The organism is Nonomuraea sp. NPDC004354, assembly GCF_053602555.1.
Genome location: NZ_JBSGDV010000019.1, coordinates 1 through 114956, shown reverse-complemented (window position 1 = coordinate 114956; position 114956 = coordinate 1). Strand labels below are relative to the sequence as shown.

Genomic DNA, 114956 nt, shown 5'->3' with positions numbered 1-114956 from the left:
CCCAGTCCCTCTACGACCTCGGCGAGGCGATCTTCGTCTATCTCGACCAGCTCGCCGACGCCGCCGCCGAGGGCTTCGACGAGGCCAGGGCCCACGCGGCAGGCGAGATGGAGCGGCGCCGCCACCGCCTGCTCGACCTGCTGCTCTCCCAGCCGCCCGCCGCCGCCGAGGCGATCGCCGACCTGGCGAAGGCCGCCGGCTGGCGGCTGCCGAGGACCGTGGCGGGCGTCGCGCTCGACGACCAGAACGGCACCCCCTCACTGCCTCCGGACGTCCTCGTCGGCCTCGACCGTCCCCAGCCGTGCCTGCTCGTCCCCGACCCCAACGGTCCCGGCCGGCCGCAGATGCTGGAGAAGAGCCTGCGCGGATGGCGGGCGGCGGTCGGCCCCGCCGTCCCGCTGGAACGGGCGGCCGTCTCGCTGCGCTGGGCCACCGAGGCGCTCGACCTGGCCCGCCGCGGGGTGCTGCCGCGCGCCAGGGGCCCGCTGCGCTGCGCCGACCACATGTCCACCCTCATCGTCTTCAAGGACGAGGACCTGGTCGGCGCGCTGGCGCAGACCCGGCTGGCCCCGCTCGCGCACCTGCGCAAGTCGCAGCAGGACCGGCTGGCCGAGACACTGCTGGCCTGGCTGCGCTACGGCAGAGGCGCCGGCGAGGTGGCCGCCAGGCTGCACGTCCACCCGCAGACCGTCCGCTACCGGCTGCGGCAGCTCGAAGAGCTCTACGGCGACCAGCTCGGCGACCCCGACGTCCGCTTCGAGCTGGAGATCGTCCTCAGGGCGAGGCAGGCCAGGACCGGAACAGCCTGAGGCGGTCCTCGCCGACCCGCTCGCGCAGCGCGTGGTCCTCGACGCCCAGGTCCTCCTCCGGCGCCAGGCACAGCACGCCCACCTTGCCCACGTGCTCGTTGGTCTGGACGGCCCGCGCCGCGTCGCCCGCCCGCTCCAGCGGGTAGACCCGCGAGAGCGTCGGATGGATCATCCCGAGCGAGATCAGCCGGTTGATCTCGGCGCATTCCTGGTAGTTCGCGCCGTGCGAGCCGATGATCCGCTTGAGCTTCATCCACAGGTGCCTGTTGTCGTAGGCGTGCTCGAAACCGCTGGAGGAGCCGCAGGTGACCACCGAGCCGCCCTTCCTCGCGACATAGACGGACGCGCCGAAGGTCTCCCTGCCCGTGTGCTCGAAGACGATCGCCGGGTCCTCGCCGACCTGCCTGCGCACCTCCGCCCCGAGCCTGCGCCACGCCTTCTCGTCGTCGAGGTGCTCGAACTGGGTGCGGTCCACGACGTGCTCGCAGCCCATCCGGTGCAGCAGCTCGGCCTTCTCCGGCGAGCTGACCACCCCGACCGGGATGCCGCCGCCGTTCCTGACGAGCTGCACGCCGTACGCGCCGAGGCCGCCTGTCGCGCCCCACAGCAGCACCACGTCGCCCTGCTTCATCCGCGAGCCGTGCTCGCCCACCAGCATGCGGTAGGCGGTGGACGCGCACAGCATGTTGCACGCGGCCTCCTCCCAGCTCAGGTGGGGCGGCTTGGGCAGTAACTGGGTCGCCTTCACCACGGCGAACTCCGCCAGGCCGCCGAAGTTCGTCTCGAACCCCCACGCCCGCAGGTCGCCGCCCAGCATCCCGTCGTGGTGGGTGATCGGGTCCTCGCCGTCCACGTACGCCGGGCTGGTCACCACCCGGTCACCGATGCGCCAGCGCCGTACGGCCGTGCCCGTCCTGACGACCACCCCTGCCGCGTCGGACCCGAGCACGTGCGTGTCCAGGTCGTGCCGTGGATCGGTCCTGCCGAACCGCTCGAGGAAGGCGAAGGTCGGGATCGGCTCGAACATCGCCGACCAGACGGTGTTGAAGTTGATCGCGCTGGCCATGACCGCGACCAGCACCTCGTCGGGGGCCAGCGGCGGCATCGGCACCTCGCCCACGTGCAGCGACCTGCGCACGTCCTTGTCCACCCCCTTCGCCCCGTGCGGCGTCCTGCCGAACATGCCGACCTCGTCCTTGCGGATGTAGGTGGCCTTGTAGGTCGAGGGGACCCGCGCGTGCTCGAGCTCTTCGGGATCCGCGCCCTCGATCACTGCCTGTACCAGCGTCATGGAAGACCTCTCAGGTGTGCGGCGACGATCTCTACGTGCGGGGGGTCGAGCAGGTTGAGATGGTGCGAGCCGGGGACGGGGACGATCTCCAGATCCTCGGCGTAGGGGGCGAACCCCCTGGCGGGGTCGTCCCGGTGCGCGTAGCGGGCGTCCTCGACGGCCCACGGGGTCGGCTCGGTGGAGCGGTAGAGGACGACCCTCCCCCGGTACGGCCCGCAGCGGTAGCGCTCGATGGCCAGGGTGTCCTCGTGGGAGGTGCGCTGGTGGCGCAGGATGGCGGGGCTCAGGGCGGCCAGGACCCCCGACTCCTCGACCCGCGCCTCGGTGAGCGCGAGCTGGCCGGGCTCGTCGAGGTCCTTCAGGTCGTCGTAGGTGAGGGCGACCGCGGCGCCGTAGGTGTCCTGGAGGTACCGCGCGAAGTCGGCGTACCGCCGGGCGCGCACCTGGGTGAGCGTGGCGGGATCGAGCCGGTCGGGAAGCCCCGAGTCGATCATCGCGACCAGCTCGACGGCGTCGTCGCCGAGTTGCCTGGCGATCTCGAAGGCCACGATCCCGCCGAACGACCAGCCGCCGAGGCGGTAGGGGCCGGGGCAGGTGCGGGTGATGGCCTCGGCGTAGGCGGCGGCGCGCTCGGGGATGCCGGCCGTGCCGTCCAGCCGTTCCAGGCCGAGCACGGGGGTGTCGAGGAGGGAGGCGAGCCGCCGGTAGACGCCCGTCGTGCCACCCGCCGGGTGCGCCAGGAACAGCGGCGCCGCCCGGCCGGTGGCGCGGCCCGGCCGGGTGAGCGGCCGGACGACGCCCTGCCCGGCCTCCCGCTCGTCCGCCGCGCGCACCGCGTCGGCCAGCTCGGCGACCGTCATCCCAACCGCCCGGAGACCCGGCTCGGCGGGCATCACCCCAACCGCCCGGAGACCCAGCTCGGCGGGCGCCGCGCCAACCGCCCGGAGACCCAGCTCGGCGGGCGTCACGCCGCCCGCCCGGAGACCCGCCCCGGCGTCCGTCGCCCCGCCCGCCCGGAAGCCCGCCTCGCTTGCCACGGTGGTCGCCACCTCGGCGGGGAGGACCTCGTCGAGGCGCGGCACGCGCCCCAGGATCTGCTCGGCCACCCTCACGACCAGCCGCTCGGCCGCGTCCCTCGGCGCCGTCTCCACGGCGGTCGCCCGGCCTTCCCGTCGGCCCGGCTCGGGGCCGAGCGCGCCGCCCTGCACCGGGCCCAGCGCGCCGCCCTGCTCGGGGCCCAGCGCGCCGCCCGGCTCGGGGCCCGCCTCGATGCCCAGCTCGGCCGCGACCGCCCGCGCCACCTCGCCCAGCGTGGCGCCCCTGAGCAGCAGCCCGGCCGGCACCGCCACCCCGAAGTCGTGCTCGAACGTCCCGCGCAGCCGCGTCGCCGCCAGCGAGTCCAGCCCCAGGTCCGTCAGCACCGCGTGCTCCCCCGGCCACCCGCCCCGGTCGCCCGACCGGCCGGCGTCGAACCCCAGCACGCCCGCCACCCGCTCACGCACCCGCGCGTGGATCACCCGCATCGCCTCGCCCGGCGCCAGCTCGCCCAGGTCACGCCGCCGCTCCGCCACCCCCTCGACCACCATCGAGAAGTACGGCATGCGTCCCACCCGGGGGAACACCGCCATCGCCGCCGCCGGATCGAGCCTGACCACCCCCGCCGACAGTTCCCGCCGCAGCAGCGCCTCCAGCGCCTCGATCCCCTCCTCGGGGGTGAGCGGCGTGACGGCCGGCAACGGGTCGGCCCCGGCCCACGTCCCCCAGCTGATCGACACGGCCGGCAGCCCCTCCGCCCTGCGCAGGCCGCACAGCGCGTCCAGGTAGGCGTTCGCCATGCCGTACGCGGCCTGCCCCGGCGAGCCGAGCAGGGCCGCCGCCGAGGAGAAGGCCACCCACCAGTCGAGGGCACGGTCGCGCGTCGCCTGGTGCAGCCGCCACCCGCCGGTCGCCTTGGCCGCCCACACCCGTTCGACCGACGCCGCGGTCAGCGCGGTGACCAGCCGGTCGTCCAGCACGCCCGCCGCGTGGACGACCCCGCACAGCGGGACTCCCCCTTCCGTCACGGCCGCCACCAGCCGCTCCGCCGTGCCCTCCGCGGCGAGGTCGCCCGTGACCACCTCGACCGCGGGCAGCGCGGCGAGCCGGGCGGCGGCCTCGGCGGACGGTCCGGCCCGGCCGTTCAGCACGACCCTGGCCGCGCCCCTGTCCACCAGCCAGCGCGCCACGAGCAGGCCGAGCGCGCCGTACCCGCCGCTGATCAGGTAGCCGCCGCCCTCCCGCACCACCGGGGGACGTCCTGGACGGTCGGCGACGAGCTCGGCGCGGCGCAGGCGGGCGGCGTAGCGGACGCCGTCGCGCCAGGCCACCTCGTCGTCGTCGCCGTCGTGCGCGAGCTCGCGCGCCAGCGCGGAGAGGTCGTCGACGTCGATCAGCGTCGCCCTCAGCTCGGGATGCTCCAGCGCCAGCACCCTGACCGCGCCGCGCAGGGAGGCGGCCGCCGGGTCGCCGCGTTCCCCCTCCAGGACGGCCTGCGCCCGCTCGGTGACGATCCTGAGCCGCCTGCCGTCCCCGGCCAGCCGCGCCAGCCGCGCCAGCCGCAGCAGCACGCCCGGCGGGTCGGCGTCCGCCCCCACCAGCACGAGCGGGTCGCCGTCTGGCCCCGCGGGCAGGAACGAGGCCAGGCGGGCGGCTCGCGGATCCCCCTCATCGGCCAGGATGAGCCATGCGCGAGCCGGCGCCGCCTGGTCGTCCGCCAGCGGGGCCGGGGCCCAGATCCGTTCGACGAGCTTGTCGGCCAGCCGTACCGGCACGCCGGTCTCCGGGATCTCAGCCGTCTCGATTCCCTCAATTGTCCCGTCTACACGGAACCGCCCGATTCTTTCCTTCGCATCGGCCGACGGGCCCGCGCCCGCCGAGCCGTACAGCTTCCACACCCCGGCCGCGTCCTTGGCGTGCACCTCGACGCGCCCCCCTGCCCGCGTGACGGTGATCCGCGCCGGCAACGGCAGCAGCCCGTACAACGCGACGTTCTCCACGGCCGTGCCGCCCGTCGCCGCCAGCGCCAGCCGGGCCACCACCTCCACCGGCAGCACCGCGTGCCCGTCGCGGTGCCAGGTCGCGGGATCCAGCTGCCAGGGCGGCTCGGACAGGTCGTCCAGCTCGGTGGACCAGCCGTGCCCGGCGGGCGTCTCCACGTGCGCGCCCAGCACCGGATGCCCGCCGGCGGCCGGCGGGCGTTCCGGCGCCCAGTGCCGCTCCCGCCGCCAGCGCGGGCGCGGCACGTCCACCACCCGCCCGTCCACATCCGGCGGTACGGCGGCCGCCACCCTGGCCACCTGCTCCTCGAACCCCCGCGCCGCCCCGTCCCGCACGCCCGCGGCGGAGGAGCGCGGCCGGGCGAGCGAATGGGTCACCAGCGCGCCAGGAAGGCTGTCCCGGAGCGCGGCGGCCAGCACCGGATGCGGCCCGATCTCGGTGAACACGGTGTGCCCGTCCTCCGCCGCGGCGCCGACCGCCTGCGCCAGCCGGACCGGCCGCCTGATGCCCGCCGCCCAGTAGGCGGGCTCGAACGTCGGCGTCTCCCTCGGGTCGTCGAGCACCGTCGAGTAGAACGGCACCTCCGGCTTCCCCGGCACGATCGCCGCCAGCTCCGCCCTCAGCCGCGGTTGCAGCGGTTTGACCTGCGGCGAATGCCCCGCCCCTTCCGCCGTCAGCACTCTCGCGTAGCGCCCGTCCGCCTCCACCCGCGCCGCGAACCGCGCCACCGCCTGCTGGTCGCCCGTGACCACGGTCTGCGTCGGCGAGGAGTAGACGGCGACGTGCAGGTCGGACGGCACCTCCTCGGCGGCGGCCTCCAGCACGGCCATCGCGCCGCCCCCGCCCAGAGAGCCCAGCAACCCCGCCCGCCGGCAGATCACCCGGACCCCGTCGTGGAGCCCCAGCCCGCCCGCGACGACGGCCGCCGCGACCTCGCCCATGGAGTGTCCGATGACGGCCGCGGGCCGCACCCCGTACGCCGTCCACAGCCGGCTGAGCGCGATCTGCACGGCGAAGATCATGGGCTGCAGGTGGGCGACGCCGTCCGCCTCCCAGGTGTGCAGGTCGATGCCCGCCTCGGCGCGCAGGAGCGGCGCCAGCTCGTCGACGGCGTCCCGGAAGGCGGGCTCGGCGGCGTAGAGGTCGCGTCCCATGCCCGGCCACTGCGCGCCGTACCCGCTGAAGACCCACACCGGCCCCCGCCCCCCGGTGGGCACGGGCTCGACGGTCGCGAGCGCGGCGGCCAGCTCGCCGGCGGTCCTGGCCACGGCGGCGGCGCCCACCCGGCCCCGGCCCGCCCGGCGGGCCAGCGTGTGGGCGACGTCCCGCAGCCAGGAGCCGGACGGCTCCGGACGGGCGGTGAGCCAGGCGGCGAGATCGGCGGCCTGCGCCCGGACCCGGTCGGCGGTGACGTCGCTCAGGACGAACACCCGCGCCGCAGCCGTCCCGTCCTTCGGCGGGGCCGGCACCCGTGGGCGGACCGGGCGGAAGGCGTCCAGGACCACGTGGGCGTTCGTGCCGCCGAAGCCGAACGACGACACCCCCGCCCGCGCGTCGGCGCGCGGCCAGGCCGTCGGCTCGGTGACGACCGACAGCGTGTCCCAGGGCACGTGCGGGTTCGGCGTGTGAAAGTGCAGGCTGGGCGGGATGAACCCGTGGTGCAGCGCCAGCACCGTCTTGATGAAACCGGTCACCCCCGCCGCCGCCTCCAGGTGGCCGAGGTTGGTCTTCACCGAGCCGAGCAGGACCGGCCCTGGGACGGCGGCGGCGATGGCGCCGGCCTCGATGGGGTCGCCGAGGAAGGTGCCGGTGCCGTGCGCCTCGATGTAGTCGGGCCCCCTGTCGAGCCCCGCGTAGACGGTGCGGAGGAGGTCCTGCTGGGCGTCGGGGTTCGGGGCGACCAGGCCGTTGGAGCGGCCGTCCTGGTTCACGGCCGACGCGGTGACCACCGCGAGGACCCTGTCGTCGTCGCGGAGAGCGTCGGACAGGCGTTTGAGCACGACGACACCGCAGCCCTCGGCCCGCACCATCCCGTCGGCCGACGCGTCGAACGCCTTGCACCTGCCGTCCGGCGCCGTGCCGCCGGCCCGGTCGAAGGCCATGGTGACGACCGGGGAGAGCAGCAGGTTCACGCCCGCGGCCAGGGCCAGGTCGCTCTCCCCCGCGCGCAGGCTGGTCACGGCCAGGTGGACGGCCACGAGCGAGGACGAGCAGGCGGTGTCGACCGCCATGGACGGCCCGCGCAGGTCGAGCAGGTACGACAGCCGGTTGGCCGCGATGCTGAAGGCGGCGCCGGTGGCCGTCCACGCGTCCACGGCGGCGGGGTCGGCGGTGGTGAGGTGGGCGAACTCGTTGCCCGAGATGCCGACGAACGCCGCGGTACGGCTGCCGCGCAACGAGCGCGGCGCGATGCCGCCGTGTTCCAGCGCCTCCCACGCCGTCTCCAGCAGCAGCCGCTGCTGGGGGTCCATCGTGGCGGCCTCGCCCGGCGGGATGCCGAAGAACTCGGCGTCGAACCCCTCGATGCCGTCGAGGAAGCCGCCGTGCCTGGTGGTGCGGTCGAGGGCGGCGGCGGTGCGGGCCGTACCGTCGTCGAACCGTTCCCAGCGCCCTTCGGGGACCGTCCGTACGGCGTCGCGGCCCTGGAGGAGAAGGTCCCAGAACGCCTCGGGCCCGTCGGCGCCCGGCAGGCGGCACCCCACCCCCACCACGGCGATCGGCTCGGGCCCGCCGGACAGGCGCTCGTCCAGGCCGGGTACCGCCTCGGGCGCGCGCCCGCCGGTCGGGCGGAGGGGGTGGGCCGGTGAGCGTCCCGCGGCCGGATCGGCGAGCGCGCCCGTGGCCAGCGCCGCGGCGAGCCGGTTGATCGTCGGGTGTTCCCACACCAGGGTCGGCGCCAGCTCGCGCCCGACGAGCTCGGCCAGTTCCCCCGCGATTCCCGTGGCGTCCCGCGACGACAGCCCGAACTCCTCCAGCGGCCGGTCGGGGTCCACCTCGGTCAGGGCACACCGGGAGGAGATCCGCTCCGTCAGGAAGCGTCGGATGTCGCCTTCACCGAGTTCGTCCACGGGCGCTCCCATGCTGCCGGGGGTGATCGGTCAACTTACCGAGACGAACCATCCAGGAGCAGGCCGTAGCGGAACATTCCTCCAGTTCGTTTTTGTCACGCGGGTGATAATTGTCCGCGGAGCGCAAGCCGTAGCGCCTTTTCGTTGCCTGCGGTGATAGCTGCCGCCCGCGGGCACCGCCTAGCCTCGCCTCCACGCTGAGGAGGGCCGATGAGGGCCGATGAGGGCCGATGAGGGCTGAGGACGGTGATGGGCATCATGCGATCCAGGGGCTTGCTGGCCGTGGCGCTGGCGTCGGTGCTGGTCATGGGCTCGTCGGCCGGTCCCGCGCTGGCCGATCCCGACTGGTCGCTGGTCCCGGACGGGCAGACCGGGCAGGAGCGGCCGGCCGCCGACCGCCGCGGCGAGCCGGCGAGACCGGCCACGGCCGAGGGGCGGAGCGAGCCCGAGGAGCCGGGCGGCCGGCCACCCGGCAGCGGCCAGGCCGAGCAGCCGGGAGAGGTGCCCCCGCAGGACGGCACCGCCGGCGACCCCTTCCCCGGCGACCCGAACGGCAGGCCGCCGTCCAAGGCCCCGCAGCCGCGACGCACGCAGGAGCCGGCGCGACAGCAGGCTCCGCCGGGCGACGCCGGAGACCCCCGCTACGCCCCCTGGCAGAAGGCGCTGAAAGGTCCGGCGAGGGTGGTGAGGGAACGCCGGCTCGGCCCGCGGATGCTGGACATCCTCATCTCCTCGCCGTCGATCGGCCGGATGATGCCCGTCCGCCTGCTCCTCCCCAGAGGCTGGTCGAAGTCCGCCAAGCGCACCTGGCCTGTCCTGTACCTCCTGCACGGCGGCGCCGACAACTACACCGCGTGGACCAGGATGACCGACGTCGTCTCCTTCACCGAGAACGTCGACGCGATCATCGTGATGCCCGAGGCGGGCCGCGCCGGCAACTACTCCGACTGGTTCAACGGCGGCCGTGGCGGCAGCCCCGCCTGGGCGACCTTCCACACCCAGGAGGTGCGGCGGCTGCTGGAGATCGGCTACCGCGCCGGCACCCGCAGGGCGATCGCGGGGCTGTCGATGGGCGCCTACGGGGCGGTGAAGTACGCGGCGCAGAACCCCGGCATGTTCGGGTTCGTCGGCGCCTTCAGCGGCATCATGGCCACCCAGCTGCCCGGCATCCCGCAGATCATCCAGAACGCCCAGCTCAGCGAGGGTCACGACCCGAACGCGCTGTGGGGCGACCCGGCCGGGAACAAGGACGTCTGGGCCGCCAACGACCCCCTGGTGCTCGCGCCGAACCTCAGGGGGACCGCGATCTACATGTCCAGCGGCACCAACAGCTTCCTGGGCCCGCTGGACCCGCCCGGCTCGCCGTGGCATCCCGCCCACCTGGGCGAGCCCATCTCCGCCTACACCGCGAAGGCGCTGAGCAAGCGGCTGGACCGGCTCGGCATCAAGCACACCATGAACATGTACGGCAACGGCACCCACACCTGGCCGTACTGGAACAGGGAGTTCAAGAACTCCTTCCCGATGGCCCTGCGCGCCCTCGGCCTGAGGGGCGGCGGGGATCCCTCGGCGGCGACGATGCGGGACGAGCGCGAGTGGGAGTACGACGACCCGCTGCCGCCGATCACGCCGCCCGACGCCGTCCAGCCGGGCCCGCTTCCTCTCGGTGTCATGAACTGGACGCTGCAGCGGTGACACTTGATCCATGAACCTGCGTGACCGCAAGAAGGAGCGAACGCGGCAACTGCTGTCCGACACCGCGATCGCGATGTTCCTGGCCGAGGGTTTCGACCAGGTGGCGGTCGCGGACATCGCGGCGGCGGCGGAGGTGTCGAAGCCGACGCTGTTCAGGTACTTCCCCGTCAAGGAGGACCTGGTCCTGCACCGCATCGCCGACCACCAGGGCGAGCAGGCGAGGGTGGTGGCCGCCCGCGACCCGCGGGAGTCGCCGCTGCGGGCCCTGCGCCGGCACTTCCGCCAGGGCCTGGAGGCGCGCGACCCCGTCACGGGGCTGTGCGACCTGCCCGAGGTGCTGGCCTTCTACCGCCTGGTGTACGGCACGCCGAGCGTGGCCGCCCGCCTGGTCGAGTACGGCACCGCCGACGCCGCCCTGCTGGCCGGCGCGCTGGGCGGGCCCGCGCCGCGCCTGGTGGCCGTCCAGGTGATCGCCGTCACTCAGGTGCTCGCGCACGACAACGTGGCGGCCGTGTCGGCCGGCCGTACGGCCGATGAGGTCTTCCCCGAGGCGGCCGCGGCCGCCGATCTCGCCTTCGACCTGCTCAGCCACGGCGCCGCAGGGCGCGGCTACTGATCTCCGTCATGTTCGTGACGCCGATGGTCTCCTTCTTGAAGGGGTAGGCGAGGGCGTCGAGCGCGGCGAGCTGGGCCTCGGTGTCGTCCTCGGCCTCGGTCTGGAAACGGAAGGTGAACCAGCTGATGGACCGGTCGTAGGCGAGCGAGCCGCCCTCGCGGAAGCCGATCTCGCAGGCGTCGGCCTGCTCGCGCAGCGTCTCCCGCTGGGCGTCGGTGAGGCCGTCGAACCTGGCGCGGATGATCACTCGGTAGGTGTCCATGTCGTGTCCCTCGTCGCGTAGGTGAGGACCCGGTCGCCGAGCAGGCTCTCGATGGTGTCGAGCCGTTCCAGCAGCGCGTCGGCGATGGCCGCGGGGGGCTGCCCGTCGGCCGTCCGCCTGCCGATCTCGCGCAGGACGTGCTCGTGCACCCAGCCGAGCTGCTCGGCCACGAGCGCCGGCGTCGGATCGCCGGGTGCGGCGCCGGTCTCCTCCGCCAGGGCGGCGGCGAGCTCGGCGACCATCTGCTCGGCCAGCTCGACCAGCCTCGCGGTGAGGGTCGGGGCGGCTCGCGCCATCTCCAGGAAGCGGCCGAAGCCCTCGGTCAGCCCGATGCTCCCGTCACGGCGGCGCAGCTCGTCGCGCAGCGTGGCCAGCACGGCGCCGGCGGCCGACTGCCCCGCCGCCCGCCCGCGCACGATCGCGGCGAGCCGGTCCCGCGAGGCGGGCGGGATGACCAGGTCCTCTTTGACCTTGAAGTAGTTGTAGACCGTGTTGGCCGCCACGTCGGCGGCCCTGGCCACCTCGGTGACGGTGACATGGTCGAACCCGCGCTCGACGAAGAGCCGCAGCGCCACTTCGGAGATGTGGCGCTTGGTCTCTTGCTTCTTGCGTTCGCGCAGGCTCACGCCGATGGAGTCTACTCCAAACTTGGAGTCGACTCCATGATTTATCCGACGGCCAGGTAGACCTGGCCGAACACCTCGGCGTACTTCTTCAGGTCCGTCGCCACGTCCACCTCGGGCGTCGCCGGGTTGTACAGGGTGGCCAGGCGCGGCTTGACCTCGCTCAGCCTGCGAAGCTGCTCCCAGGTCGGGTTGGCCGCGAGCTTGTCGCCGAGCACCCGGTTCACCGCGCCCTTCGGGTCCTGCCAGCGCGTCCAGAGCGTCACCGTCTCGGCCGCGTCGGACTGCAGTGGCGTCGCCACCCGCTCGGTGATCGTCTTGAGCGCCTGCTCGGCGGTCAGCTTCGAGGAGCCGGGAGCGGTGAAGACCGCGTCCTCGGCGCCGATCGTGCCGTAGGCGTCCCAGGCGCGGGCCCTGACCTGGATCCACTGGTTGCGCTGGGCGGTGGGGCCGTCGATCTTCCAGGTGGCGTACTCGGTGGCCAGGTGGCCGTTGTCGAGGGAGAGCTGGTCGACCAGGCCCTTGGACAGCCAGGCGCCGACGCGGTCGGGGTCGAGCAGCGGGTACTTCTTGCCCAGCTCCGTCTTGCACTCCTCGTTGGCCCCGCAGCCCAGCACCGGCACGACCGTGTGCAGGGCGAGCTTCCTGCCGGGCACGGCTTCACGCAGCGCCGCAGCGGCCTCGGTGACGAACCTGTCGATCTCGTCGGCCGCGGCGAACGTCTGGTTGTAGCCGAGCTGCGAGGAGAACCTGATGCCCACGGCGCCCTGCTGCATCGCCAGCGCACCGACCCGCTTCACGGCCTCGGCGAGCTTGCCGGCCTTCCAGTCGTCGGCCAGGTCGGTGTCGATCCAGACCCGCAGCCCCGCCTCGGCGGCGGTCTTGACCGCCTGCCCCTCGGCGGTCTCGGCGGCGGTCTTCACCTCGGCCGCCGACAGCTCGGCGGGATCGACGTAGCAGTCCTTGGCACCGCCCTGGCACTCGGGCGTTCCGCCGCCGTCGTTCTCGCCGGCGGGGTCGGGGTCGCCCACGTCACCGGAGGTGCTGTCGCCCGGCGGCTCGACGCAGGTGTTGCCCTCCTCGGTGCAGTCGATGATCGGGGTGTCGATCGGCCCGGCGTTCCTCATGTTCTCGCCGTCGTTGTCCAGCCAGAACCGGGCGATGTCGGCGGCCTCCTCCGGCGTCGCCATCCACCTGCAGACGACGTACGCGGGGGTGTCGCTCGACATCAGGTCGTTGCAGCTCCTGGGGTCGTTGTCCGACCAGGCGGGGACGCCGATGCCCAGCAGCGAGAGCGCCAGGCCGATGACGAAGATCTTCCGGAAACGCATGTCGCCTACTTCGGGGGTGATCAAAGGTGGGCAAGTAGCACACTATCTGGACACTTCTAAGAGATCTACCGCTTGCCGCACCCCGTCTTCCACACGCAGTCGAGCGGCCAGTCGAGGATTCGGTACGGCACGCAGCACCCTGGCCGCCAGCGCCTCTGCCGTGAGGCGCCGGACCGGCAGCGGCGCGGGACCCGCCCGGAGCGCGGCGACGCGCGCCCCCCAGAAGTGCTGGTCGGCGAAGAACGGGCAGACGACCGTGGGCACGCCCGCCGTGAGGCTCGCCGCCGTCGTGCCCGCCCCGCCGTGGTGGACGACCGCGGCCATGCGCGGGAAGAGCGCGGCGTGATCCACCTCGTCGACCGGCAGGACCGTGGCCGAACGCGCCACGCCCAGGCCCTGGACCACCGCCCTGACGCCTGCCAGCCTGAGCGCCCGCAGCACCAGCGGGGCGAGCCCCTTGGGCGGCCTCATGCTGCCGAACCCGACGAACACCGGCCTCGGCCCCTCCTCGACGAAGGCCGCGACATGCTCGGGAAGGGGTCCGGGCGGGAGCCGCCAGTAGCCGGTGAGGTGGACCCTGGCGGGCCAGTCGCGCGGCCGGGGCACCACCAGCGGGCTCACCGCGCACAGCACGGGCACCTCCCGCTCCCGTCCCGCCGGCCCGAGCCCGAACACCGTGCGCCGCAGCCGGTTGACCATGCGGCCGAGGACCAGCGAGGTCAGCCTGTCGATCAGGGCGTAGCTGGCCCGGTTGCCCCAGCCGCCCAGAGTGCGTGCCGGGACGAGCGGGTTGGGGAAGGCGGCCGTGGGATGGCTGGGCTGGAAGTGCAGGAGCCGGTACGGCATGCCGTACCGGTCGGACAGGTGGGCACCCATGCCGCCGAGCGCCGGGGACAGGACCAGGTCGGCGGCGCGGGCGGCGGCGTCCACCTCGACGACGAGCTTCTCGGCGAGCGGCTCGACGACCCGTTTGAAGCCGGAGACGAAGCCGAGCGGGCCGCTGCGCAGCCATGCCTGGCCCTCGTCCGAGTCGAGCACCGCCGCGGGGTCCACGCTGAGCGGCGCGAGCGTGAGGCCGTCCATCAGCGGCGCGTAACGCGGGGCGGCGACGACGGTGACGTCATGGCCGCGGGCGCGCAGCCCCCGGCCGAGCGCGACGCACGGCTGGGTGTCCCCCCTCGACCCGAACGCGAGGATCGCGACCTTCACGGCGACCCCACCCTCCGTCTCGACGACAGGCCCGCCCCGATGGCGCCTTTCATGGCAGCGTCGCCAGGCCGACCACCGCGCCCGCCAGCACCAGGCCCGCCGCCACCAGCAGCCCCGCGGAGTACCCCGCGGCGAACGTCCCCGCGCTCTGCACGATCACCCCGATCGCCGCGATCCCGAACAGCCCCGAGATCTCCCTGCCCACCGTGAAGACGCCACCGGCGACCCCCGCCCGGCCCTCCGGCACCGCCGCCAGCACCGCCGAACCCAGCGGCATCGTCAACGCCGACCCGATCCCGATCGCGCACACCGCGGGCAGCAGCTCGCCCCACCCGTCGCCCGGCCCGAGGAAGGCGACCCCCGCCATCCCCGCCGCCACCAGCGCCAGCCCCGCGGCCACCGTCCTGCCCGCCCCCAGCCGCCGTTCCACCAGCGGCACCAGCGGCGTCACCGCCACCACCAGCACGGCCAGCGGCACGAACGCCACCCCCGAGGCGGTCGGCGAGAACCCCAGCACTCCCTGCAGGAAGATCGCCGTGTAGAAGAAGACGCCGTTCACGCCGAGACCCCACAGCACCTGCGCCACCACCCCGCCGGTGAAGGACCGGGCGGCGAACAGCGCCGGATCCACCATCGGCTCGGCCGCCCGCCGTTCGACCACGACGAACGCCACGGCCCCCGCCACGCACGCCAGACCCACCCCGACGATCACCGGCGCCGTCCAGCCGTACTCCGAGCCGTGGATCAGCGCGAACGTCCCTGACGACAGCACCACCGCCGAGGCCGCCACGCCCGGCAGGTCCACCCGCGCCGCGCCCCGCTCCCTGCTCTCGGGGACGACCGCGACGGCCAGCGCGGTCACCGCCGCCCCGATCGGCACGTTGATCAGGAACACCCACGTCCAGTGCGCGTGCTGGCTCAGGTAGCCGCCCACCAGCGGCCCGAGCGCCAGGGCCCCCGCGCCCGACGCCATCCACACCGCCACGCCCGCCGACCGCTGCCGGTCGTCCTTCCCCGCGAGTACGGCAAGCGTCGCGGGCAGGATCAACGCCGCGCCCACGCCCTGGACCAGCCGGGCGGCGACCAGCAGCTGGATCGTGGTGGCGAGGCCCGCCGCGAGCGACGCCCCGGTGAACGTCACCAGGCCCGCGACGAGCGCCTTCCTGCGCCCGTACACGTCGGCGAGCCGGCCGCCCGCGAGCATCAGTCCCGCGAAAGTCATGATGTAGCCGGTCGCCACCCACTCCAGCGCGGCCAGCCCCGCGCCGAGATCCGCCCTGATCGTGGGGAGGGCGACGGTGACGACCGTGTTGTCCAGTGTGGTCACGAACCCGGCGAGGGCGACGACCAGGAAAAGCGGCCAGACCCTGGAGCTCCTCTTGGCGTGGACGGTGACCTGGGTCATCCCTCCACTTCCTGCCAGCTCCAGCCGGGGCCGTCGGGGCTCGCCCTGACGACCCTGGTGCGCGGCTCGACCTTCACCCAGGTCAGCCGGGGTTCGGGGATCTTCGGCTCGTCCGGCTCCGCCGCCCCGTCGTGAGGAGGAGCCCCAGGAGGAGCCGCCGGAAGGTCCTGGCGAGAGTGCCGGCCCGGCTGCGGGCGGGGCCTGCGGGGGGCGGTGGTGCCGGGGTACGGGTTGAGCCCCCGCTTGCGCCGCACGCCCTTCCCGGGGAGAGCGTCCGCGCCAGGGAGCGCGGCGGAACGAGGGCTGGTGTCGGTCCCGAACAACGGGCCGGGACGAGGGCTGGGGTCGGTCCCGAACAACGGGGCGAGACGAGGGCTGGGGTCGGTGTCGGTCCCGAACAGCGGGCCGGGGGCGAGTACGAGCCCCGGATCCGTGTCCAGCGCGGTCCCACCCGAAGCGTCCGGCACAGGACCGCCAGACGAACCAGGCACCGGACCGGCCGCGGTCCCCACAGGACCGGACACCGCACCGGCCGAGACCCCCGACGGGCCGGGCACCGCACTGGCCGAGACCCCCGAAGAACCGGACACCGCACTGGCCGATCCTCCCGGCACGGGGGCCGCCGAAGAGCCGGACCCTGGACCGGCCGACGGGCCGTGCTCCGGGCTGGCTGACGGGCCGTGCCCCGAGCAGGCCGACCGGCCGGGCCCCGGGCTGGCCGACGGGCCGGAGCGAGAACCGGCCGGGCGCTCCTCCTCGTCGGCCCAGTGCCAGCCCGGCCCGTCGATGTTGGGCCGGACGACACGCCGGCTCCTCCGCCCGCCGGCCTCCGCCCCACTCCGCCCGGAAGCGCCCTCGGCCCTGGGCACCCCGGGCATGCTGTCGGGCCAGGGCCGGCCGGACACACCGGAACCGGACCTGCCTGACGAGCCGGGTGCAGGCGGAACAGGAAGGGCGAGACCCGCCGCCTGGGGCACGGGAGCCGGGGAAACCTCCGGCCGGGGCGAAGTGCGGGTTGGGGAGACGCTGGAGGTTGGGGAGACGTTGGAGGTTGGAGGGACCGCGGGGTTTGGGGAGACCCTGGGGTTTGGGGAGACCGTGGGGTTCGGGGAGCCGGAGACGGTGGGGGTTGAGGAGACGATGGGAGCTGGGAAGACGGTGGAGGGTGTGGAGACGTCGGGGGTTGGGGAGACGCTGGGGTTTAGGGAGATGATGCCGGGGGTTGGGGAGACCGCCAGGAATGGAGGGGTGGCGGCGAGGGCGCGGGGGGTGGGCGCGGGAGCCACGGCGGCCCGCGAGCGGCGGGACCCGGAAACCGCGGCGGTGGCCCGGGAGGCCGCGGCGCGAGGGTCGGTGGCAAGCGCCCGCGAGGCGGTGGTGCCGGCCGTGGCGGCGTGGGGGCCGGAGGTGGGCGGGGACTCGTCGGGAAAGTGTTCCCGCAGCTCGATCCGCCGGTGGAGCCCGCGTAACGGACCGGGCAGCCACCAGTTGGCCGCTCCCATCAGCCGCATGGTCGCGGGCACCAGCAGCGCCCGCACCAGCGTGGCGTCCACCACGATCGCCACGAACATCCCGACTCCGAGCAGCTTCACGATCGTGATCCCGGCGGTCGAGAAGGCCCCGATGACCACCAGCAGCAGCAGCGCCGCGCTGGTGATGATGCCGCCGGTCTTCTGCAGCCCGGCCGCGACCGCCGCCGCGTTGTCCCCGGTCCGCAGCCACTCGGCCCGTACCCGGGACAGCAGGAACAGCTCGTAGTCCATCGACAGCCCGAACACCACCGCCAGGATGAGCACCGTGACCGTCGCCTCGATGGTGCCGGTGGGTGTGAAGCCGAGGAGTCCGGCCAGGTTGCCGTACTGGAAGGCCCACACGATGACCCCGAAGGACGCGCCGATCGACAGCACGTTCATCAGCAGGGCCTTCACCGGCAGCAGCAGCGAGCCGAACGCCGCGAACAGCAGGACGAAGGTGGCCCCGGACACCACCAGCGCCATCCACGGCAGGGTCGCGGCGAGACTGTCGACCAGGTCCATCTGCGCGGCGGTGGGCCCGCCGACGACGACCGACCTGATGTTCGGCTCGGGCGTCATCGATCTGATCAGGGTGACGAGCGACCGCGCGGAGTCGGACATGGGGTCGCCGTCGTAGCGGACGGCCAGCCGTACGGCGCCGTTGTCCGGGGAGAAGCCGGTGACGTCGACGCCGGTGACGCCGGACAGGCGGCGCAGGCGGTCGGTGAAGGGTTTGACGTCCGAGGGCAGCACGGGTGTGAGCGGGCTGACCACGGTGTGGCCCTGGCCGAGCGGGCCGGGCAGCAGCGGTTCGGCCTCCTGGAAGTCGCGCTCGACGAGCACGTGGACGTCGACGGCGGCCATGGAGTTCCGGGCGAAGGAGGTGTCGACGGCCTCGGCGACCTGGCGGCTCTCGACCCGCGGCGGCAGCACCCGGTGGTCGACGTTGCCGAACTTCACGTCGACGAACGGCAGCGCGAGCGAGATCAGCACGGCCGTGACGCCGACGAGGTAGAGCAGCGGGGTGCGCATCACGCTGGAGGCGACGGCGTGCCAGGCGCCGCCGTTCCGCGGCCCGCCGAAGGAGGGGGTGATGCGGAGCGCGTCGACCTTCCGCCCGAGGATCCCGAGAACGGCGGGCAGGACGACGAGCGCGGCGACCATCGCGACGAGCACGACGGCGGCGGCGCCGAGCCCGATGGAGCGCAGGAACATCTGGGGGAACAGCAGCAGCCCGAGCAGCGCGGTCGCCACGGTGAGCCCCGAGAAGGCCACGGTCCTGCCGGCCGTGGCCATCGTCGCCACCACGGCCGCCTCGGTGGACGTCCCGCGCCTGATCTCCTCGCGGAAGGCGCTGAGCACGAACAGGGAGTAGTCGATCGCCAGGCCCAGCCCGAGCATGGTGACGACGTTCAGCGAGAACACCGACACGTCGGTGACCTCGGTGAGCAGCCGCAGCAGCACCAGCGCGCCGAGCACCGACAGCAGCCCGACGAGCAGCGGCAGCCCGGCGGCGACCAGGCTGCCGAAGACCAGCACGAGCAGCACCAGCAGCACGGGCATCGAGATCGCCTCGGCCCTGGCCAGGTCGGCGCCCGTCTGGGTGTTGAGGTCGTCGAGCAGCGGCACCGCGCCGCCGATCTTGACGGACAGCCCTTCGACGGTGCGCAGCCGCTGCTCGATGGCGGTGTACGCGCGCTGCTTGTCGCCCTTGAGCGTGATCAGCGCGTAGGTGGAGCGGCCGTCCCGCGAGATCATCGTGGCGGAGCGGGAGGTCCAGTACGTCGTCATCCGCCGGACGTAGCTGGCCGGCAGGCGGCGCAGCGAGTCGTGGACGGCCTTCCTGTACCTCCGGTCGCGGGCCGGGACCGTGGGGTGGGTGTAGAGCACCACCACGTCGGGCGAGTTCCCGCTGTACCACTCGTCGTTCCAGGTCGCCGACGTGGTCGACTCGGCCGCGGGGTCCTCGAACCCGCCGTCGGCCATCCGCCCGAACAGTTCCAGGCCGAAGGGCGCGACGAGGACCGCGACGGCCACGCTCAGGACGAGGAGCGTCCAGCGGCCGCGGTAGACCAACCGGCCGAGCGACTCAAACAAGCGCGCCCTCCAGGTAGGCCTGCCGGCAGGCCCGCCGGGCGATCTTCCCGCTGGAGGTGCGCGGCACCGCGCCCGCCGCGACCAGCACGACCTCGGCCGCGACCTCGTGGCCGCGGGAGATGGCGGCGCGGACCTCGCGGACGACGCTCTCGTCTGTGCGGCCCGCCCGCGACCGCTCGGCCACGACGACGAGCCGTTCGGTCTCGGCGCCCGGCACCGCGAACGCGGCCACGTGTCCCTTGCGCACGCCGTCGGAGGCGTCCTGCGCGGTCGCCTCGATGTCCTGCGGGTAGTGGTTGCGCCCGTCCACGATCACCAGGTCCTTGACGCGGCCGGTGACGTAGAGCTCGCCCTCGTGGATCACGCCGAGGTCGCCGGTGCGCAGCCAGCCGTCCGCGAAGACCTCGGCGGTGCGCTCGGGGTCGCGCCAGTAGGCGCGGGCCACGTTCGGCCCCTGCACCAGGATCTCCCCCACGTGCCCGTCACCTGGGGAGTCGATCCGCACCCGCTGCCCGGTCGGCTTTCCGCAGGAGACCAGCGTGCTGGCGACCCCCACACCCCCGTCACCGTCGTACGGCACGGCCCGCCCCTCCGCCAGGGCGTCCCTGTCGAAGTCGGTGACCAGCGGCGGCGCGTCGATGGATCCCGCCGTGACGAAGACCGTCGCCTCGGCCAGGCCGTACCCGGGGGTGTGGGCTTCGGGCCGCAGGCCGTACGGCGCGAAGACGGAGGTGAAGCGGGAGACGGTGGCGGGTCGCACCGGCTCGGCCCCGTTGAGCATGACCCGCACCCCCGACAGGTCGAGCCCGTCGAGGTCGGCGGGATCGCTCGCCCTGGCGGCGGTGTACTCGTAGGCGAAGTTCGGCCCGCCGGTGTAGACGTCGGCGTGGCCGGACAGCAGACGCATCCACCGCGTCGGCTTCATGACGAACGCCACGGGGTCCATGAACACCGCCTGGTTCCCGCCGACGATCGGGCAGGCGATGATCGCGATCAGTCCCATGTCGTGGAAGAGCGGCAGCCACAGCGCGGCGACCGAGGTGCGGGGCTTGGCGCCGAAGGCCTCCCACAGCTGGGCGGCGTTGGCGCCGAGGTTGCCGTGGGAGATCTCCACTCCCGCGGGCGTCCTGGTCGAGCCGGAGGTGTACTGCAGGTAGGCGAGGTCGCCGGGGCCGATCGGCTCGTCCTCCCACTCGTCGGCGAGCAGGTCGGAGACCGTGTCGACGGCGATGACGGCCTTGGCGGGGGGCAGCCGGTCGGCCGGTGTGGCGCTGGTGGTGAGCACGACCACGGGGTCGGCGTCGGCGTAGGCGAGGGCCAGCCGCTCGGCGTGGCCGGGCAGGTCGGGCGAGAACAGCGGCACGGCCACCACCCGGGCGTACATCGCGCCGAGCATGGCCACCACGTACTCCAGGCTCTGCGGCGCGAGAACGGCCGCCCTGTCGCCGGGCGCGCAGACCTCGCGCAGCCGTACGGCCAGCGCCCGCGCCTTGAGGTCGACCTGCCGCCAGGTGAGCGTGCGGGCGCGCCCGTCGCCGAGGTGGTCGACGAAGGTGTAGGCCGGAGCGTCGGGGATCTCCCGCGCCCACCGGGCGACCCGGCCGATCAGAACGTCCATGCCGAAAGTCCCCTCGCCGCTGACAGGGACCTAGCAAATTACGGCAGAAAGCCCTGCGATTCTTGCCAAAGGCCTGCACATTCCGCGACCGGTCTTGTTACCGGCGTGACAACCCGCCGGGCTAGGCGATGATGATCCGGACGACGACGCCCGAACAGTCGCTCGCCACGCAGACCTGGACGGGGACGGTGTAGACGCCGGGCTTCTCCGGTACGCCGCCCACGTGCCCGTCCGGCCCGATGGTGACGCCCGGCGGGAGCTGGCGGGGGTCGATGACGGTGAAGGTGGGCAGCACGCCGCGCGGGGCGCCCTCGATCTCGATCTCGCTGTCCATCATCACGTGCACCCGGCCGGGGAAGGTGAGCTGGGTGGGCGACCACGACACCCTCGTGTGCACGACGAGCGTGATCGGCTCGCGGGTGCAGGTGTCGCCCTTGCAGATCTTGAGGGTGGAGGTGTAGGTGCCGGCCCGATTCGGCGTGCCGTACAGGAAGCCGATCTCGGAGATCCCGACGCCGGGCGCGACCTCTTTGCGCTGGAAGTAGTAGCCGCTGTCGACGGTCAGCACCCGCTCGTCGACCTCGACTCCCTCGGTGACGTGGAAGATGTTCTCGACGAGCAGCTGGGGACGGGTGTGGTTCTGCATCACGGGGGTGTCGCGGACCATGGAGACGGGTTGCGTGCTCACGGAGGGAAGGAGAGGAATGGCCGCGAACACGGCCGCGATGGCCGCGAGCGCCAGCCATTTCAACTGCATGACGCATTACCTACCCTTTCGCCGGTCGGCGTCACACTCCGCACACGCGGACATAATCAGGACATGGCTGAATCCGCCCAGACGCTTGAACGCGGGCTCCACCTGCTCAGACTGCTCGCCGACGGCCACGGCGGGCGCACGCCGACCGAGCTCGCGGCCCAGCTCTCGCTGAGCCGTCCGGTGGTCTACCGGTTGCTGACGTCGCTGCAGAACGAGGGCTTCGTCCGGCGCGACCGCGAGGGAAGGGCGCATCTCGGCTACGGCGTGCTGGTGCTGGCGCAGGCCGTGCAGCCGCTGCTGAGGGCGGCGGCGCTGCCGACGCTGCGCAGGCTGGCCGAGGAGGTCGGCGCGACGGCTCACCTCACGGTGGCGGAGGGTGACGACGGTCTCGCCGTCGCCGTGGTCGAGCCCTCGTGGACCAACATGCACGTCGCCTACCGGGAGGGCGCGCGGCATCCGCTCTCCAGGGGCGCCGCGGGCCAGGCGATCCTGGCGATGCGTTCGGGCGAGGCCGGGTATCTCGTCACGGAAGGGCAGTTGCAGGAGGGTGCGCGCGGCGTGGCCGCTCCGGTCACCGGGCTGCCGTGGCTGGAGGCGTCGGTGGGCGTGGTGACGTTCGGTCCGCTGGACGAGCGGGTCGGGCCCCGGGTCGTCGAGGCCGCGAAGGAGCTCACCGTCGCGCTCGGTTGACATCTTCGCCCTGATAAAGGACCGTGAATACGGATAGAGGACACTATTGTCCGATAAACGGACGGAGTTGCGATGCCGTACTACCGCCAGGTGGGCGAGGTCCCGCGCAAGCGCCATGTGCAGTTCAAGCGCCCGGACGGCGGGCTGTACGCGGAGGAGTTGATGGGCGAGGAAGGCTTCTCGTCCGACTCGTCACTGCTGTACCACCGCTACCTGCCGACCGCCATCATCAAGGCGGAGGCGGTCGAGTCGCCGCTGCCACTGGCCACCTCACCCAACCTGCCGCTGTCCCCGCGGCACTTCCGCACCCAGGACCTGACGAGCGCGGGCGACCTGGTCAGCGGGCGGATGCTGCTGTCGGCCAACAACGACGTCCGATTGTCGTACGTCACGACGGACCAGCCCAGCGAGCTCTACCGCAACTCCAAGGGCGACGAGTGCGTCTACATCCAGCAGGGCACCGTCCGCTTCGAGTCGACCTACGGCGCCATCGAGGCGGGCGAGGGCGACTACGTGGTGATCCCGACCGGCACGATCCACCGCTGGGTCCCGTCGGGCCGGGTCAACGCGCTGGTCATCGAGGCGTCCGGGCACATCAGGCCGCCCCGTCGCTACCTGTCGCAGTACGGCCAGTTCCTTGAGCACGCCCCCTACTGCGAGCGTGACCTCAGGACGCCGCAGGAGCCGCTGCTGGAGGAGGGCGAGGAGGTCCCCGTCCTGGTGCGCACGCGCGGCGGGCTCACCCGGCTGACCTACCGCCACCACCCCTTCGACGTGGTCGGCTGGGACGGCTACCTCTACCCCTACGCCTTCAACATCGACGACTTCGAGCCCGTCGTGAAGAAGACGCACGCGCCGCCGCCGGTCCACCAGACCTTCGAGGGGCCGGGATTCGTGGTCTGCTCGTTCATGCCGCGGCCGCTCGACTTCCACCCCGAGGCGGTGCCGATCCCCTACAACCACCACAACGTCGACTCCGACGAGTTCATGTTCTACGTGGGCGGCGACTACTCCGCGCGGGCCGGCTCCGGCATCGACGTCGGCTCGATCTCGCTGCACCCCGCCGGCTTCACCCACGGCCCGCAGCCCGGCGCGGTCGAGGCGGTGATCGCCGCGGGCGCCACCCATACCAACGAGATGGCCGTCATGGTCGACACCTTCCGCCCGCTGGACCTCGGCGAGGGCGCCCTGGCGTGCGAGGATCCCGCCTACGCGTGGACGTGGGCCCGATGAGCGCCGTCGATCCCGGCACGCCGCGGGTCCGGACGGCGCTGTTCTCCGCGCTGGTCGACGACGCGGGCCTGTTCCCGCCGACGTCGCTGCACATGGACGAGGCGGTCGCCCGCCACCAGCGCGACCTGGAGTCGGGCAACCCCGTGCTGACCCACCGCTTCCTCTGCCCGACCAGCCGGATCGACGGCCTGCGCCGGCAGGAACAGCAGCCGCAGCTGGTCGGCCTGATCGTCGACACCGAGACCGTGCCCGACTTCTCCGACCTGCCGGTGGACTTCGTCGAGAGCACCGCGATGCTCCAGGTCCCCGAGCACGTCAGGTTGTTCGTCGAGACGCATCCGAGGCACATCTCCCCCGTGCCGCACGGGGTCGGGCTCAAGGTCCGCTGCGGCGGCATGACCGCCGACGCCTTCCCGTCGGTCGGCGAGCTGTCCGAGTTCATCAGCTACTGCGCCGAGCACGACCAGCCGTTCAAGGCCACCGCCGGGCTCCACCACGCGGTGCGCCACTTCGACCCCTCGCTCGGCGTCGACCGGCACGGCTTCCTCAACCTCGTCCTCGCCGTCTGCGCGGCCGTCGAGAAGCGCGACCCGTTCCGGGTGCTCGGCTCCACCGACGTGGGCGACCTCGTCCGGCAGGCGCAGGCCGTACCGGAGGACGTGGCCCGGCAGGCCAGGCGGATCCTGGTCAGCTACGGTTCGTGCAGCACGGCGGCGCCCGTGGAAGACCTGAAGACCCTCGGATTGGACGGCTGATGAGCTGGGGACTCGACAACCTGCCCTACGGGGTCTTCTCGCGTGCGGGCCAGGCGCCCCGCGTCGGCGTGCGGTACGGCGACGCCGTCCTCGACCTGGCCGCCGCCCTGCACGACGAGGTGTTCGCCACCGGCTCGCTGAACGCCTTCATGGCCCGCGGCCACCGGGCCTGGCGTGACACGCGCGCCCTGATCGTCGAGAAGCTGTCGACGGACCGGTCGATCACCGGACCGCACCTGGTGCCGCTCGACCAGGTGACGCTCCACCTGCCCTTCGAGGTCGCCGACTACGTCGACTTCTACTGCTCGATCGAGCACGCGTCGAACCTGGGCCGGATGTTCCGCCCCGACGACGAGCCGCTGAAGCCGAACTGGCGGCACCTGCCGGTCGGCTACCACGGCCGGGCCGGCACCGTGGTCGTGTCGGGCACCCCGGTCACCCGCCCGCGCGGGCAACTCGGGGCCGGCAGGTTCGGGCCGACCGCGAAGCTGGACATCGAGGCGGAGCTCGGCTTCGTCGTGGGCTCGCCCGAGGGTTCCTCCTTCGAGGAGCGCGTCTTCGGGGTGACGCTGGTCAACGACTGGAGCGCGCGCGACATCCAGGCCTGGGAGTACGTGCCGCTCGGGCCCTTCCTCGGCAAGTCGTTCGCCACCTCGGTCTCGGCGTGGGTGACGCCGCTGGAGGCGCTGCCCAGGATCGCGGGCCGCGCGCAGGATCCGGCGCCGCTGCCGTACCTGGAGCGCGAGGGCGACTGGGGGCTGGACATCGCGATGGAGGTCGAGCTGAACGGCGAGATCGTCTCGCGGCCGCCGTACCGGAACATGTACTGGACCCCCGACCAGATGCTGGCGCACATGACGGTGAACGGCGCGAGCCTGAGGACCGGCGACCTGTTCGCCAGCGGCACCGTCTCCGGCGAGAGCCCGGACACGCGGGGCTCGTTCATCGAGCTCACCTGGAACGGGGCGGAGCCGCTCAAGCTGGGCGACGGGCAGGTCCGGACCTTCCTGGAGGACGGCGACACCGTCACGATCCGCGCCACGGCGGGCGACATCAGTTTGGGGGAAGTGTCGGGAACCGTCGCCCGGAGTGCCTGACCACTCACTCCTCGCTAAACTCTGGAGGCTTCCCCCCGGAGTGAAGGAGTGAGATGCGCAGCGCCCTCCTGCGGCTCACCGTGCTGCTGTCGCTCGTCTGCGGCTGCAGCCCGGTGACGGCGCGCCTGCCGCAGCCCGCCGCGCCGATGGTCACGGTCTCGCCCGCCCTCGGCGACAACCGCGCCAGGCCCGACAAGGGCCTGGTCATCAAGGTCAGGGGCGGTAGGCTGAGCAAGGTCGAGGTGCGCGCGGGCGGCACGGCCGTCCCCGGCAGGCTGGACGCGACGGGCACGGTGTGGCGCTCGACCTGGACCCTCCCGCCCGGCGTGGAGCACGTCGTGACGGTCAGGGCGGCGGGCCCTGACGGCCCGCCCGCGCTGACCGTGGGCCGCTTCCGCACCCGCCCCGCCGAGCACACGGTCAAGGTGGCCTCGGTGTCGCCGCTGCCTAGCGAGACCGTCGGCGTCGGCACGCCGATCATCGTCACCTTCGACAGCCCCGTCCGCGCCAAGGCCGCCGTCGAGCGCGCCCTGGAGGTGCGTTCCACCAAGCCGGTCCAGGGCGCCTGGCGGTGGGTCAGCGACACCCAGGCCGTCTACCGCACCCGGCACTACTGGCCGGCCCGGCAGCGAGTCGCGGTCATCGCCCACCTCGCGGGCGTCAGATCCGCCCCCGGCGTGTACGGCAGCGCCGACCACGCGCTCACCTTCGCCGTCGGCCGCAAGCAGACCAGCACCGTCGACACCGTCACCCACCAGATGGTCGTCCGGCGCGACGGCCAGGTCGTGCAGCGGATGGCGATCAGCGCCGGCATGGGCACCACCCGGGAGTACACCACGACCAGCGGCATCCACCTGACCATGGAGAAGGGCGACCCGGTCAGGATGGTCTCGCCCGGCAGGAAGAAGGGCGATGACGGCTTCTACGACCTGCTGATCGACCACGCGGTGCGGATCTCCAACAGCGGCGAGTACGTCCACGCCAAGAACAACGTCTGGGCGCAGGGGCGGCGCAACGTCAGCCACGGATGCGTCAACGCCCGGCCCGACCAGGCGGCCTGGTTCTACGAGACGTCGCTGCGCGGCGACCCGGTCACGATCACCGGCACGTCGCGGGAGCTGGAGTGGTACAACGGCTGGGGCTACTGGCAGCTGCCGTGGGAGGCGTGGGTCGAGGGCAGCGCCCTCGACAGACCCGGATCGCCCACCGCTCTCCGCTGACCCCGTCACGACATGTCCGTGTAACCGGACCGCCGAAAGCTGCCATGCCGGTAATCAAAGGATTACCGTAGAGACGGAACCCCTTTGGGACACGGGCCCGTTCTCCTTCCAGGAGGGCCGGAGTATGGATGATTGGGTCATCTGGATAATCCTCGCCGTCGTGCTCGGCCTCGCCGAGATCTTCTCTCTCACCGCCGCTCTCGGCCTGCTCGCCGCCGCCGCTCTGCTGACGTCCTTGACGGCGGCCATCGGACTGCCCATCCCGCTGCAACTCCTGGTGTTCACCGCCGCGTCGGCCGCGGGCCTGCTGGTCATCAGGCCGCTGGCCATGCGCAGCATCCGGCAACCCCCGCGGCAACGCTTCGGCGTCGAAGCGCTCGTCGGCAAGCCCGCGCTCGTCGTCAGCGAGGTGACCGCCCACTCCGGACTGGTCCGCATCGGCGGCGAGGAGTGGACCGCGCGAGCCTACGACGACACGGTGGTGATCCCCGCCGGAGCGACCGTCGACGTCATCGAGATCGAAGGGGCCACCGCCCTCGTCTACCCTCGGGAGTGATCATATGGCGCTACTCATCGCGGGTCTGGTCGTCGCGTTGTTCGTGGTGTTCACCGTGCTGCGTGCCGTACGCATCGTGCCCCAGGCACGCGCGCGCAACGTCGAGCGGCTGGGTCGCTATCACCGCACCCTGAAGCCGGGCCTGAACTTCGTGATCCCCTACGTCGACCGCGTCTATCCCATGATCGACCTGCGGGAGCAGGTCGTCTCGTTCCGGCCGCAGCCGGTCATCACCGAGGACAACCTGGTGGTCGAGATCGACACCGTCCTCTACTTCCAGGTCACCGATCCGCGGGCGGCCGCCTACGAGATCGCCAACTACATCCAGGCGGTCGAGCAGCTCACGGTGACCACGCTGCGCAACGTCGTGGGCTCCATGGACCTGGAGAAGACGCTCACCTCCCGCGACACCATCAACAGCCAGCTGCGCGGCGTCCTGGACGAGGCCACCGGCAAGTGGGGGCTGCGCGTCAACCGCGTCGAGATCAAGGCCATCGACCCGCCCAAGACGATCAAGGACGCGATGGAGAAGCAGATGCGCGCCGAGCGGGACAAGCGCGCCGCCATCCTGAGCGCCGAGGGTCAGCGCCAGTCGCAGATCCTCACCGCCGAGGGCGACAAGCAGGGCGCGATCCTGCGCGCCGAAGGCGAGCGCACCGCCGCCATCCTCAAGGCCGAAGGCCAGTCACGCGCCATCGATCAGGTCTTCCAGGCCGTCCACCGCAACGACCCCGACCCCAAGCTGCTCGCCTACCAGTACCTCCAGGTGCTGCCGCAGCTCGCCCAGGGGCAGGGCAACACCTTCTGGGTCATCCCCAGCGAGGTCACCTCGGCCCTGCAGGGCGTCTCCAAGGCGTTCACCGAGGCGCTGCCGCGGTCGGCGGCCACCCAGGAGATCTCTCCTGACACCTCCGAGGCCGAGGAGGAGATCGCCCGCGCGTCCGAGGCGGCCGCGGAGGCCGTCGCCGACGCCCGCGAGGCCGAGCACACCTCGGGGCCGCGCCAGCTACCCCCCAGCATCCCCGAGCCCAGCCCCTTCCCCGACCTGGAGAAGAACCACCAGCAGGCGTGACGCGACGAGGAGCCGGCACACAGGTGTAAGCGGGCGGTCGCGCATGCGTGCGGCCCGGCCGTCATGAAGACGGCCGGGCCGGATCCACACGGCGGGTCGGTCAGGCCTGGCCGCAGTCGAAGTAGGCGATCAGCTCAGGATCGAGCGCCGGCACGTCGTACGGCGTGCCGCCGTCGCGCAGCGACATCGTGGCCATGTAGCCGGCCGCGACGCTCATGCGGGCGGCCACCGGCGAGGTGTCGGTGACGCCGCCCTCCCGCACGAACCTGTTGAACTCGCCGATGATCTCGGTGTCCGCGCCACCGTGCGAGCCCTTCGCCTCCGGCACCCGGTAGGCGATGTCGCAGTCGTCGCGGTAGGACGTCGGCCCGGTGTTCCACACCTTCACCGTGTCGCCGGGGCCGTCGCCGAAGTTCTCCAGCCGCCCCTCGGTCCCGATGACGGTGTAGTTGCGCACGTAGTCGGGGCTGAAGTGGCACTGCTGGTAGGCGGCGATGATGCCGTTGTCCAGCCGCATGTTCATGACCGACACGTCCTCCACGTCGATGACGTGGTGGAGGTTCCTGCGCTGGGTGGGCGGCCATTCGAACTCCTTCAGCCAGCCGTCCGGCCGAGGGGTGTCGGGCGCGCGCCGCGGCAGGTCGCCGTACAGCATCAGGTCGCCGAAGGCGTTGACCCTGGTGGTGTAGCCACCGGCGAGCCAGTGGATGACGTCCAGGTCGTGCGCGGCCTTCTGCAGCAGCAGGCCGGTCGTGCGGGAGCGGTCGGCGTGCCAGTCCTTGAAGTAGTAGTCACCGCCGTAGGACACGAAGTGCCGCACCCAGATGGTCTTCGGCTCGCCGATGATCCCCTTCTGGATGATGTCGCGCATCAGCCTGACCACGCCCATGTGGCGCATGTTGTGCCCCACGTACAGCCTGGTCCCCGTCCGCCGCGCGGCGCGCAGGATGTTGTCGCAGCCCTCGACCGTGATGTGCAGCGGCTTCTCCAGGTAGACGGCCTTGCCCGCCTCGAGCGCGTCCACCGCGATGCGCTCGTGGGTGTCGTCGGGCGTCATCACGATGACGGCGTCGAGGTCCTTCCTGTCGAGCAGCTCGCGGTAGTCCTCGGTGAGGATGTCCGCCTCGAACCGCCCCGCCTGCCGCTTCAGCACAGCCGGGTCGGAGTCGCACAGCGCGGCCACGACCGACCCCTTGCCCGGGCGGTGCGCCGACAGCGCCAGGCTGGTTCGCAGCCCGAGGCCGATGACTCCGATGCGCAGGTCTTCCACTTCTGTCCTTTCCTTGACGTACGGCGGGGCTCAGCCCTTGGCGATGGAGGCCTCGTACTCGGCCTTCATCGCGGCGCCACCCTTGTCCATCCACTTCTTGACGAAGCTCTGCCACTCCGACAGCGGCTTGCGGCCGGTGACGAAGTCGACGATCGCGTCTGATGCCATCGTGCTCAGTTCGCCGTTCTTCTGCGTGTAGGTGTCGGAGAAGTGGCCCGTCGTGACGCGCGGCTGGAGCATGGGCGCGACCTTGGTCTCGAAGTCGTGGATGAGCTTGGTCCGCTCCGGCTGGCCGGGCAGGAACAGCGCGGACGGCGAGCCGATCACGAACTGCAGCGGCTGCACGGTGGTGGGCACCTCGGCCTTGCCCTTGTCGGTGAAGCCGAGGTCGCCGTCCTTCTTGGTGAAGTGGGTGCCCTCGACGCCGAAGTTGACGAGCTGGTACTCCTCGGTACCGAACGGCGCGGCCAGGTAGTTCAGCACGCCGAGCAGCGTCTCGACGCGCGCCTTGTCGACCTTGTTGCTGATGGCGGTGAAGCCGACCGAGCCGAGGCCCGCGTTGTAGACGGGCTTGGAGGACGGCGTCGCGGCGAACGGCACGATGGCGCCGAGGTTGTACTTCTGGGTCTTGGCGTCGTTGAGGAAGCCGGGGAAGGACTCGACGTAGGCGCCGATCTGACCGTTGGCGACCTTGTCCTTGATGGTGGCCAGGGCGGGGTCGGGCCAGAACAGGTTGGCCTGGAAGCACTTCACCGCGAACTCCAGCGCGGCGAGGTACTCCTGCGTCTCGTACTGGTGGGTCAGCTTGCCGCCCTCCAGCTTCCACGTGTTCGGCGCGCCGTACCAGTGGCTGAACATGTGGACGTGGTTCACGTAGGACGGCTCGAGCGGGTACTTGTTCTTCTTGACGTCGAGCAGCTGCTTGGTCTTCTCGAGGAAGTCGTCGGCGCTGGTGAAGGTGGCGCCGCCGACCGGCTCCCAGTAGTCCTGGTTGACCAGGAAGACCTGACCGAACTTGCTGTACGAGACGGCCACGCCGTACAGCTTGCCGTCGGTGACGGCCGACTTCCACGCCACGTCGCCGAGGTTGGCCAGGTTCGGGTACTTCTTGATGGCGTCGCCGCTCAGGTACGACGTCAGGTCGTGGAACTTGGCGGCCAGCAGCTCGGGCACCCGCTGCAGGCCCTGGTTCGGCGGGAACCACACCAGGTCGGGCAGGTCGTCGCTGGCGATGATGGCGTTGAATTTGTCGGGGTAGCCGTCGCCGACCACGATGTTCATGTCCCACTCGGCGCCCAGCGCCTTGTTGAGCTCCTGGAGGTAGGCGCTCTGGCCGGGGGCGGGCGGCGCCACGTCCCAGGTCTGGGTGAGCGAGGTGATCTTCTTGCCGTCGCCGGGCGGGGCGGCGACGGACTTGACCAGCTCCGTGGGGTACTTCAGGTAGGCGGGGTCCTGGCCCGCGTCGATCGGCAGGTCCGGCGTGGGGATCTTCGCGGCGGTGTAGGTCGGCAGCACGAGCTTCTTCGACAGCTCGGCGCCGCCCTTCTTGACGCCTGCCGCGCCGCCACCCTCGCCCCCGCAGGCGGCGAGGCCGGCGACGGTGGCACCGGCCAGCGCGAGTCCGAGGAAGCCGCGGCGGGACATGGTTGTGGACATGTGTTTCTCCTGGAAAGGGTGCGGTTCAGCCCTTGATGGCGCCCGTGAGGACGCCCTTGGTGAAGTACTTCTGGAGGAAGGGGTAGACGAGCAGGATCGGCACCAGCGCGATGACCAGGACGGCCATCTGCACCGAGGCGGCGGGCAGGTCCCGCACGATGGCGACGTCGGAGCCGGTGGCCGAGGTGCCGCGGAAGATGAACTGCCGCAGCACGACCTGGATCGGATGCTTGGACTGGTCGTTGATGTAGAGGATCGCGGTGAAGAAGGTGTTCCAGTAGGAGACGGCGTAGAACAGGCCGACCACCGCGATCACCGCCTTGGACAGCGGGATCGCGATCCGCCACAGCATCCGCCACTCGGTGCAGCCGTCCATGCGGGCCGCCTCGAACAGTTCCTCGGGCAGGTTCTGGAAGAAGGCCCTGACCACCACCACGTTGAAGGCGTTGACCAGCACGGGCACGATCAACGACTGGTAGGTGTCGATCATGCCGAGCTCCTTGACCATGAGGTAGCTCGGGATCATGCCGGGGGTGAACAGGAACGTGGCCAGCACCATCAGCAGGATCGGCTTGCCGCCGAGCAGGCCCCTGCGCGAGAGCGCGTAGCCGAGGAAGACGGTGCAGATCAGGCTCAGCGCGGTGCCGGTCAGCGTGATGCCGATGCTGATCAGCACCGACCTGGTGACCGCGCCGCCCGACAGGATCAGGCTGTAGGCCTCGAAGGTCGGCTGGGAGGGGAAGAGCACGTAGCTGCCGCCGTTGGCGATGCTCTCCTCCCGCCCCATCAGGCTCGTGCCGACGGCGAGCCCGAACGGGTACAGCACGGCCACCACGACCGCGGCCAGCACGACGAACTTCAGCGCGCGCCCGGCGATCGACGGGCGCTCCATCCATGGCGGCCTCACCGGTAGATCCCCTGCTCTCCGAAGCGGTGTGCGAGCTTGTTGGCCGCGTAGATCAGCGCCGCGCCGATGAGGCCCTTCATCAGGCCTGCCGCGGTGCTCATGCCCCAGTCGCCGTCACGGATGCCGTGGTAGTAGACGTAGGTGTCGATGACCTCGGCGGCGCCGGCGCCGACCGCGTCCCGTTGCAGGACCATCTGCTCGAAGCCGACGGACAGGATGTCGCCGAGGCGCAGGATCAGCATCATCAGGATGACCGAGCGGATCCCCGGCAGCGTGACGTGCCAGAGGCGGCGCTTCCAGTCGGCGCCGTCGATCGCCGCGGCCTCGTACTGGTTCAGGTCGATGGCGGTGATCGCGGCCAGGAAGATGATCGTGCCCCAGCCGCAGTCCTTCCAGATCACCTGGGCCGTGACGAGCAGCTTGAAGGTGTCGGGGTTGGACATCAGGTTGCCGATGGTGATGCCGTGGGAGTTCAGGAACCCGCTCACGGTGCCGGCGCCGCCGATGACCTGCTGGAACATCGCGACCACCACGACCCACGACAGGAAGTGGGGCAGGTAGACGACCGACTGGATGAAGCGCTTGATCCGGTGGCCGACCAGCGAGTTCAGCAGCAGGGCGAGCGCGATGGGGGCGGGGAAGTACAGCAGCAGCTGCAGCGCGGTGATCTCCAGCGTGTTGCCGACGGCGGACCAGAACTCCGGCTCGGCCAGCAGCGTCGCGAAGTTCTCCAGGCCGACCCACGGGCTGCCGGAGATGCCGAGGAAGGGCGCGTAGTCCTTGAACGCGATGACGTTGCCCAGCAGCGGGACGTAGAAGAAGACGGCGAAGTAGAGGACGCCGGGCAGGCACAGCGCCAGCAGCGTCCAGTCGCGTCTCAGCCGGTCGCGGATGCTCCCGCGGTGGGAGTGGACGTCCGTCTGGGCATCCACCAGGGGGGTTGCCGTGGATGCGACCACGTCTCACCTCCAAGTCGGAACGGGTTGCCGTGAGGTTAGCGCCCATTTATGAAAGTTACTAGGGTAAACCCCACATTTATGCGCAGTCGTGCCCCAGCATCGCCGTCCTCGGGCACGCATCCCGCCCCTGTTAAGCAACCTCTCAGGAGAAAGCGGCTACCTGGATGATCTGCCGCCGCATCGTGACGAAGCGGTGCGCACCTTCCAGGCGAAGGGCATCACCAAGCCCCCGGCGCCGACGGCCGGCACGCTCGCACGGTGGGCCCACTTCTTCAGCAGCCGGAACCGGATCACGGTGAGGACCGGCGTGATGGCCGGCAGCACCACCGCCGGCGTGGCCGCGTGGCCCGATAAAGACGATCTACGAAAAGAGCACGGCGTCGCCGTGGTTCAGCGCCATCCGCGCCGCGCCGAGCGTGATCGACTCGCTGCCCAGCTCCGACGCCACCACCCTGGGCGGGTAGAGGCAGGCCTCGTCCAGGTAGCTCTGGATCGGTCCGACCAGCAGATCGCCCGCGGTGGACAGGCTGCCGCCGACCACCACCATCTCCGGGTCGAGCGGGTTGACGATGCTGATCAGGCCGCCGGCCAGGTGCCGGGCGAACCTCGAGACCGCCTCCGCGGCCTGCGCGTCGCCCGCGCGGGCCCTGGTGATGGCGAACTCGGCACTCTGCCTCGTGGACCTGAGCTCGCCCGGCTCCACGGCCATGGCGTAGTCGAGGACGTGCCTGAACGCGGCCCAGTGGTCGCCCGCCTGCACGCCGATCTCACCCGAGGCCGCGTTGGCCCCCCGGTACGGCACCCCGCCGATGAGGAAACCGAGACCCAGCCGGTCGCCGGTGAACAGGTAGACGACGTTGCTCCGGCCCTGGGCGGCCCCCCGCCAGTGCTCGGCCAGCACGGCCAGCCGCATGTCGTTCTCGACGAGGATCGGCGCGGGGATCCGCTTCTCCAGCTCGGCCCGCAGCTCCACACCCGTCCACCCGGGCAGCACGACGCTCTTGACCACCCGGCCCTCGCCGTCGACCACGCCGGTGGTGCCCACCCCCACCGCCACCAGCCCGGACGGCTCGCGCCCCACCTCCGCGGCGGCCCTGAACACCAGGTCGCGCACCAGGGCCAGCCGCTCGACCGGGGCCGCGTCGCGCGGCAGCGGCTCCCTGCAGGAGGCCAGGATGGTGCCCCCGAGGTCGGCGGCCATCGCGCGGACGCTGGACGAGCCGATGCCCACGCCGACCACGTGGCCCGAGGAGGCGCGGAAGCGGTAGCGGCGCGCGGGCCGGCCGCGCTGCCGGTCGCCCTGCTCCTCCTCGCACTCCTCCGCCCAGCCGTCGCCGAGCAGGTCCTCGACGATGACCTCGGCCGTCGGGCGCGAGACCCTCGCAGCTCTGGCGAGCTCGGTCAGCGTCGCGTCTCCCGCCCCCCGCATGGCGCGCAGGATCGCCGCGGAGTTGAGCTTCCTCAGGAGGGACGCGTCACCGCTGACCTGTCTCATGGTGGGTCATTCTACTTTGACAAGGTTCTTTCGATAAATCGTGTAGCGGGGCTGACAGGGCCGTTAAGAAAACCTCGATGGACACGAGGGGTGATCACCGGCACAGTGCGTAAGGTTGTCAGGAGGGGGAAACGACCGTCATGAAAGCGCTGGTCAAGCAGAAGGCCGAACCCGGCCTGTGGCTGATGGACGTGCCCGAGCCCGCCGTACGGCCGGGCGAGGTCAAGATCAAGGTGTTGCGTACCGGAATCTGCGGCACCGACCTCCATATCCGGAAATATGACGACTGGGCGAAGCACACGCTGACGCTTCCGCTCATCGCCGGGCACGAGTTCTCCGGCGAGGTCGTCGAGGTCGCACCGGGCGTCGAGGACATCCAGGTCGGCGACCTCGTCAGCGGCGAAGGCCACATCGTCTGCGGCAAATGCCGCAACTGCATGGCGGGCCGCCGCCACCTGTGCATCAACACCATCGGTCTCGGCGTCCACCGCGACGGCGCGTTCGCCGAGTACGTGACGCTGCCGGCCTCCAACGTGTGGGTGCACCGCATCCCCGTCGACCCCGACATCGCGGCGATCTTCGACCCGTTCGGCAACGCCGTCCACACCGCGCTCTCCTTCCCGATGGTCGGCGAGGACGTGCTGATCACCGGCGCGGGCCCGATCGGCCTGATGGCCGCGGCCGTCGCCACGCACGTGGGCGCGCGCAACGTCGTCATCACCGACGTCAGCCCCGAACGGCTCGACCTGGCCGGCAAGCTGGGCGTCAGCCTCGCCCTGAACGTCGCGCAGACCTCCATCGCCGACGGCTGGAAGCAGCTCGGCATGCGCGAGGGCTTCGACGTCGGCCTCGAGATGTCGGGACACCCGCAGGCCATGCGCGACATGATCGCGAACATGACCCACGGCGGCAGGATCGCCATGCTGGGCCTGCCCGCCGAGGAGTTCGCGATCGACTGGGCCACGGTCGTCACCTCGATGATCACCATCAAGGGCATCTACGGCCGCGAGATGTACGAGACCTGGTACAACATGTCCGTCCTGCTGGAGAAGGGGCTCGACCTCTCCCCGGTGATCACCCACAGGTTCCCCGCCCACGACTTCGACGCCGCCTTCGACACGGCGGCCAGCGGCAGGGCCGGCAAGGTCATCCTCGACTGGAGCGACGCCGCGCCCCGCGCGTGACGGCTCGCCGTACCCACCCCTTCCCCAGCACCACCAGACCCAGGCGACGACGGAGAGGGCGCGCGCGGACCGCGCGCGCGAACCCTTCAGCAGAGATTGGAGCGCGCGATGTTCGGAACGACGCGGGATGACCTGCGGGCCACGCTGGACGAGATCGCCTCGGCAGGGCTGCTCAAGCCCGAACGCGTCATCACCAGCCCGCAGAACGCCACGGTCGGCGTCGCGGGCCGCGAGGTGCTGAACTTCTGCGCCAACAACTACCTCGGCCTCGCCGACAACCCCGAGGTGATCGAGGCCGCCAAGCAGGCGCTCGACACGTGGGGCTTCGGCATGGCCTCCGTGCGGTTCATCTGCGGCACCCAGGAGGTGCACAAGGAGCTCGAGTCGCGTCTTTCCGACTTCCTCGGCATGGAGGACACCGTCCTCTACAGCTCCTGCTTCGACGCCAACGGCGGCGTGTTCGAGACGCTGCTCGACGCCCAGGACGCGGTGATCTCCGACGCGCTCAACCACGCCAGCATCATCGACGGCATCAGGCTGTCCAAGGCCCGCCGCTACCGTTACGCCAACCGTGACATGGCCGAGCTGGAGGCCCGGCTGAAGGAGGCCGCCGACGCGCGGCGCAAGCTGATCGTGACCGACGGCGTCTTCTCCATGGACGGCTACGTCGCGCCGCTGCGGGAGATCTGCGACCTGGCCGACCAGTACGGCGCGATGGTCATGGTCGACGACTCCCACGCGGTCGGCTTCGTCGGCCCCACCGGGCGCGGCACCCCCGAACTCCACGGCGTGACCGACCGGATCGACATCATCACCGGCACCCTCGGCAAGGCACTGGGCGGGGCCAGCGGCGGCTACGTCGCCGCCCGCAAGGAGATCTGCGAGCTGCTGCGGCAGCGCTCCCGCCCCTACCTCTTCTCCAACTCCCTCGCCCCGGTCATCGCGGCGGCGACGCTGCGCATCCTCGACCTGCTGGAGACCTCCAGCGAGGCCCGCGAGCGGCTGCGCGACAACACGCGGCGGTTCCGGACGCAGATGACCGAGGCGGGCTTCGACGTGCTGCCCGGCGACCACCCGATCGCCCCCGTCATGATCGGCGACGCCGCCGAGGCCGCCGCGATGGCCGAACGCCTCCTCGACCAGGGCATCTACGTGATCGGCTTCTCCTACCCCGTGGTCCCCCACGGCCAGGCCCGCATCCGCGTGCAACTGTCCGCCGCCCACACCCCCGCCGACGTCGACCGCGCCGTCGCCGCCTTCATCACCGCGCGACACTGATCCCCGCACCCCCGGGCCGGCTCGCCTTCCCCAAAAAGCAAGCCAGCCCGAAAGGCAAGCCAGCCCGGCCACCGCTCCTATAAGGCAAGCCGGCATCCCACCCGGGGCCGCGCGCAGGTCCGTGCGCAAAGCGGCCACCGGTGGGGGCGGGTCACAATGGGCGGGTGATTGATAGTCGGCGGCTCCGGACGCTGCGCGCGGTCGCGGATCACGGCACCGTGACCGCGGCGGCCGCCGCGCTGCACCTCACGCCCTCCGCCGTCTCCCAGCAGCTCGGCGCGCTCGAGCACGAGGTGGGGCACCGCCTGTTCGCCCGCGACGGCCGGGGCATCAGGCTCACCGCGGTGGGCCGCATCATGCTGGCCCACGCCGACGAGGTCCTCGCCCAGCTCGAACGCGCCGAGGCCGAGGTCGCCGCCTACACGACGGGCTCGGCGGGCGAGGTGACGGTGGCCTCGTTCGCCACCGCGATCAGTGTCGTGCTCGCGCCCGCCGTCAGCGCCCTGCGGGTGAGCGCGCCCGCGCTGAAGATCCGGGTCCTGGACGCCGAGGGCGACCGCGGCCTCACCATGCTGCTCGACGACGAGGCGGATCTGGCCATCGCGGTGGAGTACCGCGGCGCGCCCGACGACCATCGCCTGACCCGGCTGCCCCTCTACGCCGAGCCCTTCGACCTGTTGCTTCCGGCGGACCACGCGCCTGCCGGCACGCTTTCGGAGGTGGCGGACGAGCCGTGGATCGGCCCCTATCCCGGCAATCCGGTCCACGACGTGATCGCGTTCGCCTGTGAGCGGGAGGGCTTCACGCCGGGGTTCGCGCACTCCTCCGACGACTTCCGCGCCGTGGTCGCGCTGGTGGGCGCCGGTGCGGGGGTCGCGCTCGTGCCCCGGCTGGCGTTGCGCGACCTCGACCTGTCCAGGGTGGTCGTCTGCCGGATCCCCGGCCCGGAACGCCGTGTCTTCGCGGCGGTCCGGCGGGGGGCCGACCTCCATCCGTTGCTGCGCCCGCTCCTCACCACTCTCACCGCGAGCCGGCCCCTGGACTGATATCTCGATAATCGAGATAAATCTGAACGATCTCTCGACGGCGGTTGAGTAGCATGGCGATCCAGAGGTTTGAGGCAAGGAGACGCCGTGGCCGAGTTAGAGCGTGTTCCTCCGGGTGTCGATCCGACGGTGCCGAGTTCGGCGCGCGTCTACGACTACCTCCTCGGCGGCAAGGACCACCTCGCCATCGACCGCGCGGTGGCCGACCGGCTGCTCGCCGTGGCACCCGACACCCGGTTGGTGGCCCGCGCCAACAGGCTGTTCCTCACCAGGGCGGTGCGCCATCTCGCCGAGCAGGGCGTGCGGCAGTTCATCGACCTGGGCACCGGCATCCCGACCTCGCCGAGCGTCCACGAGGTCGCGCGCGCGGTGAACCCCGCGTGCCGGGTGATCTACGTCGACCACGACCCGGTCGTGCGGCTGCACGCCCAGGTGCTGCTGGCCGACGTCCCCGGCGTGGAAGGCATCCAGGCCGATGTGCGCCGCCCCAAGGACATCCTCGGCGACCCCTACGTCGGCGGCCTGATCGACTTCGAGCAGCCGCTCGGGGTGCTGATGGTCGGGCTCCTGCACTACGTGATGGACGAGGAGGACCCCGCCGGGATCGTGGCCGCCTTCAGGGACCGCATGGCGCCCGGCAGCCACCTGGTGCTGACCCACGGCATGGCGGAGAGCCATCCCGAGGCGATCGCCCGGCTGACGACCGCCACGGCCAGCTCCCCCGCGCAGGCCGTCTTCCGCGACCGCGCCCGGGTCCTGCGGCTGTTCGACGGGTTCGAGCTGATCGGACCGGGCCTCGTTCCCGTGCAGGACTGGCGCGTCGACGACGAGGACGACCTCAACCTGCTGGACGCCCCGCCTCGCCTGCGCATCGACGGCGGGGTCGGCGTCCTGCGCTGAGCCGTCCCCTCAGCTCGGCTCCGGCCGCCTCGACCGGCCACGAGACCGCGCCGCCCCCGCCGAGCGCCATGGCGGACCGTCTCGGTGATCCCGTGCCAGACGCCCCCGGCTCGGCCTGCGCGGTAGAGGGCGGCGAGGTCGTCGACGGGCCGGCGCGGCTGGTTCCCCTGGCTCAGTCCTCCGTGCCCAGCCTGAAGACGCGGCGGGCCGTACCGCCGAGGAAGTCGGCGCGCGCCTCGGCCGTCAGCTCCAGCTCGTCGACCTGGGCGAGCGCGCGGTCATGGGACAGCTGGGGCCAGTTGGTCCCGAACATCACCTTGCCCCTGCCGTAGGTGTTCATGAAGTGCACGAGCTGCGGCGGGTAGTAGCGCGGCAGGTAGGCCGAGGTGTCGATGAAGACGTTGTCGTGCTTCCACGCCATGCCGATCATCTCGTCGGTCCACGGATAGCCGATGTGGCCGCCGACGATCATCAGCTCGGGCAGGTCCAGCGCGATCCTGTCCAGGTACGGCACCGGCCGGCCCGTCTCGGACGGCTTCAGCGGCCCCGTGTGCCCGACCTGGGTGCAGAAGGGGACGCCCAGCTCCACGCAGGTGGTGTAGAGCGGGTAGTAGAGCCGGTGGTCGGGCGGCAGCTCCCACAGCCACGGCACCATCCGCAACCCGACGAACCCCAGCTCCTCCACCGCGCGGCGCAACTCGGCCACGGCCGCGACCGGATGGGCCAGGTTCACCGCCGCCAGCCCCGCGAACCGGTTCGGGTAGGCCGCGGTGAAGGTGGCGACGTCGTCGTTGCTGATCACCCATCCGCCCGGCCGGTGCCAGGCCGACAGCAGGAGCATGTCGACGCCTGCCGCGTCCATGAGCGCGACCAGTTCCCCCGGCGTGACGGGCTTGTCGATCAGGTCGGCACTCCCCGACTTCTCGAACAGCCGCCGGATCTCCGGCATGGGCAGCCTGCCTGGCCGTCCGCCCATGGTGGGTTGCGCCCACACATCGATAATCACCTTCCCACCCTCTCCCGCACCGGCCGGACGATCAATGCCGGACAGGCGAAAGATCGTGCACGACCGCTCAACGATGCTCCCAACACGGCTCCCGACATCGCGGCAGGATGAAGGGTGGAAGCTCGAAGGCGACACATGGAGGCGATCATCGACCTCGTCTTACTTCTCCTGTCCTGCTGCGTCGCGGTGGTCTCCGCGGTCGGCGCGCTGAGGGTGCGACCGGCCCGCTACCCGGCCCACGCCGATGTCGGCAGGGACCGGCTCGCCTACCTGGCGGGCGGCCACACCCGCGTCGTCAACGCCGCGCTCGCCGAACTCGTCGCGAGGGGCACGGTCACGATCTCCGCCACGCGGCGCATACAGGTCTCCTCCTCCGGCCCGGAGGCGCGCGGACCGATCGAGACCACCCTCGTCGAGGCCGCCCGCGGCTCCGATGACGGGTTGGAGGTCCATCTGGCGCATCAGGCCGTCATGGACGACGACGTCAAGCGGCTCGTCGGCAAGGGTTGGGTGACCGAGCGGGCGGCGGAGCGGGCCCGCCGGCTGCTGGGCGTCACGACCGGCGCCGCCGCGCTGGGCCTGGTCGTCACGCTCGTCCTGCTGGGTCTGCGCGCGGTCCCCGCCGCGGGCCTAACGTACGCCGCGGCCGGGGTGTTCGGCCTGGCCACGGCCGCCGGCCTGACCGGCCTCTGGACCACGGGGCGGGTCTCCCGCTTGCTGCGGGACGCGCGGCTCGCCCAACCCCGGGGCGAGCGTCCCGCCCGTCCTTCGCCCGAGGCCATCGGGCGCGGCGTGGCACTGCACGGCCTGCAGGAACTGCCCGACCGCAGAGTCAGGGCCGCGCTCGGCCACCGGCCCCGCCCCCAACCCCGACCCGTCCGGCACACCCGCCGCAAGAGCGGCCGTCGGCGATACGGGGGCGATGGCGGCTACCACCACACCTACGACACCGGTGGCGGCATGGGCGATGGCGGGGGCGGGGGCTGGGGCGACGGCGGCGGCGGCGGAGGAGGGGACGGCGGCGGAGGCTGAAGGGGCCTGCCGGGCCCGCTCGCTTCGCGCCATGGCAGCGGCGTCGAGACAGTCGCGGGCTCGACAGGCCGCCCTGCTACTCTTCTGCGGCACGCGAGACGAGGGAGGTCGATGAATATGGCTGTCAGCCGGCCATGTCGTCATGCCCTTGTCCGGGCCGCCGCACGCTGAGAGCGCGGTCCGGCTCCTCCCAACGACCAGGAGTCTTCGCGTTGTCCACTTTCCAGCTCTCCGGCCCCGACCTGATCACCGACCGCCTCGTCCTGCGGCCGTGGTCGTCCGCCGAACTCGCCGCCGTCCTCGACGGTCCCCGGCCCGCGCACTGGGCCGAGGACTTCCCCTCCGAGGGTGACCGCGTCATCGCCGGCTTCATCGCCGAGCACCCCGCCGCCGCCGGCGAGTACGGCCAGCGCCAGATCGTCGAGCGCGAAACCGGCCTGGTGGTCGGTGCGATCGGCCTGTTCTGGCCGCCGAGCGACGGCTCCCTCGAGATCGGCTACGGCGTCGTGCCGTCCCGCAGGGGCCGCGGCTACGCCACCGAGGCCGCGGGCGCCATGGTCGCGTTCGCCTTCACCGCGCCCGGGGTGCACACCGTGCATGCCGGCGTGGAGCAGGCGAACCCGGCCTCGGCGCGCGTGCTCGAGAAGGCGGGGCTGCGGCTGCTGAGCAGCGACGCCACGACCGCCCGCTACGCGGTCACGCGCCCCGCGTAGTCCAGCCCCGCGTAGTCCAGCCCGCGTAGTCCAGTCGACGGGGTCCAGTCGACGAGGTCCGGTCGACGGAGTTCAGCCGACGGAGAAGGGGACCGGCGGGCCGCCGCCGGTCCCCGTAGGGTCATCCGGATGACCGACAAGATCGACGCGTCCGTCGAGGCCGTGTGCGCGGCCTATCTCGACCTGGCCGACCGGCACGCGCCCGGGCTGGTCGAGGGGCTGTACCTGCAGGGTTCGGCCGCGCTCGGCGACTTCACACCCGGGGTGAGCGATGTCGACTTCGTCGCGGTGATCCCCGAGGGCGCCGACGTTGAGCCGTTGCGCGAGGTCCACGCCCGGCTGAAGGAGCGCGGCAGGTCACCGCACTTCGACGGGCTCTACGTCACCTGGGACGACCTGCGGCGCGACCCCGAGCAGACCCCCGCGCGCCCGGGCGTGCACGCCTGGCGGTTCGAGGCCGAGAGCAGGTTCGAGCGGCACCTGGTGACCTGGCACGTCCTGGCCCAGAGCGGGGTGACGGTCAGGGGGCCCGCCGTCGCCGAGGTCGGCGTCCACACCGACTGGGACCTGCTGGCCCGCCGTACGCGGGAGAACCTGGCGGGCTACTGGACGCGATGGGCGGAGAAGTCGTCCAGGACCACCTCGCTCTGGGGGCTCGCCGCGCTCGTCCCGGCGCAGACGAGCTGGGGCGCGCTGGGGGTGACCAGGCTGCACCACACGCTCGCCGCGGGCGAGGTGACGTCGAAGACGGCGGCGGGCGAGTACGCGCTGCGCCTCTTCGACGAGCGCTGGCACCGGATCGTCAGGGAGGCGCTGCGCATCAGGAAGGGCGGGGCGGCGCTGTACCGCAACCCGTTCGCCCGCCGGGCCGATCTGATCGCCTACATGCGGATGGTGCTGGCGAACGTCCCTTGACGGATCGGCGGCGCCGGGGCACGGCCGGTCTCAGGACCTGGCCACGCCCAGCGCCTCGGTGAAGCGGACGTACCTGTCGAGCTCCTCCTTCACCGGCTCCAGCACCAGTTCCTCGCCCACCTCCGCCACAGCCGACCGCAGCGCCCTCGCGACCCGCCTGGCTCTGCGCCGGCCGCCCAGCCGTGCGGCCAGCCGGGAGAGCAGCGCGATCAGCAGGCCGGCGATCGCCCCGCCGATCAGCAGGACGGTCGGCCACGGCACCTCGCCGACCGTCGGCAGGGGCGGCTCGGGCAGCCGCAGATAGGTCAGCAGGAACAGCACGCCGAGCCACACCGCGCCGAGCACCGTCGCCGCGAACACCAGCCACTGCAGCCCGCCGACGGCCGCCCACCAGCGGGGGCTGCGCGTCACACCGAACGAGGCGGCCGCCACCACCTTGTCGAGCGCCGCCGCCAGCTCGCCTTCGCGCGAGCGGGCCGCGTGCCGTACGGCCACGGCCCACGGCGGGGGCAGCTCGCGCGCGGCCGCCTCGCCGACGTCCCTGATGGCGGTCTCCATGCGGGCCCGCTGCACGGCCGACGCCTCGGGCAGCGAGGTCCTGCCCACCAGCTCGCCCTTCGCGCCGCTCCCCAGCCCCAGCCTGCGCAGCGGGTCGGGCCTGAACCTGCGCATCCACCTGGTCACCGGCCAGCCGGTCGCGGCCACCGCGCGGTGCGTGTGGGCCCTGGCGACCGCCTCCACCACCAGCGGCACGCCCGCCGCCTCGGCGAGCGCCGTCGTGAGCCGCCCCTCTCGCGGGACGGCGGGGCCGGAGTGGTCCGCCGCGCCGGCGGCGGCGAGGCGTCCCGCGGCGGTGGACACGTCCGCCGCCAGGCGGGCCGCCCACGACGTCCGTTCGGCGACGCGCTCCTCCAGCAGGGCGCGCAGCTCGGCCAGCCCGGCGCCGGTCCGCGCCGAGGCGCCCATCACGGGCACGCCGCGCAGGCCGTCCTCGTCGAGCAGGCGGCGCAGGTCGGCCGCGCAGCGTTCGGCCGCGCCCGGCGGCAGCCTGTCGATCTGGTTGAGCACGACCACCATCACCTCGCCGTGCTCGGCCAGGGGGCGCAGGTAGCGGTCGTGGAGGGCGGCGTCTGCGTACTTCTGCGGATCGACCACCCACACCAGCAGGTCGACCAGCTCGACCAGCCGGTCCACCTCCAGCCGGTGGGTCAGCTCGATGGAGTCGTGGTCGGGCAGGTCGAGCAGGACCAGCCCCTGGGGGTCGCCGGTCACCTCGTGGCGGTGCGGCACCTGGAGCCAGTCGAGCAGCGGTCCTGCTCCCGTGCCGTCCCACAGCGCCGCCTGGGCGGTCGAGGTGGTGGGCCTGGTGACGCCCACCGTGGCCAGCTCGCCGCCCGCCAGCGCGTTGAACAGCGACGACTTGCCGCTGCCCGTCGCGCCCGCGAGCGCGACCACCGTGTGGTCGACCGAGAGCTCGCGCCGTGCGCCTGCCCGCTCGGCCACCTCCCGCGCCGCCGAGACCGGCTCGTCGGGAAGCCTGCCCTCCGCGAGCTCCGCCGCCTTCAGCAGGCCGGTCAACCGGTCGTCCAGCGAGGGGATCTCCTCGCGCCGCGACAGCTTCACGCGCCCTCCCCACCCCGCGCCGGCCGCCGCCCGTCCTCGCCCGCCGGGTCCTCCCGCACCTCGACCGGATCGACCAGCCCGCCCGCCAGCTCCGGATCGGCCTGTCCGCTCGCGACCTCCGGATCGGCCTGTCCGCTCGCGAGCTCCGGCGCCTCGACCGCCGGGAGTCCGTTGGTCGGGGCCGCCGGGAGTTCGGCTCGGTGGTCGCGGACCGCGTGCGCCGCCGCCAGCAGTTCGCCCGCCATGCCCTCCGGCACCGACACCTCCTCCAGCAACGACGTGAACCTGGCCGCCTCCGCGTCGAGCAGCGCCTGCACCCTGGACCGCAGGTCCTCCCGCGCCTTGGCCGTCAGCGTCCGCACCGCCTGGTCCCCGAAGATCGCCTCCAGGACCTTCTGCGACAGCACCGACGTGCCGCCCGCGATGCCGATCTCCACCCCCGTCAGCCCGCCCGTGGAGGCGAAGACCGCGAGCATCAGCAGCAGCCCCGCCCCGTTGACCCCGAAGGAGGCCGCCCGCGCGCTGGTGCGCTTGGCCGCGCCCTCCTCCCTGACCAGGTCGAGCACGTAACCCTGCCAGCCGCGCACCACGTCGTCGTAGTCGATGCCGGACGAGGCGCGGCCCAGCCTGGCCGCGGCGAGCGCCCCCGCCTTCTCCAGCAGGTCCTTGCCGCCGGGCGCCGCCGTCCAGCCGTCGAGGGCCCGCTCGGCCGCCGCGTCCGCCGCCCCCCTGATCAGCGCGGCGACGCCGCTCTCCAGCGCCACCCGCAGCCTGGCCTGCGGCGCCTCCCGTCCGGTGAGCACCGCTGACAGCCGGTCGCGCAGCCAGCCGATGCGCGACTCGAGCGAGCGCATGAGGTCGCCGGTGCCGATGAAGTCCTGCCATCGCGCCATCACCTCGCCGCGCAGCAGCGAGCCGTCCCGCATGCCCTCGTCGAAGTCGGCCATCCCGCCCGAGTAGGCCGCCGCGACGATGTCGGCCAGCCGTTCGGCGCCCTTGCGCTGCCTGGCGACGGCCACCGCCAGCGCTGGGACCCTGCTCCCCAGGCTGTCCAGCGCTCCCGCGAGCGTCTGGCGCACCACCCGGGCCCGCGCGGCCGAGGAGGCGGCCAGTCGCGCCAGCCAGTCGTTGATCGGGCGCACGGCGTCGGGGTGCAGCCGCCCCCTCTCCGTCAGCAGCACCGCCTCCTGGACGGTGAACAGCGGCGTGCCCGCGAGGCCGTTGACCTCCAGCAGGCGGGCCAGGTCGGCGGAGACGGGCCCGACCGCGTCGGGCGGCACCCGGTCGAGGATGATCGCGAGCGCGGTGCTCCGCTCGCGCGCCGAGCGCAGGAAGCTCCACGGAACCTCGTCGGCGTAACGGGCGGCGGTGGTGACGAACAGCCACAGGTCGGCCGCCGCGAGCAGTTGCGCCGCCAGCTCCCTGTTCGCGGTCACCACCGAGTCGATGTCGGGCGCGTCGAGCAGCGCGAGACCCTGCGGCAGCGCGGGCGCGCTCACCACCCGCAGCGTGCCCGGGTCGCCGGAGGCTCCTGTCACACGCGGCAGTCCGGGCAGGACCGCCAAGGACATGAACCAGGGCGTGTCGGCCGGGCTCGCCACCAGCGTCGGCGCCAGCGTGGTGGGCCGCAGCACGCCCGGCTCGGACACGTCGGCCCCGACGAGCGAGTTGACCAGCGTCGACTTGCCGGCACCGGTCGAGCCGCCCACGACGGCCAGCAGCGGCGCGTCGATCGCGGCCAGCCTGGGCAACAGGTAGTCGTCCAGCTGTCCCTTCAGCTCGCGCAGCGCTCGCCTGTCGGCCGCCACGTCCCCGATGTCCAGCGGGAACAGCTCGCGGTCGAGCAGGCCCCGCAGCGAACGCAACGCCTCGAGGAGGTCCATGCCCCCACGCTAGCCAGTGGAGCCGAGCTCGTCGGGACCGCCACGACGGATTCGTGGCATTGGTCCGGCTCAGGACTCGGCCGGCGGCTCCCTGAGCACGTATCCGACGCTCCGCAGCGTGTGGATGAGGCGCGGCTCCACGTCGTCGACCTTGCGCCGCAGGTACGACACGTACGACTCGACCACGCCCGCGTCACCGCCGAAGTCGTAGTTCCACACGTGGTCGAGGATCTGCGCCTTGGACAGCACCCTGCCCGCGTTGGCCATGAAGTAGTGCAGCAGCTTGTACTCGGTCGGCGACAGGTGCACCTGCCGCCCGCCGCGCCACACCTCGCGCTCGGTCTCGTCCAGCACCAGATCGGCCACCTGCAGCCGGGCGCCGCCCACCTCCCCCCTGGTACGGCGCAGCACCGCCTGCACCCTGGCCAGCACCTCCTCCAGGCTGAACGGCTTGGTCACGTAGTCGGAGCCGAGCCCGAGCCCGGTCAGCTTGTCGTCGACCGCGTCGCGCGCGGTCAGGAACAGCACGGGCGCCTCCAGCCGCCTGGCCACCTCGAACCCGTCGAGGTCGGGCAGCATCACGTCGAGCACCACGAGGTCGGGCCTGGCCCGCTCGGCGATCTCCACGGCCTCCAGGCCGTCGGCGGCGGTCAGCACCTCGAAGCCGGAGAAGCGCAGGCTGGCGGAGAGCAGGTCGCGAATGCTCGGCTCGTCGTCCACCACCAGGATCAACGCCTCAGGTGTGTTCACCCCGCCAGCGTGCCGCAGCAGCCTGAGGAAAAGCTGAAGGGTTACTCAGGAGCGAGTGGGAGTTCGACCCTGAACGTCGCGCCCTCGCCGGGCACGCTGTGCACGACCACGCTGCCGCCGTGCGCCTCAACCAGCGCCGCGACGATGGCCAGGCCGAGGCCGCTGCCCCTGTCGTCCTCCGACCGGCGGGCGCGCGCGGAGTCGGCCCGGTAGAAGCGCTCGAAGACCCGTTCGGCCTGCTCGGGCGTGAGGCCGGGCCCCTTGTCCACCACTTCCAGGAACACCGTGGCGCCGGCGGCGCCGACCCTGATGGTGACGGGCGTGTCGGCGGGGGTGTGGGTGAGCGCGTTGGACATGAGGTTGCCGACGACCTGGCGCAGCCGTACCTCGTCGCCGGAGACGATGAGGGCGGCCCCGCCCACGACCTCCAGCGAGATGCCGCGTTCGGGGGCCAGGATGCGGGCGTCGTGGACGGCGTCGGCGGCCAGCGCCAGCATGTCGACGGGCCGCATCTGCAGCGGACGCTGCTGGTCCACCCTGGCCAGCAGCAGCAGGTCGTCGACCAGCAGGCTCATCCGGCCCGCCGCGCGCTCGACCCTGGCCAGCATCTCGGCGGGATCGGCCTCGGGGTTCTGCCTGGCGTACTCGGCGAAGCCGCGGATCGTGGTCAGCGGTGTGCGCAGCTCGTGGGCGGCGTCGGCGACGAAGCGGCGCATCCGCTCCTCCGACCTGCTGGCGGCGTTCTCCGACGCCGTCCGCGCCGCGAAGGCCGCCTCGATCTGGGCGAGCATGCCGTTGAGCGCGCGAGCGAGCCGTCCGACCTCGGTGCGCGGGTTGCCGTCGGGCACCCGCCTGCCGAGCTCGCCGCCGGCGATGGCCTCCGCCGTACGCTCGATCTGGGCCAGCGGGCGCATGCTCTTGCGCACGCTCGTGATGCCCACGACGGTCAGGATCAGCATGATGCCGCCGCCGCCGAGCAGTTCGATGAGCGCCAGCCTGCGGGTGATCTGCGTGACCTCGTCCAGGTCCATGGCGATCAGCACGACGGCGTTGTCCGGGCCGCGCACCTCCTGCACCCGCCACTCGCCGTCGCCGGAGACGGCGGGCACGGTCGTCGGCACGGCCGGCGGCGGCACCGGCACGACGGGCAGCTGCCGGTGGTCTGCGTCGAGGCCGCTGACCCACGGGCCGCCCGCCTTGACGATCACGTCGGGCTCCAGCACCAGGTTCTTCAGCGCCGGGGCGCCCCGGTGCTGCACCCGCATGAGCGCCCTGGCGGCCACCACCGAGATCTGCGTGTCCACCCTGTCGATCAGGTAGGTGTGCAGGACCGAGACGCTCAGCACGCCGATGAACGTGAGCCCGAAGGCCAGCAACGCGAGCGTCGCGGCGATCAGCTTGATCCTGAGGGTCATGTCTCGGGAGGGCTGCGCAGCACGTAGCCGACACCGCGCAGGGTGTGGATGAGCCGCGGCTCCCTGTTGTCGATCTTGCGGCGGAGCACCGACACGTACGACTCGACGATGCCCACCTCGCCCCTGAAGTCGTAGTCCCAGACGTGGTCGAGGATCTGCGGCTTGGACAGCACCCTGCCCGCGTTGGCCATGAAGTAGCGCAGGAGCTTGAACTCCGTCGGCGACAGCGACACCGGCCGGCCGCCGCGCCACACCTCGTGGCTCTCCTCGTCGAGCTCGATGTCGGCGAACGTCAGCCGGGGCGGCGGCGCCTGCGGGTCTCCCGCGGTACGGCGGAGCACCGCCCGGATCCTGGCCACCACCTCCTCCAGGCTGAACGGCTTGGTGACGTAGTCGTCGCCGCCGATCGTGAGCCCGCGGATCTTGTCCTCCGTCTCGTCCCGAGCGGTGAGGAACACCACCGGCGTGCCCTGCCCGCTGCTGCGCAGCCGCCGCACGACCTCGAACCCGTCCAGGTCGGGGAGCATCACGTCGAGCACCACGAGGTCGGGCCGGTGCCGCTGCACGGCGGTGACCGCGTCGAGCCCGTTCTTCGCGGTGGACACGTCGAAACCCGCGAACCTCAGGCTCGCGGCGAGTAGCTCGAGGATGTTCGGCTCGTCCTCGACGATCAGCAGGCGTGCTTCCACGGCGTCCATAGTGGCCATCACATCTAAGAATGCCCTTAACGGGCGAGTGCTGGGACAATCCCCGCGATATGCCTGGCTATCGCCAGGCTGGACGTGGCGGCGGGAGAGGGCGCGTTGCGCACCAGCGCGATCCGGCCGTGGAGGTCGACCACGAAGTCGTCGACCATGCCGCCGTCGCGGGAGACGGCCTGGGCGCGCACGCCTCCTTCGGTGCGCGCGAGGTCGGCGGCCGTGATCGCCGGGACGTAACGCCTGGCGGCGCGGACGAACGCGCCCTTGACCGCCGAGCCGTACAGCTCCCGCAGGCCGGTGCGCCAGTGGCGGCGCGCGAGCCTGCGGGTGCCCTCCCAGGTCAGCAGCGCGCGCACGTCGCCGAGCACGGCGTTTGGCCCGACCAGCACCTCGCCGTCGATGCGCCGGGTCAGGTGGACGCCGAGGAACGGGTAGCGGGGGTCGGGCACCGGGTAGATCAGGCCGCGCACCAGGTCCTTGGCCGACCCGGCCAGCGCGTAGTACTCGCCCTTGAACGGCACGATCCGCACCTCGCCCGGCTGTCCCGCCATCCTGGCGACGGCGTCGGTGCCGAGCCCGGCGCACGCCACGAGCCGGTCGAAGGCGAACTTCCGGCGACCGGCCAGGACCTCCACCGCGCTCGCGGTCTCACGGATCGCCCTGACCGGGTGGGCCAGCCGTAGCGAGCCGCCCAGCTCGGCCACGTCGCGGGCGAGCCGGCGGGCGACGGCCGGGAAGTCGGCGATCGCGGTGTGCGGCGAGTGGACGGCGGCGACGCCCACCGCGTGCGGCTCGACCTCGCGCAGGGCCAGCGCGTCGAGCTCGGCGATGCCGGGGACGCCGTTGGCCCTGGCCCGCTCGGCGAGCGCGCGCAGCGCGGGCCGCTCGGCCGCCGTGGAGGCGACCACGAGCTTGCCCACCTCCTCGTACGGCAGGCCGTGCTCGGCGCAGTACTCCCGCAGCAGCGCCATGCCCTCCCGGCACAGGGTGGCCTTGAGCGAACCCGGCTGGTAGTAGATGCCGGCGTGGACGACCCCGCTGTTGTGGCCGGTCTGGTGGGCCGCGACCCGGTTCTCCCCCTCCAGGACGATCACCTCGGCGCCTCTGGTGCGCGCGAGCTCCCGGGCGACGGCCAAGCCGACGATGCCCGCTCCGATGACGCCGATCCGCTCTGTCATATGGTCAAGTGTCCTTCAGCGATGAGCCATCTCACCGTGTCCGCCACGGTGTTCTCCACGGGTCGCAGCGAGACCCCCAGCTCGCGCAGCGTCGGGACGTCGTCGGTGGGGACGAGCGTCAGCATGATGTCGGCGGCGTCGCGGGTCAGCGGGTGGTCGAGGGGCACGACGCGTTTCAGCGCGTCGAGCGTGGAGCCCGTGGCTCGCAGCAGCGCGCCGGGGATCCTGAAGCGCCGCACCCGCCGTCCCGTGACGTCCTCGCAGAGCGTCGCCATCTGCCCCCAGGTCAGGAAATGTCCGCCTAACAGGTAGCGGCGGGCGCCCTTGCCGGGGGTGAAGCACCGGGCGAGCGCGACGGCCAGGTCGCGCACGTCGAGCACGTTCACCCCGCCTGGCACGATCGGCCAGCCCTGCCTGAGCCCGGCCCTGATGCCCTCGTTGAGCGCGTCGAGCGTGGGCTGGCCGGGGCCGACGACGCCGCCGGGGTAGACGATGGTCACGCCGTCGAGATCCCTGGCGTAGCGCTCGCCGTACAGCTTGGTCATGCCGTAGGCGTTGCGCGGCCTGGCCAGCGGGCTGTCCACGGTGATGACGGGGTGGCTGGGCGGCACGAACACCGCGACGGTGGACAGGTGCACGATCGGGTCCAGCCCGAGCTCCACGGCCTGGGCGAGCACGTTCTTCAGCCCGCGGACGTTCGCGCCGTGCAGGTCGACCTCGTGCCCGGTCACGCCGATGTCCGCGGCGGCGTGCAGGACCGCGTCACACTGTGCCAGCGCCTTCCGTACGGCTTCCGCGTCCGTGATGTCCGCCTGGTAGAGGACACCGGGTACCTTGACCACCTTCTTCACCTTTTCCGGATTTCTCACCAGAAGAAGGCATTCATGGCCCGCCTCGCGCAACGCGACGACCGCGTGGGAACCGATGAAGCCCGACGCACCCGTCACCAACACGCGCATGCTCTGGAAGCTAGCGCTTGGATGTTTGCCGTCTCAAGTGCCGGACGGCGACGGTGAATCCTTTCGCGACCGAAACGCCTCTCATAGATGTCCGGCCACCGCGCCGGACCCGGATCCGGAGGTTGTCATGATCGTTGGTGCCGTCATCGCCGCGGCCGTTCTCGTCTGCACGTGCTCCGTCGTCGTGCTGCGCCGAAGGAGCCGCTCGCGTGGCTGACCGTGCCTGGCCCGACGACGTGCTGATCGCCGCCGCCCAGCGTGGAGACGTCGAGTCGATCACCGCGCTGGTCTCCGGCTCCCACCCGCACGTACGGCGATTCGCGCATGCCCTGTGCGCCTCGCCCGAGGACGCCGAGGACGCCGCGCAGGAGGCGCTGATCATCCTGTACCGGAAGATCGGGATGCTGCGCGCCTCCGGAGCGCTGGCCTCGTGGATGTTCCGCATCGTCCGCAACGAGTGCCTGCGCCAGGCGCGGCTGATGCTGCGGCAGTTCCCGCCGGCCGAGGACACCCCGTCATCGGCCGGCACGGCCCTGCCGTCGGCCGAGGACGAGGTCCTGGGCCGCCTGGAGGCCGAAAGGGTCGCGGCGGCGATCGCCGCGCTGCCCGACGACCAGCGCCGGGTGCTGATCATGCGAGACGTCCAGGGCCACAGCGGGCGGATGGTCGCCGACGCGCTCGGCCTCAGCACCGCCGCCATGAAGTCCCGGCTGCACCGCGCCCGCGCCGCGGTTCACGACACACTGCACGGCACCCTCGACACCGCCATCGGAGGCGATGATGACCACTGACGATCGAAGCTTCGCGAGCGCGTCGGTGCCCCGGCACCTGCTCCGCGGGGTGGTGGGGTTCGGCGCGCTGATCGGGTCGCTCGCGCTCGTTCCCACGTTCGGCCTCGCCGCCCTCCTGCTCGCGCCGGTCGGGCTGCTCGCCCTGCGCGGCTGCCCGACCTGCTGGGCGATCGGACTCGCGCAGACCATCTCCAGAGGCCGGTTGCGGCGTTCCTGCGAGAACGGCACGTGCGAGCTGACCGTCGCCCCTCCACGGTCGCACAGTCGAACATGAGTACGATGAGTCTCATGTACGTCCCACCGGAGTGGCCGCCCGAGGTCCGCCCGCCCAGCGTCCCCGACTGGGAGACCTCGGCCGTGGCCTGGCTGCTCGACGCCGTACCGCCCGACTACCGCGGCTACGAGGTGCTCCGCCGCCACCCGATCGCCCTGGCCAGGATGGCCGGCCACCACGTCGACTCGGCCATCGCGGCGGCCAGGGCCGGCTACCGGAGCGCGGCCGTCGACCTCAAGGACCGGCTGCCGCCGCACGCCGTCGAGGCGGTGCTCGACGTCTACCGCGCGGAGGGGCCGCGCCTGGTCCGGCTGGCCCGCTCGATCAGCGTCGTCGAGCGGGCCCTGCGCGGCGAGGCGTTCACCGCAACCTTGCGACAGCGTCCCTGAGCCTGCGCACGTCCCGCTTGCGCGCCTCGTAGGTGGCGCCCACCACCACGAGCAGCAGGCCGCCGAGCGCCATCGGCACCCACCGCGGCACCACGCCGAACAGATCGGCGATCCACGGCGCCAGCTCCCGCACCGCCACCACGGCCACCGTGAGCGCGCCCATGACGGTCGGCGCCTGCAGCCGCCACCTGGCGCCCGCCAGCGTCACGGCCAGCGCCGCCGTACCCAGGAGCAACGCCCTGAGCGGGGTGGCCGCCTGCACCAGGCTCGGCCCGAACGCCAGCGCCAGGCCCGGCCCGTACACCGGCCACGAGGACAGCGCCCTGCCGCGCGCCCCCCACCAGCCGGCGACCAGCAGCAACACCGCGAACGGCAGCGTGTAGGCCTCCACCACCCGCACCTCGAACGCGGCCGCCACCGCGACCACCTCGCCCGCGACGAGCGCCCCGGACAGCACCGTCCAGCCGAACCGCGCCCGCCCCGTTCCGCCCGCGACGCCGCCGGGACCTCGGACGTCCGCCCACAGCAGTCCGGTGAGCGCCGCGACGGCCGCCAGCGCGGGCAGCACCGCCAGCGTCGCCGCCTGCACCGCCAGCGCCCAGCCGAGCGCCAGCGACCCGAGCCAGAGCGCGGCCCCCGCGCTCCCCCGCCTGACCACCGCGTGCCCCGGCCCGCGGGCCGCCACCGCCGCGGCGGCCGCGGCCCCCAGCACCAGCAGGACCAGCACCACCGGGTACGGCACGCGCACCGTCACCGGCACCACCGCCAGCGCGACGGCGCCCGCCGGCACCCCGAACGCCGGCCGGGTCGCCAGCGCCGCCACCGCCCCCGCCACGCCGACCGCGACCAGCGCCAGCGGCCTGCCCCCTGCGAAGGCCGGCGCGCCACTCCACGCGTCGACCACCGGCAGGTACGCCCCCAGCGTCCCGACCAGCACGTCCCCGACGATCAGCACGGCCGCGACCGCCATCAGGACCGCCGTCACCCGCCCGGTGAACGCCGCCCACGAGCCGTCCCGCGCGGCGACCCCCAGCAGCGTCCCGCCCGCAGAAGCACCACCGCCCCCCAGCACCCCAGGACGACCGCCACCCGGCAACACCCCCGTGCCGCCACCGGGCCCCACCGACCCCGGGTGACCGGCACCCGGCATGACCCCCGGCCCACCGCCAGGCCCCACCGGCCCCGGGTGACCGTCGCCTGGCGTCACTCCCGGCCCACCGCCAGGCCCCACCGGCCCTGGGTGACCGTCGCCCGGCGTCACCCCGGGACTGCCGCCGACCTGCCCCGGCCCGGGACGATCGGCGCCCTCGCCCAGAGGACCCGATCCCAGTGCTCCCCCGGAGTCACCCCCCTGCGTCCAGGCGCCCGCGAGAGCGACCGGCCCCTGAGGCGGCGACGGCGCCGACGACTGCGACGGTGCCGACCCCAGCGCCGGTGGCGCGCCTCGCGTGCCGTACCAGCCGAGCAGGGCCAGCGCCGCGCCCACCGCGAGCCCCGTCGCCGCCGCGTCCCTGGGAACCACGCCCAGGCCGTCCAGCGCCAGCCACACCAGCCCCGTACCCGCGAACGACGCCCCCACCAGCGCCGCGGGCCGCCGGTACAGCGCGCCCCACGCCACCAGCAGCACCCCCAGCACCACGTAGGCCACGGCCCGCTCGCTCAGCGACCACAACACCGCGAGCCCGCCGGAAACCCCCGCCGTCCACGCCCACGGCGCAGCACCGCCGACGATCCCCGCCATCCGCGCCCGAGGGCCACCGGCCACCGGCACCCCGCCGGGCCCCTCCGCGCGCGCGGCTGGCCGTCCCGTTCCCTCCATGCGCGCGGCTGCCTGTTCCGTCCCCTCCGCGCGCGCGACTGCCCGTCCCGTCCCGTCCACGCGCACGGCTGCCCGTGCCGTCCCCAGGAGCGCCGCGGCGAGCGTGCACCCCACCGCCACGACCAGCTGGACGGCCACCACCGCCGTGTACGGCAGCCCGTACGCCACCGGCGCCACCAGCACCGCCGCCACCACCGAGACCGGCGCCATCCACCGCGCCCGGCCCACGATCAGCGGCACCGCCGCCAGCAGGACGAACACGACGGGCGCCGACCGCACCATGACGAGTGTCCCCAGACGGAAGGACTCGTCCCCCATCACCGGCGCCTGCAGCAGGGCCAGCAGCGCCTGCGGCACGACCGGCACCGCGCTCACCAGCGCGAGGCCCACCCCGGCATAGGCGTAAGGCGCGCGCAGCCGTACCGGAAGCCACCTGGCCGCCGTCGCCACCGCCAGCGCGGCCACCGTGTACGGCACCACCCGCCAGGCCGACGGCAGCGGCTCGATCAGCAACGCGCCCGCCGCCACGACGAACGCTGTCGCCGACCCGACGGCCGCGACGCCCCTGCCGACCGCCTCGTCCGACCGGAACGCGACGTACCCGCCGACCGCCGCCAGCACCACCAGCCCGGCCGCATGCCACGGCCCGTGGGTGGCGAACGACGCGAGCCCGGCCCACATCAACGTGACCGTCCCCATGACGGCCAGGCACACCGTGGCCGTGACGCGTGCCGCCCGGCCGCGCGCGGCCGACGTCCAGATGGCGGCGTCGAGGGCGACCGTGGCGGCCAGCGCCCCGCTCGTCCAGCCGCCGCCGTGGCCGATCGACAGCAGCGGCAGCGGCGCCTGCAGCAGCACCACCGCCAGCGGCATCGGCACCTTGAGCGGCAACACCCTGCTGTAGCCGGCCGCCGCCGCGGCCACCACCGCGAGCGTGGCCGCGGTGTAGTCCCACCCGTCCAGGCCGCCGACCAGGCCGACCCTGCGCGCCGCGTACCCGTCGAGCAGCATCAGCGCCAGCCCGAGCACGCCGATGGTCTCCGCGGTCGCGTTGAGCCCGCGCCTGAGCAGCAGCGCCGGTACGGCCAGCGTCACCCCGGTCAGGCCCGCGAGGATGGCCGCCCTGCCGCCGATGCCGAGGTGGCCCCAGCTGACGACCGTGAACACGATCGCCGCCACGGCCAGCATGAGGCCGCCGAGGATGAGCAGCACGTTCTGGGCCGTCCGCTTCGACACCTCCGGCCGCGCCGCCTGCCCGGGACCGCCGGCACGCGCACCCCCCGGCACCCAGCCGCCCGCGCCGCCGCCCGCACCACCGCCGGCACCCGCACCCTGCGCCCAGCCGCCCGCACCACCGCCGACAGCCGCACCCTGCGCCCGGCCGCCCGCGACCGGCCCCGCGGGCCCGCCGGCTCCCGCCACCCCCGCGCCGGCGCCTGCCCCCGCATCCCCCGTCGGCCCCGCGCCGGCCCCCTCCTGGCGGCCCGGAGAAGCCGAGTCGCCGGCGAAGGCCCCCGCGGGACCCGGATCGACACCCTGGGGGGCGACCCCCGGCGCGGGCCGTTCCGCCTGCCCCTGGAACCGGGCGCGGTCGGCGCGCAGGAGGGAGAGCAGGTGCTCCCGGCGCGCGTTCAGTTCCGCCTCGCGCGCCCTGAGCCCCGCCAGCGCCCCGTCGACCTGCCAGAGTTCCACCGCTACCGGCCCCGCCAGCGGCAGCGCGCACCGGGGGCATGCCGTCACGGGCCCGTGGAGGGGAAGCCCGCAATCAGGACAGTTCACGTGCATGCGGAGAACAATGCCGCACCCACTTGATGATCGCTTGCGTCTCGCTACTCAGATACGCCTGAGCATCCCGACTCAGCGCGTCTTCCTGGCGATGAACGTGATCACACCGGTGGCGCCCAGCGCCACCGCCAGCCACACCAGGATGTCCCGTCCCGTGATCCCGCCGGGGGCGTCCGCCGCCGTTGCCGAGGCGGGCGTGCTCTCCTGGTCCTCCGCCGGTTCGGCCGCCTCCTCGGCCCGCGCCGACGGCGAGGGGGACGGCGACGGCAGCGCCTTGGCGGGCAACGGCACCCGGTAGACCGGGCTGTCGGCGCCCTCGGTTCCCGTGAGCAGCGCCGTGCCGTCCCGGGTGTAGGCGATCGACTCCGCCTGGTCCATCGCGGGCATCGACACCTTCGCCAGCTGCTCGTCGAACCCGCTGAACACCGTCGCGGAGAAGTAGGTACGGATGACGAAGCTCGACCCGTCGGGCGCGTAGGCCGCGTCCGTCGCCATGATCGGCGCGGAGCCCACCTTGCGCAGGACGTTCGTCCCGCTCGCCCGCAGCCGCCTGGGCGCCTCGTAGATCGCCCCCGCGAACTGTTTGGTCACCACGTACAGCCGGCCGGTCTTCGGGTTGACCATGATGCCCTCGGCGTTGTGGCCGCCGTCCTCGTAGGTGAACCGGTAGCGCACGGCGGGCAGCGTCGCGTCGCGCAGCGTGCCGGGCTCCATCACCTTGTAGACGGAGATGTCCGGCCAGGCGCCGTCGAAGTTGTCGCCGATGTCGGCGAACCACAGCACGCCTCGCCCTGTCGCCGGATCCCTGCTGGCGGCCATCGCCTCCCAGTCACGCGCCTGGGCGCCCCGCAGGGTGAAGGTCGCCTTGGTCTTCCCGTCGTCGTCGAGCGCGTAGAAGACCGGCCCCGCGTCGCTGTCGTTGTGGGTGTAGACCACGCCCTCACGGGTCGGCGAGAGCGCCAGCCCGCTCGACTCGGTGATCCGCGGATCGGAGATCCTGAACGCGACCGTCTCGCGCTCCCCCTCCGCGGGAGTCCCCTCAGCGGCGGGACTGCCCGCGGCAGGGGTCGCCGCGGCGGGACGGCCCTCAGCCAGGCTCCCCTCGGCGGCAGCAGGAGTCACCGCGGCGGGCGCGAGAAGCCCGGGCGTGGAACCGGCAGCCGTGGACACGGCGGGTGCCGGGACCGCGGGCGTACCGACGGCGAAGGCAGGAGTCACCGGCAGCACGACCGCCACCCCGACCCCAGCAAGCGTGCGAACCAGGACATCCCCCATCCGCCCATCATGCCCCAGCAGTGACCATCCCTATCCGCGCGCCGCCTGCCAGCCGTCGGCGACCGACGCCGGCACGAGCAGCGGCAGGAGCGCGACCATCACCATCGCGGACACCTGCGCGCGCACCGCCGGGTCGCCGGTGAACAGCCGGACCAGCACGCCGTCGAAAGCCAGCGTTATATCGAAAGGACTGGCCTGGAGTGGGGTCCGGGTTCTTAGGGTGGGTCTCATGGAATACGTGAACCTTGGACGCAGTGGCCTCAAGGTCAGCCCGCTCTGTCTCGGCACGATGAACTTCGGCCCCGAGACCACGGAGGAAGACTCCTTCGCGATCATGGACAGGGCCCACGAGCTCGGCATCAACTTCTTCGACACCGCCGACGTCTACGGCTGGAAGCTCGGCGAGGGCGTGACCGAGAACATCGTCGGCCGGTGGTTCGCCCAGGGCGGCGGCCGCAGGGAGCGCACGGTCATCGCCACGAAGTTCCACGGCAGGATGGGCGAGTGGCCGAACGAGAGCATGCAGTCCGCGCTGCACATCCGCAGGGCCTGTGACGCCTCGCTGCGGCGGCTCCAGACCGACTACATCGACATCTTCCAGGCCCACCACATCGGCAGGGAGACCCCGGTCGAGGAGTTCTGGGAGGCGATCGACGTCCTGCGCCGGCAGGGCAAGATCATCTACGCGGGCTCGTCCAACTACGCCGGCTGGCACATCGCCAAGGCGCAGGAGGCGGCCGCGAAGCGCAACATGTTCGGCCTGGTCAGCGAGCAGAGCCACTACAACCTGCTGACCCGCGCGGTCGAGCTGGAGGTGCTGCCCGCGTGCGAGGACTACGGCCTGGGCGTCATCCCCTGGAGTCCGCTGGCGGGCGGCCTGCTCGGCGGCGTCCTCCGCAAGATCGACAAGGGCCGCTCGGCCGCCGAGCACATGGTCAAGCAGCTCGAGAAGCACCGCGACAAGATCGAGCAGTACGAGGCGTTCTGCGACGAGCTCGGCGAGGATCCCGCGCACGTCGGTCTGGCCTGGCTGCTGACCAGGCCCGCGGTGGCCGCGCCGATCATCGGCCCGCGCACGATGGAGCAGCTCGACGGCGCCATGCGGACGCTGGAGATCAGGCTCGACGACAAGGCCCTCGCCCGGCTCGACGAGATCTTCCCCGGGCACAGCCCCGCCCCGGAGGACTACGCGTGGTAGCGGAGCCCTAGATCGGCGGTTCGACGGGGGTCTGGTCGGCCGGAAGCTGCCTGCGGCTCCTGCGGTCGACGAACCAGTAGCCGAACCCGCCCAGGACGATGCCCGTCACGCAGGTCCAGATCCACCACTCGTGGCCCGGCCCTGGCCGTACGATCAGCAGGACGGCCAGGGCGACGGCCCACAGCCCTGTCCCCACGAGCACGGCGGCCCGGTCGTTGGTCTCGAGCGGCTCGGGGTCGGGACGCCATGCCTGCTTCACGTCGTCCAGACTAGTCGACGTCCCGTTTCGCGCGATATGGCGGCAAATCAGTCTCGATCAGGTCGCAAGGTCTTTTGGCAGGTGGCAAGCCCTGCCACTCTTCGCGCGTGAAAGACACAATAACTCCCCCTCTTTCCGGCCTTGACCGATTCTTCGCCATCTCGGCTCGTGGTTCGACGGTGTCCCGCGAGGTCCGCGGTGGCTTGGCCACCTTCTTCACGATGGCCTACATCGTCGTCCTGAACCCGATCATCATCGGCACCGTCAAGGACGTCCAGGGCCAGTTCATCGGCGACGGCCTGGCCGCGAACCTGCCGCTGGTCGCCTCCGGCACCGCGTTCGTCGCGGGCCTGCTGTCCATCCTCATGGGCGTGGTCGGCAGGGTGCCGTTCGCCATGGCGGCGGGCCTCGGCCTCAACGCCTTCGTGACGTACGGCATCGCCTCCCAGATGACCTGGGAGGCGGCGATGGGCCTGGTCTTCCTCGAGGGCGTCATCATCGCGATCCTCGTGCTGACCGGGTTCCGCGTGGCCGTGTTCAACGCCATCCCCGCCCAGTTGAAGACCGCGATCAGCGTCGGCATCGGCCTGTTCATCGCGCTGATCGGCTTCGTGGACGCCGGTTTCGTCCGCCGCGTCGCCGCGGGACCGCCGCTGGAGATGGGCATCGCGGGCGCGCTGACGTCGTGGCCGCTGCTCGTCTTCATCATCGGCCTGCTGGCCACGGCCGTGCTGGTGGCGCGCAAGGTCAAGGGCGCCATCCTCATCGGCATCGTCGGCACCACCCTGCTGGCGATGGTCGTCGAGGCGCTCACCAACACGGGCCCGGCCTCCAAGACGAACCCGTCCGGCTGGCAGCTGAACGTCCCCACCCTCCCCGAGCAGATCTTCGGCTTCCACAACCCGCTCACGCTGTTCACCGAGTTCGACCCGCTCGGCGCGTTCAGCCAGGTCTCGGTGATCCTGGCGATCCTGTTCGTCTTCACGCTGCTGGTGACCGACTTCTTCGACACGATGGGCACCATCGTGGGCGTCGGCCGCCAGGCGAACCTGGTCGACGAGGACGGCCAGATGGCGCGCACCCGCGAGATCCTGCTCGTCGACTCCATCGGCGCGGCGGCCGGCGGCGCGGGCTCGGTCTCGTCGAACACGACCTACATCGAGTCGGCCTCCGGTGTCGCCGAGGGCGCGCGGACCGGTCTGGCGGCCGTGGTCACCGGTGTCCTGTTCCTGCTGTCGATCCTGGTGGCGCCGCTGGTCGTGGTCGTGCCGTACGAGGCGGCGGCGCCCGCGCTGGTCGTGGTCGGCTTCATGATGATGACCTCGGTCCGCGAGATCGACTGGAACGACTACGGCATCGCGATCCCGGCGTTCCTGACGATCGTCCTCATGCCGTTCACCTACTCCATCTCGAACGGCATCGGCGCGGGCTTCCTCAGCTACGTGCTCATCCAGCTGGCGAGGGGCAGGCGCAGCGACATCCACCCGCTGCTGTGGGTGGTGGCGGCGCTGTTCGTCGTCTACTTCGCGCTCGGCCCGATCAGGAGCCTGCTCGGCATGTGACGTCCTCGACCCGCCAGGCCGTGGTGGCCTGGCGGGTCCGCGCGATCATGGCCAGGGCCGCGCCGACGAGCGCGGCGGCCACCGGCAGGGCCGCCGTGACCGCACGCGGCCAGTACCGTGCCGCCGCCCGACCAGGCCGGCCGCCGCGAGCAGCGCCACGCACGCCGCCGTCGCCACCGGCCCCCTCCGTCGCCACTGGCCGCCGTCGCCACCGGCCCTGGCGTCGCCCCTTGAGCGGGAGCGGCCGGCCGTACTCGTAGGCGAGAACCGACAGGGCGGGAACCACGAGCGTTCCGCCGGCGCCCACCAGGCCGCGGTCACCCAGAATAAGAAGTGCGCGGCGCACTGTATCAATGGGTGAGACAAACCCAACCGAAGGGAATATCGTGGCAAACCATATAGTTAGCAAGGGTAATGAGACGTGCTAACGAATCCCTCGCACAAGATGGACCTGCGCAGCGACGCGGGCCTGGCCTCAGTCCTGCGCGTGTCGCTGGCGCGGCTGACCAGGCGACTCCGACGACAGGCAGCGGCACACACCCTGACACCCACGCAGTTCGCGACGCTCGCCGCCGTGGAACGGCATTCAGGGATAACCCCCGGCGAATTGGCCGAGCTCGAGAAGGTGCAGCCACCCTCGATGACACGGGTGATCGCCGCGCTCGAGGAGCGCGGGTTGGTCGCGCGCTCGCCGCATCCGACCGACCGGCGGCAGGTGACCGTGGCGGTGACCGACGCCGCCAAGGCGCTGCTGAAGGAGGAGCGCCGGTTGAAGGAGGCGTGGCTGACGCAGCGCTTGAAGGAGCTGACACCCGAGGAGCGGGCAGTGCTCCGGCAGGCGGCGCCGATTCTGGAGAAGCTCAGCAAGATATAGAGCCTGACGAACCCAGGACCGGAATGTTCCGGTCGCTTCGGGTTCACAACTACCGGCTGTTCGCGGCCGGAGGCGTCGTCTCCAACGTCGGCACCTGGATGCAGCGCACCGCCCAGGACTGGCTGGTGCTCGACCTGACACACGGCAGCGCGGCGGCGCTCGGCGCCACGACCGCGCTGCAGTTCCTTCCCCAGCTGATGTTCGGCCTGTTCGGCGGCGTGCTCGCCGACCGCTACCCCAAGCGCCCCGTCCTGGTGGTCGCCCAGTCGCTCATGGCGATGCTGGCGCTGACGATGGGCGTCCTCACCGTCACCGGTTCGGCCCAGGTCTGGCACGTCTACACGATGGCCTTCCTTCTCGGCGTCATCTCCTGCGTGGAGGTGCCGACCCGGCAGGCGTTCGTGGTCGAGATGGTGGGTCGCCGCGACCTGCCCAACGCGATCGCGCTGAACGCCTCGATCTTCAACCTGGCCCGCGTGGTCGGTCCCGCCGTCGCCGGCGTGCTCATGTACGCCATCGGCACCGGCCCGATCTTCCTGCTGAACGCGCTGACCTTCGGCGGCGTCATCTCGAGCCTGCTGCTCATGCGCAGGTCGGAGCTGACCCCGGCCGAGCTCGTCCCGAGAGCCAAGGGCCAGCTGCGCGAGGGCCTGCGCTACGTCGTCGAACGCCCGGAGCTGCTGCTTCCCATCCTGGTGATCGCGTTCATGGCGATGTTCACGCAGTCGTTCTCGATGTCGATCGCGCTGATGGCGCGCCAGGTCTTCGGGCAGGGAGCCTCGTCGTTCGGTGTGGCCTCCAGCGCCTTCGCCGTCGGCGCGCTCGCCGGGGCCCTGCTGGCGGCCCGCCGCGCCCGCCCGACCCGCAGCCTGCTCATCGCCGGCGCCGTCGGTTTCGGACTGTTCCAGGTCGTGGTCGGGGTGGCCCCGTTCTACCCGGTCTACCTCCTGCTGCTGGTCCCCACCGGCATCGCGCTGATCACCGTCAACACCGCGGCCAACTCGCTGGTCCAGATGTCCACCTCGCCCGAGATGCGGGGCCGGGTCATGGGCATCTACGTGCTGGTCTTCACCGGCGGCGCCCCGATCGGCGCGCCCCTGATCGGCTGGATCGCGGATATGGGCGGCCCCCGCGTCGGCGTCATGCTCGGCGGGGTGCTCACGCTGGCCGGCACCGGCCTGGCGATCCTGCTCAGCCGGTTGATCACCACCCGGCTCACCCGGCCGGCCCTCGCCACCGCCTGACGGCCGGCGACCCGAGCCCCGCCCGCCGCCCCAGGGCCGCGGGCGGGAGAATCGGTCCTGTGAGACTGTTCGCCGCGATCATCCCGCCGCCCGAGATCCTCGACGAGGTGGCCGCCGCCCTGGCGCCCGTCGCGGGGCTGGTGGAGGGCGTGCGCTTCCCCGACCGCGCGACCTGGCACCTCACGCTCGCCTTCTACGGGGACGTGCCCGAACGCGTCCTGCCCGACCTCGAGGAACGGCTGGCCCGCGCCGCCGCCCGCCATCCCGTCAAGCGGGTGGCCTTCACCGGCGCGGGCGCCTTCGCCAAGCGCGTGCTCTGGCTGGGCCTCACCGGCGACCCCCTGGTACGGCTCGCCGCCTCCGCCAGCGCGGCGGGGCGGCGGGCGGGAGCCGTACAGACCGATGACAAGCCGTTCCGCCCGCATCTCACGGTCGGCCGCACCCGCCACCCCACCGACCTGCGCCCCCTGGTGGAGGCGCTGTCGTCGTTCGCCGGGTCGAGCTGGTCGGCCGACGCGGTCGATCTGGTCCGCAGCCACCTGGGCGCCTCGGTGAGGTACGAGTCACTGGGGCGATGGGCTCTCGCACCCGATGAGCGGGGTTAGGCTACGCCGCGTGGACCGTCCTCGTTTCTGGCTTCTCCCGACCGTGCTCGGCGTGCTGCTGCTCATCGTCATCGTCGGCGCGGCGCTGACCTGACCTCGCCGCCGGCGCCGGCCCGACGCGGCTTCAGGGAAGCCCGCGGGAAGCGCCCCGGAAGGCCAGGAGCCTCCGGGGCACACCCTCGAGGGTCAGGACAGGTCGGACTCAGCGAGCAGCAGCGGCACCGCCGAGGGGTCGCGCAGGAGGGCGGCGACGGCGAGGCGGTCGTTCCACTGCCCCGTCGCCCACGCCAGCCCCCTGGCCAGCCCGTCGACCCCGTCGCAGTGGACCATCCCGTCGAAGTAGCGCCAGGCGCACGGCACCCCGTCGACCAGCAGCTTCTCGTGCTCGACGTACGCCTCGGGAGCGCCGGGCAGCAGTGACCTCACCTCCGCGGGCACCGTGCGCCGCACCCCTGACGAGGTGACCTCCCCCGTCACCAGCTCGCCCGCCAGCGGCAGGTCGAGCAGCTCCGACAGCGACTCGGCCAGGTCGAAGGGGGCCAGCACCAGCGGCCGGTCGGTCACCAGCTGCAGCAGGTCGGGGGCCTCCACGATCACCGCGTCGTCGGCCCCGGCGATCACGATGTCGCCACCGAGAACGGCCCGCACCGAGGACGGCGGAGCCACCCGCGCCGGGTCGACGGCCGCCAGCGCCATCCACAGCGCCCGCAGCTGGGCCCGGTCGACGGTGACCGCGGGATCCGCCAGGAGCTCCAGGAGCTCCTCAGGGCCGCCGTGGGAGGCCAGCAGGTCGGTCAGCGTGGTGCGGACGCCCAGCATCGCCAGCGCGCCCGTGTCGAGCCCTGAGGGGGCCTCGTCGTACAGCCCGGTGAGCAGCGGGTCGGCTCCCGGCAGGCGCAGCTCGACCGGCCGCCGCCCGTCGAGGGCCCGGTGGGTGGACAGCCACCAGGCGGTGTAGGACGGCACCTCGACGCCCTCGATCCGCAGCGGCATCAGCGCCCCCCGCAGCGGCGGCCTGGTGAGCAGCGCCAGCGCGGTCGGCCAGTCGGCCACCAGCTCCAGGTCGCGGATCGCGGTGAACTCCGGCACCACCGGCGGCACGTCGAGCGAGGGCAGCAGGTCGAGCACGTGGTCGAGCCAGGCGTCCTCCTCGTCGAGGTCGTGGTCGCACGAGTCGACGTCGAGCAGCACGTCGGCGTCGTTGACGACGGCGAACCCGTCGAGCACGCCGACGGCGGTGAGCACCCGCGCGTCGTAGGTGTCGGCGGCCACGCCGAAGCCGGCGTCCTCGACCAGCAGCCCCGCCAGCGCTCCTGACGACAGGAGCAGCTCCCCCGCCGGGTACAGCGAGCCGTCGACACCGCGCAGGGCCAGCTCCGACAGCCACGGCTCCTCGCCGGCCGTCAGCCCCGCCGCGTCGACCAGCGACAGGACGGCCCTGGCCACCGCGTCGGGGTCGTCGCTCTCGAGCGACTGCGCCACCGCCGTCCTGGTCAGCGGGTCGTCGAGGACCGTGCGCGGCGTGGCCTCGAAGGCGCCCAGGCGCAGCAGCAGCGGATGCGCCGCGTCGGAGTGCACGATGCGCAGGCCGAGCGGCGCGAGGTCGAGCGGCGTGCTGAGGATGAGCGTGCCGCGCGGACCGCGCACCAGGCGGCCGTCGGCCAGCGGCACGGGCAGCGCCCCGAGGGCCTCGGGGTCGTCGCCCGGCAGCACGTCGTACAGGGAACGCCACCACGACGGGTCGCGCCCCTCGATCGCCTCACCCGACAGCTGGTCGACCACGTCGGCCAGCTCCACCCGGCGCACCCCGAGCGCCGACAGCGCCGGATGCCGCGCGGGCCAGCCGGCCGGCAGCAGGCCGGGCACGATCTCGGCGAGCACCTCCAGCAGCTCCCCCGGACCGTGGACGGCGGACGCCTCCCTGCCGGAGACCACCCACCCGTCACCGGACGGCTCGCGCACCGGGTGCTCGACCTGCCAGGTGGCGTCGGGGTCGTAGAGCGCGGCGTCGTCGAAGGAGGGCGAGGTCACCACCGGCGCGGGCGCCGACAGCGCGGGCAGCAGCGGCACGTCGGGCAACAGGCGCAGGATCGCGCGCCTGATGCGGGCGTCGAGCTCGCCCTTGCCCATCAGCGCGGGCACCAGGTCGAGCAGCCGGGGCGTGCGCGGCAGCTGTTCGAGCAGCTTGACGTAGGTCTCGGCGACCCGCTCGACCAGGAAGTCGGTCAGCGGCCCTGGGGCGACGTGGCGCCGGTCGGTGGCCATCGGGAAGGAGGCGATGAGCAGCGCGGGCAGGTCGAGCGGCTCGTCGGAAGGCGTCGGCGCGTGGACGACCTGCGGCACGGGCAGCGGGCCCGCCTCCAGCGGCACGGCCCAGCGCACCGACCAGTAAGGCCTGGCCCGCTCCTCCGTCGGCCGGTCGGCGAAATAGGTCGCGACCTCCTCGGGGGCGAACTCGCCCGAGGCCGACACGACGTGCCAGCCGGACGGCTCCACCGTGCGGGTGACCCCGTCGACGGTGATCTCGATCGCGGTCAGCGCCGGCATGCCGAGCAGCAGGGCGGGGCTCGTCTCGTCGAGCATCTGGCGCACCACCGCCTCGGCCGAGGGGCGCAGCGGCAGCCGTACGGACGTCTCGAACCCGTCGGGCACCTCGACGGTGGCCGGGAACGGCAGCCGCAGCAGCGGCACGTGGCCCTCGCGGGAGGTCAGCTCGGCGGCCAGCGCCGGCTCGGCCGCCACCAGCGCGGCCGTCTCCTCGCGCGACCAGCGGACCGCGCCCGTCGACCGTGAGCCGATCGACGGCTCGTCGCAGACGGACACGATCGCGGCGAAGCCGACGCCGAAGCGCCCCGCCGCGCCCACGTGGTCACGCTTGGCCGACACCCGCAGCGTCGACAGGCCCTCGACCCCGTCCGCGTCGAGCGGCGCGCCCGTGTTGGCGGCGGTGAGCACGCCGTCGCGCAACTCCAGCCGCAGCACGCCGGGCACGCCGTCGCGCAGGGCGGCGTCGGCCGCGTTCTGCGCCAGCTCGACGATCAGGCGGTCGCGGTAGCCGCCGAGGGCGAAGTCCTCCTCGGCGTTGGCGTCCTCCCGGAACCGCGCGGGCGAGGCCCGCCAGGCCGTGAGGACGGCGGCGCGCATCCGATCAGTGCCGAAGGTGTCCACGGGGCTAACTCCTAAGGATCAGAGAGGGGCCACCGAAGGCTAGCGGTCGGCGCCGACAAAGCCGATCAGGAGTGACCGAGCTCCTCTGAAGCGGCCTCGTCGACCGAGCCTGACTCGACCTCGATCAGGTCGTAGCCCAGGTCGTCGAGGATCGGCGAGCTCTGCTCGACCGGCGGCGGCACGACCGCGGCCTCGGAGTGGGCACCGCAGCCGTGGTCGGCGGCGACGACCTTGCCGTCGTCGGGCGCGTACTCGTTGGCGCACACCCCGAACTCGCCCCGCAGACCGCCCGCGAGCGGCCAGAAGAAGCCGCAGGTGGAGCACTGCGCGGGCGCGGCGTGGGCGATCGGTGTGTGCGGCCCGGGGGCGCCGGAGTGCCAGCGCTTGGCGGCGCGGTCCCTGCCGATGGCCGACAGGACCCTGGCCCTGCCGAGGCCGTACTCGAAGATCATCTGGTGGTCGAGCTCTTCGTCGTCGCCGGTGAAGCCCGGCACGAGCCTGTCGTCGTCCTCCGCGGTGGGCAGCAGGTCGCCGACGCCGAGATCGCCGGGCAGCAGCCGCTCACTCCACGGCAGCCACGGGGGCGCCAGCAGCGCGCCCGTGCCAGGCGTCAGCACGGCCTCGCTGACCGTGACCTTCTTCGCGCGGGAGGCGCGCGTCACGGTGATGGCCCATCGCCAGCCCCGGTACGCCCGGTCGAGGCAGGCGAAGTAATGCGTAACGATCCGGTCGCCCTCGCCCTCGTAGCCAAGGTGCTCGCCCGGCTCTCCTGGTCCGGCGAGCTCCCGCGCTGCCTCAAGCGCGAGCTCGACGGCGGCGACACAGGCCTGATCAGGCGGGGAAACGCGGGTCCTGGTCCTGGTCAACGGCCCGCTCCCGCCGCAAGGTGCTGTTCGCTCACACTCCATTCTCACCCATGGACGGACGTGCGAGCACCCACGTCGGGTAAGACTGGTAAACGTGGATCGCGTGCTGTCGTGGGTGAAACGGGTGACTCTCGCGCTGGCGCGGGCCGGCCGGTCGACCGCCAGCGGCACCAAGCGGGCGGGAATGGCCACCGCGCGCGGCGGCAAACGGTTCGGGCTGGCCACCGCGAGCGGCGCCCAGCGGGTCGGCCACGCGACACGGCGGCTGACGCACGCCCAGGGCGCGGGCCGTACCGGCCTCGGCCGCCTCATCGAGCTGACGGCGGTCAACAGCGTCGGCGACTCGCTCATCACGCTGGCCCTCGCCGGCACCATCTTCTTCGGCCTGCCCGTCAACGAGGCGCGCGGCCAGGTGGCGCTCTACCTGATGATCACGATGATCCCGTTCGCGGTGGTCGCGCCGTTCGTCGGGCCGGTGCTCGACCGGTTCAGGTCGGGCCGCCGCTACGTGATGGCGGGCACGCTGTTCGCCCGCGGCCTGCTCTGCTTCGCCATGGCCGCCGCCGTGGGCCCCGGTGACGTGCTGACGCTGTTCGCCGGCGCGCTCGGGGTGCTGGTGCTGTCCAAGGCGTACCACGTCTCCCGCGCCGCGATCATGCCAAGCGTGCTGCCCGCCGACATCACGCTGGTCAGCGCCAACGCGAGGGTCGCGCTGTTCTCGCTGGTGGCCGCCGGCGTCGCGGTGCCGATCGCCGCGGGCCTCACCGCCTGGCTGGGGGCCGCCTGGGTGCTGCGCATCGCGATGGTCGTCTTCCTGCTGCTGGGGGTCGTCGCCGTACGGCTGCCGCGCCACGTCGACTCCCCCGACCTGGAGGAGGAGGAACAGGAGCGACCCGGCCGGCGGGCGCGGTGGCGGACCCTGCTCGACGTCGGCCCCGCCGTGACCGAGGCCGTACGGGCCAACGCCGCCATCCGCTTCTTCTCCGGCTTCCTGCTGTTCTTCCTGCTCTTCCTGGTGCAGGACGGGCACCTGAAGGACCTGCCCGCGACCACCACGATCGCCGTGCTGGCCGCGGCGGCCGGTCTCGGCGGCCTGGTGGGCGCCGCGACCGCCAACTGGGCGCGCAACCACTCGCCCCAGCTCATCGTGCTGCTCACGCTGGCCGTGACGCTGGTGACGGCGGGCGTCACCGCCTACCTGTTCGGCCTGTGGGCCGCCGTCGCCGTGGCGCTGGTCGCCGCGTTCGCGCAGGAGCTGGGCAAGCTGGCCCTCGACGCGATCGTGCAGCGCGAGATCGGCGAGAAGGTGCGCTCGTCCACGTTCGGCGTGGTCGAGGCGCTGCTCCAGCTCGCCTGGGTGTTCGGCGGGCTGGTCGGGCTGCTGGTGTCGGACTGGTCGGTGGGCCCCGGCGGGCTCGCGTCGGTGGCCGTCGTGCTCGCCGTCACCCTCGGCTGGCTCCTGGTACTCCGGAGGGCAAGGGTGAAGGCCCGCGACGCCAAGCTCCACGCCGCCCAGGCGAGCCGGCCTGAGGAACCGCAGGACCCGCAGGACATGCGGCAGGACCCGCACCAGGACTCGCGGCACGACCAGGCGAGCCGGCCGCGCAAGCCGCACGAGCCGCAGCAGGCCCAGCCGCCCGCGCCGGCCACCACCAAGCCGCTGACCAACCCGCACGGCTGAGCAACCCGCACAGCGGAGCGGCCCGCACGGCTGAGCACAGCTGAGCCCGCACGGCTGGGCGGCCCGAGCACGGACCGGCCGGGAAACCCGAGCTCGTCCAGGACCCCGGCCCCCGCGGGGCGGTCAGTCGCGGTCAGTCGAGGTCGTCGGCGACCGCGCGCAGCACCGTGGCGACCTTCTTGGCGTGGGCCGCGTCGGGGTGCTTGCCCCGCTGGTAGGACTCGGAGACGGCGTCGAGCAGCTTGATCAGGTCTTCCACGATCACGACCATCTCGTCCGGCTTCTTCCGCTTGCCCTTCGGCTTCGACTTGGCCAGCGTCGGCGGCTGCTCGAGGATCCGCACCGACAGCGCCTGCTGCCCCCTGCGTCCCTCGGCCACGCCGAACTCGACCTTCTGGCCGGGCTTGAGCGGCTCCCCGCCGGCCGGCAGCGCGGAGGAATGCACGAAGACCTCACCGCCGTCGTCGCGGGTGAGGAAGCCGAAACCCTTGTCGGCGTCATACCACTTGACCTTGCCAGTCGGCACAGGGGGGACCTCGTTCATGCTGTCGGAAAAGATGAATGGAAGTAGGTTATGCCCAGCTGGGCCGGAGAGCGACCGGGTAAATTCGCATCAGTTCCAGGCACCGAACCAGGCGGAGAACTCCGTCAGGTCCGCCAGCGCCACATCGGCTCCGTGATCACGCAGCTCTCCCACCGTGTAAGGGCCAGTGGCGACCGTCACGCTGACGGCGCCGCCCGCTCGCGCCGCCTCGATGTCCGCGACGTGATCTCCAACATAGGCGGCCGCGCCGAAACGCGCGAGAGCCGATCCCTTTTCCGCGCCGAACACCGATCCGACGATCTCGTCCACCTCGAAGCCGAGCAGTTCGACCGTGCTCGTGGCGTCGCGCAGGTTCTTGCCGGTGACCACGATCACCCGCCCGCCCGCCTCCCTGACGGCCCGCACGGCGTCGTACGCGCCGGTCATGGCGGTGTGCACCGGGACGGCGACCTCCGGGTAGAGCTGCCTGAACAGCGTGGCCGCCGCGGGCACGTCGTGCGGCGGCAGCCAGTTGGCCAGTTCGTGCTCCAGCGGCGGGCCGAGGCGGGTGATGACGGTCGCGCTGTCGATGGCGACGCCGAGCCGTTCGGCGAGCTGGTCGTAGACGGCCGCGATTCCCGAACGCGTGTCCGCCAGAGTCATATCGAGGTCGAATCCCACTGATTTCCCCACCCGTGCAGGGTAACGGGCGCCGGTATGGGACCGTTGAAGTGGGCAGAAAGGAATTACTTATCCGAAGGAGCGGCCATGGCGGAAAGTCAGGAGACCAGGCCCCATCGCCCGGCACGCCCGGCCGTCCGGAAATCGGTGAGCGTTGGGCGCCGCATGGCCGACATCGCCGTGTGGACGGTGAGGGTGGTCTCGCGGACGGCCGCCCTCATTTGTGTTCTCGCGATCGTTTTCGCGATCTTTCCCGCCAATCCCGCCAACGCGCTCGTCCGGTTCGTCGAGTCCTTCGCCACGTCGCTGTCGCTCGGCCTGCACGACCTGTTCAGGCTGCCGGACGCGCACTGGCAGGTCCTGGTCAACTACGGCCTGGCCGCTCTGGTCTGGCTGGTCATCGGGTCGGCCGCGGCGAGCCTGATCCGGCGCGTCACGCCGTAGCGACGCCGATCGGACCACCACAGGGTCCCTAGACTGGCACGAAGGTGGTGCGACGGTCTGATGAGGACGTTTCTCATTGGGTGGAGGTACTAGGAACGACATGACCAGATCGACGCGCGAGCGGATCGTCGACGAGGCCCTGCGGCTGTTCGCCGAGCGGGGCTACTCCGCCACCTCGGTGGCGGAGATCGAGGCCGCCGCCGGGCTCTCCCCTGGCGCGGGAGGCCTCTACCGCCACTTCAAGTCCAAGTACGAGGTGCTCGCCGCCGCGATGCACGAGCACGCCGCGCGCACGCGCACCCAGGTGGCCGACAGCCTGGCCACGCTCAACAGCATGGAGTCCTCGGCCGACCTGGAGCAGCGCCTGTCCCACCTGTGCCGGGCGGGCCTGGCGAAGGTGCGCGAGGAGAGCGAGCTGACCAGGGTGTTCTTCCGCGACCTGAGCCAGTTCCCCGAGCTGGTCGCGGTCGTGCGCGAGGGGCTGCTGCAGCCGATGTTCGACGCGATCACCTCGTGGTTCCGCGCGCAGCCGGAGTACGCGGAGGTCGAGGTCGACTGGACCGGCATCGGCGCGGTGCTCGGCGGCGCGGTCGTCCACTACCGGCTCTTCCAGGAGACGGTGGGCGAGTCGCCGGGCCACGCGGAGAAGGACCAGTTCGTCGCCGCCTGGGTACGGCTGGCCGTGGGCCTGCTGCCCGCGCCCGCACCGGTCAGCTGACCCCCCACAGCCGGACGGCGAGCCACACCACGCCCAGCCCCGCGAAGACCATGAACATGGTCCCGCTGACCGCGAAGAACTGCTCGAGGAAGGCGTTGAACCCGCCGGCGCCGTCGGCCCGCAGGGCGCCGATCACCACCCCGCCCACCGCGTAACCGAAGATCGGCGCGCCGAGCCCGATCATCCGGTCCTTGAAGGAGAGGTTGTCGCTCGCCAGCACGGCCACCGCGCCCGCCGCCCACACGATCGCGGGCACCTGGAAGATCGCGATCGCGGGCAGGCCGAACGGCACGAGCAGCGCGGCGAGCACGAGCAGTCCCATGCCGAGCAGCTCGCGCGGGTGCTCCTTGACGAGGGTCCCTGCGTCCCCGCCGCCGGCCCCGGTCGCCCTCCGCGACCCGGCGAACGGCAGGCCGCGTCCGGCCTTCCCGGCCGGCCGTCGCCGCGCCTGCCGCCGGAAGCGCGCGACGCCAGGCGGCACGTCGTCCACGATCCGGGGGAAGACGGCCGTGTCCTTCCCGGCGGGCCGTACCTCTGGTCCGGCCTGGCCCGCAGCGCGCTCCCAAGATCCGGCCTGGCCCTGGAGCCCGGCCGGCCGTACCTGGGGTGCGGCCTGGATCCGGGGGGCGTCGGCCGCGCCGCTGAGGCGGCGCGCCTCCCGCTCGACGAGCGCGACCGGGTCACCGAACCTGGCCAGCACCCTGGCCACCGCCTTCGGGTCGGCGCTGCCGCCGCGCTCGGCCTCGATACGGGCCCTGAGCCGCTTGACGAAGTCGAGCCGCTGATCCTGGCGCAACACGCCGTGAGCGGCGTCGGCCGCCTTGCTGACGTAGTCCAGGACGAGCTGGTCGGCCCGTTCGATCACGCAAGCCATGCTGCCCCAAACCGCCGGAACATACCATTGCCATGATGGAGTTCACCCAGTGGATCAGGGAGCGCACCGACGAGCAGCTGGGTGCGCTCGTCGCGGCGCGCCCTGAGCTGATCACCCCGGTCCCCGCCCACCTGGAGGGGCTCGCCACGCGCGCGGGCAGCCCCTCGGCGATCGGGCGCGCGCTCGACCGGCTCGACAGGTTCGCGCTGGCGGTCGTCGAGACGCTGGCCGTGACCGACTCCGCGGACCGGGCGGCGCTGCGCCGCCTGCTGGAGCGGGCCGCGGGCGGCGAGGTCCCGTTCGACGACGCGCTCGAGCGGCTGCGCACGCTCGCCCTGGTCTACGGGCCGGACGAGGCGCCGCGGCTGGCCCCCGGCGTCCGCAAGGTGCTGGACGACCCCGCGGGCCTCGGCCCGCCCGTCGTCGAGGTGTTCCGGCACCACCCGCCCGAGCAGCTGGAGGAGATCGCCGACGACATCGCCCCCGGCACCGAGGGCACGGGCAAGGAACGTCTGGCCGCGGCGCTGGCCGAGCCGGGCAAGCTGGTCGAGGAGGTCTCCCCGCCGGCCAGGCAGGCGCTCGACGAGCTGGCGTGGGGCCCGCCCAGCGGCCGGGTGCCCAACGCCCGCCGCGCCGTCCGCGTCGCCACCGCCCGCTCCCCGATCGAGGAGCTGCTGGCCCGCGGCCTGCTGGCGGCCACCGGCGAGGAGAGCGTGTCCCTGCCCCGCGAGGTCGGCCTGTACCTGCGCGAGGGACGGGTGCACCGCGACCTGTCCCCCGTGCCGCCGCCGCTGGAGGGCGCCGAGCGCTCCCGGCAGCTCGGCGACAGGACCGCCGCCGGCCAGGCGTTCACGTTCGTCAGGGCGGTGGAGGAGCTGTGCGAGCGCTGGAGCCTCGACGCTCCCGGCGTGCTGCGCACCGGCGGCCTCGGCGTACGCGACCTCAAGCGCACCGCGACCCAGCTCGACCTGCCCGAGTGGGCCGCCGCGCTGGTGATCGAGGTCGCCCACGCCGCCGGGCTGCTGGGCGCGGGCGGCAGCGTCGACGGCGAGTGGCTGCCCACCCCCTCCTACGACACCTGGCGCGTCAAGTCCACCGAGGACCGCTGGGCGTCGCTGGCGGCCACCTGGCTGCACACCGACCGCGTGCCCGGCATCGTGGGCGAGCGCGACGAGCGCGACCGGCTGCTCAACGCCCTCCACCCCGACCTGCGCCGCTCCTCGGCTCCCGAGGTACGGCAGGCCACGCTGCGCGTGCTCGGCGCCGCCCCCGGCCTCGCGCCGTCCCGCGAGTCCGTGCTGCGGCGCCTGGCATGGGAGCAGCCAAGGCGCCGGGGGCCGCTGCGGGAGCAGCTGACCGACTTCACGCTGCGCGAGGCCGAGCAGATCGGCTTCACCGGTCTCGGCGCGCTGTCCACGCACGGCCGGGCCGTGCTCACGGGCTCGCCGGAGGCGGCCGCCCTCCTCGCCCCGCTGCTGCCCGAACCGGTCGACCACGTCCTGCTCCAGGCCGACCTGACGGCCGTCGCGCCCGGCCCGCTCACCAGCGAGCTGGCGCGCTGGCTGACGCTCGCCGCCGACGTGGAGTCGACGGGCGGGGCGACCGTCTACCGGTTCGGCGAGTCGTCCATCAGGCGCGCGCTCGACGCGGGGCAGGGGGCCGACGAGCTGCTGTCCATGCTGACCCGCCACTCGGCCACGCCCGTGCCGCAGCCGCTGACCTACCTGGTGACCGACGTGGCGCGGCGGCACGGCCGGATGCGCGTCGGCACGGCCAGCGCCTACATCCGCAGCGACGACCCGTCCATGCTCGACCAGCTCATCGCCGACCGGCGGTCGGCGCCGCTGCGGCTGCGGCGGCTGGCGCCCACGGTCATCGCCTCGCGCACCTCCAGGGCCGCGCTGGTCGACTCGCTGCGGGCGATGGGGTTCGCGCCCGTCGCCGAGTCCCTGGAGGGCGACGTCATCGTCACCCAGCTCGAGGCCAGGCGCACCGAGGGGCTGCCGGTCGCCAGGGCGCACTCGTCGTTCAACGGGCTCGACCCCGATGTGGTGGCGGCCGCCGTCCGCGCCATGCGGGCCGGTGACGCCCGCCGCGCCCCGCTCGACGCGCCCGACGGCGCGATCCCCCGCGGGCCGGCCACCGCCACCATCTCGACGCTGCAGGACGCCATCCGCCAGGGCGTGCGGGTGTGGATCGGCTACCTCGACTCCCAGGGCAACGCGACCAGCCGCATCCTGGAGCCGGCGCGGATGGAGGGCGGGTACCTGACGGCCTACGACGAGACGCGGGCGGCGGTGCATCGCTTCGCCCTGCACCGCATCACCGGCGTCGCCCCCGTCACCTGAGGCCCGCCAGGCGTCCACCAGCCGCTTGACTCCGTCTGGAGGGCGGATCACCGTGTTAGGCGTGACCAACCACACGCTGGGCCGCCTGGCGGAGGACTCGTGGGCCCGCTTCGACGACCACGACGCCGTCTTCTACGAGGGGTTCTGGCATCGCAGTCACACGCTCGCCGCGCGCGCCAGGCGCGTCACCGGCGGCCTGGTCGAGGCGGGCGTCCGTCCCGGTGACCGCGTGGTCGTGATGATGGCGACCAGCCCCGACGTCCCTGTCGTCTACCAGGCCGTGTGGGCGGCGGGCGCGGTGGTGACCCCCGTGGTGTTCCTGGTCGGCGCGCAGGAGCTGCGGCACATCGTCACCGACAGCGGCGCCGTGGCGATCGTGACCTCGCCCGAGCTGCTGGACACGGTGGAGGCGGCCGAGCCGGCGGTGCCGGTGTTCGTGGACGCCGAGATGCTGGCCGGCGGCGCCGAGCACGGGCCGCTCGCCAGGGATCCGGGCGACCTGGCCGCCGTGATGTACACGGGCGGCACCACCGGCAGGGCCAAGGGCGTGATGCTCAGCCACGGCGGCCTGTGGCAGGTCGCGAAGGACGCCTTCGACCTGGCCTACCAGCCGGGCCTCACCCGGGCGATCGTGCCGGTCCCGCTGTCCCACGCCTACGGCCTGATCGTCTCGATCGCGGGCATGCACGCCAGGGAGCCGCAGCAGACGGTTCTCATGCGCTGGTTCGACCCCAAGGTGTTCCTGCGGCTGGCGGCCGAGCAGCGCGTGCAGTACGGCACCGTCGTCCCCTCGATGCTGCAGATGCTGCTCGCCGAGCCGCTCGAGGACACCGCGCTGCCCGATCTGCGCCATCTCACCTGTGGCGCGGCCCCGCTGAGCCGCGCGGTGCTGGAGGAGTTCGAGCGCCGGGTGCCCCGCGTGCGGATCCTGGAGGGGTACGGCCTGACGGAGACGAGCGCCGTCACCACCTTCAACCCGCCGGGCAGGCGCAAGCCGGGCAGCGTCGGCCTGCCTCTCCCCGGCTACACGATCAGGATCAGGGACGACGACGGGGAGGAGGTGGAGGCGGGCGACATCGGCGAGATCTGCGTCGCCGGCGAGTCGCTGATGCTCGGCTACTGGGGCGGCCTCGACTCCCCGGTCGTCGACGGCGAGCTGCGCACGGGCGACGTCGGCTGCCTCGACGACGACGGCTACCTGTACGTCGTGGACCGGAAGAAGGACCTCGTCATCAGGGGCGGCTTCAACGTCTTCCCCCGCGACGTGGAGGACGCGCTGAACGCCCATCCGTCGGTCGCGATATCGGGTGTGGTGGGCCGTCCCGACCCCGTGCACGGCGAGGAGGTCGTGGCCTTCGTCCAGCTGGTGCCGGGCGCCACGGCCACCGCGGAGGAGCTGATCGCGTGGGCGAGGGAGCGCGTCGGCAGGGTGAAGTACCCCCGCGAGATCCATTTCACCGACCACGTTCCCATGACCAGTGTGCTGAAACTTGACCGGAAAGCCTTGCGTGCCCGTCTACCCTGAATGTCACTACATTTCGTGATATCTGTTGACCTTGCCGGTGAGCGAGAAGGTGACACAGTGAGCAGCGGTTACGACAGTTCGGGCGAGCAGGGTCCCTACGGCCAGGAGCAGCCCTACGGCCAGCAGCAGCCGTACGGCTCGCCCTACAACAGCCAGCAGAACCCCTACGGCCCGCCGTACGGCCAGCAGCCCGGCTACGGTTACGGCTACCCGCCGCCCCAGCAGGGCCCGCGCACGCACGCGATCGTGGCGCTCGTCATCAGCATCGTGCTCGCGCTCAGCTGCTACATCACCCCCGGCGGCATCGCCGGCGCGATCATGTCGGGCATCGCGCTCGGACAGGTCGACACCATGCCCGACAAGGCACGCAACCTGCTCAAATGGACATGGATCAGCATCGGCATCAACGTCGCGCTGGTCGTCGTGGGATTCGGCGTGATCATCGCGCTGGGAGTATCCGGGAACCTGGACTAACCGCCGGTCTCCGGGTGTTGGATATGCGGTAGCCGTACCGACCCCGGAGAGATGCCTGTGAACGACGGCCCACTGATCGTGCAATCCGACAAGACCCTGCTGCTCGAGGTCGACCACGAGCGGGCCGACGAGTGTCGCAAGGCCATCGCGCCGTTCGCCGAGTTGGAGCGCGCGCCCGAGCACGTCCACACCTACCGCGTCACCCCGCTGGCCCTGTGGAACGCGCGGGCCGCCGGCCACGACGCCGAGCAGGTCGTCGACGCCCTCATCGGGTTCAGCCGCTATCCGGTGCCCCACGCGCTGCTGGTCGACGTGGCCGAGACGATGGCCCGCTACGGCAGGCTGCGCCTGGAGAAGGACCCCGCTCACGGCCTGGTGCTGGCCTCGACCGACCGCGCGGTCCTCGAGGAGGTGCTGCGCTCGAAGAAGATCCAGCCGATGCTGGGCGAGCGCATCGGCCAGGACTCGGTCGCCGTCCACCCGAGCGAGCGCGGCAACATCAAGCAGGCGCTGCTCAAGCTCGGCTGGCCGGCCGAGGACCTGGCCGGCTACGTCGACGGCGAGAGCCACCCGATCAAGCTGCGGCAGGACGGCTGGGCGCTGCGCCCCTACCAGCAGGAGGCCGCCGACGCGTTCTGGCACGGCGGCTCGGGCGTGGTCGTGCTGCCCTGCGGCGCCGGCAAGACGATCGTCGGCGCGGCCGCGATGGCCCACGCCGAGGCCACGACGCTGATCCTGGTCACCAACACCGTCTCGGCCCACCAGTGGAAGCAGGAGCTGCTGCGGCGCACCTCGCTGACCGAGGACGAGATCGGCGAGTACTCCGGCAGCAAGAAGGAGATCCGCCCGGTCACCATCGCCACCTACCAGGTGATGACGACCAGGCGGAAGGGCGTCTACGCCCACCTGGAGCTGTTCGACGCGCGCGACTGGGGCCTGATCGTCTACGACGAGGTGCACCTGCTGCCGGCGCCGATCTTCAGGATGACCGCCGACCTTCAGGCCCGGCGCCGCGTCGGGCTCACCGCGACGCTGGTGCGCGAGGACGGCAGGGAGGGCGACGTGTTCTCCCTCATCGGCCCCAAGCGCTACGACGCGCCGTGGAAGGAGATGGAGAACCAGGGCTGGATCGCGCCCGCCGACTGCGTCGAGGTCCGGGTCACACTGTCGGACGAGGAACGCCTGGCCTACGCGATGGCGGAGGCCGAGGAGCGTTACCGGTTCGCCGCGACCACGCCGTCCAAGACGCGGGTGACCGAGGCGCTGGTCCGCCGCCACCTCGGCGAGCAGGTGCTGGTCATCGGCCAGTACATCGACCAGCTCGACGAGCTCGCCGAGCACCTCGGCGCGCCGGTCATCAAGGGCGAGACGCCGATCAAGGAGCGGGAGCGGCTGTTCCAGGCCTTCCGCGACAAGGAGCTCCAGGTGCTGGTGGTCTCCAAGGTGGCCAACTTCTCCATCGACCTGCCGGAGGCGGCCGTCGCCATCCAGGTGTCGGGCACCTTCGGGTCACGGCAGGAGGAGGCGCAGCGGCTCGGCAGGGTGCTGCGGCCGAAGGCCGACGGCGGCGGCGCGCGCTTCTACACGGTGGTCAGCCGCGACACGGTCGACCAGGAGTTCGCCGCGCATCGCCAGCGCTTCCTGGCCGAGCAGGGCTACGCCTACCAGATCATCGACGCCGACGACGTCCACCAGTAAAGGTCTCCACCAGTGAAAAGGCTCGCGCGATGACCGTCGCGCGAGCCGTCCACACCTGGAGCTAGGTCCACGAAACCCCGCGGGCCTTCAACATCGGGCCACCCCCTCACCGGCGACTGCTATCGCGATGCGACATACCCCCATGATCCGTCGAATCCACCGCAGATGCCCGGATTTTTCGGTTTTTGGGGAGGGATTACCGGGCCAGCATCCCGCCGACGAAGAGCACACCCTCGGCGACCACCCAGGCGAGCAGCGCGCCGCCGATCAGTACGGCGAAACGCGCGGGGAACAGCCACGCGCCGACGGTCATGACCGCCGCGACCACCGCGAACAGCCCCGACAGCATCGAGGCGCTGTCGAGACGGTCGGCACACGCCGCGGAGGTCTCACCGTCGGTGCAGAACGCCTCCAGCCCCCACCCGGCATACACCGACAATCCCCACAACGCCGCCAGCAGGAGGCTGGCGACCGTCGGAATGACTGGGGAGATCCTCACGCTGCCTCCTGATTAATCGATTGGAAGCTCCCGAGCCCGGGGGTAAGCTCAACGGTTCGCTGCCTTGTCTACCACCTCCGTTATCGAATGGGGAGGCGCTTTCGCATGCCCGGAAACCAGTTGGCTCCCGACATACCCACCGACGTGCTCGCCGCCGAGCGCGCCCATCTGGCCGAGTCCCGCGCGGCGCTGCGAGCGATGCGCGAGCACGCCCAGTCGCTGTCCGCCGACGCGGCGGGCGACTGGGTCTCGCAGCAGATCCTGCAGTCCCTGCTCGACCAGCGCGTCGCGGCGCTCGCCGACCATCCGGACACCCCCCTGTTCTTCGGCAGGCTCGACCGGGAGGACCACGACGACCTCCCCGGCGTCATCTACGTCGGCCGCCGCCACGTCCACGACGGCACCAGCCGCCCCCTGGTGATCGACTGGCGCGCCCCCGTCTCGGGCGCCTTCTACCAGGCCAGCCCCGCCGACCCGATGGGCGTCGTACGGCGCCGCCGCTTCGGCTACCACGGCGGCGACCTGACCGCCTTCGAGGACGAGCACCTCGAAGACGGCGCCGAGCTCGGCACCTCGAAGATCCTCACCGAGGAGATCGAGCGCCCGCGCACCGGCCCCATGCGCGACATCGTGGCCACCATCCAGCCCGACCAGGACGAGATCGTCCGCGCCGCGCTGACCCAGACCGTCTGCGTCCAGGGTGCCCCCGGCACCGGCAAGACCGCCGTCGGCCTGCACCGGGCCGCCTACCTGCTGTTCACCCACCGCGAGAAGCTCGGCAGGGCCGGCGTCATGATCGTCGGCCCGAACAAGGCCTTCCTGTCCTACATCTCCTCGGTGCTGCCCGCCCTCGGCGAGGTCAAGGTCGACCAGACCACGGTCGCCGAGCTCCTCGGCGACCACGACACCCCCGAAGACCCGCTCGTGGCCGCCGTCAAGGGCGACGCCCGCATGGCCAAGGTGCTCGAGCGCGCGCTCTGGCTGCACATCGTCAAGCCCACCGAGGGCCTCGTCTACACCAGGGGCGCCTACCGCTTCCGCGTCGCCGACCACGAGGTGCGCGAGATGGTGGCCTCGCTGCGCGGCACCACCAGGTACGGCCCCGGCCGCGCCGCCCTCGCCCAGCGGCTGGCACACCAGGTGCTGGTGCGCATGGAGCAGCGCGGCGACTCCCCCGACGACAGGGTCCAGGACGCGGTGGCCCGCTCCAAGCCGGTCAAGCAGCTGGTCGAGGCGGTATGGCCCAAGGTGACGCCCGCCCAGGTGCTCTTCCGCCTGCTCTCGGACGCCGACTTCCTGGCCGCCGCCGCGCGCTCCGACCTGACGGCCGAGGAGCAGCGGACACTGCTGTGGGGCAAGCCGTACCGGTCGTGGAAGTCGGCCAGGTGGTCGGCCGCCGACGCCGCGCTGCTCGACGAGCTCGCCGACCTCGTCGAACGCACCCCCTCCCTCGGCCACCTGGTCGTCGACGAGGCGCAGGACCTGTCGGAGATGCAGCTGCGGGCGCTCGGGCGGCGCTGCCGTACGGGATCGGCCACGGTCCTCGGCGACCTCGCCCAGGGCACCACGCCGTGGTCGACCCGTTCGTGGAGCACCGTGCTGCGACACCTCGGCCAGGACTCCGGCGAGGTCACCGAGCTCACCCTCGGCTTCCGCGTGCCCCGCGAGGTGCTCGACTACGCCGCCCGGTTGCTGCCCTCCATCGCCCCCGACCTGGCCGCCCCCCGCTCCCTCCGCCCCGGCCAGGGCTCGCTGACGGTACGGCAGAGCGGCGAGGTGGTCGAAGCCGTCCGTGACGCGCTCGCCAAGGAGGGCTCGATCGGCGTCATCGTCCCGGACGCCATGGCCGAGGCGGTGTCGCGCTCCCTCGACGGCGTCCCGCACGCCCTGCTCGGGCCCGACTCGACCGAGGAGCACCGGCTCCTGGTCATCCCCGCCACGCTGGCCAAGGGCCTGGAGTACGACCACGTCATCGTCGTGGAGCCGGCGGACATCGTCGAGGCCGAGCCACGCGGTCTGGCCCGGCTGTACGTGGTGCTCACCCGCGCGGTCACCTCGCTGACGGTGCTGCACGCCAAGCCGCTCCCGGCGCAGCTCGCCACCGCCTGACGCGCCACCCGACCAGCCCCGGCCGGCCCTCACGCCCTCTCCGCCACGTCCCGGAGAGGGCACCCTGAGGACCCGCGGAACGCCTCAGCAGGCGATGAGCCGCACCCGGTCACCACACAGGCGTCGACATGATCGGGCATCTGGCGGGCCACCGCTTCGGCCACATAGCCGGAGACGTTGTCGGTGAGCTTCTTCAGTTCGGCCATCTGCTCCGACGGCAGGGTGACGGTGATACGAGTCATGTCGTCCACGTAGTCAGCATGCTGAAAAGCATGCGGCTACGCATGCGAAAAGGGGCGCCACCCGCGAACGGGTGCCGCCCCTTTCAGCTTGGGCAGGACTTAGAAGTCCATGTCCCCGCCGCCGGGCATGCCCGCCGGAGCAGCCGGGGTCTTCTCCGGCTTCTCGGCGATGACCGCCTCGGTGGTCAGGAACAGCGCCGCGATGGAAGCGGCGTTCTGCAGCGCCGACCGCGTCACCTTGGCCGGGTCGAGGATGCCCGCCTCGAACATGTTGACGTACTCGCCCGACGCGGCGTTGAGGCCCTCACCCGGGGTGAGGTTGCGCACGCGCTCGACCACGACGCCGCCCTCGAGGCCGGCGTTGACCGCGATCTGCTTCAGCGGCTCCTCCAGCGCCTTGCGGACGATCGCCGCACCGGTGGCCTCGTCACCCTGGAGCTCGAGCTTGTCGAACGCCTTGGTGCCGGCCTGCAGCAGGGCCACGCCACCGCCGGGGACGATGCCCTCCTCGACGGCCGCCTTCGCGTTGCGGACGGCGTCCTCGATGCGGTGCTTGCGCTCCTTGAGCTCGACCTCGGTCGCGGCACCGGCCTTGATGACGGCGACACCACCGGCGAGCTTGGCCAGGCGCTCCTGGAGCTTCTCGCGGTCGTAGTCGGAGTCGGTGCGCTCGATCTCGGCGCGGATCTCGTTGACCCGGCCGGCGATCTGCTCGGGGTCACCGGCGCCGTCGACGATGGTGGTCTCGTCCTTGGTGACGACGACCTTGCGGGCGCGGCCGAGCAGGTCGAGGGTGGCGGACTCGAGCTTGAGGCCGACCTCCTCGGAGACGACCTGGCCACCGGTCAGGGTGGCGATGTCGCCCAGCATGGCCTTGCGGCGGTCACCGAAGCCGGGAGCCTTGACGGCGACCGACTTGAACAGGCCGCGGATCTTGTTGACGACCAGGGTGGCCAGGGCCTCGCCCTCGATGTCCTCAGCGATGATCAGCAGCGGCTTGCCGGCCTGCACGACCTTGTCGAGCAGCGGCAGCAGGTCCTTGTTGGCCGAGACCTTGGAGTTGACGATGAGGATGTAGGGGTCCTCGAGGACCGCCTCCATGCGCTCGGGGTCGGTCACGAAGTAACCGGAGACGTAGCCCTTGTCGAAGCGCATACCCTCGGTGAGCTCGAGCTCGAGGCCGAAGGTGTTGCTCTCCTCGACGGTGATGACGCCTTCCTTGCCGACCTTGTCCATCGCCTCGGCGATGAGGTTGCCGATCTCGGCGTCGCCGGCGGAGATGGAGGCGGTGGAGGCGATCTGCTCCTTGGTCTCCACGTCCTTGGCCAGCTTGGAGAGCTCCTCGCTGACGCGCTCGACGGCGGCCTCGATGCCCTTCTTCAGGGACATCGGGTTGGCGCCGGCGGCGACGTTGCGCAGGCCCTCGCGTACCAGCGCCTGGGCGAGCACGGTGGCGGTGGTGGTGCCGTCACCCGCGACGTCGTCCGTCTTCTTGGCGACTTCCTTGACCAGCTCGGCGCCGATCTTCTCCCACGGGTCCTCGAGCTCGATCTCCTTGGCGATGGAGACACCATCGTTGGTGATCGTGGGAGCGCCCCACTTCTTCTCCAGCACGACGTTGCGGCCCTTGGGGCCGAGGGTCACCTTGACGGCGTCGGCGAGCTGGTTCATACCGCGCTCGAGACCGCGCCGGGCGTCCTCGTCAAACGCGATCATCTTGGCTGCCATAAGGCTAGACCTCCCAGATGCAGGGTGGCTTGCAGCGGACCGAGCCGACGCCCGCGACGGCATGGGCCCGACTCCATTCGGCGGACCCCATCGTCTCGATCCCAGTGTCTGGCACTCTCATAACCAGAGTGCCAACGAACTGTTTAGCACTCTACCCTGCCGAGTGCAAGCGAGGCGCGCTTTCGCCCAGGTCAACCCCGCACGCGGGTCGTCGCGGAGAACGCTTCGCGATCATCGCCGCTTTCGTCACGCGGCCACGCGGAGCCGTCCGCCCCCTGCCCCATGGCTCCAGAGTACGACGGGCAGGCCCGATCGGCTGACGCGGACCGGACCTGCCCGGATCGACGAAAAGGACATGACAGATCCGCACGGACTGCGCCGCCGTGTGAGCTGCCGGTGCCTTGATGGTTCTGGTTCAGACAGTCCTGACGGATTCCGCCTGGGGACCCTTCTGGCCCTGGGTTATCTCGAACTCGACCCGCTGGCCCTGCTCGAGTGCCCGATAGCCGTCCATCAAGATCGCTGAGTAATGGACGAATACATCCTTACCACCGTCTACCGCGATGAAGCCGTAGCCCTTGTCCGCGTTGAACCACTTGACGGTGCCCTGCGCCACTTCCGACTCCTCTTACTGGGCTCCGGACCCCGCCCATTCACTCGCGGGATCCGCGATCGCCACGACTTATGGGGAAATCAGCCGGACGATCGCCCTCGACCATACCTGTGGCATGCCGTAGAACAACAGAGTCAATCGCCAAACTCGTTCTCGGTGTTCGTGACGGGCATTCTTGTAGTGGCCTAAAGGTTAGTCAAATATTCCATCTTCCGATGAAGAAACCCTCTCACCTGGCATGGACAACCTGCGACTTTCGGCCAGGACACCGCCACGGAAGGGTGTCCGCGCCGCCACACCGGGCCACTCTCGAGACAGGGCCCGCGATTGCCGCCACACCACTCAGAAAACGGTCAAAAGTCACGAAAACGCCCGCGAGGCAATCCTCGCGGGCGTCCGTGAAGCCGGAATACGGTCAGCCGCCGGCCACGGCCGGGATGATGGAGATCTGCACTCCCTCGGGAGTGGCGCTCTCGAGGCCGTCGACAAAACGGACGTCCTCTTCGCCGACATAAACGTTGACAAAACGGCGAATCTTGCCCGATTCATCCAAAATGCGCGCGCCGATACCCGGGTAGTCGGCGTCGAGCTTCTGCAGCACCTCGCGAAGGGTGGCACCCTCGCCGCTCACCTCGGAGCTGCCGCCGGTGTACGTGCGCAGAATGGTGGGGATCCGCACCGAAACGCTCATGACTAGTACCTTTCCTTTCAGACAGCCCAGACAGCCCAGACAGCCCAGACAGACAGCTCAGACAGCCGCGCGGAACGCGTCGAGGGACGGCCTGATCACGGCCGTGGGCGTGGCGTCGTCCGCGATCGCGTCGAGCGTCTTGAGCCCGTCACCGGTGTTGAGCACCACGGTGGTCAGCGCGGGGTCGAGCTGACCCGTCTCGACGAGCTTCTTCAGCACGCCCACCGTCACGCCGCCCGCGGTCTCGGCGAAGACGCCCTCCGTGGAGGCCAGCAGCTTGATGGCCGACACCACCTCGGCGTCGGTGACGTCCTCGACGGCCCCGCCGGTACGGCGCGCGATGTCGAGCACGTACGGCCCGTCGGCCGGGTTGCCGATGGCCAGCGACTTGGCGATGGTGTCCGGCTTGACCGGCTGGACCACGTCGTGGCCCGCCTTGAAGGCCGTGGACACCGGCGAGCAGCCGAGCGCCTGGGCCCCGAAGATCTTGTAAGGGGTGTCCTCGACCAGGCCGAGCGCGATCAGCTCCTTGAAGCCCTTGTCGATCTTGGTGAGCTGCGACCCGGAGGCCACCGGGATGACGATCTGGTCGGGCAGCCGCCACCCGAGCTGCTCGGCGATCTCGTAGGCCAGGGTCTTGGAGCCCTCGGCGTAGTAGGGCCGCAGGTTGACGTTGACGAAGCCCCACTTGTCGCCGAGCGGGTCGCCGATGAGCTCGGAGCAGAAGCGGTTGACCTCGTCGTAGGTGCCCTGGATGCCGACCAGCTTGCCGCCGAAGACCCGGGCCATGGCGATCTTCGCCTGCTCCAGGTCCGCGGGGATGAAGACGCACGCCTCGAACCCCGCCCTGGCGGCGGCCGCGGTCACCGCGCCCGCCAGGTTGCCGGTGGAGGAGCACGACAGCGTGTGGAAGCCGAAGTTGCGCGCCGCCTCGACGGCGATGGCGACCACCCGGTCCTTGAAGGAGTGGGTGGGGTTGCCCGAGTCGTCCTTCACGTACAGGTCGCGCAGGCCCAGGACCTTGCCGAGGTTGGTGGCCTGGACGAGCTTCGTCCAGCCGGGGTTCATGTTCTGCTTGCCGGCCACGTCGACGGGGACCGGCAGCAGCGAGCGGTAGCGCCAGATGTTCGCGGGTCCTGCCTCGATGTCGGCGCGGGAGACCGACCCGAAGGAGTAGGCCACCTCGAGCGGGCCGAAACACTCCAGACACGCGAAGCTGGGGCCGAGGTCGTAGCGTGCGCCGCACTCGCGGCAGGACAGAGCGACAGCAGGACCGAAGTCAAGCGACATGAAGCGAGGCCTTCCCTCATCTTCGTCTGCGACCACCTTGGCCACAGACCGGAATTGGCACCTGTCCCGGCCGGCCTCGTCACTTCACGAGCTCAGTCCGGGAGGGTTGCCGGGGCTTCGCAGGGCCGGTCCCTCCACCCCTCTGGATGAGCAATATGGAGTTATGCGAATCACCATACCCGGCCATGCTCACGACATGACCGACCGTCTCACTAACTGAGACGATACGTATCACCCAGCGCGGCCTGGACGTACTTGCGCGCCTGGTGGATCCGCGACTTGGCGGTGCCGAGCGGGATGCCGAGCTGCTCGGCCACCTCGTTGTAGTCGAGCTGGACGATGTCGCGCAGCACCAGCGCCTGGGCCAGGTCGGGCTTGTCGGCCTCCAGCGCCTCCATGGCGTCGAGCAGGTCGAGCCGCGAACCCGCGATGACGCTCACCCGGCGCACGTCGGGCTTCTGGACGGGCAGTTCGTCCGAGGTCTGCTCGGCGGCCCTGCGCTTCAGCGACCGATAGGTGGTGCGCGCGCAGTTGGCCGTCACGATGTGCAGCCAGGTGCTGAACCTGGCCCTGCCCTCGAAACGCCCGATGTTGCGGGCCACCGCGAGCAGGGTGTCCTGGCACGCCTCCTCGGCGTCCTGGTGGTAGGGCAGGATGCGGGCGCAGTGGCGCAGCACGTCGGGCTCGATCCGCTTCAGGAGCTCGCCAAGCGCGCGATGGTCGCCGCCCGCGGCGGAACGGGCCAGTTCCTCGGTTAGCTCATCTAGGGCCATAGCGAGATCCTATGTTCGGGGTCATGGTGGATGTTGTGAACAGCGTTCTTGTGGCTTCCAACCGTGGGCCTGTCTCCTTCACCCTCTCCGACGACGGCGAGCTGACCATGAAGCGTGGCGGCGGCGGCCTGGTGTCGGGGCTTTCCGGAGCCGTCAGGGACGAGGGCGTGCTCTGGGTGTGCGCCGCGCTGTCCGACGGCGACCGCAGCGCCGTACGGCTGGCTCCCGGCGGCCGACTCGACCATGCCGGCTATGACACCGGCAAGCTGCGCATGCTGGACATCCCGCCCGCCACCTTCCACCGCGCGTACAACGCGGTGGCCAACTCGACCCTCTGGTTCGTCAACCACCTGCTGTACGACACCCCCAACGCCCCCCACTTCGGCACGAGGTTCACCCGGGAGTGGGACTCCTACCGCGACTACAACGGCGCGTTCGCGATGGCGCTGGCCGAGGAGGCGAGTCACGGGGCCAGGGTGATGGTGCAGGACTACCACCTGACGCTCACCCCCGCGATGCTCCGCGCCGAGCGGCCCGACCTGCGCATCGCCCATTTCAGCCACACGCCGTGGGCGCCGCCGGAGTACTTCTCGCTGCTGCCCGACGACGTCGGGCGCGAGGTGCTCGAGGGCATCCTCGGCGCCGACCACGCCGGATTCCTGACCGAGCGATGGGCCGAGGCGTTCATGGACTGCTGCAGGAGCCTGCTGGGCGCCAAGGTCGCCGACCGGTCGGTCACCCACGACGGCCGCACCACCCGCATCGGCGTGCACGGTCTCGGCGTCGACGGCGAGTCGCTGTGGAGGCGGGCCTGCGAGCCCGATGTCGAGTCGCACATGGCCGCGCTGCGCGAGCAGGTCGGCGACCGGCGGCTGATCGTCCGCATCGACCGCACGGAGCTGTCGAAGAACATCGTCCGCGGCCTGCTGGCCTACAGGGAGTTCCTGGACGCCCACCCCGAGTGGCACGGACGGGTGGTGCACCTCGCCTTCGCCTACCCATCCCGCCACGACCTGCCTGAATACCGCGAATACACTGCCGCTGTGCAACGCTGCGCCAAGGAGATCGAGGACGAGTACGCCACCGAGGACTGGGACCCCCTGATCCTCAACGTCAACGACGACTACCCCCGCTCGCTGGCCGCCTACCGGCTCGCCGACGTGCTGCTGGTCAACCCCATCCGCGACGGCATGAACCTGGTCGCCAAGGAGGGCCCCATCCTGTCCCCGCGCTGCGCGCTGGTGCTCTCACGCGAGGCGGGCGCCGCCGCCGAGCTCGGCGCGCACGCGCTCGTGATCAACCCCTACGACGTCTGCGAGACCGCCGAGGCACTGCGCGCGGGCCTGGAGATGCCGGAGGAGGAGCGGGTACGGCGCGGCGCGCGGCTCAAGGCCGCCGCCACCGCGCTGCCACCGCGACGATGGCTCGGCGAACAACTTGCCTGCCTCTGACCGCTTGACCAGAGACCGGATCACCTGGCTCGTCTACCTCCAGCTCGCCGTCTTCGCGACGTTCATGTACGGCCTCAGCGCCGCCCTGCCCCTGCTGCGCGCCGACCTCGGTGTCTCCGCCACGGTCGGCGCCCTGCACGGCACCGCCATGGCCGCCGCCACCATCGCGGCGGGGGCGGCGATCCCCCTCCTCACCCGCAGGTACGGCAGACGCGCCACGGTCTGGATCGGCCTGGCGGGCATGAACGTGGGCGTCGTCACCGTCGTGGCGGTCCCCGCGTTACCCGGCACCCTCACGGGCTTCGCGCTGGCGGGCGGCTTCGGCTCGGTCATGCTCTACACCGCGATGGCCGTCCTCAGCGACCATCAGGGGCCGACCGGCCCGGCGGCCATCAGCGAGGCCAACGCGATCGCCGTCGTCGTCGGCATGGCGGCCACCCTGCTGGTCAGCCTGGCGGCGCAGTCGGTCCTCGGCTGGCGGGCGGCCCTGCTGCTCACCCCGCTCCTGTCCGGGCTGCTGGCGCTCACCATGGGCGGGACCAGGCTGGGGGCGGCGCAGGAGCGCACGGCCAGGGTCACCGGCCGGCCCAGCTGGCGCTTCCACGTGGCCTGCGCGGTGCTGTTCTGCTGCGTGGCCATCGAGTTCTCCTTCAACCTGTTCGGCGCCGAGCTGCTGGCCGGCCGTACGGGGCTGAGCGCGGCGACCGCGGCCACGGGGCTGACCGCCTTCATCGGCGGCCTCGCGGCCGGCAGGTTCGCGGGCGCGCGGCTGGCGCTGCTGCTGCCGTCCGCGACCCTGCTGGTGTGCGCGCTGGCCGTGACCGGAGCCGGCTGGCTGCTGTTCTGGCTCGGCACCAGGCCGCTCGTGGCCTACACCGGCCTGGTGATCAGCGGTCTGGGCGCCGCCATGCACTTCCCGCTGGCGATGGCCGGGGTGATCGCCGCCTCCGGCGACCGCCCCGGTCTGGCCGCGGCGGCCGCCCCCGTCTGGGCGGGGCTGGCCATGGGCGCCGGGCCCTTCGCGCTCGGCGCCCTCGCCGACGGGTACGGCACGCACACCGCGTTCCTCATGGTGCCCGTACTGGCCGCTCTGGCCGCGGCCGGCGTGCTCAGCGCCAGACGGCCCGCGTGAGAGCGGCGTTCAGCCCCGGCGTCGACCACTGGTCCACGACGAGGATCTTCGACGCGGGCAGGTACCAGATCCGCTGCGGGTAGGTCACGCTGGTCGGCTTGCCGCTCGGGGTGTGGCAGGTGATCTTCCACTGCCGGTAGTACGCCTTGTGCCCGGCACCGACCGGCCTGAGCTCCGACACCTGCGGCTTGACCGGCATGGGCGAGGAGTAGTAGCGCCTGTCGCGCACGCACTCCATCACGCCGCTGCTCGGGTGGTACGGCTCGTCGACCCGGAACGGGTTTCCCTCGGTGGCGTACCGGATGTACTGCGGGCCCATCAGCCAGAACCCCTGGCACTCGGTGGCGCGCCTGGAGCAGGACCCGGTGATCACGTGGACGGCGCCGGAGTCGGCCTTCTCGACCTTCCACGAGGCGGGCAGCGTGATCGTGGCGCCCCGGTAGGTCACCGACTGCGTGGCGCCGGCGGGGGCTCCGGCAAAGGCGCCGGCAGGGGCGCCGGCAGGGGCTCCGGCAGAGGCTCCGGCGGGGGCTCCGGACAGGGCGAGGGAGGCCGTCACGGCCAGTGTCATCAGCATGATCGCGAAGCTAGTCCGCCCCGGTTGCAGCGGAATGGCGGATGGCTTTCACCAGGTCGGCCAGCAGCGCGACGACGCCGTCGGGCCCGTCGACGACCAGGTCGGCGCGCTCGGCGAGCTCGGTCACCTCGGCCGAGCCGCTGCACACCGTCACCCCCGGCAGGCCGGAGCCCCGCACCGCGCCGAACGCCGCCAGGTCGCCCAGGTCGTCACCGGCGAACAGCACCGCACGCGCCACCCGCTCGGCCAGGAACAGGTCGAGCGCGTGGCCCTTGTCCATGCCGGGTGGCCGCAGCTCGAGCACCATCCGGCCGGGCTCGACCACGAGGGAGTGCGCCGCCGCCAGCTTCGCGAGCGGGTCGCGCAGCAGCTCCAGCGCCCTGGCCGGATCGGGGGCGCGCCTGGTGTGCACGGCCACCGCCCGCTGCTTGTCCTCGATCGTGACGCCCTCGACGCGGTCGACGATGCGGGGCAGCTCCGCCTTCGCCCGCATGACACCGGGCGGTGGCGGCGGGGCGCTCACCCTGCCGCCCTCCCACCGCTCGAACCCGTAGTGACCGAGCACGACCAGCCCTGGGACCTTCTCCAGCCCCGGGCCGTACTCGAGGACGGTGGCGGCGGGCCGGCCGGTCACGATGACCACCGCCCCCACCAGACCGCCCAGCTCGACCAGGACGGCCGGAGCGTCGGGATGGATCCTGGCGTCACGGGGGTCGGGCACGATCGGCGCGAGGGTGCCGTCGAAGTCGAGCCCGATCACCGCGCCGTCCGGATCACGCACAATGGCTTGGATTCCTGGATTGCTCATCACGCGGCTCGCCGTACCCAGGCAGTCAGGGGCGCATTCCAAGCCGGCGGGCCGCGCGCTCCTTCTGGCGGGCGGCGCGCAGCCGCCTCAGGCGCTTGACCAGCATCGGGTCGTGCTCCATGGCCTCCGGCCTGTCGATGAGATCGCCCAGCAATTGGTAGTAGCGGGTGGCGGAGAAGCCGAAGGCGTCGCGGATCGCGTGCTCCTTGGCACCCGCGTGGCGCCACCACTGGCGCTCGAAGGCCAGGATCTGCAGGTCGCGCTCGGACAGGGGGCGTGGCGGTTTCCTGGCAGCACCGTCGCCGGCGACCGGTGCAGTGTCCATGGTCTCCTCCTCGGTCGGCGCGGCCCGTGGCCCATCGTAATGTGCGGAGTGCGGCTGTTCACGGCGGTTGGGGAGACGTACAGTCGCGAAGTGTGAGCCCAGTCATCACGCTTCTCACCGACTACGGACTCGAGGACGGATACGTGGCCGCCTGTCACGGGGTGATAGCGGGGATCGCTCCGCAGGCCCGCGTGATCGACGTGTGCCACCTCGTGCCTTCGGGGGACGTCCGCAGAGGTGCCGCGATCCTCGCCCAGACCATCCCGTACCTGCCCACGGGCATCCACGTCGGGACCGTCGATCCCGGCACGGGCGGCGCGCGCCGCGCCGTGGCCGTCGAGGCGGGCGCGCGCGTCTTCGTCGGCCCTGACAACGGGCTGCTGTCCTGGGCGATCACCGCCAGCGGAGGTGCCACGGCCGCCTACGAGGTCGCCAACGCCGAGCTGTTCCTCAGCCCCGTCTCGCCGACCTTCCACGGGCGCGACGTGTACTCGCCCGTGTCGGCGCACCTGTGCGCGGGACGCAAGCTGCCGGAGGTCGGCCCCGAGCTCCCGCTGGACCGGCTGGTGTCGCTGCCGTCGCCCGTCACGTACGTCCGCGAGGGCGCGGTGGAGGGCGAGGTCGTCTCCGTGGACAGGTTCGGCAACACCCAGCTGTCGATCGCGGCCGACGACCTGGCGGCGGTCGGGGTGCTGGTGGGCGACACGCTGTCGGTGTGGCTGGGGCGGCGGCAGGTGTCGCTGCCCTACCGGGAGTCGTTCGCGGCGGTGCCGCCGGGAGAGCTGGTGGCGTTCACGGACTCGGCGGGGTTGATCGCGCTCGCCGTCAACTCGGGTGACGCGGCGCAGCGGCTCGGACTCCCGCCGGGGGCCCACGTCCGGCTGTGCGCGCTCCACTGACTCCTGCGACAAAACCGGTCTCATGTGGTTGAAGAGTAAGAAGAGGTAGTTACACCGCGTATCGGACTGTTTACCGAACCGTCGGATTGCACCATCGTGCGCGTGCCAGAATGCACGGCACCGAAGCGTCCCCCTCCTCCCGGTTCGAGGCCGACGTGATCCGACTGTCCATCGCCCTCATCCCCATCATCGCCATGACCTGGGCGCCGGCGGAGCCGCCGGTGGCCGAGCGATGGCGGGCATGGCCGGCCTCCGAGGTCTTCCCCGCGAGGCTGCCCGGCACCACCCCCTCAGGCGCCCGCACCGCCTACGTCCTTGCCGGCATCGCGCCCGAAGCCCCGTGCGCCCGCGCCTTCCATCCCGGCGCCCGGCCGCGCGGCTGCCTCACCGCCCTTCGCGCCACCTACGTCGACACCACCCAGACCTTCGTCGCCACCGCCGGCGTCGCCGTGCTCACCGGTGCTCCCCCGCCGCCCGCCGAGCGGGGAGATCCCCGGCCCGCGACCGTCATGCCGTACACGGTGCCCGGCGGGCCCGCCGAACTGTTCGGGACCCGCCAGTACATCACCGGTGCCCGGAGCGGCTCAGGCCCGCGCTACGTGGTCATGACCGCCGCCGGATACACCGACGGCCGGCCGTACACGAAGGGCCAGAGCGCGCCGCCGCGGCTGCGCGGCATGGCGCGGGAACTGGCGACGGCGCTCCACCGGCGGCTCACCGGATGAGGCGGGCCTTCGCCGCCGCCCTGCTGGCGGCCCTGCTCACCATCGGCACGCCCACGGTCGCCGACGAGGTCGGCGCCACGGCGCGCGAACGGCAGTGGCAGCTCGCGCCGCTGCGCATGGCGGAGGCCTGGCGTGTCACCAGGGGTGGCGGCGTCACGGTGGCCGTGCTGGACACCGGCGTCGACGCCCGCCATCCCGACCTCGCGGGCGCGGTGATCAAGGGCCCGGACCTCACCGGACAGGCCGCGAGCGGGGCCCGCTGGGGCCACCACGGGACCGCGATGGCCAGCCTCATCGCCGGCCGCGGCCACGGCGAGGGCCGGGACGCCGGGGTGATCGGCATCGCGCCCGAGGCGACCGTGCTGTCGGTGCGGGTCACGCTGGAGAACGACGATCCGCGCCGCGAGTTCCAGCGCACCAGGGCCCGCGGCCAGGACGCGCTGGCCAGAGGCATCCGCTACGCGGCCGACCAGGGCGCGCAGGTGATCAGCATGTCGCTCGGCGGGGGCAGCGGCACGTGGGAGGGTTCGGCCGCCGAGGAGGAGGCGGTGCAGTACGCGCTGGCGCGTGGCGCGGTGCTCGTCGCGTCGGCCGGCAACGACGGCGACGGCCCCAACAGGAAGAACTTCCCCGCCGCCTACCCCGGGGTGATCGCGGTCGGCGCGGTCGACAGGAAGCTGCGGGTGACGCCCTTCTCCAACCGCCGGCCCTACCTGTCGGTGGTCGCGCCCGGCAAGCAGATCGTCAGCGCCGACGGCCCCCGCTCCTACGTGATCGGCGACGGCACCAGCTCGGCCGCCGCGATGGTGGCGGGCATCGCGGCGCTGATCAGATCCGCCTACCCGCGGCTCACGCCGCTGCAGGTACGGCGGGCCATCGAGAGCGGCGCGGGCGGGCGGGGGCACAGCAGCGCCTACGGCCACGGCGTGGTCGACGCGGCACGGGCGCTGGCCGAGGCGCGCCGCCTGAGCGATCGGGAGCCGCCGGCCGCACCCAGGGCGCTGCCCTACTTCGGCGGCGGCCCCGCGGCTCCCGTTCCCGACTCCAGGCCGCTGGTGATCGCCGCGCTCGTGCTGGCGGCCGCCGCGATGGCGGTCAGGACAGTGGCGCGCAGCAGGCGGCGGCACCGCTAGTACCGAGCAAGCGCTTGTGTGATACTGCTCCACATGACGTGGTTCGACGGCACCGCCCTGCTCGGCACCCGGTGCACGACCTGCCAGGCCGTCTTCTTCCCCCCGCACCACGGCTTCTGCCGCGATCCGTGGTGCGAGGGCGAGGAGCTCGTGGAGCACCGGCTGTCCCGGCGCGGCACCGTGTGGTCCTACACCAACGCCTGCTACCCGCCGCCGCCGCCGTTCGTGACGGCCGAGCCGTACGAGCCGGTGACGCTCGCGGCGGTGGAGCTCGACGAGGAGCGCATCGTCGTCCTCGGCCAGGTGAAGGACCTGACGGTCGACGACCTCAGCGTCGGCATGGCGCTGGAGCTGACCGCGGGCACGCTCGCCGACGGCGCCCCGGTGTGGATGTGGGGGTCGCCGCGATGAGCGTCGTCGTGATCGGCGCGGGCATGCACCCGTGGGGCAAGCAGGGCAGGCCCTTCCACGAGTACGGCGTGGCCGCCGCCAGAGCCGCCCTGGCCGACGCCGGTGTCGCGTGGCGTGACGTGCAGTACGTCGTGGGCGCGGACACCATCAGGAACGGCTACCCCGGCTTCGTCGCGGGCGCCACCTACGCCCGCGCGCTCGGCTGGTCGGGCGCCCGCATCGCCTCCTGCTACGCCGCCTGCGCCTCCGGCGCCCAGGCGCTCGACCTGGCCCGCACAGCCATCCTGGCGGGCCGCTGCGAGGTCGCCATGGTCATCGGCGCCGACGCCGCCCCCAAGGGCTTCTTCACCCCCGTCGGCGGCGACCGCCCCGACGACCCCGACTGGCTGCGCTTCCGGCTCCTCGGCGCCACCAACCCCGCCTACTTCGCCCTGTCCGCCCGCCGCCGCATGGCCCTGTACGGCTCGACGCCGGCCGACTTCGCCGCGGTGAAGGTCAAGAACGCCCTGGCCGGCTCACTGAACCCGTACGCCCGCTACCGCAAGCAGGTCACGGCCGAGGAGGTCCTCGCCTCTCCCATGGTCGCCGACCCGCTGCGGCTGATGGACATCTGCGCCACCTCCGACGGCGGCGCGGCGCTCGTGCTCGCCTCAGCCGCCTACGCGCGCAGGATCGGCGCCGCGCGTCCGGTGACGCTGGCCGCGGTCTCGACCGTCACGCCCACCTACCCCAAGACCGTCCTGGACCTGCCCGACTTCGCCACCGACCCGCCCGTCCGCGACAGCGTCCCGTTCCGCGCCGCTCTCGCAGGGGCCGCCTACGAGGAGGCCGGACTCGGCCCGCGCGACCTGTCCTTCGCCGAGGTCTACGACCTGTCCACCGCGCTCGAACTCGACTGGATGGAGGACCTCGGCCTGTGCGCCCCCGGCGAGGCCGACAAGCTGCTGCGCGCGGGCGACACCGCGCTCGGCGGCCGCGTCCCGGTGAACCCCTCGGGCGGGCTGGCCTCCTTCGGCGAGGCGATCCCCGCGCAGGCCATCGCCCAGGTCTGCGAGCTGACCTGGCAGCTGCGCCGTACGGCGGGCCCGCGGCAGGTCGAGGACGCCCAGGTGGGCATGGCGGTGAACCAAGGACTGTTTGGTCATGGTTCAGCGGTTATCGCTATGAGGTGACCCGGATTGAACCCTTCGCCCCTGGCATGTTCTACTTGAACACGGAAAGTAACAACGTGACTACGGAGCGTCACGGATCCGGCGCTCTGGCACCTTGCTTCAGGGGGAAATACCAATGATCCGTTCCATTATCGTCGCTGCCGCTCTGGCTGGACTCGCGGTGACCGGGCCTGTGTGCTCCGCTTCGGCGGAGGTCTTCTACGGACCCGATCCCGCCAGCGACAGCATCAGCAGCGAGAGCACCGAAACCACCAGCACCTCCAGCAATACCTCGACCGACAGCAACAGCGACAGCAGCACCGACGCCGACACCGCCGGCGTCACGGATGCCGACACCGACAGGGACGCCGCCACCGACGCCGACACCAACACCGACGCCGCCACCGACGCCGACACCAACACCGACGCCGCCACCGACGCCGAAACCGATTCCGCCTCGGGCGCCGGTTCCTCGTCGGGCGCCGGTTCCTCCTCGGGCGCCGATGCCGGCACCGACGCCGACGCCGCCACGGCCACCGACGCCGACGCCGATGCCGCCACCGATGCCGACAGCGACGCCGAGACCGACGTGACAGAAGCCGAGACCGACGCCTGAACCGACACGGACACCGCGGCACCCGCCGCCATGAAGTAGGCGGGAGCAGCAGAAGCCCCCCACCCGAAGACGGGTGGGGGGCTTCTCACGCGCGGCTCAGCTCGCGTGCACCACGTCGTGCGTCTCGGCGAAGTGGCACGCGCTCTCGTGGCTCGTGCCCGGCCAGATCTGCAGCGGCGGCTCCTGCTCGGCGCAGATCTCCTGCGCCTTCCAGCAGCGGGTGCGGAAGCGGCAGCCCGACGGCGGGTTGGCCGGCGAGGGCGGGTCACCCTGCAGGATGATCCGCTCGCGCTGCTCCCTGCCCTCGGGGTCGGGCACCGGCACGGCCGACAGCAGCGCCTGCGTGTAGGGGTGCGCGGGCCGGTCGTAGATCTCGCTGTCCTTGCCGAGCTCGACGAACTTGCCCAGGTACATCACCCCGACCCGGTCGGAGATGTGGCGCACCACCGACAGGTCGTGGGCGATGAAGATGTAGGCCAGGTCGAACTCGTTCTGCAGCCGCTCCAGCAGGTTGATGACCTGCGCCTGGATCGACACGTCCAGCGCCGACACCGGCTCGTCGCAGACGATGACCTCCGGCTGGAGCGCCAGGCCCCGGGCGATGCCGATGCGCTGCCGCTGGCCGCCGGAGAACTGGTGCGGGTAGCGGTTGACGTGGTCGGGGTTGAGGCCGACCACCTCGAGCAGCTCCTGCACCTTCCTGCGGCGGTCACCCTTCGGCGCGACCTCGGTGTGGATGTCGAACGGCTCGCCGATGATGTCGCCGACGGTCATCCGGGGGTTCAGCGAGGTGTACGGGTCCTGCATCACCATCTGGATGTTGCGGCGCATCCGCTTGAGCTCGGCGCCCCTGGCGGTGGCGATGTCCCTGCCGTTCACCCTGACCGAGCCCGACGTCGGCCGCTCCAGCGCCATCAGGAGCTTGGCCAGCGTCGACTTGCCGCAGCCCGACTCGCCGACGATGCCGAGGGTCTCGCCCTTGTGCAGGTCGAAGGAGACGCCGTCGACGGCCTTGATCGCGCCGATCTGCCGCTTGAGGACGATGCCCTGGGTCAGCGGGAAGTGCTTGACCAGGTCGCGGACCTCGAGGATCGGCTCACCCACGGCTGCCATCGAGGACCTCCCTCCAGTAGTGGCAGGCGCTGCCGCGCACGCCGCTGATCTCGTAGAGCGGGGGGGCGTCGGTCACGCAGTTGTCCTGCCGGTAGGGGCACCGGGGGTGGAACGCGCAGCCCGACGGCATGTCGAGCAGGTTGGGCGGCAGGCCCTTGATCGCGTACAGCTCCTGGCCCTTCATGTCGACCCTGGGGATCGAGTCGAGCAGGCCCTTGGAGTAGGGGTGCGCGGGAGCCTTGTAGATGTCGTAGACCGGGGCGTTCTCGACGATCCGCCCGCCGTACATGACCGAGATCTTGTCCGCGACGTCGGCGACCACGCCGAGGTCGTGGGTGATCAGGATGAGGCCCATGTTGCTCTCGCGCTGGAGCTCCGCCAGGAGCTCCATGATCTGGGCCTGCACGGTGACGTCGAGCGCGGTGGTCGGCTCGTCGGCGATCAGCACCTCGGGGTCGAGCGCGATCGACATCGCGATCATGATGCGCTGGCGCATACCGCCGGAGAACTGGTGCGGGTAGTCGTTCACCCGCTGCCTCGCCGCCGGGATGCGCACCCGGTCCATCAGCTCGACGGCCTTCTTCATGCCGTCGCGCTTGCTCATCCCGCGGTGCACGCGGAACATCTCGCTGATCTGCCAGCCCACGGTGAAGACCGGGTTGAGCGCCGAGAGCGCGTCCTGGAAGATCATGGCGATGCGCTCGCCGCGGATCTGGCTCCTGGCCTCCTCCGACAGCTTCAGCAGGTCGGTGCCGTGGAAGCGGATCTCCCCCTGGGGGATCTTCGCCGGCGGCATGTCGAGGATGCCCATGATCGCCTGTGCGGTCACGGACTTGCCCGACCCCGACTCTCCGAGGACGGCCAGCGTCTCGCCGGCGCTCAGCGAGTAGCTGACGCCGTTGACCGCCCTGACGACGCCCGCCCTGGTGTGGAACTCCACGTGGAGGTTGTCCACAGCCAGCAGCGGCTCGTTGCCCAGCCCTCCCTCGGCTGGCAACACGTCGATTGCCGACTTCTTCTTCATCGCGAATCCCCCCTCTCTATCGCAGCTTCGGGTCGAGTGCGTCGCGTACGGCGTCGCCGATCATGACGAAGCTCAGGACCGTGATGCTCAGGAAGACCGCCGGGAAGATCAGCGGCTCCGGAGCCATGAGGAACCTGTTGCGCGCGTCGGCGATCATCAGACCCCACGAGATGTTGGGCGACTGGATGCCGACCCCGAGGAACGACAGCGCCGCCTCGCCCGCGATGAACACGCCCAGGTTCATCGTGCAGACCACGATGACCGGTGCCAGCGCGTTGGGCAGGATGTGCCGGACCGAGATGCGCCACGGGCTCGCGCCCAGCGCCCGCGCCGCGGTGACGTAGTCCTGGTTCTTGGCGGTGATGACGGCCGCGCGCATGATGCGCAGCACCATCGGCCAGGCCAGGATCGCCAGCGCGATCACGACGGTCCAGACGCCCGCCTTGTCCCTGCCGACGACCGACAGCAGCAGCAGCGCGCCGAGGATCGAGGGGATGGCGAAGAAGATCTCGGCCACGCGGGAGAGGATCACGTCCACGTAGCGGCCGTAGAACCCGGCGATCAGGCCGAGCGTGCCGCCCACCAGGCCGGTCACGAGCGAGGTCAGCACACCGACGAGGATCGAGACCCTCGCGCCGTGGATGACGCGCGCGTAGGTGTCGCACCCCTGGTTGTCGAGGCCGAACCAGTGGGCCGAGCTGATGCCCTGGCGTGCGTCGGCCAGGTTGCAGGCGCTGGGGTTCTGCGGCGCGAAGACGCTGGGGAAGAGCGCCATCAGGACCAGCACGATCGCGATGAGCGAGCCGGCCACGAAGACCTTGTTCCTGCGCAGGTCGTACCAGGCGTCCGACCAGAGACTGGCCGGCTTCCTCTCCTTCGGCTTCCTGCGCGAGGGCGCCTTGGGCGCCGTGACGGTGTTCGTGTCACTCATAGCGGATCCTGGGGTCTAGGACGGCGTACAGCAGGTCGACGATGAGGTTCGCGAGCAGGTACACGAGAACGAGAACCGTGACGATGCCGACGACGACGGCGTTCTCGCGCCTTGCGACCGACTGGAAGAGCTGCTGCCCGATCCCGTTCAGGTTGAAGATGGCCTCGGTGATGACCGCGCCGCCCATCAGCGAGCCGAGGTCGGCGCCCAGATAGGTGATCAACGGGATGAGCGAGTTGCGCAGCGCGTGCCTGCCGAGAACCCTCCGGCGGGGCATGCCCTTGGCGACCGCCGTACGGATGTAGTCGGCCCTCAGGGTCTCCATGAGACTGGTCCTGGTGAGCCGGACCAGGTAGGCGATCGACGTGCCGGCCAGCACGAAGCCCGGCACGAGGAAGCTGCGCCACCCCGCGTCGGTGCCGGAGATGGGGAAGAAGTCGATGCCCGCCGAGGTCTTGAGCTTGACGCCCAGGATGAGCTGCAGGACGAAGCCGCTCACCAGCGTGGGGACCGACACCAGCAGCAGCGTGAGGGCCAGGATGGCGTGGTCCTCCCAGCGGCCGCGGCGGAGGGCGGCGAGCAGGCCCAGACCCAGGCCGACGATCGCCTCGATGACGAGGGCGGTGACCGCGAGCTGGATGGTGACCTGGAACTTTCCGGCGAACAGGTCGGAGACCTGCACGCCCTGGAACGTCTCGCCGAAGTCGCCGACGAAGATTCCCGAGATGTAGTGCCAGTACTGGACGATCAGCGGATCGTTGAGCCCGTACTGCTCGCGCAGCTGCGCCGCGAGCACGGGGTCGATGCGGCGTTCACCGCCCAGGATGGCCACGGGATCGCCGGGCAGGGCATAGACGGTGCAGAAGATGAGGAATGTGGAACCCAGTAGAACAGGGATCGCCTGGAGCAGGCGCCTGATCACGTAGCGGCCCATGATGTCTCCCGATCATTGCGAAGGGCAGCCCGGCAACCTCCGGGCTGCCCTTCAGTTGTTCAGGGCCCCTCGGAACGGCATCTGGTGGACGCCCGCCCGAGAGTGCGGGTCATGGTCAGGAGGCCCGCTCGACCTTGGCCAGGTCGATCCGCTCGAACGGGTCGATGGTCACGTTCTTGACGTTCTGCGAGTAACCAGCGTTGGTCTGGTAGAAGTACACCGGCACGTACGGCATGTCCTTCACCAGCAGGTCGGCCGCCTGCTGGTAGAACGTGATGCCCTCCTGGTCGGTCTTGGCGGAGTCGCCCTTGACCAGCAGGTCGTCGAAGTCCTTGTTCGAGTAGCGGCCGTGGTTGGAGCTGCCGCCGGTGCCGTAGATCGGACGCAGGTAGTTCTCCATGGACGGGTAGTCCATGATCCAGGCCATGCGGAAGGCGCCGCCGACCTTGCCCTTGTCCAGCTCGTCGAGGATGGAGGCGAAGGACTCGTAGGACTCGGCCTTCACGTCGACGCCCAGGTTCTGGCGCAGGTTGTTGGCAGCGGCCTCGATCCACTCCTTGTGGCCGCCGTCACCGTTGTAGGCCAGGGTGACGGGGCCCTTGCCGCCACCGTTCTTGTCCCACAGCTCCTTGGCCTTGGCGGGGTCGTAGACGCACGCGGTGCAGGCGCCCTTGCGGTAGCCGGCCACGATGGGGCTGACGAAGTCGTCGGCGGGCACGCGGGTGCCGGAGAAGACCTGCTCGGTGATGGTCTTCCGGTCGATCGCCATCGAGAGGGCCTTGCGCAGCTCGACGTTCTTGGCCCACGCCTCGCCGTTTTTGGTGTTGAAGCCGAAGTAGCCCACACCGGAGGACGGCTGCTCGATGTAGCGGTCGCCCAGCTCCTGCTTGGCGGTGGCGATGGCCTCGGGCGGCAGCTGGTCCATGATGTCCAGGTTGCCGGCCCGCAGCTCGTTCCACGCGGTGCCGAGGTCGCTGAAGATCTTGAAGTCGACCGCGTCGACCTTCGCCTTGCCCTCGACGAACTCGTCGTAGCGCACGAGCGAGATGGTGGTGTCGGTCGCGGGCTTGAACGGCTTGGCCATCTTGAAGGGGCCATTGCCGATCGGGTTCTCGCCGAACTCCTTCTTGATGCCGCCGTTGCCGTCGAAGGCCACGCTCGGCATCGGCATGAAGGTGGTGTAGCCCAGCATCGTCTTGAAGCCCGAGTAGGGGTGGGCCAGCGTGACGGTGAAGGTCTTGTCGTCGACGAGCTTGAGGCCCGCGAGGGTCTTGGCCTTGGGCTCGGGGGCCTTCTGCGGGCCCTCCTCGCCGTCCGGGTCGAGGGGGGCGACGTCGTCGTAGCCCTCGACGGCGGAGAAGAAGTGGCCGCCTTCCTGGACGTTGGGGCCGTAGGCGGCGGCGTTCCAGGCGTCGACGTAGCTCTTGGCGGTGACGGCCTCGCCGTTGTGGAACTTGTAGCCGTCCTTCAGCTTGATCGTCCAGACCTTGGACTCGGCGTCAGGCTCGATCGACTCCGCGCCACGGAGGACGACGTTCTTGTCCTTGTCGTAGTCGACAAGGCCGACGAACAGCGCGTTCAGCACCTCGGCACCACTGGTGTCGTTGGTGTTGGTGGGGCTCAGCTCGTGCTGCGGCTTGGCGATCTCGACCCTGACCGGCTGGGCGGCGGACCCTCCGCTGGAGTTGCCGGTCGTCCCACCGCCGCCCCCGCCGCACGCGGCGACCGCGACGGCCAGAAGCGCGGTACCGGCGACGATCTGTGCGCCCTTAGTAACACGCATTAGTAGATTTTCCTCCCTCTACAGGTGGGCGTAAGCGCTGAGCTGCGAAGTCCTAGGCAGCCTGACGGAGGAGCCTTGTCTGTCCCCCGGGTTTGGCTGACATGGTCAAACCAGCTGACGCCCTGCCAGTCGATCGCGACTATCCCTCACTACTTGCCACCAGCGAGTCTCTGGCACATTGCAGTTCGGTCACACGTCTGCGAGTCCGGCGTCACACTCATCCGCCCACCGGTCGTGGGGGACCCTTCATGAGGACAAACCGGTCATTATGGGATGAGCAAGGCACCTGAATCGTCGAGTCAAAATACACCTCATCGGACAGTGCTCTCACCACAGGCACACCGCGAGCGCTCCTGGGCTACCGTTGACCAAGTCTTGGACCGGACATGGAACCCGACCTCCCCAAGGCGACGTCCAACTCTCTGCGGCAAACCGCCGCGCGAAGCACCCCACCTACCAGGATCCAATAGAGTCCTTGCCATGAGCCAGCCGGAATCCGCGGTCGCGGACGCCCAGGCGGGCGGCCGCAGCGGAGAACCGCTGAGCAAGCTCGCCAAGCGATACGGGCTTCGCCGTGCCATCGCACGGCCGAGGTTCCACGCCTACCTGCGCCAACTCTGGGAGCGGCGACACTTCATCAAGACGTACGCGACCTCGCGCAACGTCTCGAAGTACAGCAGCTCGGCGCTCGGCCAGCTGTGGCAGGTGCTGACGCCGCTGCTGAACGCCGGCATCTACTACCTGATGTTCGGCCTCATCCTCGGCGGCAAGGGCACCATCGAGAACTACACGGCCTTCCTCCTCACGGGGATGTTCGTCTTCACCTATACACAGCGGTCGGTGACGGCGGGCGCCAAGTCGGTCTCGGGCAACCTCTCGCTGATCAGAGCCCTGCACTTCCCGCGCGCGGCGCTACCCCTGGCGTACACGATCCAGGAGCTCCAGCAGCTCGTCATCTCCATGGGCATCCTGCTGGCGATCGTCGTCGTCACCGGCGAGTTCCCCACCCTGTTCTGGCTGATGATCCCGGTCGCGCTGCTGCTGCAGACGATGTTCAACGTGGGCGCCAGCCTGGTCATGGCCCGCGTCGGCTCCGCCGTGCGCGACATGAACCAGCTGCTGCCCTTCATCATGCGCACCTGGCTGTACGCCTCCGGCGTCTTCTTCTCCATCCAGGAGAAGGTGGTCTCACCCGACGACGGCGCGGGCCTGCCGCAGTGGGTCGCGGACATCATGTACGCCAACCCCGCGGCCTCGTACATCGAGTTCATGCGCGACATCCTGATCGACGACCACAGTCCCCGTCCGTGGGTCTGGATGAGCTGCGTATTCTGGGCAGTGTTCGCACTCGCCTTCGGCTTCTGGTACTTCTGGCGCGCCGAGGAGAGGTACGGCCGTGGCTGAGTTGACGGAGGAGCTGTCCCAAGTGAAGGCTGAGGAGCCCGGCGTCCCCAACAAGGACGTCAGGGTCCACCCCAACCCGGAGCCCCCCGCTCCCACGACGGGTACTCCCACCGTCATCGTCGACGACCTCCACATCGTCTACCGCGTCTACGGCGCCACCTCCGACCACGAGAAGGGCAACGCGGTCAACGCCCTCATGCGCATGGTCAAGCGCCAGGGGCGGCCGCAGATGAAGGAGGTCCACGCGGTCAAGGGCGTCACGTTCGTGGCCTACCACGGCGACGCCATCGGCATCGTGGGCCGTAACGGCTCGGGCAAGTCCACGCTCCTGCGGGCCATCGCCGGCCTGCTGCCGCCCCACTCGGGCGCGGTCTACACCGACGGCCAGCCGTCCCTGCTCGGCGTCAACGCCGCGCTGATGCGCGAGCTGACCGGCGAGCGCAACATCGTGCTGGGCTGCTACGCCATGGGCATGACCCCCGCGCAGGTCAAGGAGAAGTACGACGAGATCGTCGACTTCTCCGGCATCGGTGACTTCGTGCAGCTGCCGATGTCCACCTACTCCTCCGGCATGGGCGCCCGCCTGCGCTTCGCCATCTCCTCGGCCAAGACGCACGACGTGCTGCTGATCGACGAGGCCCTGGCCACCGGTGACCGGGAGTTCCGCAAGAAGAGCGAGAAGCGGATCAAGCAGATCCGCGAGTCGGCCGGCACGGTGTTCCTCGTGGCCCACGACCTCAAGGTGATCGAGGAGACCTGCAACAGGGTCATCTGGCTGCACAAGGGAAAGATCAGGATGGACGGTGACCCCAAGGAGGTCATCGCCGCCTACAACAAGGGCTGAGCCGGGGCCTCCCGGCAAAGACCCGCCGGGTACCGGGAAGCCGATCACCATCGCCGCCCTTCCGGGTGGAAGATGGGAGACGGTAAGCCCGCGTACTCACCGGAGGTGCATCTTGCCCGCACAGCCGCCCATTCCTTACGACTTCCTGCCCGAGGTCCCCGCCCTGACCGTCGAGAGCGACGACGTCCGCGACGGGGAGCGCCTGCCCGACGCCCACGTGTTCGACGGCTGGGGCATGACAGGCCAGAACCTCTCGCCCCACCTGCGCTGGTCGGGCGCCCCCGAGGGCACCAGGAGCTTCGCGGTCACCTGCTTCGACCCCGACGCCCCCACCGGCAGCGGCTTCTGGCACTGGCTGCTGTACGACATCCCCGCCGACGTCACCGAACTGCCCACCGGCGCCGGCACCGCCGACTCCAAGACCGGCGTCCATGCGCGCAACGACTACAACACCAAGGCGTACGGCGGAGCCGCCCCGCCGCCCGGCCACCCGCACCGGTACCTGTTCGCCGTCCACGCGCTGAGCGTCGATTCGCTCGGCATCGACCCCGACAGTCCCGCCGCCGTGGTCGGCTTCAACATCACCGCGAACACGCTGGCCAGAGGCTTTATCGCACCTGTGTACGAAACCTGAGCGACGCCCCGGGAAAGGCCTGACACCGCCCTCGCCGTTCCGATATGATTCGAACGCTGTTTCGAGCTGAGGAACATGATGGAGTGGGGGCGCGCGATGCGAGAGCTGTCGACCGCGATTGACCACCTGGCCATCGAGGATCCGTCCGAGATCCCCAGGGCCGAGCTCGCCGAGCAACTGATCGAGCTGCACTGGCAGATGGCCAGGCTCCAGGCCCAGATCGCCCGGCGTACGGGCGTCCGCATCACCTGACCCGTATCCGCCCTCTCCCGCCGCCGCGACCGCCCTGAAGCGCTGTCGCGGCCGCTGAGGGCGACCCGCCGTCCTACCGTCCAGCCCCGCCGGTCTCTCGGTCGCCGCGACCGGCGCGGCTCACCGCCGTCCACGCGCCACGGCCACCTCCCGCGGGTGGCCGGGCCGTACGCCCGGCCACCATCACGGCGACCTGGCCCACAAGCGACCCGCACCGCATTCCCGCCCGCTCGCCGGAGAGGGAGTTCCAGAGACCGGTCTGCGCCCCTCGGCTCCTGCCGGAAGTCGAGGTTGCGCCGCTCCCCCACCGCTTGCCGGAAGGCCACGGTCCGTCGAAAGCCGCGGTTCCTGATGCCGCTCCACCCTGTCCGGACGGGCGGGTGTCCTGATACCGCTCCACCCCGTCCGAAGGGGCGGGGTTCCTGATACTGCTCCGCCCCCATTCGGACGGGCGCGGTTCCTGATACTGCTCCGCCCCGTTCGGACGGGCGGGGTTCCTGATGCCGACCCGCCGCCCGCCGGACGGCAAGGGTTTCTGATGCCGCTTCATCGCCCGCCGGACGGCAAGGGTTGCTGATGTCGCTCGGCTGCCGGCTGGACGGGCGGGCTCTCCCGCCGCTCCGTCGGCGCGCGGGTGGTGGCGTGGCGGACATGGCGAAACCGGTGGCCTGACCCAGGGCCACCGGTTTCGTGGAGCCAGCCGTGCCGGCCCGCGTCATGGAGGAGGAGTGGCGGTCGACCTGTGAGCCGACCGGCGGGCGGTCCGTCCCGTGAGCCCGTGGCTCACGCCCGCCGGCCGAGTCGGCGCCAGGTGCCGCCGGCTCTCCCTCCGGCTCCCGATCACCGCCGCCCGTTCGACGTTCCGTCCCAACGTCGTCGAACGGTCGTGGTTCACGGGCGCCGTCGCGGCGCGTAAGGAGCGCTCCCGGGAGCGGCCCTCCGGCTGGCCCCGGCCATGCGCCTGCGCAAACGCGCTCGGCCGGGCTTGCCGTACGGTGTCACGCCCGCCAGCACCGGTGATGACGCGCGGTTGCGGCCCTACCGGCACCTGGGAGGACGTGCCCGCGGTCAAGAAGTGTGTGCTGGGGTGCGACCCCCGTCAGGTGAGGTGTCGCGCGGCCGTGAGGCCGCCGCGTGTCCTCGGCTCAGTTCTCGGCGTGGAGGTCGGTCGTCTGGGCGACCGACTCGGCGACCCCACCCTGGGTCTCGCCGGCCGAGCTGACGACCCTGTTGGTGTTGTTGTCGACGACGTCGGTGGAGGCATCGACGAGCGGGGCGATCTCGTCGAGTGAAACGGCGTTCACCAGGCCGGGCAGCGTGTCGGCGATCGGCGCGGCCTCGACGGGCGCCACCTCGCGGACCACGGGCGCCAGCCTGGGACCCGTGCGGCCCTCCTCGGCGGCGTCCTTGCGGCTCCTCATCCCCTCGCGGGAGGCCTCGGCCGTGTCGCTGTCGCTGTCGGCGTCGATGAGGTCGGCCACGTCGATGATCGGGTTGTCGGTGGGGTACTCCTCGCCCGTGGTGGCCTCGTAGACCTCCTTGGGGGAGATCCCCAGCACCCACTTGACGAAGCGGTCGACCTCCTCGTAGGGGCCGCCGGCCTCGGTGGACTGCGTCACCGTCGCGAGGTCCTGGCCGTTGAGCAGGGAGCCGCCCGTGGCCGAGGCGGCCGGGCCCAGCGTCCTGTCGGCGAGCTCGTTGTCCGTCCGCAGCGAGACGCGCTCGGCGAACGGCGGGAGGTTGTTCAGGCCTGCCGCCTGCTTGACGCCGAAGGACTCGACGATGCCGCTCCCGTCGACGCGGACGGAGGTGTCGGCCTGCGCGGGCACCGCCACAGCCGCGGCGAGCCCGCAGACGGCGACGGCTACCGCTGCCTTGATAATTCGCTTCATGATTGCCTTCCCGGCTCTTTTTCGATTCGCGTCGTTCGATATTCGAATCGCGATTCGAAGTCCCCGAAAGCCGGCGTGCACGCTATGGGCGCCACAGGGAGCGCGCGCCGTCCGGCTGAGCTACCGACGCAGTTCTATCACCACCGCGAACGGCCGGGAGCCCCGGGAAACACGGGCCCCACCGCAGTTGGAGCCCCAGCATGGGATCAAGAGGGAGGTCGACAAGTCCGGACATAGGGAGGGTGGATTTCGGATATTCCCCCGACGCCCAACCAGTCGATCAAGGGAGTGCCACCGGCCCGTTACAACGGCACGGGAAACAAATGCCACGGGCCGGGGGCTCAGATTTTTCCGTAGCGGGATATCCGCTTGACCGCTCAGGCCGGCAGGAGAGCTTCCTCCGTGACCGCCTCCCACGGGAATCGATCGGCGAAGGCGGGCCGCAGGTCAGTCAGCCACACGGCCGTCGGGTCGTAGCGGGCGAAGAACGGCCTGGCGACCAAGGAGGGGTCGCGCGACTGGATGAGATGGAGGACGAAGACCTTCTGCCCCGCGATCTCGGTGACGCCGTCGACGCAGACCTTTCCCGGCGTCGCCGACATCGAAGGCCCCCGCACCGTACGGCAGAGCCCCGACACCGACGCGTACGCGTCCCTGAAGACCTCGTAGGCCCTGGCGAGGGGCACGGCGAAGTAGTCCTGCGGTCCCGTGTCCCGCTCGACGAACATGTAGTAGGGGATCATCCCCATGCCGAGCTGCCGCCGCCACATCGACGACCACACCTCGGGATCGTCGTTGATGGACCTGATCAGCGGCGCCTGCGTGCGGATGGTCGCCCCCGAGGCGAGGATGCGCGAGACCGCCTGCCCCACCAGCGGTGAGTCCAGCTCGCGCGGATGGGAGAAGTGGGCCATGAACGCGAGGTTCTTGCCCGCCGCGGTGACGCTCTCGAACAGGCGCAGCGTGTCGTCGGCGTCGGGGTCGGTGGTGAAGCGCTGCGGCCAGTAGGCCAGGGACTTGGTGCCGATGCGGATCGACTCCAGCTGCTCGATCTCCAGCAGCGGCTCGACGTAGCGCCTGAGCACGGGCTCGCCCATGATCATGGGGTCGCCACCCGTCAGCAGCACGCTGGTGACCTCGGGGTGCGCGCCGAGGTAGGACACGAGCTGGTCGACGTCGTCGGAGGCGAACTTGAGGTCCGCGTCGCCGACGAACTGCGCCCACCTGAAGCAGTAGGTGCAGTAGGCGTGACACGTCTGCCCCTGTTTGGGGAAGAAGAGCACCGTCTCCGGATACTTGTGCTGCATGCCGGGCACGGGTTCCGTGCCGATGCGCGGCACGTTGAGCGAGAGCTGCCCCGCCGGGTGCGGGTTGAGTTTCATCCGGACCCTGTTGGCCTCCGCCTGGATCTCCGCGTTCGGCGCCTCGGCCTTCAGGAGGTCGGCGAGCCTGTCCACATCGGGGCTCGGCAGCATGTCCGCCTGGGGGAAGACCAGGCGGTAGAGGGGATCGTCGGGTGCGGCCGACCAGTCGACGAGTTCGTCGACGACGTACGCGTTCGTCCGAAACGGCAGAACTGTGGCCACTGCCCTGACCTTCAGGCGCTCCGTCTCGTCGAGGCCCGCTCGCAGAAGGAGCTCGTCGAGATGCTTGGAGGTGTAGGCCTTGAAGCGTCGCGTTCCCGCTTGATTCAAGATCACTAGGCCTTTCCCATCTTTTTTGTTCGATCGGAGGTAAACCTGTGAGCCCCCTCGCGCGTCTAGGGGCTCTTATTACCGGACGCGGCGGCGGCGCCTTCTGGTTCCACTGAAACCCAAGTTTCCGGCGAGCTTTGACCACTCGCGACATATCGCGAATGGACATACACTGGCGGACTGTGACCGACGACGCAGCAATGCGAGCCTCCGACGCCGACCGCGACCGCGTCGCGGCAGTCCTCGGGGAGGCCCTCGCCACCGGCAGACTCACCAGCGTCGAGCACGCCGACCGGCTCGAGGCCGCCTACACGGCCAAGACCGTCGGCGAGCTCTTCCCCATCACCCGCGACCTGCCCGACATCGCGGCCGGCGCCAGGCCCGCGCTGGTCGAGCAGCAGACCGTGAACGCGGTCTTCAGCAAGGTCATCCGCAAGGGCCGCTGGGTCGCCTCCCGGCACACCAGACTGAGCGCCACCTTCGGCGCGCTGATCATGGATCTGTCCGACGCCGTCCTGCCCGGAAGGGAGATCACGATCCAGGCCGACGCCCGCTTCAGCAAGATGATCATCCGGGTTCCCGAGAACGCCCACGTCATCGACGAGGGCGCGTCGATGTTCGGCAAGCGCAACGTGTCGGGCGGCTCGGGCGGTGACGGGCCGCTGATCCGCGTCACGGGGCGATCGATGTTCGCCAAGCTCATCGTGGCCCGCGGGGTCACTGACTGGAACCTGGCATAACAACCATACGATTCGAACTGTGCCAGAGTCCGAACCGCCGATCGCGCTCGACGCCATGGGCGGCGACCACGCGCCGCACGAGATCGTGGCCGGCGCCGTGCACGCGGTCAGGACGCGCGGCCTGCCGATCGTGCTGGTCGGCTCGCCGCGGGTGCTCTACGAGTCGCTGGCCGACCACGACGCCACCTCCGAGATCCCGATCGTGCGGGCGGAAGAGGCGCTCGCCATGGACGAGGGCGCGCTCGCCAGCCTGCGCCGCCCTCGCTCCAGCATCGCCGTCGCCTGCCACCTGCTCAGGCGGGGCGACGCCTCGGCCGTGGTGTCCGCGGGCTCGACCGGCGGCATCGTCGCCACCGGCAAGCTCCGGCTGAAGGCGCAGCAGTCGGTCATCAGGCCCGCCCTCGCCGTCACCCTGCCCACCAGGCCCACGCCCACGATCCTGCTCGACGCCGGCGCCAACGCCGAGGTCAAGCCGGAGATGCTGGTGCAGTTCGCGCACCTGGGCTCCGCCTACGCCGAGACCGCGCACGACATCCGCAACGCCCGCGTCGGCCTGCTCACGATCGGCTCCGAACCCGAGAAGGGCGACAAGCTCGTCAGACGCGCGCACGAGCTGCTGCGGGCCGTACCCGGCATCCACTTCCTGGGCAACGTCGAGGGCCACGAGCTGCTGACGGGCGCGGTCGACGTCATCGTGACCGACGGCTTCACCGGCAACGTCGCGCTCAAGACCATGGAGGGCGCGGTCCGCTACGCCCTCACCGAGCTGCGGGCGTCGGTCAACGAGAGCACGCTGGCCAGGATGGGCGCGCTCATGCAGCGGGCCCGCCTCAGGGACCTGTCGGCCAGGCTCGACTCCGAGGCGTACGGCGGCGCCGCCCTCCTCGGCCTGAACGGCACGGTCGTCATCGCCCACGGCGCCGCCAAGGCCGCCGGCGTCAGCGCCGCCTGCCAGCTCGCCGCGACGCTCTCCCGCAGGGGCATCGTCACGCGCATCGGCGAGCGTCTCGGGACCGGCCATCGCCCCCACCGGCTATGGTGATCGATACCGCGATTTCGGGGGAATTCGGGGGAAACGCGTGGAAGGTCTGACATCTGCCCAGGTGGCGGTCGCCAAGAAGAACACCGTCCCACGCCGGACGAGCAGGTCGCTGTCGGCGATCATCCGGGCCAACGTCCTCACGCTCTTCAACCTGGTCATCGGCGTCCTGTTCGCTCTCATCCTCATCTTCGGCGCCTGGCAGGACAGCCTGTTCGGCCTGGTGATCGTGGCCAACGCGATGATCGGCATCGTCCAGGAACTGCGCGCCAAACGCACGCTCGACCGCCTCGCCGTGGTCAACGAGGCACCCGTCACCGTCCGGAGAGACGGCGCAGACCAGCGCATCCACCCCGGCCAGATCGTGCTGGGCGACCTGGTCCTGCTCGGCCCCGGCGACCGGGTGCTGGTCGACGGGGAGGTCGTCGCGGCCGAAGGGCTGGAGATCGACGAGTCGCTGCTCACCGGCGAGGCCGACCCCGTCCACAAGCGGCCCGGCGACGAGGTCCTGTCCGGCAGCTTCGTCGTCGCCGGCTCGGGCGCCTTCACCGCGACGAAGGTCGGCGAGGACGCCTACGCCGCCAGGCTCACCGAGCAGGCCAGCAGGTTCCACCTGGCTCACTCCGAGCTGCGCGACGGCGTCGCCCGGTTCATCAGGTACATCACCTGGCTGGTCATCCCGATCGGCGCCCTGCTCATCTACAGCCAGGTGCGCAACCACGAGGACTTCGGGTCGGCCATCACCGGCGCGGTCGCCGGCATCGTCACCATGATCCCCGAGGGCCTGGTGCTCATGACCAGCATCGCCTTCGCCGTCGGCGTCGTCCGGCTCGGCCAGCGCGACGCCCTGGTCCAGGAGCTGCCCGCCATCGAGGGCCTCGCGCGGACGGACATCCTGTGCCTCGACAAGACCGGCACCCTCACGGCAGGCGGCATGGACCTCGACGAGGTCATCCCGCTCAAGGAGGACGCCCCCGTCGACGCCGCCCTCGCCGCCCTGGCACACGTCGACCCGCGCCCCAACGCCACCGCCCAGGCCATCCAGGCCGGCTACCCCGAGGCGCCCGGCTGGACCAGCACCGACATCGTGCCGTTCTCGTCGGCCCGCAAGTGGAGCGCCGCCACCTTCGACGGGCACGGCACCTGGTCGCTCGGCGCCCCCGACGTGCTGCTGACCCCCGGCACCACCGCGTACGGCACCGCCGCCGAGCTGGCCGCGACCGGCGCCCGCGTCGTGGCGCTCTGCCGTACCGACGGCAGGGAGCCCGTCGCGCTGGTGACGTTCAAGCAGCGGATCAGGCCCGACGCCCGCCAGACGCTGCGGTACTTCGCCGAGCAGGGCGTCGCCGTCAAGGTCATCTCCGGCGACCACCCCGACGCGGTCGCGGCCATCGCCACCGCGCTCGACATCCCCGGCGGCGACCGCGCCGTCGACGCCAGGACGCTCCCCGACGACGAGGACAAGCTCGCCGAGATCCTGGAGGGCAACACCGTCTTCGGCAGGGTCAGCCCGCAGCAGAAGCGGCAGTTCGTCACCGCGCTGCAGTCGCGCGGCCACACGGTGGCGATGACCGGCGACGGCGTCAACGACGTGCTCGCGCTCAAGGACGCCGACCTCGGCATCGCGATGGGCGCGGGCAGCCCCGCCACCAAGGCGGTCGCGCAGGTCGTGCTGCTGGACAACAGGTTCGCCTCGCTCCCGGAGGTGGTGGCCGAGGGGCGCAAGGTGCTGGCCAACATCGAACGCGTCTCCAACCTGTTCCTCACCAAGACCTTCTACGCGCTCGCGCTGTCGCTCGTGGTCGGCCTGCTCGGCGTCATGTTCCCGTTCGCGCCCCGGCACTCGACCCTGGTCAACGCGCTGACCATCGGCGTGCCCGCCTTCTTCCTCGCGCTCGCGCCGACGGCCGAGCGGTCCCTGCCGGGGTTCGTGCCGCGCGTGCTCCGCTTCGCCGTACCGGCCGGGCTGATCACCGGGGCCGCGGTGATGCTCTCCTTCACGCTCGCCGGCGGCGACCGCACGCCCGCGGTCATCACGCTCTTCCTGGTCACCTGGTGGGTGCTGGTGCTCGTCGCCCGGCCGCTCAACGCCTGGAAGGCCGTGCTCGTCGGGGCGATGGCGGTGCTGTTCGCCGTCGCGCTCGCCGTCCCCGCCACCCGCGTGTTCTTCGAGCTCGGCACGGGTGGCTGGGAGGCCGTCGCCATCTCCGTCGTGGGCGCGGCGTGCATCAGCGTCTCGGTCAGGCTCACCGGTACCCTTGGAACATGACCGACCCGCAGATAGTGCTCACCGAGCGCGTCCAGCGTGCGCTGGCCACCGCGTTCGGCCCCGAGTACGCCGACGCAGACCCGCTGATCCGGCCCTCCCAGTTCGCCGACTTCCAGGCGAACGTCGCGATGAGCCTGGCCAAGCGCCTGCGACGAGCCCCGCGGGAGGTCGCCCAGGAGATCGCTGACCAGCTCTCCGACTTCCCCGGCACGATCGAGGTCAGCGGTCCCGGTTTCCTCAACATCGCCCTGTCCGACGGCTGGGTCACCGGCCAGGCCAACGAGATGCTCGCCGACCCGCGCGCCGGCGTCGGCACGGCCATGCCGCCGCAGCGCATCGTGATCGACTACTCCGCGCCCAACGCGGCCAAGGAGATGCACGTCGGCCACCTGCGCACCACGATCGTGGGCGACGCGATGGCCCGCGTCTACGAGCACCTCGGCAGCACCGTCGTGCGGCAGAACCACCTCGGCGACTGGGGCACGCCGTTCGGCATGCTCATCGAGCACCTGCTCGACATCGGCGAGGCGGCCGCCGTCGCCCAGCTCGAGGCCGGCCAGGGCACCGAGTACTACCAGGCCGCCCGCGTCAAGTTCGACAGCGACGAGTCGTTCAAGGCCCGCTCCCGCCGGCGGGTCACCACGCTCCAGTCGGGCGACCCCGAGACCATGCGGCTCTGGCACGTCTTCATGGACGCCACCATCCGCTACTTCGACAAGGTCTACGACATGCTCGGCGTCACGCTCACCGACGCCGACATCGCCGGCGAGAGCATGTACAACCCGATGCTCGAGAAGACCTGCGACGACCTCCAGGCCATGGGCGTGGCGACCATGAGCGAAGGCGCGCTCTGCCTGTTCCCGCCCGGGTTCACCGGCTCCGACGACAAGCCGCTCCCGCTGATCATCCGCAAGAGCGACGGCGGTTACGGCTACGCCTCCACCGACATGGCCGCGATCCGCTACCGGGTCGAGGACCTCAAGGCCGACCGCGTCCTCTACGTCGTCGGCGCGGACCAGGCGCTCCACTTCCGCATGGTCTTCGCCGCCGCCAAGCAGGCCGGTTGGCTGCCCGACACCGTCTCCGCCGAGCACGTCCAGATCGGCATGATGCTCGGCAAGGACGGCCGCCGCTTCAAGACCCGCTCCGGCGAGTCGGTCAAGCTCACCGACCTGCTCCAGGAAGCCGTCGACCGCGCGTCGGCGGCCATCGCCGAGCGCGGCTACGACGAGGAGACCAAGGCCGAGATCGCCCACGCCGTCGGCATGGGCGCGGTCAAGTACGCCGACCTGTCGATCAGCCACGACAGCGAGTACGTCTTCGACTTCGACCGGATGCTGAGCTTCTCCGGCAACACCGGCCCGTACATGCAGTACGCCACGGCCCGGATCCGCTCCATCTTCCGCAAGGCCGGGGTCGATCCGGCCGACGCGCGCGGCCCGATCGTCCTCGGCGTACCGGCCGAGCGCGCCCTGGCCCTGCACCTGCTCGGCTTCGGCGCGGTCGTCGACCAGGTCGCCACCCTGGTCGAGCCGCACCGGCTCGGCTCGTTCCTGTTCGAGACGGCCAGCCTCTTCAGCACCTTCTACGAGGAGTGCCCCGTCCTGCGCGACGACGTCGACGCCGACACCCGCGCCTCCCGGCTCGCCCTGTGCGCGCTGACCCTGCGGGTGCTCGAAACCGGCCTCGACCTCCTGGGCGTCCCCGTACCCGAGCGCATGTGAGTCGTGGGCGCGCCTCCGCAAGGTTGGCGCGCCCCCCGGCTAGGCTTTACGCGGTCATGGAATGAGGCCGATATTGGGGGAGTTCTCTGCCTTGGCAACGGATCTGACCGCGAGCCCCCAGGCCACCACGGAGCTCCACCGATACGTCGAAGCCCTGCTGGCCAGCCTCGCCGCCGACAGCTCCACGCCACCGGCCGCGCCCACCTTCCAGGACGACCCGGGCTCCTGGCTGCCGCCCGCCGTACAGGCGCTGGCCGCCATCCTCGCCGGCGACGACCCGCTCGAACCGCTGACCAGGGCGGCGGGCCGCGACCAGCAGAACACCGCGCTCTTCCTCTGCCTCGCCCTGGCGGTGGCCGGCCACGGCGCCCGCATCCACGCCTCGTGGCTCGGCACCGCCTTCGGCGAGCTGTCCCTCGACCTGCCCCTCCCCCACGGCCAGCGCGCGCTGTGGCTGGCCGCCGCCAGAGGCGCGTACGGCCCGGCCGGCAAGATCTTCGTCCTCCGCAGGCTCGACGCGCTCGCCATCCCCGGCCACACCGAGGCGAACGCGTGGGTGCAGGCCCTGGCCCCGGGCGAGCCCGCGGTCGTCATACCGGCCGCGCTCGTCGACTTCCCCGAGCTGGCCGAGATCCCCGAACTGGCCACGCCCGTCCAGGCCGCGGCCAGGCTGGCCAGGCTCCGCGCCCGCTGCACCGAGATCACCTCGACCCGGCAGGCCGACTCCGAGTCGCGCACCTCGCTCACGAACGCGACCGCCGCCCCCGCCACCGCGTGGGCGGAGGAGGAGCCGCTCGCCGTCCTCCGCACGATGGCCGGGCTCGGCGGCCCTCCCGGACCGATGGGCTCGCTCGTCAGCCACCTGCTCGACGACCTTCGCCCCGGCGCCGACCCCTTCCTGTCCGCCATCGCGCTGCACGTGGCCGCGCCGATCCTGCGCGACGTCGCCGCGAAGCTGGCCGCCGACACCGAACTCCCGCCTCCCGACGCGATCACCGTGCCCGTGCTCGGCCACCGCCTGGAGCTCCGCCCCGAAGGCCCCGACGCGACCTCCATGGCCGCCGCCGAACGCGAGATCGTCGCGGACGGCATGCCCGACCGCGGGCTGCCGTGGCTGCCGTACCTGTCGCTGGCGCTGGCCGTCACGCTCTTCGTCGCCGCCGGCGTGGTGTGGTGGCCGCTCGCGCTGCTCGGCGCCGCCCTGGCCGGCCTGGGCGGATGGCGGCTCTGGCGGCTGCGGCAGGCCCGGCTGTCCGACGCCGCGTACGTCGAAAGGCGCCTGGCCGAGCTCAAGGACCTCGCCGACGGCGCGGTCTGGGCACTGCACGCGTATGCCCGCGAGGCGGAGGAGCGCGCCAAGCAGGCAGCCGAGGACGCCGCCGAGCTCACCCGCCTCCTGCGCCGCGGCCCCCGCGCCGCCTAGGAGCTGTTTCTTAGATCTCCTGACGGTGAGCGCTGGTCTTGTCACTCTTGGCATATGGGTCGTGGTGATCTGACGAACGCCGAGTGGGAACGGCTGGTGCCGTTACTGCCGGCTGGCGGGATGCGCGGCGGTCGGTGGAACGACCACCGGATGGTGATCAACGGGGTGCTCTACCGGGCGCGTA

Annotated in this window: 102 protein-coding genes and 1 riboswitch (1 of these 103 running past the window's edge); of the genes, 52 read left to right on the top strand and 50 right to left on the bottom strand. The window is 71.7% G+C overall.

Annotated elements, in window-relative coordinates; genetic code table 11:
* Positions 1-809: the 3' portion of a helix-turn-helix domain-containing protein gene (locus ACWENQ_RS37115; protein ID WP_354914400.1), read on the top strand. The gene continues 379 nt to the left of window position 1, outside the view; 809 of the gene's 1188 nt are visible here — the last part of the coding sequence; the start codon falls outside the window, past its left edge; its stop codon occupies positions 807-809.
* Here ACWENQ_RS37115 and ccrA read toward each other — a convergent pair.
* Both ccrA and ACWENQ_RS37105 read right to left on the bottom strand, forming a co-directional pair.
* Positions 775-2100 (bottom strand): crotonyl-CoA carboxylase/reductase, encoded by a 1326-nt coding sequence (gene ccrA, locus ACWENQ_RS37110; RefSeq protein ID WP_452418395.1) that lies wholly within the window; start codon positions 2098-2100, stop codon positions 775-777. The two genes, ACWENQ_RS37115 and ccrA, sit on opposite strands and share 35 nt — an antisense overlap.
* The gene (locus ACWENQ_RS37105) at positions 2097-8204 is read right to left on the bottom strand and encodes an SDR family oxidoreductase (protein ID WP_452418393.1); all 6108 of its coding nucleotides are present in this window, start codon (positions 8202-8204) and stop codon (positions 2097-2099) included. Before ACWENQ_RS37105 ends, ccrA begins: the two co-directional genes overlap by 4 nt.
* A gap of 258 nt (positions 8205-8462) precedes the next feature.
* On the opposite strand from ACWENQ_RS37105, the gene ACWENQ_RS37100 reads away from it, so the two are divergent.
* Positions 8463-9899 carry an alpha/beta hydrolase-fold protein gene (locus tag ACWENQ_RS37100; RefSeq protein ID WP_449918428.1) on the top strand — a complete coding sequence of 479 codons (1437 nt, stop codon included), beginning with the start codon at positions 8463-8465 and terminating at the stop codon, positions 9897-9899.
* A gap of 10 nt (positions 9900-9909) precedes the next feature.
* Positions 9910-10515: a TetR/AcrR family transcriptional regulator gene (locus tag ACWENQ_RS37095; RefSeq protein ID WP_449918430.1), complete on the top strand. Its 606-nt coding sequence runs from the start codon at positions 9910-9912 to the stop codon at positions 10513-10515.
* Here ACWENQ_RS37095 and ACWENQ_RS37090 read toward each other — a convergent pair.
* From ACWENQ_RS37090 to ACWENQ_RS37055, 8 genes are all read right to left on the bottom strand, one after another.
* Positions 10484-10777, bottom strand: a complete 294-nt coding sequence (locus tag ACWENQ_RS37090; protein ID WP_449918432.1) for a DUF6204 family protein — start codon at positions 10775-10777, stop codon at positions 10484-10486. The two genes, ACWENQ_RS37095 and ACWENQ_RS37090, sit on opposite strands and share 32 nt — an antisense overlap.
* Positions 10759-11403: a TetR/AcrR family transcriptional regulator gene (locus tag ACWENQ_RS37085; protein ID WP_452418392.1), complete on the bottom strand. Its 645-nt coding sequence runs from the start codon at positions 11401-11403 to the stop codon at positions 10759-10761. Before ACWENQ_RS37085 ends, ACWENQ_RS37090 begins: the two co-directional genes overlap by 19 nt.
* Before the next feature lie 41 nt (positions 11404-11444).
* Positions 11445-12731 carry a hypothetical protein gene (locus tag ACWENQ_RS37080; protein WP_452418390.1) on the bottom strand — a complete coding sequence of 429 codons (1287 nt, stop codon included), beginning with the start codon at positions 12729-12731 and terminating at the stop codon, positions 11445-11447.
* Between the two features lie 42 nt (positions 12732-12773).
* Positions 12774-13940, bottom strand: a complete 1167-nt coding sequence (locus tag ACWENQ_RS37075; protein ID WP_452418388.1) for a glycosyltransferase — start codon at positions 13938-13940, stop codon at positions 12774-12776.
* Positions 13941-13989: 49 nt separating this feature from the next.
* Complete coding sequence (locus ACWENQ_RS37070; protein ID WP_452418386.1) at positions 13990-15345, bottom strand: MFS transporter; 1356 nt, start codon at positions 15343-15345, stop codon at positions 13990-13992.
* Positions 15342-18956 (bottom strand): MMPL family transporter, encoded by a 3615-nt coding sequence (locus ACWENQ_RS37065; protein ID WP_452418385.1) that lies wholly within the window; start codon positions 18954-18956, stop codon positions 15342-15344. Before ACWENQ_RS37065 ends, ACWENQ_RS37070 begins: the two co-directional genes overlap by 4 nt.
* Positions 18949-20574 (bottom strand): fatty acyl-AMP ligase, encoded by a 1626-nt coding sequence (locus ACWENQ_RS37060; RefSeq protein WP_449918445.1) that lies wholly within the window; start codon positions 20572-20574, stop codon positions 18949-18951. Before ACWENQ_RS37060 ends, ACWENQ_RS37065 begins: the two co-directional genes overlap by 8 nt.
* Positions 20575-20695: 121 nt before the next feature.
* Positions 20696-21331 carry a hypothetical protein gene (locus tag ACWENQ_RS37055; protein ID WP_452418383.1) on the bottom strand — a complete coding sequence of 212 codons (636 nt, stop codon included), beginning with the start codon at positions 21329-21331 and terminating at the stop codon, positions 20696-20698.
* A gap of 63 nt (positions 21332-21394) precedes the next feature.
* Between ACWENQ_RS37055 and ACWENQ_RS37050 the strand changes: the two genes are divergently transcribed.
* The 7 genes from ACWENQ_RS37050 to ACWENQ_RS37020 all read left to right on the top strand — a co-directional run bounded on the left by ACWENQ_RS37050 (position 21395) and on the right by ACWENQ_RS37020 (position 27954).
* Positions 21395-22021 (top strand): IclR family transcriptional regulator, encoded by a 627-nt coding sequence (locus tag ACWENQ_RS37050; protein ID WP_354914374.1) that lies wholly within the window; start codon positions 21395-21397, stop codon positions 22019-22021.
* Positions 22022-22093: 72 nt separating this feature from the next.
* Positions 22094-23254 (top strand): homogentisate 1,2-dioxygenase, encoded by a 1161-nt coding sequence (locus tag ACWENQ_RS37045; RefSeq protein WP_354914372.1) that lies wholly within the window; start codon positions 22094-22096, stop codon positions 23252-23254.
* Positions 23251-24009, top strand: coding sequence for a hypothetical protein (locus tag ACWENQ_RS37040; RefSeq protein WP_449918451.1), 759 nt, complete (start codon positions 23251-23253; stop codon positions 24007-24009). Before ACWENQ_RS37045 ends, ACWENQ_RS37040 begins: the two co-directional genes overlap by 4 nt.
* On the top strand, positions 24009-25106 hold the full coding sequence (gene fahA, locus ACWENQ_RS37035; RefSeq protein WP_452418381.1) for a fumarylacetoacetase: 1098 nt from the start codon (positions 24009-24011) through the stop codon (positions 25104-25106). The genes ACWENQ_RS37040 and fahA overlap by 1 nt, the downstream gene beginning before the upstream one ends.
* A gap of 53 nt (positions 25107-25159) precedes the next feature.
* Positions 25160-26326, top strand: a complete 1167-nt coding sequence (locus ACWENQ_RS37030; RefSeq protein ID WP_452418379.1) for an Ig-like domain-containing protein — start codon at positions 25160-25162, stop codon at positions 26324-26326.
* A gap of 124 nt (positions 26327-26450) precedes the next feature.
* Positions 26451-26882: an NfeD family protein gene (locus ACWENQ_RS37025; RefSeq protein WP_449918460.1), complete on the top strand. Its 432-nt coding sequence runs from the start codon at positions 26451-26453 to the stop codon at positions 26880-26882.
* Between the two features lie 4 nt (positions 26883-26886).
* The gene (locus tag ACWENQ_RS37020) at positions 26887-27954 is read left to right on the top strand and encodes an SPFH domain-containing protein (protein WP_449918462.1); all 1068 of its coding nucleotides are present in this window, start codon (positions 26887-26889) and stop codon (positions 27952-27954) included.
* 100 nt (positions 27955-28054) lie between these two features.
* Here ACWENQ_RS37020 and ACWENQ_RS37015 read toward each other — a convergent pair whose 3' ends face one another.
* The 5 genes from ACWENQ_RS37015 to ACWENQ_RS36995 all read right to left on the bottom strand — a co-directional run bounded on the left by ACWENQ_RS37015 (position 28055) and on the right by ACWENQ_RS36995 (position 34241).
* Positions 28055-29224: a Gfo/Idh/MocA family protein gene (locus tag ACWENQ_RS37015; protein ID WP_452418377.1), complete on the bottom strand. Its 1170-nt coding sequence runs from the start codon at positions 29222-29224 to the stop codon at positions 28055-28057.
* A gap of 30 nt (positions 29225-29254) precedes the next feature.
* Positions 29255-30880 (bottom strand): hypothetical protein, encoded by a 1626-nt coding sequence (locus tag ACWENQ_RS37010; RefSeq protein WP_449918465.1) that lies wholly within the window; start codon positions 30878-30880, stop codon positions 29255-29257.
* A gap of 25 nt (positions 30881-30905) precedes the next feature.
* Positions 30906-31787, bottom strand: coding sequence for a carbohydrate ABC transporter permease (locus ACWENQ_RS37005; protein WP_354914354.1), 882 nt, complete (start codon positions 31785-31787; stop codon positions 30906-30908).
* Positions 31784-32746, bottom strand: a complete 963-nt coding sequence (locus ACWENQ_RS37000; RefSeq protein ID WP_449918468.1) for an ABC transporter permease — start codon at positions 32744-32746, stop codon at positions 31784-31786. Before ACWENQ_RS37000 ends, ACWENQ_RS37005 begins: the two co-directional genes overlap by 4 nt.
* Positions 32747-33107: 361 nt before the next feature.
* The gene (locus tag ACWENQ_RS36995) at positions 33108-34241 is read right to left on the bottom strand and encodes an ROK family protein (RefSeq protein ID WP_452418376.1); all 1134 of its coding nucleotides are present in this window, start codon (positions 34239-34241) and stop codon (positions 33108-33110) included.
* Between the two features lie 140 nt (positions 34242-34381).
* Here ACWENQ_RS36995 and tdh point away from each other — a divergent pair, with 140 nt between their 5' ends.
* The 4 genes from tdh (at position 34382) to ACWENQ_RS36975 (ending at position 38649) form a co-directional block, all read left to right on the top strand.
* Positions 34382-35425 carry an L-threonine 3-dehydrogenase gene (gene tdh, locus ACWENQ_RS36990; RefSeq protein ID WP_354914348.1) on the top strand — a complete coding sequence of 348 codons (1044 nt, stop codon included), beginning with the start codon at positions 34382-34384 and terminating at the stop codon, positions 35423-35425.
* 108 nt (positions 35426-35533) lie between these two features.
* Positions 35534-36703, top strand: coding sequence for a glycine C-acetyltransferase (locus ACWENQ_RS36985; protein ID WP_449918474.1), 1170 nt, complete (start codon positions 35534-35536; stop codon positions 36701-36703).
* 164 nt (positions 36704-36867) lie between these two features.
* Entirely contained in the window at positions 36868-37749 is an 882-nt protein-coding gene (locus tag ACWENQ_RS36980; RefSeq protein ID WP_354914344.1) for a LysR family transcriptional regulator, read from the top strand.
* An 87-nt stretch (positions 37750-37836) separates the two neighbouring features.
* Positions 37837-38649: an SAM-dependent methyltransferase gene (locus ACWENQ_RS36975; RefSeq protein WP_452418375.1), complete on the top strand. Its 813-nt coding sequence runs from the start codon at positions 37837-37839 to the stop codon at positions 38647-38649.
* Positions 38650-38821: 172 nt separating this feature from the next.
* On the opposite strand, the gene ACWENQ_RS36970 is transcribed toward ACWENQ_RS36975, so the two are convergent.
* Positions 38822-39655 (bottom strand): amidohydrolase family protein, encoded by an 834-nt coding sequence (locus ACWENQ_RS36970; protein WP_452418373.1) that lies wholly within the window; start codon positions 39653-39655, stop codon positions 38822-38824.
* Positions 39656-39790: 135 nt separating this feature from the next.
* Here ACWENQ_RS36970 and ACWENQ_RS36965 point away from each other — a divergent pair, with 135 nt between their 5' ends.
* The 3 genes from ACWENQ_RS36965 to ACWENQ_RS36955 all read left to right on the top strand — a co-directional run bounded on the left by ACWENQ_RS36965 (position 39791) and on the right by ACWENQ_RS36955 (position 42315).
* Entirely contained in the window at positions 39791-40687 is an 897-nt protein-coding gene (locus ACWENQ_RS36965) for a TIGR04222 domain-containing membrane protein (RefSeq protein WP_452418372.1), read from the top strand.
* A 212-nt stretch (positions 40688-40899) separates the two neighbouring features.
* The gene (locus tag ACWENQ_RS36960) at positions 40900-41400 is read left to right on the top strand and encodes a GNAT family N-acetyltransferase (protein ID WP_452418371.1); all 501 of its coding nucleotides are present in this window, start codon (positions 40900-40902) and stop codon (positions 41398-41400) included.
* 129 nt (positions 41401-41529) lie between these two features.
* Complete coding sequence (locus ACWENQ_RS36955) at positions 41530-42315, top strand: nucleotidyltransferase domain-containing protein (RefSeq protein WP_452418369.1); 786 nt, start codon at positions 41530-41532, stop codon at positions 42313-42315.
* Between the two features lie 30 nt (positions 42316-42345).
* On the opposite strand, the gene ACWENQ_RS36950 is transcribed toward ACWENQ_RS36955, so the two are convergent.
* The 7 genes from ACWENQ_RS36950 to ACWENQ_RS36920 form a co-directional block, all read right to left on the bottom strand.
* A complete protein-coding gene (locus tag ACWENQ_RS36950) occupies positions 42346-43938 on the bottom strand; it encodes a GTPase family protein (protein WP_452418367.1) in 1593 nt (530 codons plus the stop codon).
* A complete protein-coding gene (locus ACWENQ_RS36945; RefSeq protein WP_452418366.1) occupies positions 43935-45821 on the bottom strand; it encodes an ABC transporter in 1887 nt (628 codons plus the stop codon). Before ACWENQ_RS36945 ends, ACWENQ_RS36950 begins: the two co-directional genes overlap by 4 nt.
* Before the next feature lie 69 nt (positions 45822-45890).
* Positions 45891-46571 carry a response regulator transcription factor gene (locus tag ACWENQ_RS36940; protein WP_449918493.1) on the bottom strand — a complete coding sequence of 227 codons (681 nt, stop codon included), beginning with the start codon at positions 46569-46571 and terminating at the stop codon, positions 45891-45893.
* 41 nt (positions 46572-46612) lie between these two features.
* Entirely contained in the window at positions 46613-47986 is a 1374-nt protein-coding gene (locus ACWENQ_RS36935; RefSeq protein WP_449918496.1) for a sensor histidine kinase, read from the bottom strand.
* Complete coding sequence (locus ACWENQ_RS36930) at positions 47983-48684, bottom strand: response regulator transcription factor (RefSeq protein ID WP_354914324.1); 702 nt, start codon at positions 48682-48684, stop codon at positions 47983-47985. Before ACWENQ_RS36930 ends, ACWENQ_RS36935 begins: the two co-directional genes overlap by 4 nt.
* Positions 48685-48710: 26 nt before the next feature.
* Positions 48711-49865 (bottom strand): L-2-hydroxyglutarate oxidase, encoded by a 1155-nt coding sequence (lhgO, locus tag ACWENQ_RS36925; protein ID WP_452418364.1) that lies wholly within the window; start codon positions 49863-49865, stop codon positions 48711-48713.
* Complete coding sequence (locus tag ACWENQ_RS36920; RefSeq protein WP_452418463.1) at positions 49862-50812, bottom strand: NAD-dependent epimerase/dehydratase family protein; 951 nt, start codon at positions 50810-50812, stop codon at positions 49862-49864. Before ACWENQ_RS36920 ends, lhgO begins: the two co-directional genes overlap by 4 nt.
* On the opposite strand from ACWENQ_RS36920, the gene ACWENQ_RS36915 reads away from it, so the two are divergent.
* Genes ACWENQ_RS36915 through ACWENQ_RS36900 form a run of 4 tightly spaced genes read left to right on the top strand, consistent with a single transcriptional unit; the run spans position 50700 to position 52278 of the window.
* Positions 50700-51041: a hypothetical protein gene (locus tag ACWENQ_RS36915; protein WP_449918671.1), complete on the top strand. Its 342-nt coding sequence runs from the start codon at positions 50700-50702 to the stop codon at positions 51039-51041. The genes ACWENQ_RS36920 and ACWENQ_RS36915 overlap by 113 nt on opposite strands.
* Complete coding sequence (locus tag ACWENQ_RS36910) at positions 51034-51615, top strand: RNA polymerase sigma factor (protein ID WP_449918500.1); 582 nt, start codon at positions 51034-51036, stop codon at positions 51613-51615. Before ACWENQ_RS36915 ends, ACWENQ_RS36910 begins: the two co-directional genes overlap by 8 nt.
* Positions 51605-51889, top strand: a complete 285-nt coding sequence (locus ACWENQ_RS36905) for a hypothetical protein (RefSeq protein ID WP_452418362.1) — start codon at positions 51605-51607, stop codon at positions 51887-51889. Before ACWENQ_RS36910 ends, ACWENQ_RS36905 begins: the two co-directional genes overlap by 11 nt.
* A gap of 14 nt (positions 51890-51903) precedes the next feature.
* A complete protein-coding gene (locus ACWENQ_RS36900) occupies positions 51904-52278 on the top strand; it encodes a hypothetical protein (RefSeq protein WP_449918503.1) in 375 nt (124 codons plus the stop codon).
* On the opposite strand, the gene ACWENQ_RS36895 is transcribed toward ACWENQ_RS36900, so the two are convergent.
* The 3 genes from ACWENQ_RS36895 to ACWENQ_RS36885 form a co-directional block, all read right to left on the bottom strand.
* Complete coding sequence (locus ACWENQ_RS36895; protein ID WP_452418360.1) at positions 52250-55882, bottom strand: SCO7613 C-terminal domain-containing membrane protein; 3633 nt, start codon at positions 55880-55882, stop codon at positions 52250-52252. The two genes, ACWENQ_RS36900 and ACWENQ_RS36895, sit on opposite strands and share 29 nt — an antisense overlap.
* A 72-nt stretch (positions 55883-55954) precedes the next feature.
* Positions 55955-57157: a hypothetical protein gene (locus tag ACWENQ_RS36890; RefSeq protein ID WP_452418359.1), complete on the bottom strand. Its 1203-nt coding sequence runs from the start codon at positions 57155-57157 to the stop codon at positions 55955-55957.
* Between the two features lie 30 nt (positions 57158-57187).
* Entirely contained in the window at positions 57188-57388 is a 201-nt protein-coding gene (locus ACWENQ_RS36885) for a hypothetical protein (protein WP_452418357.1), read from the bottom strand.
* Between ACWENQ_RS36885 and ACWENQ_RS36880 the strand changes: the two genes are divergently transcribed.
* Complete coding sequence (locus tag ACWENQ_RS36880) at positions 57387-58355, top strand: aldo/keto reductase (RefSeq protein ID WP_452418356.1); 969 nt, start codon at positions 57387-57389, stop codon at positions 58353-58355. The genes ACWENQ_RS36885 and ACWENQ_RS36880 overlap by 2 nt on opposite strands.
* A 7-nt stretch (positions 58356-58362) precedes the next feature.
* Here ACWENQ_RS36880 and ACWENQ_RS36875 read toward each other — a convergent pair whose 3' ends face one another.
* Positions 58363-58614 (bottom strand): DUF2530 domain-containing protein, encoded by a 252-nt coding sequence (locus ACWENQ_RS36875; RefSeq protein ID WP_354914302.1) that lies wholly within the window; start codon positions 58612-58614, stop codon positions 58363-58365.
* A 107-nt stretch (positions 58615-58721) separates the two neighbouring features.
* Between ACWENQ_RS36875 and ACWENQ_RS36870 the strand changes: the two genes are divergently transcribed.
* Complete coding sequence (locus tag ACWENQ_RS36870) at positions 58722-60176, top strand: NCS2 family permease (RefSeq protein WP_449918519.1); 1455 nt, start codon at positions 58722-58724, stop codon at positions 60174-60176.
* Here the strand turns inward: ACWENQ_RS36870 and ACWENQ_RS36865 are convergent.
* Positions 60154-60522 (bottom strand): hypothetical protein, encoded by a 369-nt coding sequence (locus tag ACWENQ_RS36865; protein WP_452418354.1) that lies wholly within the window; start codon positions 60520-60522, stop codon positions 60154-60156. The genes ACWENQ_RS36870 and ACWENQ_RS36865 overlap by 23 nt on opposite strands.
* A 99-nt stretch (positions 60523-60621) precedes the next feature.
* On the opposite strand from ACWENQ_RS36865, the gene ACWENQ_RS36860 reads away from it, so the two are divergent.
* Genes ACWENQ_RS36860 through thpR form a run of 3 tightly spaced genes read left to right on the top strand, consistent with a single transcriptional unit; the run spans position 60622 to position 62899 of the window.
* Positions 60622-61050 carry a MarR family winged helix-turn-helix transcriptional regulator gene (locus ACWENQ_RS36860; RefSeq protein WP_449918525.1) on the top strand — a complete coding sequence of 143 codons (429 nt, stop codon included), beginning with the start codon at positions 60622-60624 and terminating at the stop codon, positions 61048-61050.
* Positions 61051-61073: 23 nt separating this feature from the next.
* On the top strand, positions 61074-62294 hold the full coding sequence (locus ACWENQ_RS36855) for an MFS transporter (RefSeq protein ID WP_449918527.1): 1221 nt from the start codon (positions 61074-61076) through the stop codon (positions 62292-62294).
* 59 nt (positions 62295-62353) lie between these two features.
* A complete protein-coding gene (thpR, locus tag ACWENQ_RS36850) occupies positions 62354-62899 on the top strand; it encodes an RNA 2',3'-cyclic phosphodiesterase (RefSeq protein WP_449918530.1) in 546 nt (181 codons plus the stop codon).
* A gap of 186 nt (positions 62900-63085) precedes the next feature.
* Here the strand turns inward: thpR and ACWENQ_RS36845 are convergent, their stop codons facing one another.
* Together ACWENQ_RS36845 and ACWENQ_RS36840 are read right to left on the bottom strand one after the other, a co-directional pair.
* Positions 63086-66043: a sacsin N-terminal ATP-binding-like domain-containing protein gene (locus ACWENQ_RS36845; protein ID WP_452418461.1), complete on the bottom strand. Its 2958-nt coding sequence runs from the start codon at positions 66041-66043 to the stop codon at positions 63086-63088.
* 89 nt (positions 66044-66132) lie between these two features.
* Positions 66133-66933, bottom strand: a complete 801-nt coding sequence (locus ACWENQ_RS36840) for a DUF3027 domain-containing protein (protein ID WP_449918532.1) — start codon at positions 66931-66933, stop codon at positions 66133-66135.
* Positions 66934-67027: 94 nt separating this feature from the next.
* Here ACWENQ_RS36840 and ACWENQ_RS36835 point away from each other — a divergent pair, with 94 nt between their 5' ends.
* The gene (locus ACWENQ_RS36835; RefSeq protein WP_449918535.1) at positions 67028-68614 is read left to right on the top strand and encodes an MFS transporter; all 1587 of its coding nucleotides are present in this window, start codon (positions 67028-67030) and stop codon (positions 68612-68614) included.
* A 133-nt stretch (positions 68615-68747) separates the two neighbouring features.
* On the opposite strand, the gene ACWENQ_RS36830 is transcribed toward ACWENQ_RS36835, so the two are convergent.
* Both ACWENQ_RS36830 and ACWENQ_RS36825 read right to left on the bottom strand, forming a co-directional pair.
* Entirely contained in the window at positions 68748-69140 is a 393-nt protein-coding gene (locus ACWENQ_RS36830) for a cold-shock protein (RefSeq protein ID WP_354914504.1), read from the bottom strand.
* An 87-nt stretch (positions 69141-69227) separates the two neighbouring features.
* Positions 69228-69818, bottom strand: a complete 591-nt coding sequence (locus ACWENQ_RS36825) for an HAD family hydrolase (protein WP_452418459.1) — start codon at positions 69816-69818, stop codon at positions 69228-69230.
* 165 nt (positions 69819-69983) lie between these two features.
* On the opposite strand from ACWENQ_RS36825, the gene ACWENQ_RS36820 reads away from it, so the two are divergent.
* Positions 69984-70262, top strand: a complete 279-nt coding sequence (locus ACWENQ_RS36820; RefSeq protein WP_449918542.1) for a hypothetical protein — start codon at positions 69984-69986, stop codon at positions 70260-70262.
* Between the two features lie 100 nt (positions 70263-70362).
* Positions 70363-70980 carry a TetR/AcrR family transcriptional regulator gene (locus ACWENQ_RS36815; protein WP_354914284.1) on the top strand — a complete coding sequence of 206 codons (618 nt, stop codon included), beginning with the start codon at positions 70363-70365 and terminating at the stop codon, positions 70978-70980.
* Here ACWENQ_RS36815 and ACWENQ_RS36810 read toward each other — a convergent pair.
* On the bottom strand, positions 70973-71845 hold the full coding sequence (locus ACWENQ_RS36810; protein ID WP_452418353.1) for a hypothetical protein: 873 nt from the start codon (positions 71843-71845) through the stop codon (positions 70973-70975). The genes ACWENQ_RS36815 and ACWENQ_RS36810 overlap by 8 nt on opposite strands.
* Before the next feature lie 44 nt (positions 71846-71889).
* Here ACWENQ_RS36810 and ACWENQ_RS36805 point away from each other — a divergent pair, with 44 nt between their 5' ends.
* From ACWENQ_RS36805 to ACWENQ_RS36790, 4 genes are all read left to right on the top strand, one after another.
* Positions 71890-74202 carry a helicase-associated domain-containing protein gene (locus ACWENQ_RS36805; protein WP_452418458.1) on the top strand — a complete coding sequence of 771 codons (2313 nt, stop codon included), beginning with the start codon at positions 71890-71892 and terminating at the stop codon, positions 74200-74202.
* A gap of 61 nt (positions 74203-74263) precedes the next feature.
* Positions 74264-75727: an AMP-binding protein gene (locus ACWENQ_RS36800; protein WP_452418352.1), complete on the top strand. Its 1464-nt coding sequence runs from the start codon at positions 74264-74266 to the stop codon at positions 75725-75727.
* A gap of 57 nt (positions 75728-75784) precedes the next feature.
* The gene (locus tag ACWENQ_RS36795) at positions 75785-76201 is read left to right on the top strand and encodes a hypothetical protein (protein WP_449918549.1); all 417 of its coding nucleotides are present in this window, start codon (positions 75785-75787) and stop codon (positions 76199-76201) included.
* 51 nt (positions 76202-76252) lie between these two features.
* Positions 76253-77899, top strand: coding sequence for a DNA repair helicase XPB (locus tag ACWENQ_RS36790; RefSeq protein WP_449918552.1), 1647 nt, complete (start codon positions 76253-76255; stop codon positions 77897-77899).
* Between the two features lie 196 nt (positions 77900-78095).
* Here ACWENQ_RS36790 and ACWENQ_RS36785 read toward each other — a convergent pair whose 3' ends face one another.
* On the bottom strand, positions 78096-78398 hold the full coding sequence (locus ACWENQ_RS36785) for a hypothetical protein (RefSeq protein ID WP_354914272.1): 303 nt from the start codon (positions 78396-78398) through the stop codon (positions 78096-78098).
* 105 nt (positions 78399-78503) lie between these two features.
* Between ACWENQ_RS36785 and ACWENQ_RS36780 the strand changes: the two genes are divergently transcribed.
* Positions 78504-80507, top strand: a complete 2004-nt coding sequence (locus ACWENQ_RS36780; RefSeq protein WP_449918556.1) for a HelD family protein — start codon at positions 78504-78506, stop codon at positions 80505-80507.
* Between the two features lie 29 nt (positions 80508-80536).
* Here the strand turns inward: ACWENQ_RS36780 and ACWENQ_RS36775 are convergent, their stop codons facing one another.
* From ACWENQ_RS36775 to ACWENQ_RS36750, 6 genes are all read right to left on the bottom strand, one after another.
* Complete coding sequence (locus tag ACWENQ_RS36775) at positions 80537-80749, bottom strand: hypothetical protein (RefSeq protein ID WP_452418456.1); 213 nt, start codon at positions 80747-80749, stop codon at positions 80537-80539.
* A 99-nt stretch (positions 80750-80848) separates the two neighbouring features.
* Positions 80849-82477: a chaperonin GroEL gene (groL, locus tag ACWENQ_RS36770; protein WP_354914264.1), complete on the bottom strand. Its 1629-nt coding sequence runs from the start codon at positions 82475-82477 to the stop codon at positions 80849-80851.
* 415 nt (positions 82478-82892) lie between these two features.
* Positions 82893-83093, bottom strand: coding sequence for a cold-shock protein (locus ACWENQ_RS36765; protein ID WP_055507665.1), 201 nt, complete (start codon positions 83091-83093; stop codon positions 82893-82895).
* 412 nt (positions 83094-83505) lie between these two features.
* Positions 83506-83781, bottom strand: a complete 276-nt coding sequence (locus tag ACWENQ_RS36760; RefSeq protein WP_354914261.1) for a MoaD/ThiS family protein — start codon at positions 83779-83781, stop codon at positions 83506-83508.
* Positions 83782-83838: 57 nt separating this feature from the next.
* Complete coding sequence (gene thrC / locus ACWENQ_RS36755; protein WP_449918562.1) at positions 83839-85071, bottom strand: threonine synthase; 1233 nt, start codon at positions 85069-85071, stop codon at positions 83839-83841.
* Between the two features lie 13 nt (positions 85072-85084).
* Positions 85085-85224: riboswitch (SAM riboswitch) on the bottom strand.
* A gap of 59 nt (positions 85225-85283) precedes the next feature.
* Positions 85284-85844 (bottom strand): RNA polymerase sigma factor, encoded by a 561-nt coding sequence (locus ACWENQ_RS36750; protein ID WP_354914257.1) that lies wholly within the window; start codon positions 85842-85844, stop codon positions 85284-85286.
* 23 nt (positions 85845-85867) lie between these two features.
* Between ACWENQ_RS36750 and ACWENQ_RS36745 the strand changes: the two genes are divergently transcribed.
* Together ACWENQ_RS36745 and ACWENQ_RS36740 are read left to right on the top strand one after the other, a co-directional pair.
* On the top strand, positions 85868-87295 hold the full coding sequence (locus ACWENQ_RS36745) for an alpha,alpha-trehalose-phosphate synthase (UDP-forming) (protein WP_452418351.1): 1428 nt from the start codon (positions 85868-85870) through the stop codon (positions 87293-87295).
* 4 nt (positions 87296-87299) lie between these two features.
* Entirely contained in the window at positions 87300-88427 is a 1128-nt protein-coding gene (locus tag ACWENQ_RS36740; protein ID WP_452418350.1) for an MFS transporter, read from the top strand.
* Here ACWENQ_RS36740 and ACWENQ_RS36735 read toward each other — a convergent pair.
* From ACWENQ_RS36735 to ACWENQ_RS36725, 3 genes are read right to left on the bottom strand one after another with little or no spacing between them, the layout of a single operon-like run.
* Positions 88405-89004 carry a hypothetical protein gene (locus ACWENQ_RS36735; RefSeq protein WP_452418348.1) on the bottom strand — a complete coding sequence of 200 codons (600 nt, stop codon included), beginning with the start codon at positions 89002-89004 and terminating at the stop codon, positions 88405-88407. The genes ACWENQ_RS36740 and ACWENQ_RS36735 overlap by 23 nt on opposite strands.
* A 10-nt stretch (positions 89005-89014) precedes the next feature.
* Positions 89015-89812 (bottom strand): trehalose-phosphatase, encoded by a 798-nt coding sequence (gene otsB, locus ACWENQ_RS36730; RefSeq protein ID WP_452418347.1) that lies wholly within the window; start codon positions 89810-89812, stop codon positions 89015-89017.
* 25 nt (positions 89813-89837) lie between these two features.
* Positions 89838-90137 carry a DUF3263 domain-containing protein gene (locus ACWENQ_RS36725; protein ID WP_452418345.1) on the bottom strand — a complete coding sequence of 100 codons (300 nt, stop codon included), beginning with the start codon at positions 90135-90137 and terminating at the stop codon, positions 89838-89840.
* 92 nt (positions 90138-90229) lie between these two features.
* Here ACWENQ_RS36725 and ACWENQ_RS36720 point away from each other — a divergent pair, with 92 nt between their 5' ends.
* From ACWENQ_RS36720 to ACWENQ_RS36695, 6 genes are all read left to right on the top strand, one after another.
* Positions 90230-91036 (top strand): SAM hydrolase/SAM-dependent halogenase family protein, encoded by an 807-nt coding sequence (locus ACWENQ_RS36720; protein WP_354914245.1) that lies wholly within the window; start codon positions 90230-90232, stop codon positions 91034-91036.
* Between the two features lie 110 nt (positions 91037-91146).
* Positions 91147-91761, top strand: coding sequence for a hypothetical protein (locus ACWENQ_RS36715; RefSeq protein WP_452418344.1), 615 nt, complete (start codon positions 91147-91149; stop codon positions 91759-91761).
* Positions 91758-92894 (top strand): S8 family serine peptidase, encoded by a 1137-nt coding sequence (locus tag ACWENQ_RS36710; protein ID WP_452418342.1) that lies wholly within the window; start codon positions 91758-91760, stop codon positions 92892-92894. Before ACWENQ_RS36715 ends, ACWENQ_RS36710 begins: the two co-directional genes overlap by 4 nt.
* Positions 92895-92927: 33 nt before the next feature.
* Positions 92928-93305 (top strand): Zn-ribbon domain-containing OB-fold protein, encoded by a 378-nt coding sequence (locus ACWENQ_RS36705; protein ID WP_354914239.1) that lies wholly within the window; start codon positions 92928-92930, stop codon positions 93303-93305.
* A complete protein-coding gene (locus ACWENQ_RS36700) occupies positions 93302-94477 on the top strand; it encodes a lipid-transfer protein (protein ID WP_452418340.1) in 1176 nt (391 codons plus the stop codon). The genes ACWENQ_RS36705 and ACWENQ_RS36700 overlap by 4 nt, the downstream gene beginning before the upstream one ends.
* A 115-nt stretch (positions 94478-94592) precedes the next feature.
* Positions 94593-95072, top strand: a complete 480-nt coding sequence (locus tag ACWENQ_RS36695; protein ID WP_452418339.1) for a hypothetical protein — start codon at positions 94593-94595, stop codon at positions 95070-95072.
* 96 nt (positions 95073-95168) lie between these two features.
* Here ACWENQ_RS36695 and ACWENQ_RS36690 read toward each other — a convergent pair whose 3' ends face one another.
* The 5 genes from ACWENQ_RS36690 to ACWENQ_RS36670 form a co-directional block, all read right to left on the bottom strand.
* Positions 95169-96185 carry an ABC transporter ATP-binding protein gene (locus ACWENQ_RS36690; protein WP_449918590.1) on the bottom strand — a complete coding sequence of 339 codons (1017 nt, stop codon included), beginning with the start codon at positions 96183-96185 and terminating at the stop codon, positions 95169-95171.
* Positions 96169-97209 (bottom strand): ABC transporter ATP-binding protein, encoded by a 1041-nt coding sequence (locus ACWENQ_RS36685; protein ID WP_354914231.1) that lies wholly within the window; start codon positions 97207-97209, stop codon positions 96169-96171. Before ACWENQ_RS36685 ends, ACWENQ_RS36690 begins: the two co-directional genes overlap by 17 nt.
* A 16-nt stretch (positions 97210-97225) precedes the next feature.
* On the bottom strand, positions 97226-98140 hold the full coding sequence (locus tag ACWENQ_RS36680) for an ABC transporter permease (protein WP_449918594.1): 915 nt from the start codon (positions 98138-98140) through the stop codon (positions 97226-97228).
* Entirely contained in the window at positions 98133-99074 is a 942-nt protein-coding gene (locus tag ACWENQ_RS36675) for an ABC transporter permease (RefSeq protein ID WP_449918596.1), read from the bottom strand. Before ACWENQ_RS36675 ends, ACWENQ_RS36680 begins: the two co-directional genes overlap by 8 nt.
* A gap of 115 nt (positions 99075-99189) precedes the next feature.
* Positions 99190-100857 (bottom strand): peptide ABC transporter substrate-binding protein, encoded by a 1668-nt coding sequence (locus tag ACWENQ_RS36670; RefSeq protein WP_449918597.1) that lies wholly within the window; start codon positions 100855-100857, stop codon positions 99190-99192.
* A gap of 480 nt (positions 100858-101337) precedes the next feature.
* Between ACWENQ_RS36670 and ACWENQ_RS36665 the strand changes: the two genes are divergently transcribed.
* The 4 genes from ACWENQ_RS36665 (at position 101338) to ACWENQ_RS36650 (ending at position 103991) form a co-directional block, all read left to right on the top strand.
* Positions 101338-102261, top strand: coding sequence for an ABC transporter permease (locus ACWENQ_RS36665; protein ID WP_452418337.1), 924 nt, complete (start codon positions 101338-101340; stop codon positions 102259-102261).
* Positions 102254-103105 (top strand): ABC transporter ATP-binding protein, encoded by an 852-nt coding sequence (locus ACWENQ_RS36660; protein WP_452418335.1) that lies wholly within the window; start codon positions 102254-102256, stop codon positions 103103-103105. Before ACWENQ_RS36665 ends, ACWENQ_RS36660 begins: the two co-directional genes overlap by 8 nt.
* A 112-nt stretch (positions 103106-103217) precedes the next feature.
* Complete coding sequence (locus ACWENQ_RS36655; RefSeq protein WP_452418334.1) at positions 103218-103739, top strand: YbhB/YbcL family Raf kinase inhibitor-like protein; 522 nt, start codon at positions 103218-103220, stop codon at positions 103737-103739.
* A gap of 96 nt (positions 103740-103835) precedes the next feature.
* Positions 103836-103991 carry a hypothetical protein gene (locus ACWENQ_RS36650; RefSeq protein WP_192781480.1) on the top strand — a complete coding sequence of 52 codons (156 nt, stop codon included), beginning with the start codon at positions 103836-103838 and terminating at the stop codon, positions 103989-103991.
* 1145 nt (positions 103992-105136) lie between these two features.
* Here ACWENQ_RS36650 and ACWENQ_RS36645 read toward each other — a convergent pair.
* Entirely contained in the window at positions 105137-105883 is a 747-nt protein-coding gene (locus tag ACWENQ_RS36645; RefSeq protein ID WP_449918604.1) for a hypothetical protein, read from the bottom strand.
* A gap of 377 nt (positions 105884-106260) precedes the next feature.
* Positions 106261-107583 (bottom strand): KamA family radical SAM protein, encoded by a 1323-nt coding sequence (locus ACWENQ_RS36640; protein ID WP_449918606.1) that lies wholly within the window; start codon positions 107581-107583, stop codon positions 106261-106263.
* A gap of 176 nt (positions 107584-107759) precedes the next feature.
* Here ACWENQ_RS36640 and ACWENQ_RS36635 point away from each other — a divergent pair, with 176 nt between their 5' ends.
* The 6 genes from ACWENQ_RS36635 to ACWENQ_RS36610 form a co-directional block, all read left to right on the top strand.
* On the top strand, positions 107760-108317 hold the full coding sequence (locus tag ACWENQ_RS36635; protein ID WP_452418332.1) for a DUF1707 SHOCT-like domain-containing protein: 558 nt from the start codon (positions 107760-107762) through the stop codon (positions 108315-108317).
* Positions 108298-109359 (top strand): phosphate acyltransferase PlsX, encoded by a 1062-nt coding sequence (gene plsX / locus ACWENQ_RS36630; RefSeq protein ID WP_449918668.1) that lies wholly within the window; start codon positions 108298-108300, stop codon positions 109357-109359. The genes ACWENQ_RS36635 and plsX overlap by 20 nt, the downstream gene beginning before the upstream one ends.
* 37 nt (positions 109360-109396) lie before the next feature.
* The gene (locus tag ACWENQ_RS36625) at positions 109397-111625 is read left to right on the top strand and encodes an HAD-IC family P-type ATPase (protein ID WP_449918610.1); all 2229 of its coding nucleotides are present in this window, start codon (positions 109397-109399) and stop codon (positions 111623-111625) included.
* Positions 111622-113349 (top strand): arginine--tRNA ligase, encoded by a 1728-nt coding sequence (gene argS, locus ACWENQ_RS36620; protein ID WP_449918612.1) that lies wholly within the window; start codon positions 111622-111624, stop codon positions 113347-113349. The genes ACWENQ_RS36625 and argS overlap by 4 nt, the downstream gene beginning before the upstream one ends.
* A gap of 91 nt (positions 113350-113440) precedes the next feature.
* Positions 113441-114772, top strand: coding sequence for a hypothetical protein (locus ACWENQ_RS36615; RefSeq protein WP_452418330.1), 1332 nt, complete (start codon positions 113441-113443; stop codon positions 114770-114772).
* 54 nt (positions 114773-114826) lie between these two features.
* The coding region (locus ACWENQ_RS36610; RefSeq protein WP_452418455.1) for a transposase at positions 114827-114956 on the top strand (130 nt) is incomplete at its 3' end.

Excerpts from the sequence above, each read along its gene's own strand:
- ccrA (WP_452418395.1), bottom strand. The coding sequence starts at position 2,100 with ATGACGCTGGTACAGGCAGTGATCGAGGGCGCGGATCCCGAAGAGCTC.
- ACWENQ_RS37100 (WP_449918428.1), top strand. The coding sequence starts at position 8,463 with ATGCGATCCAGGGGCTTGCTGGCCGTGGCGCTGGCGTCGGTGCTGGTC.
- ACWENQ_RS37095 (WP_449918430.1), top strand. The coding sequence starts at position 9,910 with ATGAACCTGCGTGACCGCAAGAAGGAGCGAACGCGGCAACTGCTGTCC.
- ACWENQ_RS37090 (WP_449918432.1), bottom strand. The coding sequence starts at position 10,777 with ATGGACACCTACCGAGTGATCATCCGCGCCAGGTTCGACGGCCTCACC.
- ACWENQ_RS37080 (WP_452418390.1), bottom strand. The coding sequence starts at position 12,731 with ATGCGTTTCCGGAAGATCTTCGTCATCGGCCTGGCGCTCTCGCTGCTG.
- ACWENQ_RS37070 (WP_452418386.1), bottom strand. The coding sequence starts at position 15,345 with ATGACCCAGGTCACCGTCCACGCCAAGAGGAGCTCCAGGGTCTGGCCG.
- ACWENQ_RS37060 (WP_449918445.1), bottom strand. The coding sequence starts at position 20,574 with ATGGACGTTCTGATCGGCCGGGTCGCCCGGTGGGCGCGGGAGATCCCC.
- ACWENQ_RS37055 (WP_452418383.1), bottom strand. The coding sequence starts at position 21,331 with ATGCAGTTGAAATGGCTGGCGCTCGCGGCCATCGCGGCCGTGTTCGCG.
- ACWENQ_RS37050 (WP_354914374.1), top strand. The coding sequence starts at position 21,395 with ATGGCTGAATCCGCCCAGACGCTTGAACGCGGGCTCCACCTGCTCAGA.
- ACWENQ_RS37045 (WP_354914372.1), top strand. The coding sequence starts at position 22,094 with ATGCCGTACTACCGCCAGGTGGGCGAGGTCCCGCGCAAGCGCCATGTG.
- ACWENQ_RS37040 (WP_449918451.1), top strand. The coding sequence starts at position 23,251 with ATGAGCGCCGTCGATCCCGGCACGCCGCGGGTCCGGACGGCGCTGTTC.
- fahA (WP_452418381.1), top strand. The coding sequence starts at position 24,009 with ATGAGCTGGGGACTCGACAACCTGCCCTACGGGGTCTTCTCGCGTGCG.
- ACWENQ_RS37030 (WP_452418379.1), top strand. The coding sequence starts at position 25,160 with ATGCGCAGCGCCCTCCTGCGGCTCACCGTGCTGCTGTCGCTCGTCTGC.
- ACWENQ_RS37025 (WP_449918460.1), top strand. The coding sequence starts at position 26,451 with ATGGATGATTGGGTCATCTGGATAATCCTCGCCGTCGTGCTCGGCCTC.
- ACWENQ_RS37020 (WP_449918462.1), top strand. The coding sequence starts at position 26,887 with ATGGCGCTACTCATCGCGGGTCTGGTCGTCGCGTTGTTCGTGGTGTTC.
- ACWENQ_RS37010 (WP_449918465.1), bottom strand. The coding sequence starts at position 30,880 with ATGTCCACAACCATGTCCCGCCGCGGCTTCCTCGGACTCGCGCTGGCC.
- ACWENQ_RS36995 (WP_452418376.1), bottom strand. The coding sequence starts at position 34,241 with ATGAGACAGGTCAGCGGTGACGCGTCCCTCCTGAGGAAGCTCAACTCC.
- tdh (WP_354914348.1), top strand. The coding sequence starts at position 34,382 with ATGAAAGCGCTGGTCAAGCAGAAGGCCGAACCCGGCCTGTGGCTGATG.
- ACWENQ_RS36985 (WP_449918474.1), top strand. The coding sequence starts at position 35,534 with ATGTTCGGAACGACGCGGGATGACCTGCGGGCCACGCTGGACGAGATC.
- ACWENQ_RS36965 (WP_452418372.1), top strand. The coding sequence starts at position 39,791 with ATGGAGGCGATCATCGACCTCGTCTTACTTCTCCTGTCCTGCTGCGTC.
- ACWENQ_RS36955 (WP_452418369.1), top strand. The coding sequence starts at position 41,530 with ATGACCGACAAGATCGACGCGTCCGTCGAGGCCGTGTGCGCGGCCTAT.
- ACWENQ_RS36945 (WP_452418366.1), bottom strand. The coding sequence starts at position 45,821 with ATGGACCTCCTCGAGGCGTTGCGTTCGCTGCGGGGCCTGCTCGACCGC.
- ACWENQ_RS36935 (WP_449918496.1), bottom strand. The coding sequence starts at position 47,986 with ATGACCCTCAGGATCAAGCTGATCGCCGCGACGCTCGCGTTGCTGGCC.
- ACWENQ_RS36930 (WP_354914324.1), bottom strand. The coding sequence starts at position 48,684 with ATGGACGCCGTGGAAGCACGCCTGCTGATCGTCGAGGACGAGCCGAAC.
- lhgO (WP_452418364.1), bottom strand. The coding sequence starts at position 49,865 with ATGACAGAGCGGATCGGCGTCATCGGAGCGGGCATCGTCGGCTTGGCC.
- ACWENQ_RS36905 (WP_452418362.1), top strand. The coding sequence starts at position 51,605 with ATGACCACTGACGATCGAAGCTTCGCGAGCGCGTCGGTGCCCCGGCAC.
- ACWENQ_RS36900 (WP_449918503.1), top strand. The coding sequence starts at position 51,904 with ATGTACGTCCCACCGGAGTGGCCGCCCGAGGTCCGCCCGCCCAGCGTC.
- ACWENQ_RS36895 (WP_452418360.1), bottom strand. The coding sequence starts at position 55,882 with ATGCACGTGAACTGTCCTGATTGCGGGCTTCCCCTCCACGGGCCCGTG.
- ACWENQ_RS36890 (WP_452418359.1), bottom strand. The coding sequence starts at position 57,157 with ATGGGGGATGTCCTGGTTCGCACGCTTGCTGGGGTCGGGGTGGCGGTC.
- ACWENQ_RS36880 (WP_452418356.1), top strand. The coding sequence starts at position 57,387 with ATGGAATACGTGAACCTTGGACGCAGTGGCCTCAAGGTCAGCCCGCTC.
- ACWENQ_RS36885 (WP_452418357.1), bottom strand. The coding sequence starts at position 57,388 with ATGAGACCCACCCTAAGAACCCGGACCCCACTCCAGGCCAGTCCTTTC.
- ACWENQ_RS36860 (WP_449918525.1), top strand. The coding sequence starts at position 60,622 with ATGGACCTGCGCAGCGACGCGGGCCTGGCCTCAGTCCTGCGCGTGTCG.
- ACWENQ_RS36855 (WP_449918527.1), top strand. The coding sequence starts at position 61,074 with ATGTTCCGGTCGCTTCGGGTTCACAACTACCGGCTGTTCGCGGCCGGA.
- ACWENQ_RS36845 (WP_452418461.1), bottom strand. The coding sequence starts at position 66,043 with ATGCGCGCCGCCGTCCTCACGGCCTGGCGGGCCTCGCCCGCGCGGTTC.
- ACWENQ_RS36820 (WP_449918542.1), top strand. The coding sequence starts at position 69,984 with ATGGCCGACATCGCCGTGTGGACGGTGAGGGTGGTCTCGCGGACGGCC.
- ACWENQ_RS36815 (WP_354914284.1), top strand. The coding sequence starts at position 70,363 with ATGACCAGATCGACGCGCGAGCGGATCGTCGACGAGGCCCTGCGGCTG.
- ACWENQ_RS36805 (WP_452418458.1), top strand. The coding sequence starts at position 71,890 with ATGGAGTTCACCCAGTGGATCAGGGAGCGCACCGACGAGCAGCTGGGT.
- ACWENQ_RS36790 (WP_449918552.1), top strand. The coding sequence starts at position 76,253 with ATGCCTGTGAACGACGGCCCACTGATCGTGCAATCCGACAAGACCCTG.
- ACWENQ_RS36780 (WP_449918556.1), top strand. The coding sequence starts at position 78,504 with ATGCCCGGAAACCAGTTGGCTCCCGACATACCCACCGACGTGCTCGCC.
- ACWENQ_RS36775 (WP_452418456.1), bottom strand. The coding sequence starts at position 80,749 with ATGACTCGTATCACCGTCACCCTGCCGTCGGAGCAGATGGCCGAACTG.
- groL (WP_354914264.1), bottom strand. The coding sequence starts at position 82,477 with ATGGCAGCCAAGATGATCGCGTTTGACGAGGACGCCCGGCGCGGTCTC.
- ACWENQ_RS36760 (WP_354914261.1), bottom strand. The coding sequence starts at position 83,781 with ATGAGCGTTTCGGTGCGGATCCCCACCATTCTGCGCACGTACACCGGC.
- thrC (WP_449918562.1), bottom strand. The coding sequence starts at position 85,071 with ATGTCGCTTGACTTCGGTCCTGCTGTCGCTCTGTCCTGCCGCGAGTGC.
- ACWENQ_RS36750 (WP_354914257.1), bottom strand. The coding sequence starts at position 85,844 with ATGGCCCTAGATGAGCTAACCGAGGAACTGGCCCGTTCCGCCGCGGGC.
- ACWENQ_RS36745 (WP_452418351.1), top strand. The coding sequence starts at position 85,868 with ATGGTGGATGTTGTGAACAGCGTTCTTGTGGCTTCCAACCGTGGGCCT.
- ACWENQ_RS36735 (WP_452418348.1), bottom strand. The coding sequence starts at position 89,004 with ATGCTGATGACACTGGCCGTGACGGCCTCCCTCGCCCTGTCCGGAGCC.
- otsB (WP_452418347.1), bottom strand. The coding sequence starts at position 89,812 with ATGAGCAATCCAGGAATCCAAGCCATTGTGCGTGATCCGGACGGCGCG.
- ACWENQ_RS36725 (WP_452418345.1), bottom strand. The coding sequence starts at position 90,137 with ATGGACACTGCACCGGTCGCCGGCGACGGTGCTGCCAGGAAACCGCCA.
- ACWENQ_RS36715 (WP_452418344.1), top strand. The coding sequence starts at position 91,147 with ATGCACGGCACCGAAGCGTCCCCCTCCTCCCGGTTCGAGGCCGACGTG.
- ACWENQ_RS36710 (WP_452418342.1), top strand. The coding sequence starts at position 91,758 with ATGAGGCGGGCCTTCGCCGCCGCCCTGCTGGCGGCCCTGCTCACCATC.
- ACWENQ_RS36705 (WP_354914239.1), top strand. The coding sequence starts at position 92,928 with ATGACGTGGTTCGACGGCACCGCCCTGCTCGGCACCCGGTGCACGACC.
- ACWENQ_RS36700 (WP_452418340.1), top strand. The coding sequence starts at position 93,302 with ATGAGCGTCGTCGTGATCGGCGCGGGCATGCACCCGTGGGGCAAGCAG.
- ACWENQ_RS36695 (WP_452418339.1), top strand. The coding sequence starts at position 94,593 with ATGATCCGTTCCATTATCGTCGCTGCCGCTCTGGCTGGACTCGCGGTG.
- ACWENQ_RS36690 (WP_449918590.1), bottom strand. The coding sequence starts at position 96,185 with ATGGCAGCCGTGGGTGAGCCGATCCTCGAGGTCCGCGACCTGGTCAAG.
- ACWENQ_RS36685 (WP_354914231.1), bottom strand. The coding sequence starts at position 97,209 with ATGAAGAAGAAGTCGGCAATCGACGTGTTGCCAGCCGAGGGAGGGCTG.
- ACWENQ_RS36680 (WP_449918594.1), bottom strand. The coding sequence starts at position 98,140 with ATGAGTGACACGAACACCGTCACGGCGCCCAAGGCGCCCTCGCGCAGG.
- ACWENQ_RS36675 (WP_449918596.1), bottom strand. The coding sequence starts at position 99,074 with ATGGGCCGCTACGTGATCAGGCGCCTGCTCCAGGCGATCCCTGTTCTA.
- ACWENQ_RS36670 (WP_449918597.1), bottom strand. The coding sequence starts at position 100,857 with ATGCGTGTTACTAAGGGCGCACAGATCGTCGCCGGTACCGCGCTTCTG.
- ACWENQ_RS36665 (WP_452418337.1), top strand. The coding sequence starts at position 101,338 with ATGAGCCAGCCGGAATCCGCGGTCGCGGACGCCCAGGCGGGCGGCCGC.
- ACWENQ_RS36650 (WP_192781480.1), top strand. The coding sequence starts at position 103,836 with ATGCGAGAGCTGTCGACCGCGATTGACCACCTGGCCATCGAGGATCCG.
- ACWENQ_RS36645 (WP_449918604.1), bottom strand. The coding sequence starts at position 105,883 with ATGAAGCGAATTATCAAGGCAGCGGTAGCCGTCGCCGTCTGCGGGCTC.
- argS (WP_449918612.1), top strand. The coding sequence starts at position 111,622 with ATGACCGACCCGCAGATAGTGCTCACCGAGCGCGTCCAGCGTGCGCTG.